Annotated in this window: 89 protein-coding genes and 1 tRNA gene; 43 read left to right on the forward strand and 47 right to left on the reverse strand. The window is 62.3% G+C overall.

Annotated features, from left to right (window positions below; genetic code table 11):
- Nucleotides 1-7: 7 nt before the first annotated feature.
- The 6 genes from C9F12_RS13640 to C9F12_RS13665 all read right to left on the reverse strand — a co-directional run bounded on the left by C9F12_RS13640 (nucleotide 8) and on the right by C9F12_RS13665 (nucleotide 7,350).
- The gene (locus tag C9F12_RS13640; RefSeq protein ID WP_108449213.1) at nucleotides 8-391 is read right to left on the reverse strand and encodes a RidA family protein; all 384 of its coding nucleotides are present in this window, start codon (nucleotides 389-391) and stop codon (nucleotides 8-10) included.
- 70 nt (nucleotides 392-461) lie between these two features.
- A complete protein-coding gene (locus C9F12_RS13645; protein WP_045993663.1) occupies nucleotides 462-1,277 on the reverse strand; it encodes a DUF3726 domain-containing protein in 816 nt (271 codons plus the stop codon).
- A complete protein-coding gene (locus C9F12_RS13650; RefSeq protein ID WP_240184251.1) occupies nucleotides 1,274-3,064 on the reverse strand; it encodes a hypothetical protein in 1,791 nt (596 codons plus the stop codon). Before C9F12_RS13650 ends, C9F12_RS13645 begins: the two co-directional genes overlap by 4 nt.
- A gap of 1 nt (nucleotide 3,065) precedes the next feature.
- Entirely contained in the window at nucleotides 3,066-4,697 is a 1,632-nt protein-coding gene (locus C9F12_RS13655; protein WP_108449214.1) for a BCCT family transporter, read from the reverse strand.
- A 191-nt stretch (nucleotides 4,698-4,888) separates the two neighbouring features.
- Nucleotides 4,889-5,893 carry a dipeptidase gene (locus C9F12_RS13660; RefSeq protein WP_205254691.1) on the reverse strand — a complete coding sequence of 335 codons (1,005 nt, stop codon included), beginning with the start codon at nucleotides 5,891-5,893 and terminating at the stop codon, nucleotides 4,889-4,891.
- A gap of 11 nt (nucleotides 5,894-5,904) precedes the next feature.
- Nucleotides 5,905-7,350, reverse strand: a complete 1,446-nt coding sequence (locus C9F12_RS13665; protein ID WP_108449216.1) for an aldehyde dehydrogenase family protein — start codon at nucleotides 7,348-7,350, stop codon at nucleotides 5,905-5,907.
- A 140-nt stretch (nucleotides 7,351-7,490) separates the two neighbouring features.
- On the opposite strand from C9F12_RS13665, the gene C9F12_RS13670 reads away from it, so the two are divergent.
- A complete protein-coding gene (locus C9F12_RS13670) occupies nucleotides 7,491-8,402 on the forward strand; it encodes a LysR family transcriptional regulator (protein ID WP_108449217.1) in 912 nt (303 codons plus the stop codon).
- A 44-nt stretch (nucleotides 8,403-8,446) separates the two neighbouring features.
- Here the strand turns inward: C9F12_RS13670 and C9F12_RS13675 are convergent, their stop codons facing one another.
- The 7 genes from C9F12_RS13675 to C9F12_RS13705 form a co-directional block, all read right to left on the reverse strand.
- Nucleotides 8,447-9,355 carry an NAD(P)-dependent oxidoreductase gene (locus tag C9F12_RS13675; RefSeq protein ID WP_108449218.1) on the reverse strand — a complete coding sequence of 303 codons (909 nt, stop codon included), beginning with the start codon at nucleotides 9,353-9,355 and terminating at the stop codon, nucleotides 8,447-8,449.
- Between the two features lie 67 nt (nucleotides 9,356-9,422).
- Nucleotides 9,423-10,163 carry an HAD family hydrolase gene (locus C9F12_RS13680; RefSeq protein ID WP_108449219.1) on the reverse strand — a complete coding sequence of 247 codons (741 nt, stop codon included), beginning with the start codon at nucleotides 10,161-10,163 and terminating at the stop codon, nucleotides 9,423-9,425.
- A complete protein-coding gene (locus tag C9F12_RS13685) occupies nucleotides 10,160-11,308 on the reverse strand; it encodes an ABC transporter ATP-binding protein (protein WP_205254692.1) in 1,149 nt (382 codons plus the stop codon). Before C9F12_RS13685 ends, C9F12_RS13680 begins: the two co-directional genes overlap by 4 nt.
- Nucleotides 11,305-12,153, reverse strand: coding sequence for an ABC transporter permease (locus tag C9F12_RS13690; protein WP_108449220.1), 849 nt, complete (start codon nucleotides 12,151-12,153; stop codon nucleotides 11,305-11,307). Before C9F12_RS13690 ends, C9F12_RS13685 begins: the two co-directional genes overlap by 4 nt.
- The gene (locus C9F12_RS13695) at nucleotides 12,140-12,973 is read right to left on the reverse strand and encodes an ABC transporter permease subunit (protein ID WP_108449221.1); all 834 of its coding nucleotides are present in this window, start codon (nucleotides 12,971-12,973) and stop codon (nucleotides 12,140-12,142) included. Before C9F12_RS13695 ends, C9F12_RS13690 begins: the two co-directional genes overlap by 14 nt.
- Nucleotides 12,970-13,839, reverse strand: coding sequence for an alkaline phosphatase family protein (locus C9F12_RS13700; protein ID WP_083970500.1), 870 nt, complete (start codon nucleotides 13,837-13,839; stop codon nucleotides 12,970-12,972). Before C9F12_RS13700 ends, C9F12_RS13695 begins: the two co-directional genes overlap by 4 nt.
- 132 nt (nucleotides 13,840-13,971) lie before the next feature.
- Nucleotides 13,972-15,048, reverse strand: a complete 1,077-nt coding sequence (locus C9F12_RS13705; protein ID WP_240184252.1) for an ABC transporter substrate-binding protein — start codon at nucleotides 15,046-15,048, stop codon at nucleotides 13,972-13,974.
- A 318-nt stretch (nucleotides 15,049-15,366) separates the two neighbouring features.
- Between C9F12_RS13705 and C9F12_RS13710 the strand changes: the two genes are divergently transcribed.
- Nucleotides 15,367-16,113, forward strand: a complete 747-nt coding sequence (locus C9F12_RS13710; RefSeq protein WP_240184253.1) for a UTRA domain-containing protein — start codon at nucleotides 15,367-15,369, stop codon at nucleotides 16,111-16,113.
- Between the two features lie 37 nt (nucleotides 16,114-16,150).
- Here the strand turns inward: C9F12_RS13710 and C9F12_RS13715 are convergent, their stop codons facing one another.
- The gene (locus C9F12_RS13715) at nucleotides 16,151-17,053 is read right to left on the reverse strand and encodes a LysR substrate-binding domain-containing protein (protein ID WP_108133476.1); all 903 of its coding nucleotides are present in this window, start codon (nucleotides 17,051-17,053) and stop codon (nucleotides 16,151-16,153) included.
- A gap of 219 nt (nucleotides 17,054-17,272) precedes the next feature.
- Between C9F12_RS13715 and C9F12_RS13720 the strand changes: the two genes are divergently transcribed.
- The 6 genes from C9F12_RS13720 to C9F12_RS23040 all read left to right on the forward strand — a co-directional run bounded on the left by C9F12_RS13720 (nucleotide 17,273) and on the right by C9F12_RS23040 (nucleotide 22,086).
- Entirely contained in the window at nucleotides 17,273-18,286 is a 1,014-nt protein-coding gene (locus C9F12_RS13720; protein ID WP_108449222.1) for a D-cysteine desulfhydrase, read from the forward strand.
- 69 nt (nucleotides 18,287-18,355) lie between these two features.
- The gene (hisD, locus tag C9F12_RS13725) at nucleotides 18,356-19,672 is read left to right on the forward strand and encodes a histidinol dehydrogenase (RefSeq protein WP_205254693.1); all 1,317 of its coding nucleotides are present in this window, start codon (nucleotides 18,356-18,358) and stop codon (nucleotides 19,670-19,672) included.
- 22 nt (nucleotides 19,673-19,694) lie between these two features.
- A complete protein-coding gene (locus tag C9F12_RS13730; protein WP_205254694.1) occupies nucleotides 19,695-19,874 on the forward strand; it encodes a hypothetical protein in 180 nt (59 codons plus the stop codon).
- 31 nt (nucleotides 19,875-19,905) lie between these two features.
- Nucleotides 19,906-20,646 carry an amino acid racemase gene (locus C9F12_RS13735; protein WP_205254695.1) on the forward strand — a complete coding sequence of 247 codons (741 nt, stop codon included), beginning with the start codon at nucleotides 19,906-19,908 and terminating at the stop codon, nucleotides 20,644-20,646.
- Nucleotides 20,647-20,851: 205 nt separating this feature from the next.
- The gene (locus C9F12_RS13740; RefSeq protein ID WP_108449223.1) at nucleotides 20,852-21,904 is read left to right on the forward strand and encodes a putative sulfate exporter family transporter; all 1,053 of its coding nucleotides are present in this window, start codon (nucleotides 20,852-20,854) and stop codon (nucleotides 21,902-21,904) included.
- A gap of 59 nt (nucleotides 21,905-21,963) precedes the next feature.
- A complete protein-coding gene (locus C9F12_RS23040; RefSeq protein WP_275886758.1) occupies nucleotides 21,964-22,086 on the forward strand; it encodes a hypothetical protein in 123 nt (40 codons plus the stop codon).
- Nucleotides 22,087-22,334: 248 nt separating this feature from the next.
- Here C9F12_RS23040 and C9F12_RS13745 read toward each other — a convergent pair whose 3' ends face one another.
- The 14 genes from C9F12_RS13745 to speB all read right to left on the reverse strand — a co-directional run bounded on the left by C9F12_RS13745 (nucleotide 22,335) and on the right by speB (nucleotide 36,110).
- Nucleotides 22,335-22,889 carry a DUF805 domain-containing protein gene (locus C9F12_RS13745; protein ID WP_108449224.1) on the reverse strand — a complete coding sequence of 185 codons (555 nt, stop codon included), beginning with the start codon at nucleotides 22,887-22,889 and terminating at the stop codon, nucleotides 22,335-22,337.
- Between the two features lie 90 nt (nucleotides 22,890-22,979).
- Nucleotides 22,980-23,519, reverse strand: coding sequence for a DUF805 domain-containing protein (locus tag C9F12_RS13750; RefSeq protein ID WP_108449225.1), 540 nt, complete (start codon nucleotides 23,517-23,519; stop codon nucleotides 22,980-22,982).
- A 494-nt stretch (nucleotides 23,520-24,013) separates the two neighbouring features.
- On the reverse strand, nucleotides 24,014-24,517 hold the full coding sequence (locus C9F12_RS13755) for a DUF805 domain-containing protein (protein ID WP_108449226.1): 504 nt from the start codon (nucleotides 24,515-24,517) through the stop codon (nucleotides 24,014-24,016).
- A gap of 47 nt (nucleotides 24,518-24,564) precedes the next feature.
- Entirely contained in the window at nucleotides 24,565-24,906 is a 342-nt protein-coding gene (locus C9F12_RS13760; RefSeq protein ID WP_108449227.1) for a YceK/YidQ family lipoprotein, read from the reverse strand.
- A 222-nt stretch (nucleotides 24,907-25,128) separates the two neighbouring features.
- On the reverse strand, nucleotides 25,129-25,686 hold the full coding sequence (locus C9F12_RS13765) for a DUF805 domain-containing protein (protein WP_108449228.1): 558 nt from the start codon (nucleotides 25,684-25,686) through the stop codon (nucleotides 25,129-25,131).
- 90 nt (nucleotides 25,687-25,776) lie between these two features.
- A complete protein-coding gene (locus C9F12_RS13770; RefSeq protein WP_108449229.1) occupies nucleotides 25,777-26,322 on the reverse strand; it encodes a DUF805 domain-containing protein in 546 nt (181 codons plus the stop codon).
- A gap of 529 nt (nucleotides 26,323-26,851) precedes the next feature.
- Nucleotides 26,852-28,315, reverse strand: a complete 1,464-nt coding sequence (locus C9F12_RS13775) for an aldehyde dehydrogenase family protein (RefSeq protein WP_108449230.1) — start codon at nucleotides 28,313-28,315, stop codon at nucleotides 26,852-26,854.
- A gap of 77 nt (nucleotides 28,316-28,392) precedes the next feature.
- Nucleotides 28,393-29,136, reverse strand: a complete 744-nt coding sequence (locus tag C9F12_RS13780) for an MBL fold metallo-hydrolase (RefSeq protein WP_108449231.1) — start codon at nucleotides 29,134-29,136, stop codon at nucleotides 28,393-28,395.
- The gene (locus C9F12_RS13785; RefSeq protein WP_045993649.1) at nucleotides 29,133-29,909 is read right to left on the reverse strand and encodes a nitrilase-related carbon-nitrogen hydrolase; all 777 of its coding nucleotides are present in this window, start codon (nucleotides 29,907-29,909) and stop codon (nucleotides 29,133-29,135) included. The genes C9F12_RS13780 and C9F12_RS13785 overlap by 4 nt, the downstream gene beginning before the upstream one ends.
- A 3-nt stretch (nucleotides 29,910-29,912) precedes the next feature.
- Nucleotides 29,913-31,238, reverse strand: coding sequence for a cytosine permease (locus C9F12_RS13790; RefSeq protein WP_108449232.1), 1,326 nt, complete (start codon nucleotides 31,236-31,238; stop codon nucleotides 29,913-29,915).
- Nucleotides 31,239-31,365: 127 nt separating this feature from the next.
- On the reverse strand, nucleotides 31,366-33,006 hold the full coding sequence (locus C9F12_RS13795) for a 5-guanidino-2-oxopentanoate decarboxylase (protein ID WP_108449233.1): 1,641 nt from the start codon (nucleotides 33,004-33,006) through the stop codon (nucleotides 31,366-31,368).
- Nucleotides 33,003-33,668, reverse strand: coding sequence for an HD domain-containing protein (locus C9F12_RS13800; RefSeq protein ID WP_108449234.1), 666 nt, complete (start codon nucleotides 33,666-33,668; stop codon nucleotides 33,003-33,005). The genes C9F12_RS13795 and C9F12_RS13800 overlap by 4 nt, the downstream gene beginning before the upstream one ends.
- A gap of 13 nt (nucleotides 33,669-33,681) precedes the next feature.
- On the reverse strand, nucleotides 33,682-35,067 hold the full coding sequence (locus C9F12_RS13805; RefSeq protein WP_083970496.1) for a YjiH family protein: 1,386 nt from the start codon (nucleotides 35,065-35,067) through the stop codon (nucleotides 33,682-33,684).
- A 92-nt stretch (nucleotides 35,068-35,159) separates the two neighbouring features.
- A complete protein-coding gene (gene speB, locus C9F12_RS13810) occupies nucleotides 35,160-36,110 on the reverse strand; it encodes an agmatinase (RefSeq protein ID WP_045993646.1) in 951 nt (316 codons plus the stop codon).
- 231 nt (nucleotides 36,111-36,341) lie between these two features.
- Between speB and C9F12_RS13815 the strand changes: the two genes are divergently transcribed.
- The gene (locus C9F12_RS13815; RefSeq protein ID WP_108449279.1) at nucleotides 36,342-37,844 is read left to right on the forward strand and encodes a sigma 54-interacting transcriptional regulator; all 1,503 of its coding nucleotides are present in this window, start codon (nucleotides 36,342-36,344) and stop codon (nucleotides 37,842-37,844) included.
- Between the two features lie 30 nt (nucleotides 37,845-37,874).
- Here C9F12_RS13815 and C9F12_RS13820 read toward each other — a convergent pair whose 3' ends face one another.
- Together C9F12_RS13820 and C9F12_RS13825 are read right to left on the reverse strand one after the other, a co-directional pair.
- Nucleotides 37,875-38,390 (reverse strand): DUF805 domain-containing protein, encoded by a 516-nt coding sequence (locus C9F12_RS13820; RefSeq protein ID WP_108449235.1) that lies wholly within the window; start codon nucleotides 38,388-38,390, stop codon nucleotides 37,875-37,877.
- Nucleotides 38,391-38,550: 160 nt separating this feature from the next.
- Entirely contained in the window at nucleotides 38,551-39,465 is a 915-nt protein-coding gene (locus C9F12_RS13825; RefSeq protein WP_108449236.1) for a mechanosensitive ion channel family protein, read from the reverse strand.
- A 266-nt stretch (nucleotides 39,466-39,731) separates the two neighbouring features.
- Between C9F12_RS13825 and C9F12_RS13830 the strand changes: the two genes are divergently transcribed.
- Genes C9F12_RS13830 through C9F12_RS13840 form a run of 3 tightly spaced genes read left to right on the forward strand, consistent with a single transcriptional unit; the run spans nucleotide 39,732 to nucleotide 43,132 of the window.
- A complete protein-coding gene (locus C9F12_RS13830; protein WP_045993637.1) occupies nucleotides 39,732-41,120 on the forward strand; it encodes an AbgT family transporter in 1,389 nt (462 codons plus the stop codon).
- A gap of 8 nt (nucleotides 41,121-41,128) precedes the next feature.
- Nucleotides 41,129-41,830: a DUF1028 domain-containing protein gene (locus C9F12_RS13835; protein WP_108449237.1), complete on the forward strand. Its 702-nt coding sequence runs from the start codon at nucleotides 41,129-41,131 to the stop codon at nucleotides 41,828-41,830.
- A gap of 51 nt (nucleotides 41,831-41,881) precedes the next feature.
- Complete coding sequence (locus C9F12_RS13840) at nucleotides 41,882-43,132, forward strand: allantoate amidohydrolase (RefSeq protein WP_205254696.1); 1,251 nt, start codon at nucleotides 41,882-41,884, stop codon at nucleotides 43,130-43,132.
- A gap of 48 nt (nucleotides 43,133-43,180) precedes the next feature.
- Here C9F12_RS13840 and C9F12_RS13845 read toward each other — a convergent pair whose 3' ends face one another.
- The gene (locus C9F12_RS13845) at nucleotides 43,181-43,930 is read right to left on the reverse strand and encodes a FadR/GntR family transcriptional regulator (protein WP_108133555.1); all 750 of its coding nucleotides are present in this window, start codon (nucleotides 43,928-43,930) and stop codon (nucleotides 43,181-43,183) included.
- Between the two features lie 301 nt (nucleotides 43,931-44,231).
- Here C9F12_RS13845 and C9F12_RS13850 point away from each other — a divergent pair, with 301 nt between their 5' ends.
- A complete protein-coding gene (locus C9F12_RS13850) occupies nucleotides 44,232-46,484 on the forward strand; it encodes an EAL domain-containing protein (protein ID WP_162816478.1) in 2,253 nt (750 codons plus the stop codon).
- Between the two features lie 17 nt (nucleotides 46,485-46,501).
- On the opposite strand, the gene C9F12_RS13855 is transcribed toward C9F12_RS13850, so the two are convergent.
- From C9F12_RS13855 to C9F12_RS13880, 6 genes are all read right to left on the reverse strand, one after another.
- Nucleotides 46,502-47,245: an SDR family oxidoreductase gene (locus tag C9F12_RS13855; protein WP_108449239.1), complete on the reverse strand. Its 744-nt coding sequence runs from the start codon at nucleotides 47,243-47,245 to the stop codon at nucleotides 46,502-46,504.
- A gap of 85 nt (nucleotides 47,246-47,330) precedes the next feature.
- Complete coding sequence (locus C9F12_RS13860; RefSeq protein WP_108449240.1) at nucleotides 47,331-48,293, reverse strand: SMP-30/gluconolactonase/LRE family protein; 963 nt, start codon at nucleotides 48,291-48,293, stop codon at nucleotides 47,331-47,333.
- Between the two features lie 88 nt (nucleotides 48,294-48,381).
- Complete coding sequence (gene dgoD, locus C9F12_RS13865; protein WP_108449241.1) at nucleotides 48,382-49,530, reverse strand: galactonate dehydratase; 1,149 nt, start codon at nucleotides 49,528-49,530, stop codon at nucleotides 48,382-48,384.
- Nucleotides 49,531-49,599: 69 nt separating this feature from the next.
- On the reverse strand, nucleotides 49,600-50,415 hold the full coding sequence (locus C9F12_RS13870) for an FCD domain-containing protein (protein ID WP_108449242.1): 816 nt from the start codon (nucleotides 50,413-50,415) through the stop codon (nucleotides 49,600-49,602).
- 343 nt (nucleotides 50,416-50,758) lie between these two features.
- Nucleotides 50,759-51,118 (reverse strand): hypothetical protein, encoded by a 360-nt coding sequence (locus C9F12_RS13875; RefSeq protein ID WP_108449243.1) that lies wholly within the window; start codon nucleotides 51,116-51,118, stop codon nucleotides 50,759-50,761.
- A gap of 3 nt (nucleotides 51,119-51,121) precedes the next feature.
- A complete protein-coding gene (locus C9F12_RS13880) occupies nucleotides 51,122-51,493 on the reverse strand; it encodes a hypothetical protein (protein ID WP_108449244.1) in 372 nt (123 codons plus the stop codon).
- A gap of 429 nt (nucleotides 51,494-51,922) precedes the next feature.
- Between C9F12_RS13880 and C9F12_RS13885 the strand changes: the two genes are divergently transcribed.
- From C9F12_RS13885 to C9F12_RS13915, 8 genes are all read left to right on the forward strand, one after another.
- Nucleotides 51,923-52,870 carry an Rpn family recombination-promoting nuclease/putative transposase gene (locus C9F12_RS13885; RefSeq protein WP_240184254.1) on the forward strand — a complete coding sequence of 316 codons (948 nt, stop codon included), beginning with the start codon at nucleotides 51,923-51,925 and terminating at the stop codon, nucleotides 52,868-52,870.
- Between the two features lie 388 nt (nucleotides 52,871-53,258).
- Nucleotides 53,259-55,409, forward strand: coding sequence for a catalase HPII (gene katE, locus C9F12_RS13890; RefSeq protein WP_108449245.1), 2,151 nt, complete (start codon nucleotides 53,259-53,261; stop codon nucleotides 55,407-55,409).
- Between the two features lie 9 nt (nucleotides 55,410-55,418).
- Nucleotides 55,419-55,544 (forward strand): hypothetical protein, encoded by a 126-nt coding sequence (locus C9F12_RS23045; protein ID WP_275886759.1) that lies wholly within the window; start codon nucleotides 55,419-55,421, stop codon nucleotides 55,542-55,544.
- Between the two features lie 316 nt (nucleotides 55,545-55,860).
- Nucleotides 55,861-56,646: an IclR family transcriptional regulator gene (locus C9F12_RS13895; protein WP_071211132.1), complete on the forward strand. Its 786-nt coding sequence runs from the start codon at nucleotides 55,861-55,863 to the stop codon at nucleotides 56,644-56,646.
- 228 nt (nucleotides 56,647-56,874) lie between these two features.
- On the forward strand, nucleotides 56,875-57,834 hold the full coding sequence (locus C9F12_RS13900) for a C-terminal binding protein (protein ID WP_108449246.1): 960 nt from the start codon (nucleotides 56,875-56,877) through the stop codon (nucleotides 57,832-57,834).
- A gap of 95 nt (nucleotides 57,835-57,929) precedes the next feature.
- A complete protein-coding gene (locus C9F12_RS13905) occupies nucleotides 57,930-58,913 on the forward strand; it encodes a DctP family TRAP transporter solute-binding subunit (protein ID WP_071211131.1) in 984 nt (327 codons plus the stop codon).
- Between the two features lie 92 nt (nucleotides 58,914-59,005).
- Nucleotides 59,006-59,500: a TRAP transporter small permease gene (locus C9F12_RS13910; RefSeq protein ID WP_045993609.1), complete on the forward strand. Its 495-nt coding sequence runs from the start codon at nucleotides 59,006-59,008 to the stop codon at nucleotides 59,498-59,500.
- Between the two features lies 1 nt (nucleotide 59,501).
- Nucleotides 59,502-60,785 carry a TRAP transporter large permease gene (locus C9F12_RS13915; protein WP_108449248.1) on the forward strand — a complete coding sequence of 428 codons (1,284 nt, stop codon included), beginning with the start codon at nucleotides 59,502-59,504 and terminating at the stop codon, nucleotides 60,783-60,785.
- 77 nt (nucleotides 60,786-60,862) lie between these two features.
- Here the strand turns inward: C9F12_RS13915 and C9F12_RS13920 are convergent, their stop codons facing one another.
- Nucleotides 60,863-61,489, reverse strand: coding sequence for a hypothetical protein (locus C9F12_RS13920; RefSeq protein WP_108449249.1), 627 nt, complete (start codon nucleotides 61,487-61,489; stop codon nucleotides 60,863-60,865).
- Nucleotides 61,490-61,871: 382 nt separating this feature from the next.
- Here C9F12_RS13920 and C9F12_RS13930 point away from each other — a divergent pair, with 382 nt between their 5' ends.
- Entirely contained in the window at nucleotides 61,872-63,170 is a 1,299-nt protein-coding gene (locus C9F12_RS13930) for a site-specific integrase (RefSeq protein ID WP_108449250.1), read from the forward strand.
- Nucleotides 63,171-63,471: 301 nt separating this feature from the next.
- On the opposite strand, the gene C9F12_RS13940 is transcribed toward C9F12_RS13930, so the two are convergent.
- The 4 genes from C9F12_RS13940 to C9F12_RS13960 form a co-directional block, all read right to left on the reverse strand.
- A complete protein-coding gene (locus C9F12_RS13940; protein WP_162816479.1) occupies nucleotides 63,472-64,920 on the reverse strand; it encodes a helix-turn-helix domain-containing protein in 1,449 nt (482 codons plus the stop codon).
- Nucleotides 64,921-65,921: 1,001 nt separating this feature from the next.
- A complete protein-coding gene (locus C9F12_RS13945) occupies nucleotides 65,922-66,599 on the reverse strand; it encodes a phage antirepressor KilAC domain-containing protein (protein ID WP_108449253.1) in 678 nt (225 codons plus the stop codon).
- Between the two features lie 254 nt (nucleotides 66,600-66,853).
- Complete coding sequence (locus C9F12_RS13955; protein WP_108449255.1) at nucleotides 66,854-67,075, reverse strand: hypothetical protein; 222 nt, start codon at nucleotides 67,073-67,075, stop codon at nucleotides 66,854-66,856.
- Entirely contained in the window at nucleotides 67,072-67,845 is a 774-nt protein-coding gene (locus tag C9F12_RS13960) for a KilA-N domain-containing protein (RefSeq protein WP_114447130.1), read from the reverse strand. Before C9F12_RS13960 ends, C9F12_RS13955 begins: the two co-directional genes overlap by 4 nt.
- Before the next feature lie 347 nt (nucleotides 67,846-68,192).
- Between C9F12_RS13960 and C9F12_RS13965 the strand changes: the two genes are divergently transcribed.
- The 3 genes from C9F12_RS13965 to C9F12_RS22585 all read left to right on the forward strand — a co-directional run bounded on the left by C9F12_RS13965 (nucleotide 68,193) and on the right by C9F12_RS22585 (nucleotide 70,607).
- Complete coding sequence (locus tag C9F12_RS13965; RefSeq protein ID WP_240184255.1) at nucleotides 68,193-68,825, forward strand: recombinase family protein; 633 nt, start codon at nucleotides 68,193-68,195, stop codon at nucleotides 68,823-68,825.
- Between the two features lie 258 nt (nucleotides 68,826-69,083).
- Nucleotides 69,084-70,124 carry a polymorphic toxin type 44 domain-containing protein gene (locus C9F12_RS13975; RefSeq protein WP_240184256.1) on the forward strand — a complete coding sequence of 347 codons (1,041 nt, stop codon included), beginning with the start codon at nucleotides 69,084-69,086 and terminating at the stop codon, nucleotides 70,122-70,124.
- 3 nt (nucleotides 70,125-70,127) lie between these two features.
- A complete protein-coding gene (locus tag C9F12_RS22585; RefSeq protein WP_162816480.1) occupies nucleotides 70,128-70,607 on the forward strand; it encodes a hypothetical protein in 480 nt (159 codons plus the stop codon).
- 904 nt (nucleotides 70,608-71,511) lie between these two features.
- On the opposite strand, the gene C9F12_RS13980 is transcribed toward C9F12_RS22585, so the two are convergent.
- Nucleotides 71,512-71,588, reverse strand: a tRNA-Pro gene (locus C9F12_RS13980).
- A gap of 129 nt (nucleotides 71,589-71,717) precedes the next feature.
- A complete protein-coding gene (gene ispB / locus C9F12_RS13985) occupies nucleotides 71,718-72,716 on the reverse strand; it encodes an octaprenyl diphosphate synthase (RefSeq protein WP_045994438.1) in 999 nt (332 codons plus the stop codon).
- A 287-nt stretch (nucleotides 72,717-73,003) separates the two neighbouring features.
- Between ispB and rplU the strand changes: the two genes are divergently transcribed.
- The 17 genes from rplU to C9F12_RS14070 all read left to right on the forward strand — a co-directional run bounded on the left by rplU (nucleotide 73,004) and on the right by C9F12_RS14070 (nucleotide 88,880).
- Nucleotides 73,004-73,315 carry a 50S ribosomal protein L21 gene (gene rplU / locus C9F12_RS13990; protein ID WP_045994439.1) on the forward strand — a complete coding sequence of 104 codons (312 nt, stop codon included), beginning with the start codon at nucleotides 73,004-73,006 and terminating at the stop codon, nucleotides 73,313-73,315.
- 62 nt (nucleotides 73,316-73,377) lie between these two features.
- Nucleotides 73,378-73,635, forward strand: a complete 258-nt coding sequence (gene rpmA, locus C9F12_RS13995) for a 50S ribosomal protein L27 (protein WP_045994440.1) — start codon at nucleotides 73,378-73,380, stop codon at nucleotides 73,633-73,635.
- A 123-nt stretch (nucleotides 73,636-73,758) separates the two neighbouring features.
- Nucleotides 73,759-74,946 (forward strand): Obg family GTPase CgtA, encoded by a 1,188-nt coding sequence (gene cgtA, locus C9F12_RS14000; RefSeq protein WP_108133520.1) that lies wholly within the window; start codon nucleotides 73,759-73,761, stop codon nucleotides 74,944-74,946.
- A gap of 59 nt (nucleotides 74,947-75,005) precedes the next feature.
- Nucleotides 75,006-76,148: a glutamate 5-kinase gene (proB, locus tag C9F12_RS14005; RefSeq protein ID WP_108133521.1), complete on the forward strand. Its 1,143-nt coding sequence runs from the start codon at nucleotides 75,006-75,008 to the stop codon at nucleotides 76,146-76,148.
- A 207-nt stretch (nucleotides 76,149-76,355) separates the two neighbouring features.
- Nucleotides 76,356-77,129 (forward strand): SDR family NAD(P)-dependent oxidoreductase, encoded by a 774-nt coding sequence (locus C9F12_RS14010; RefSeq protein ID WP_108449256.1) that lies wholly within the window; start codon nucleotides 76,356-76,358, stop codon nucleotides 77,127-77,129.
- 344 nt (nucleotides 77,130-77,473) lie between these two features.
- The gene (rpsT, locus tag C9F12_RS14015) at nucleotides 77,474-77,740 is read left to right on the forward strand and encodes a 30S ribosomal protein S20 (RefSeq protein WP_045994444.1); all 267 of its coding nucleotides are present in this window, start codon (nucleotides 77,474-77,476) and stop codon (nucleotides 77,738-77,740) included.
- A 345-nt stretch (nucleotides 77,741-78,085) separates the two neighbouring features.
- Nucleotides 78,086-79,609 (forward strand): murein biosynthesis integral membrane protein MurJ, encoded by a 1,524-nt coding sequence (gene murJ, locus C9F12_RS14020; protein WP_108449285.1) that lies wholly within the window; start codon nucleotides 78,086-78,088, stop codon nucleotides 79,607-79,609.
- Nucleotides 79,610-79,726: 117 nt separating this feature from the next.
- Nucleotides 79,727-80,779 carry a bifunctional riboflavin kinase/FAD synthetase gene (ribF, locus tag C9F12_RS14025; RefSeq protein WP_108449257.1) on the forward strand — a complete coding sequence of 351 codons (1,053 nt, stop codon included), beginning with the start codon at nucleotides 79,727-79,729 and terminating at the stop codon, nucleotides 80,777-80,779.
- 10 nt (nucleotides 80,780-80,789) lie between these two features.
- Nucleotides 80,790-83,636, forward strand: a complete 2,847-nt coding sequence (gene ileS, locus C9F12_RS14030) for an isoleucine--tRNA ligase (protein WP_205254697.1) — start codon at nucleotides 80,790-80,792, stop codon at nucleotides 83,634-83,636.
- A 37-nt stretch (nucleotides 83,637-83,673) separates the two neighbouring features.
- A complete protein-coding gene (gene lspA / locus C9F12_RS14035) occupies nucleotides 83,674-84,180 on the forward strand; it encodes a signal peptidase II (protein ID WP_231498700.1) in 507 nt (168 codons plus the stop codon).
- Nucleotides 84,181-84,242: 62 nt separating this feature from the next.
- A complete protein-coding gene (gene fkpB / locus C9F12_RS14040; protein ID WP_045994447.1) occupies nucleotides 84,243-84,689 on the forward strand; it encodes an FKBP-type peptidyl-prolyl cis-trans isomerase in 447 nt (148 codons plus the stop codon).
- A 113-nt stretch (nucleotides 84,690-84,802) separates the two neighbouring features.
- Entirely contained in the window at nucleotides 84,803-85,756 is a 954-nt protein-coding gene (ispH, locus tag C9F12_RS14045) for a 4-hydroxy-3-methylbut-2-enyl diphosphate reductase (protein WP_185696479.1), read from the forward strand.
- Nucleotides 85,757-86,095: 339 nt separating this feature from the next.
- A complete protein-coding gene (locus tag C9F12_RS14050; protein WP_162816485.1) occupies nucleotides 86,096-86,470 on the forward strand; it encodes a type IV pilin protein in 375 nt (124 codons plus the stop codon).
- On the forward strand, nucleotides 86,457-86,966 hold the full coding sequence (locus tag C9F12_RS14055; protein WP_108449287.1) for a GspH/FimT family pseudopilin: 510 nt from the start codon (nucleotides 86,457-86,459) through the stop codon (nucleotides 86,964-86,966). Before C9F12_RS14050 ends, C9F12_RS14055 begins: the two co-directional genes overlap by 14 nt.
- The gene (gene pilV, locus C9F12_RS14060; protein WP_108449259.1) at nucleotides 86,963-87,382 is read left to right on the forward strand and encodes a type IV pilus modification protein PilV; all 420 of its coding nucleotides are present in this window, start codon (nucleotides 86,963-86,965) and stop codon (nucleotides 87,380-87,382) included. The genes C9F12_RS14055 and pilV overlap by 4 nt, the downstream gene beginning before the upstream one ends.
- Nucleotides 87,379-87,861, forward strand: coding sequence for a prepilin-type N-terminal cleavage/methylation domain-containing protein (locus C9F12_RS14065; RefSeq protein WP_108449260.1), 483 nt, complete (start codon nucleotides 87,379-87,381; stop codon nucleotides 87,859-87,861). The genes pilV and C9F12_RS14065 overlap by 4 nt, the downstream gene beginning before the upstream one ends.
- A complete protein-coding gene (locus C9F12_RS14070; RefSeq protein ID WP_108449261.1) occupies nucleotides 87,858-88,880 on the forward strand; it encodes a PilX N-terminal domain-containing pilus assembly protein in 1,023 nt (340 codons plus the stop codon). Before C9F12_RS14065 ends, C9F12_RS14070 begins: the two co-directional genes overlap by 4 nt.
- A 16-nt stretch (nucleotides 88,881-88,896) precedes the next feature.
- Here the strand turns inward: C9F12_RS14070 and C9F12_RS14075 are convergent, their stop codons facing one another.
- Entirely contained in the window at nucleotides 88,897-89,499 is a 603-nt protein-coding gene (locus tag C9F12_RS14075) for a GspH/FimT family pseudopilin (RefSeq protein WP_108449262.1), read from the reverse strand.
- A gap of 87 nt (nucleotides 89,500-89,586) precedes the next feature.
- Between C9F12_RS14075 and thiO the strand changes: the two genes are divergently transcribed.
- A complete protein-coding gene (gene thiO / locus C9F12_RS14080) occupies nucleotides 89,587-90,696 on the forward strand; it encodes a glycine oxidase ThiO (protein WP_108449263.1) in 1,110 nt (369 codons plus the stop codon).
- A gap of 86 nt (nucleotides 90,697-90,782) precedes the next feature.
- On the opposite strand, the gene C9F12_RS14085 is transcribed toward thiO, so the two are convergent.
- Both C9F12_RS14085 and C9F12_RS14090 read right to left on the reverse strand, forming a co-directional pair.
- Nucleotides 90,783-91,730, reverse strand: a complete 948-nt coding sequence (locus tag C9F12_RS14085) for a tetratricopeptide repeat protein (protein WP_108449264.1) — start codon at nucleotides 91,728-91,730, stop codon at nucleotides 90,783-90,785.
- A gap of 2 nt (nucleotides 91,731-91,732) precedes the next feature.
- Nucleotides 91,733-92,227, reverse strand: a complete 495-nt coding sequence (locus C9F12_RS14090) for a hypothetical protein (protein ID WP_108449265.1) — start codon at nucleotides 92,225-92,227, stop codon at nucleotides 91,733-91,735.
- Nucleotides 92,228-92,384: the final 157 nt, after the last annotated feature.

The following is a 92,384-nucleotide window of genomic DNA, read 5'->3' on the forward strand; positions in this document are numbered from 1 at the left end:
ACAAGCCCTAGGGCGTCACCGGTAGCGCCGCGTAGGCCACCATCTCGACCAGCATCTCTTCCCGGGCGAAGCCGGAGACGATCACCGCCGCGCGGTTGGGATAGGGCTCGCTGACGTACTCGGCGTAGACCCGGTTGACCGTAGCCAGGTCCTCGCGCCGGGTCACGTAGATCAATACCTGGGTCAGCGATTCAACGCCGCCACCGGCGCAGGCGAGGGTGTGCACCAGATTGTCCAGCGTCTGGCGGGTCTGGGCCTCGATGCCGCCGTCGACCACCTCGCCGCTTTTGTCGATGGGGATCTGGGCGGTGAACAGGATGCCGTTGCCGACGCTGGCCCAGGACAGTGGGGCGCGGGAGGCGAACAGCTCGGTCTTGACCGGGTGAACCATGGGGTATCCTCGAACGTTGGAAGTCGGGGGTAGTAGGGCAAAGAGAGTGCCAAGGGGTGAGGGTTGTGTGTCAGTCGTTGTCGTGGGTGCCGGCGCCGGCGCCGCTGCGTGAGGCCTCGGTAGATTCCACCAGCAGCCGGGTGGCCAGCGCCTTGAGCTGCGCCCACAGGCCGTCGTCGACCTCGATGCCTTGCTGCATGGCACGCTCGCGGCAAGCCAGCAGGTCGGACTCCTGGTGACGGGCCAGCAGGTCGAGCTGATACTCGGAGCGCAGCGACGGCAGCAGGTCCACGTGGTTGGCCATGATCAGCGTCACCCCGTCGTTGGGTTCGTTTTCCTCGGGCACCTCGTGCACCGCGTAGACGCGGATCTCCGGCACCGAACTTCCCGCACGAAAGCCCACCACCTGCTCGATCAGCGGGGTGGCTGCCGCCTGCTCTGCGCCAGCGGTCCGGGCCTCACCGTCAGGCGCCTGGGCATTGCGCCAGAAGGCGGTGACGTTCATCCCGCGCCCGGCCAGCCGCGCCAGGTAGCCCATGATCAACTGGCGGTTGTGGCAGTGGCGGATCTTGATCACCGCAAGGCCTCGCGCCCGGGCCTTGGCAAAGCCCAGCTCCAGTGCCAGGGTCGAGCTCTTGAGCACGCTGGCGCCGTGGCTGTCGAGCACCGCCAGGTCGCCGTCCGAGTAGACGAGTTCCGGGGGGCGCTCGCCCTGATCCGCGAGCAGAAAGTCGAGGCCTCGTCCCAGCGCCGCCAGTCCACCGAGCTCGTAGAGCTGCATCCAGGCCACCATGTCGGCGGCGTCGCTGGCGTCTCCGTCCTCGAAGCCCATGGCCTGGAAGGCTTTGCGGCAGAGTCCTTGGAGTTCGTTGTAAGACACCTTCATGAGTTGGCTCCGGCGTGCTGGCGGGGTTGGGCATCGGCTTCCTTGAGCGTGCCGGCGGCGTCCTGGTCGGGCTCCAGCGGGAAGCTCCAGTCGTCGAAGTCGATCAGGTCGCTGGGCTCGGCGTTGAGCTCTTCGACCAATGGCGCGCCCTGGAACAGGGTGATGCGCACCCAGCGATCGGACTTGGGATCGAAGCGACTGGCGCCGAAGAACGACAGCTTGGTGCGAAGCAGGTGCATCGGCTTCATCTCGCGGGCCCACAGATTGGCGCGGATCTCGCCGAAGGGCGTCTCGGCCATGCTCTGGATGCGCCGGATGATGTCCTTGTGACGCGGGTGGTGAATCAGGAACTCCACCACCAGGGCGCGTGGATGGGCGCTGAGGAAGTCGTCGATGACCCCATGGGTATCGGCCACCCGTGGCGCGATGGCGAGCTTCAGTTCACGGTCGGCACCGGGCTCGACGTCGCGCACGCCCAGGCGCGGTTCTTCCTTCTCGACCGAGCGATACCAGAACCAGTAGCGCTCCACGGGGTCGCCGAAGTCATGACGCAGGGCCCAGTCGTAGTGGGTCTCGATCAACTGCTTGAGTCTGACCAGCGGCATGTCCGGGGTCAGCTCCAGGCCCTCTTCGACCCCCATCTGGTCCTCGAAGGGATCGACGATCTCCGGGTAGAGCTCAAGCAGCAGGGTATGGATCAGCTCCTGGGCTTCCAGGCTCAGGGTCTGGCGGCTCCAGTCGATCAGCTCCTGCCACAGCTCCTCGGCCAGTGGTACCTGCTCGAGCCAGGCGCGCACCGCCGGCAGGGCGCTGGCGGTCTTGTGGTTGCGCGCGCTCTGCTCGCTATCCTCGGTCACGGTCTGGGCCAGGTGGCGCTCGGCCCGGGCGACAAGCGCCACCAGGCGCTGTCGCTCCGGTTCACCGGGGACCTGACCACTGACCTGGGCCAGCGCCTTTTCGCGGCTCTCGACCCAGCGCTGGATCAGCTGCGGGTGGTTGATCAGAAAGGGCGCCATGCCCAGTCCGGTGGAATTGCCGATGCCCAGATAGCGGCGCAGCGGCGCTGCCATGGCGACGGCGCTGCCCGGCGCCCGGGCACGGGCCATATGCTCGATCTGCTCGATGGAGAAGTGGCGCAGCAGGTAGACCGCCAGCATCTGGGCCGAGAAGGGACGCTGGAAGTCCGGGTTGTGCTTCAGCCGATCGAAGTCGGCGATGCCGAACTTGCCGTTTCCGTAGACCGCGGTGGTGCGATACAGATAGCCGACCCGGGTCAGCCAGGCCGGGTCCGGCTGGCGCCCGGCGCACAGCGCGTCGAGAAAGGCGGCGAAGTTTCTGAGGCTGCGGTTGGCCCGGGACAGCACCAGCAGACGTGGATGCTGGCGCCCGGCCTCCTGCAGCGGCACATTGGCGGCCATCTGTTCGAGCAGGGAGTCGTCCACGTCACCTTCGACCACGCCGAAGGTGACGTCCCAGGCCTCGGCGATGACCCGGTCGGAGCGGGCAGCGTCATCCAATGGCTGGGAAAAGATCACCCCGTGGTAACGGGCCTGGGGCGTCTGCAGACGATAGATGGCGACACCGTGGCCCTCGGCGTCGAGCGCGAAGCGGGTGGTGCTGATCTGCCAGCGCTGGCGCGCCATCTGGCGCACCAGGCTACGCACGAAGCTCAGCCGGCTGGCGTGCAGGCTGCCCAGGCGATCGAGTTGCATCACCTCGTCGGGCGCGCGCAGACGCAGGCGCTGCTCGACGTCGGAAAGGCGGCTGGCGAGGTCTTCGCGTTTCATCTCAGGCCTCCCCTTTAGCGCTGGCTTTGTGGCTAGTGATGCCCTGGGCGCGGGCCATGGCGAGGGCGGCCTGGGGGCCGGTCCACAGCGACGGCAGCAGCACCAGCGACACCGGGATGGCGGTCAGCACGATGAACTGCTGCAGGGCGCTGATCTGCCCCGCGCCCATGTACAGGAGGATAGCCGCCATCAGCGCCATGGCGATGCCCCAGAAGGCGCGAACCAGCGGGCTCGGCTCGTCGTGGCCGGCACCGACCACGGCGATGGCGTAGCTCATGGAGTCACCGGTGGTGGCGACGAAGATGGTGGTCAGTACCAGGATCGCCACCGCCATGACGGTACCGCCGGGCAGCGCCTGGGCCACGGTCAGCGTAGCCACGTCGAACTGGAAGTTGTTGAGCGCCTCGGTCAGGTCGATGGCTCCGGTCATCTGGTAGAAGATGCCGGAACCGCCCAGCAGGGTGAACCAGATGGCCGTGGCCACCGGTGCCAGCACCGCCACGGTAAGTACCATCTGGCGAATGGTGCGGCCACTGGAGATGCGCGCGACGAAGATCGCCATCAGCGGGCCGTAGCCGATGAACCAGGCAAAGAAGAACACCGTCCACCACTGCATCCACCAGTCCGGCGCGCTCTGGGCGGTCATCGTCGACATCGCGAAGAACGACGTCAGGTACTCGCCGAAGCCCTGGGTGAAGGCGTTGACCATGAACAGCGTCGGCCCGAACAGGAAGATCACCGCGGCGATGGCGAGCGCCAGGAAGACGTTGAAGCGCGACAGGATCTGGATGCCCTTGTCGATGCCGGTAACCGCCGAGGTAACGTAGACCGCGCCGAGGCCGATCAGGATGATCAGCTGAGTCATGTAGGTGTTGGCCACGCCGAACAGCTCATGCAGACCGAAGCTGACCTGGGTGGCAAGAAAGCCGATGGGGCCGACGGTGCCGGCCACCACCGCAATCACGCACAGGGCGTCGACCACGCCGCCCAGCGGGCCCTTCATCAGCCGCTCGCCGAGTACCGGATAGAGCAGGGTGCGCGGCTGCAGCGGCTGGCCCTTGTCATAGTGGGCGTGGGACAGCACCACCGCGGTCAGGCTGCCGAGCACCGCCCAGGCCAGAAAGCCCCAGTGCATGAACGACTGGGCCAGGGCCGGGGCGATGGCGGAGTCGCTACCGGCCTCGATGGCCGCGCTGCCGGCAAAGGCCGGCGGCGTGACCACGAAGTGGTAGATCGGCTCGCCGGCGGCGAAGAACACCCCGCCCCCTGCCAGCAGGGTGCACATGATGATCGACACCCACTTGAAGGTGGACAGTTCCGGCGTGCGGGTGTTGCCGATGCGTGCACTCGCCGCCGGGGTGGCGATCAGCCCCATGGCGATAAAGAAGGTCAGCAGCAGCAGGATCTGGAAGTAGCTGCCGAGCGCCTTGGCGGTCCAGGCGAAGCCCGTGCCGATGGCCCCCGCGACGCCGTCGATGTCGTACAGCGACAGGCCAACGAACAGCAGGATGAAACCGATACTGAGACAGAGCACGACGGGGTCGCCCAGGCGATACTGGCCGGCGGGCAAGTCCGTGGTCGCTGGCGCCGAGCGATCGGCGGGTGACGAGGTGCCGGTGGTGGAGGTGGTCATGGCATGAACCTCTGGCGTGCGGCACCGTCGTGGCGGTGCCTGTTATGGTGATTGATGACCGCTGGCATTCGGTTGTTGTTGAAATCTGGAATGCCGGCGGGTCGGTGGCTGACGGGTGGCTGGTCCAGGGTCGGTCGAGGGTTGGTCGGTGGCTGGTCGAGGACTGGTCGGGGGCTGTTCCGAGTGCCGCCTCAGGCGACCTTGGCGATACCCTGAGGCGTGGCGGCGCGCTCCAGCAGCGCCACCCAGTTGCGGCCCATGATGCCGGCCACTTCGTCCTCGTTCATGCCGACGTCGCGCAGGCCCTGTATCAGGTTGGGGAAGTCTCGACTGTCCTTGAGCCAGGCCAGTGGCCGCGGCCAGCCGGCGTTGGTGGCGCTGCCCTCGCCATAGTCCATGTCCTTGGACCAGCGGCCGTTGCGCATCCAGTCGAGTACCGAGGTGGGCTGGTTCTGACACAGGTCGGTGCCGATGCCCAGGTGTTCGATCCCCATCAGGTCGGCGGTGCGGGCGATCATCTCGCAGTACTCGGCAAGGGTGCAGTCCGGGCCGTTGCGCAGGTGAAAGGGGTAGGCCGAGAAGCCCAGCAGGCCGTTGCACTCGGCGATGGCCCTGAGTACCCGATCGGACTTGTTGCGCTTGGCCGGGTGGAAGCTCTCGGGGTTGGCGTGGGAGATGATCACCGGGCGGCTCGACAGCTCGATGGCCTCGAGGGTCGAGCGCTCGGCGCTGTGGGACATGTCGATGACCATGCCGACCCGGTTCATCTCGCGGATCACCTGGCGCCCGAAGCGGGTGATACCGCTGTCTTCTGCCTCGTAGCAGCCACAGGCCAGCAGGCTCTGGTTGTTGTAGGTGAGCTGCATGATCAAGAGGCCGAGATCGCGCATCACCTCGACCATGTCGATATCGTCCTCGATGGGCGAGCAGTTCTGGGCGCCGAGAAAGACCCCGATGCGCCCGCTGGCCTGGGCCTTGGCGATATCGCCGGGTCCGCGCACCGGCATGATCAGGTCCGCATGGGCCTCGAAGCGGCGGTTCCATTCGCCCAGGCGCGACAGCGTCTCGCGGGTGGTCTCGTGGTAGACCAGGGTGGCGTGGACGGCATCCAGGCCGCCCTCGCGCATCTGCTCGAAGATTTCCCGCGACCAGTTGGAGTACTGCAGGCCGTCGATGGTCAGCATTGCTCGGGACATGACGTCTCTCCTCAGGCCTTGACGTAGCAGGTCTTGACCACGGTGTAGAACTCGCGGGCATAGCGGCCCTGCTCGCGGGGGCCGAAGCTCGACGCCTTGCGGCCGCCGAAGGGTACGTGGTAGTCGGTGCCCGCAGTGGGCAGGTTGACCATCACGCAGCCGGTCTCGGCGCGGGCCTTGAACTCGCTGGCAAGCTTCAGCGAGTCGGTGATGATGCCGGCGGTCAGGCCGAAGTGGGTGTCGTTGAGCACCTCGATGGCCTCGTTGGCGTCGGCGACCTTGATCACGCAGGCGATCGGGCCGAACACCTCCTCGCGATTGATGGCCATGTCGTTGGTGGTATCCACCAGAAGCGCCGGTGCCATGAAGTAGCCGTCGCTGGCCGCGCTGACGCGCTCGCCGCCGAACACCAGCCGGGCACCGTCGGCCTGGGCGCGCTCGACCCATGCCAGGTTGGAGGCAAGCTGGCGGGCGTCGGCCGCCGGGCCAATGTGCACGCCGTCTTCCAGGGCGGGGCCGACACGTACCTGCTTCAGGCGCTCGATCAGTCGCTCGACGAAGGCGTCGTGGACCTTCTCGGTGACGATCAAGCGCGACGAGGCGGTGCACTTCTGGCCGGTGCCGGAGTAGGCGCCGTTGAAGGCGGCCTCCACGGCGAGGTCGAGATCGGCGTCGTCGGCTACGATCAGGGCGTTCTTCGAGCCCATCTCGAGCTGGCACTTGACCAGGTTGGCGGCGGTGGCGCCGGCCACCCGGCGACCGACCTCAAGCGACCCGGTAAAGGTCAGGGCGTTGATTTCGGGACTCGAGATCAGGGCGTCGCCGACGCTCGAGCCCGGCCCCATGATCAGGTTGAAGGTGCCGGCGGGCAGCGCCTGGCGGCTGAGGATCTCGGTCAGCGCCCAGGCGCTGGCGGGGACCAGGTTGGCCGGCTTGAACACCACGGCGTTGCCGAAGGCCAGCGCCGGGGCGATCTTCCACACCGCGGTGGCCATGGGGAAGTTCCAGGGGCTGATGACGCCGACCACCCCCACCGGCTCGCGGCGCACCTCCACTTCCACGCCGGGACGCACCGACTCGGCGCGCTCATCGATCTGGCGCAGCACCTCGGCGGCGTAGTAGTGGAAGAACTGGGCAGAGCGGTGGACCTCGCCGACGGCCTCGGCCAGGGTCTTGCCCTCTTCACGGGCCAGCAGCTCGCCGAGCTCGGCCTTGCGCGCCATCAGTTCGTCGCCCACCGCCATCAGCACGCCGTAGCGCTGCTCCAGGCCGCTCTTGGCCCATTCGCGGCCACCCCGGCGGGCGGCGGCGATGGCGTCCTTGACCTGCTCGGTCGAGGCCTGGGCGTAGACGCCGATCAGGTCGCTGGTATCCGACGGACTGCGGTTCTCGATCTGGTCGACGCCGTCGATCCACTGGCCGTCGATATAGAGTGCGTAGGCTGACTGCTGAGACATGATGACCTCCTGTGACGAATGCGACACAGCCTAGGAGAGTCATCAAAATAAAGATAATCAATAATAACGAGCATATGATAAGTAAAGCTTACCACCTGTCTGTGTGACGGCCTGTGTGACGGCCCGTGTGAGGAAATGCCATGCTCCCCGACCTCAAGATCCAGCCGCTGCGCTACGTGTTGGCCATCGTCGACCACGGCGGCTTTCACGCCGCCGCGCGCCAGCTTCACCGCAGCCAGCCGGCGGTGTCGATGGCGGTGCGCGAGCTGGAGGCGCGGCTTGGCGAGGCGCTGTTCGAGAAGGGGGCCCAGGCGAGCCTTACCCCCTTCGGCGCATACTGCGTGCCGCGCTTTCGCGAGCTGATCCTCCAGCATGATCGCCTGAGCCGTGACCTGCTCGCCCAGGTCGAGCGCCAGGCGGGGCATCTGGATATGGCGGCGGTACCGTCGGTGGCCAGCCGCCTGATGCCGAACTTGCTGTCGGAGTTCGTTGAGCGTTATCCGGGCATCCGCGTGGCGCTGCACGACGGCAACGCCGACTTCGTGCGCGAGCAGGTGCTGGGCGGTGAGGTGGATATCGGGCTTTCAAGCCTGTGGCAGCCTGATGACGCCCTGGCGTTCACCCCTTTGCTGCACGACAAGGTGGGGGTGGTATGTCGTGACGACCATCTCTTTGCCGGGCGCGAGAGCCTGCACTGGCGCGAGCTTGCCGGTGAGACCCTGATCGGCAACGGCACCTCGCGGCTGCTCGAGGGCACCGAGGCCGAGGCGCTGCTGGCGAGTCCCACCTTCTTCATCTCCAACATGATCTCGCTGACCGCAAGCCTGGTGGCGGGGCTCGGCATCACCACCCTGCCGCGACTGGCGTTTGCCGAGGAGTACGAGCGGCTGAGGTTCGTTCCGCTGGAGTGCCCGGTGGTGGAGCGCCAGGTGGGACTGGTGCGCCTGGCCGGTCGCAGCCTGTCGCCGGCCGCCGCTGCCATGGCGGCCTTTATCGTCGAGCGCCTGGAGGAGGGGCAGGGGCAGGATGGCCATGCGCCGAGCAGCCAATAGCCGTTCAGCCAATAGCCGATAACGCCAGGCGGGCTCGCCGTCCGTCAGCCGTTGCGGTCGAGTTCGCCGGCGTCCATGCCGTTGCGTCGCCGGACCTCGAGCAGCAGGGCGCTGTGGTCGAGGTCGGCACCACCTGCGTTGACCAGATCGCCGAACAGGCGGTCGGTCAACTCAAGCAGCGGCAAGTCGAGGCCGAGTTCCCGGGCGACGTCGCAGGCGGCGCGAGTGTCCTTCAGCTGATGCCTGGCCGGTCCGCCGGGCGCGAAGTCGCCGTCCAGCATGCGTTGGCCATGCTGGTCGAGAATCCGCGAGTAGGCGAAGCCCCCCAGCATGGCCTGGCGCACCTTGGCGGGGTCGGCGCCGCCGGCTTCGGCCAGCACCAGGGCTTCCGACACCGCCGCGATGGTGCTGGCCACCGTCAACTGATTGACCAGCTTGGCCAGGGCGCCGCTGCCTGCCGGGCCAATATGCAGGGGATGGCCCATGGCCTCGAGAATGGGCTTTGCCCTGTCGTAATCGACGGCGTCTGCTCCGGCCATGATCGAAAGAGATCCTTCGCGCGCGCCCTTTTCGCCGCCGGAGACCGGGGCGTCCACCCAGCCAAGGCCAAGCTCGCGACAGCGTTCGGCCAAGGCGATTGCTTCACTGTGGCCAATGGTCGACATCACGATGAGCAGGGTACCGGGAGACAACTGACGGGCGATGCCGTCGTCGCCGAACAGCAGCGTCTCGCATACCGCGCCCGAACTTACCATCATCACCACCGCCTGGGCGTTTGCCGCTGCCTCGATGGGTGTCTCGGCCAGAGTGGCGCCAAGTTCGCCCAGCGGGGCTGCCTTGTCGATGCTGCGATTCCAGGCACGCAGGGGGAAGCCTGCACGGATCAGATGACGGCCCATGGGCAGGCCCATGATACCGGTGCCCAGCAGGGCGATGGTGGCAGGAGAGGTCATACGGGCGGCTCGTTGTAGATTAGAAAGTAGGTAACAGCCTAACCTCTTCCGCCCGGTGCCTCCACGCTCAGTCGACCTGCCGCCACCACTGTACCGGCCAGCCGCGCTCGCGGGCGGTGGCGTCAAGCGTCGAGTCGGGGTTGATGGCGAAGGGACGGTCGACGAATTCCAGCAGGGGCAGGTCGTTACGCGAGTCGGAGTAGCCGAAGCTCTCCACCGGGGTGTGCTCGGCCAGCCACTCGCGCAGCGCCTCGAGCTTGCCGCCCTGGAAGGTGCGGATGCCCTCGGCCTTGCCGGTGTAGCGCCTGCGGGAGTCGAGTTCGAGGGCGGTGGCCAGCGCTTGATCGGCGCCGAGGCGCTCGGCCAGCGGGCCGACCACGTGGATCGGCGAGGCCGAGATGATCACCACCCGATGGCCCTGGTCACGGTGCCAGGCCAGGCGTTCGTGGCCCTGGGGGAAGAGCCGGGGCACCACCTCGGCCTCGAGGAAGGCGTCGACCTGTTGCCTGACGTCGGCCTCGCTGCGGCCGGCCAGCGGCGTCAGCAACAGCGCCAGATGGGCTTCCATGTCGAGCGTTCCGGCGGCGTAGGCGGTCATGTGCTCGGCGAAGGCGGCGCGGTAGGCGTCGCCGTCCTCGATCCAGCCGAGATCGATCAGCCACTGGCTCCAGAGTCCAGTGATGTCGCCGTCGAGCAGGGTGTCGTCGAGGTCGAACAGGGCCAGGGTCATGGGCGCGTCGGGGGCCTTGGCGGCGTCGCCGAGGCAGGCGTCAGTAGTCATGGTGACAGGGCTCGTCAGATCGTTCATGCATCCAGCTCCTGAACCTCGTCGAGATCGACGTGGATCGTCACCTCGCAGCCGGCGGGCAGCAAGGTGCGGGCGGAGCGATTGAGGGTGTCGACGGCGAGGCTGGTGCCATCGCAGTCGATGTCGTAGCGCACGATGTTACCGAGCAGGCGATGTCGACGCACACGTCCGTTGACGCCCGGCCCCACCCGTGCCGGCCGCTCACCACCTAAAGGGCGGCCCCGCACGCTGAGATAGAGCGCCTCGGGGCGCAGCGCGACACGCCCGGCCTGGCTGCGAAAGCCCAGCAGTGGCGCGGCCTCGACGGCGTCGAGCAGGCAGTAGTGGCCCATGAAGCCGGCGGCGTTTTCGTCCCGGGGCCGGGTGTAGAGCACCTCGGCGGTGTCCTTTTGCAGGATCCGCCCCTGGTGCATCAGGAACACCCGGTCGGACATCAACATGGCCTCTTCCTGGTCATGGGTCACGAACAGGGTGGTCAGGCCGAGGGTCTTCTGAATCTCGCGGATCTGGTCGCGCAGATGTCGACGAATGCGGGCGTCCAGCGCCGATAGCGGCTCGTCCATCAGCAGTACCTTGGGTTCCACCACCAGCGAGCGTGCCAGTGCCACCCGCTGGCATTGCCCGCCCGACAGCTGGTGGGGGAACTTGTGCGCCTGGTCCTGCATCTCGACCAGGCGCAGCACCTCGTCAACCCGGCGTGCACGCTCGTCACCGGGGACCTTCTGCATGCGCAGGCCGAAGGCGACGTTGTCGGCGACCTTGAGGTTGGGAAACAGCGCATAGTGCTGAAACACCATGCCGACTCCACGTCGCTGGGGCGGCAGGCGGGTGATCTCGTCACCGCCGATGTGGATGCTGCCGGCGTCCAGCGAGGTCAGCCCAGCGATGGCCCGCAACAGGGTCGACTTGCCGCAGCCGGACGGCCCCAGCAGGGTGATGAACTCGCCATGCGCGATATCGGCGTCGATGTCGGCGAACACCGAGGTTTCGCCGAAGCGCTTGGCCAGCCCCTTCAGCGAGACCGCGTTGCCGCTTTCCTGGTGGCCTGGCGCTGACGGGGTCGTGGTCTGGACCGAGGTCGAGAAACTGGACGGGACCGTGGACGGGGCGGCGCGCTGGGTGGCAGGTGTGGTGGCAGCCATCATCGTGTGGCCTCCGTGATGGTGTGCTCGGCCTGGCGATTGCCCAGCCAGGTCAGGATCAGGGTAAAGGCGAACAGGGTGATCACCAGGGCGCTGGTGAAGTGGCCGCTGGCGCCGCGCATATTGTTGAGGTAGACCTGCAGCGTCTCGAAGCGGGTGCCCACCAGCATGTTGGCGAAGACGAACTCGCCGACCAGGAACGAAAACGACAGGAAGATGGCGATCTGCACCCCGCCACGCAGGTTGGGCAGGATGACCAGAAAGAAGGCCTTCATCGGCCCGGCACCCAGCAGCTGGGCGGCGTCCATCAGGCTTTGCACGTCCACCGCACGCAGGCTGTTGGCGATGGCGCGGTACATGAACGGCAGCACGATGGTGAAGTAGGTGGGAATCAGGATCCAGGGGGTGCCCACCAGCGGCAGCGGGCCGCCGGCGTAGAGCTTGAGTAGCCCCACCGAGGACACCACCGGGGGCACCGCGAAGGGCATCAGGATCAGGGTGTTCATCCAGCGGTCCAGCCACGGATAGCGGGTGTGGGCCAGCAGGGCCACCGGCATCACCAGTACCAGCGACAGCGCCAGGGCACCCACGGCGACAGCCAGCGACCGGGCGAAGGCCGCCACAAAGCGCGGGGTGGTCCATAGCTCCACGAACCAGGCCAGGGTCAGACCATCGGGGACCAGAGTTGCGCCCCAGCGGGTGGCCAGGGCGTAACCCAGGGTCGCCACCAGCGGCAGGGCCAGCACCGCGAAGACGCTGCCGACGATCCAGGCGTAGGGATTGAAGGTCGCCGACAGCGGCGCTGCGGTCGGGCCCTTGTGAGCCGGCAGGGTCTCAGCGTGAGCCATGCTGTGCACTCCTTCTCAACAGCCACTGCTGGACCAGGGTGACCAGCACCAGCAGCAGCACCAGGATCAACGCCAGGGCGCTTGCCAGGTTGGGCTCGAGGAACAGGTCGCCGGCCACCAGGTTGGCGATACGAATGGTCATCAGGTTGTAGCTGGTGTTGACCAGCGCGTAGACGGTGGCGTAGGCGCCCATGGCGTTGGCGAACAGTACCGTGAAGGTGCCGGCCAGGGCCGGCCACAGCACCGGCAGGCCGATGCGCTGCCAGTAGGCGATGCGCCCGGCGCCGAGCAGGCTGGCGGCATCACGCCATTCGGCCTTGAGGCCGGCGAAGGCCGGGAACAGCAGCAGGATGCCCAGCGGAATCTGGAACCAGGTGTAGATGACGATCAGCCCGCCGGTGGAGTAAAGACGCACGTCCTCGATGATGCCGAGTCGTTGAAGCGCCAGGGTCAGCACGCCGTTGGCCCCCAGCAGGATGATGAAGGCGAAGGCCAGCGGCACGCCGGCAAAGTTGGAGGTCATGTTGGTGAAGGCGATCATCGCTCGCCTCAGGCGTCCGCCGGAACGCACCAGGGCGTGGCAGGTCAGGGTGGCGATGACCAGGCCGATGGCGCTGGACACCAGCGAGATGGTCAGGCTCTTCCAGATCGCCTGGCGGAAGAACGCCGACTGGGCGATCTCCTGAAAGTGGCCAAGGCCCCAGTCGCCGTTGACGTTGAAGGCACTGATCGCGACCCAGGCCATCGGCGCCAGCTGGAAGGCGGTGAATATCACGGCGAAAGGCACAAGCCACAGCCAGGCCGGTAGTGGCGCCTTCACGAGCCGGCCTCCTCGTTGCAGGTGGCGTTCGCGGTGGATGCGACGCTGGCAGTGTTGGTCGCGGCCAACAGCTCGGGGTGCCAGGGCTTGTCGTGGGAGAGCCCGAGGACGCTTGCCAGGGTGCCGCACAGGTGGGTCTGGCGGATGACCCGTCCGGCGGGGTCGGCAAAGGCATCGCCGAACAGCCACAGCGGCACCCGGCGTTCTTCTTCCAGCAGGCCCGAGTGGGAGCGATCGGCGTTCATGCCATGGTCGGCGGTGATCATCACCTGGCAGCCGTCGGCCAGCCAGCGTGGCAGGTAGTCGGCCAGGGCGATGTCGGCGTGGCGGGCGGCGTTTCTGTACTGGGGCGAGTCGCCGCCGTGACGATGGCCGGTGTCGTCGATGTTCATGCTGTGAACCAGCAGGAAGTCGGGCGCGTGGCGTTGCCTCAGGGCCTCGGCGTCGCTGAACAGGTGGTCATCCGGATAGTGGTCCTGCCAGTAGAAGATGCCGGCCTGGATGGCCGCCGCCGGATCGTCGAGAAAACGATCGCGGGTGCGCTCGAAGGGTGCCTTGACGTAGAGCTCACTGACCCAGTGATAGGCCGCCGCTGCGGTGGCAAGGCCCTGGCCGCGGGCCAGGTCGAACAGGCTGGTGCCATGGGACCGGCGCACGATGTCGTTGTGCACTACCCCGGAGTCCACTGGGCGATCGCCGGTCAGCAGGCACTCGTAGAGCGGCCGAGACATGGCCGGCAGCTCGCAGTCGAGGTGGGTGGTGTAGCCGCGTCCGGCCTCCACCAGGGCGCTCAAGTGGCCCATGGCGTGATGGCCGACGGCGTGATTGAGGCCGTCCAGCACCACCAGTATGACGGGTCTGGTCATGATGACTCCCGGCCGCGCGGCAATACAGGGCGCGGCGCTGTCGCGATAAGACGTGGAATGCGCTGAAGACAGGCCCCTTGGGCACTGTCTTCAGCGGTCGATCGTTGTAGCGGGGCTGTCCTCAGCGCTTGATCACTGCTGGTGGATCAGCACCTCGGACTGCCACTGGCGCGGCAGCACCTTGGCGCTCTGTTCCCAGGCGGCAAAGTCCTGGATCGGGCGGGCGCTGGCGTACTGCTCGTTGGGCAGCAGCTTGGCGGCGATGTCGTCCGGCAGGGTCAGGTGCTCGGCGCGGATCGGGCGAGCGTAGCCCTCGGCCAGGTTGAACTGCCCTTCGTCGGACAGGATGTACTCACGGGCCAGCTTGGCGGCGTTGGGGTGCTGGGCGTGGGTGTTGATGATGGTGGCGTAGCCGGAGGTCACCGAAGCGTCCGAGGGGATCACCACCTCGAAGGCGTCACGGTCGATCTGGTCGCGGTAGTTCAAGGCGTTGAAGTCCCACAGCAGGGCCACTTCCACTTCGCCCTTCTCCAGGTTGGCGATGGACACGTCGGCCAGCGACAGTCGGCCCTGCTCGGCCAGTTCGGCGAACAGCTCGAGGCCCGGGGCCAGATTGCCCTCGTCGCCACCGGCGGCGTAGGCGGCGGCGAGTACCGCATTGTTGGCCTGGGAAGCCTGGCCCACGGCGCCCACCGATACCGAGTAGTCACCCTCGCGCAGGTCGGCGAAGGAACTCGGGCGCTGGTCCTCTTCCACCAGGTTCTTGTTGATCATCAGCGCAATGGTGCCGGTGTAGCCGAGCATCCAATGGCCATCTTCGTCCTTGGCCCAGTCGGGGATCTCGTCCCAGGTGGTGGGCTTGTAGGGCTGGGTCACCCCCTGCTGCACCGCGATCGGTCCGAAGGCGAAGCCGACGTCACCGATATCGGCGGTGGCGTTCTCGCCCTCGGCCTTGAACTTGGCGACTTCCTCGGCGGAGCTCATGTCGGTATCGGTGTGCGCCAGGCCGTAGACGCTTTCCAGGTCGGCCCAGGTGTCCTTCCAGTTGGCCCAGGTGTCGGGCATGCCGACGCTGTCGACGCGGCCTTCCTGCTTGGCGGCCTCGATCAGTGACTCAAGCTCGGCGGTGTTTGCCTGGGCGGCGGTGGACAGCAGGCCAACGCAGGCCAGGGCGGTCAGGGTCGGGTAACGCAGAGAAGTGACGATCACGGGAGGGTCTCCGGGTCAGGGGCGTGAAGTCGACGGAAACCGATGCGCCTTTCTGGTCTAGATCAGTTTCCGTTGACGATCACCCTAAGGAGCTAGCGTGACAGCCTCGTGTCAGTTGCGTGGCAGTCTCGTCTCAGTTCATATGAGCTACGTAAAGGACGAAAAAACCCGACTCGTTCGAGTACTGTCATCGCGTTGTCACCGGCTTGCCACTAGACTGCTGAAACTACGTTGAACCTTCTTTGGTCTATACCAAAAAGCTGGACGCCGCCGGATACTGCCCGGCGGCGATCCTGGTCAGAGCTTCGAGAGTCCGCCTTGCCTACTGTCCCTGACGACACCTCGCACGACGCCTCACCCGCCCATCGCCTGCGCGAGCGTCTTGCGCCCTTGCTGAGCCTGGCCTCGACACGGGGCGATCGCCGTCTGCCCAGCGAGCGAGACATGATGGTGCGCCTCCAGACCACCCGCATCACCCTGCGTGAGGCACTCAATGAGCTGGAGGCGGAGGGCTGCGTGTATCGCGAGAATCGGCGCGGCTGGTTCGTGTCGCCGCCACGGCTACGCTACGACCTGCTGGCCTGCCTGCCGTTTCACGAGATGGTGCGATCCCAGCAGCGCAGCGCCCGAACCCTGTTGATCAGTGCCGAGGAAGTGATCGCGCCCGTCACGGTCGCCCGCCGGCTGGGACTCGCCGAAGGCGAGCGCGTCTACCGCATCTGTCGTGCCCGGCTGGTGGATGAACGCCGGGTGCTCTACGTGGAACATCATCTGTTGCCGCGCTGCTTTCCCGCCATCCTGGAGTTCGATCTGGCGCGGGAATCGCTGACCGAACTCTACCGCCGCGAGTACGGCATCCGGGTCGGGCGGGTCAGCTACGAGCTTGGCACCTGTGTACTTTCCAGCGACGCCGCCAGCGCACTCAACGCGGTACGCGGCAGCCCCGCCCAGCGCATCACCCGCATCAACCACGACCAGAACGGCCGTGCCATCGACTGTGACGACGAGTACTGGCGCCATGACGCCATCGAGCTGACGCTTTCCGCCGCCCCTCAGGGAGTTTGAGGTGCGAGATCGAGGGGCTTCGAACGGCAGGGGAGTGCTAGACCGCGGGAGGGCGTTCTTCCAGCAGGTGCCACAGAGGCGCTGCCACCGCTGCTTCGTCGCGATGGCGATAGCAGGCCACTTCCAGAGAGGGGCCGCCGAGGATTTCCTGCAAGGAAATAAGTTTACCGCTCTCTAGGTCTTCCTCGATCAACCCGTGGGGCAGCCAACCGATGCCGAGCCCGGCCAGGGCGAGTTGGCGAATGCCGATGGTGAAGGCGGTCTCGCAGACCAGCTCGATCTCGTAGTGGCGCTGGGCATCGAGCAGGTAAGGCGTCGCCAGGGCCTGGCCAAGAAAGCTGTCCGGATCGTAGCCGATCAAGGGCAGTCGTTGACCTTCCTCGAGTTCGTGCATGAGACCACCGTGATGATCCGATGCGCACACTGGCAACAGCCGTTCAACGCCCAGTGACAGCCGCTCGACGCTGTCGCTGCCGCTGAACAGGGGAGCCCCTTCCAGCTCTGAACACAGCAACAGGTCGGCCTTGCCTTGCTCGAAGTCGTGGATGCACTGGCTGCGGTCGGACGAGGTGATCTGCAGTCCCACCTCAGGCGCGTGATGACGCAGGTGGCGCAACAGGCGCGGCAGGTAGCTGACGGTCAGGGTGTGCTGGGTGGTCAGAATGGCCCTGGGCCCCTGGCGGGCATCGCTTCTAAGACGACTGCGCATGGCGTAAAGGCGTGCCAGCCACTCTCGCAACTGGGGCTCGTACGCCCGCGCGTGGGCGGTCAACTCCAGGCGCGAGGCGCTGCGATCGATCAGCGCCACCCCCAGCCATTCTTCCAGCTGGCGGATGCGGCGCGAGAATGCCGGCTGGGTGACGTGGCGCCGTTCGGCCGCCTGGGAAAAGGTGCCCGCTTCGATAAGCTCGAGAAAATCCTCTATCCATTCGATCTTCATTGGTGTTTTGGTCTGCCTTAGTGGGTGGCGGCCGGGGCTAAGCAGTGGCTATGCAAAAATTTAACAGCTGGCGAGCAACTTGGCATTGGTCTCATGTTCCAGGCGAGGCTTAACTTGGAAGCGATCGCTCGAGGGCAGGCCTTCAGGCCTGCTGTGTCTTTCGACGTAGGTCGTCAAGAGAGCACGCCAATGCCAACAATGACTCGCCTGGAGGCCCGTATGCACCTGTCCCGTTTTCCCCGTGTCCGTCTCGGCCATATGCCCACTCCGCTGGAGCCCATGGACAACCTGAGCAAGCTGCTCGGCGGTCCGCGGCTGTGGATCAAACGCGACGACTGCACCGGCCTGTCCACCGGGGGCAACAAGACCCGCAAGCTTGAATTCCTGATGGCCGACGCCCTGGAACAGGGTGCCGACACCATCATCACCCAGGGCGCCACCCAGTCCAACCATGCCCGCCAGACCGTGGCCGCCGCCTGCAAGCTGGGGCTCGAGTGCCACATCCTGCTGGAAGACCGCACCGGCAGCGAGGACCCCAACTACAACTACAACGGCAACGTCTTCCTTGATCAGCTCCACGGCGCCAGCGTCGAGAAGCGCCCGGGCGGTGCCGACATGGCCGCCGAGATGGAAGGCCTGGCCGATCGTCTGAAGAGTGAAGGCAAGAAGCCCTACATCATCCCCGGCGGCGGCTCCAACGAGATCGGCGCCCTGGGCTACGTCAATGCCGCCCTTGAACTGCTGGCCCAGGCCAACGACATGGGCCTGCGCATCGATCATCTGGTCCACGCCACCGGCAGCGCCGGCACCCAGGCGGGCCTGGTCACCGGTCTCAGCGCCTGTAACGCCGGCATCCCGGTGCTCGGCATCGGCGTTCGCGCGCCGAAGGACAAGCAGGAAGCCAACGTCTTTGCCCTGGCCCAGAAGACCGAAGCCAAGCTTGGCCTTTCCGGCATCGTCAGCCGCGACCAGGTGGTCGCCAACTGCGACTACGTGGGTGAGGGCTACGGTGTGCCCACCGACAGCATGATCGAGGCGGTCACCCTGCTGGCCCGTCACGAAGGGATCCTGCTGGACCCGGTTTACTCCGGCAAGGGCATGGCGGGGCTGATCGACCTGATCCGCCAGGGCCACTTCAAGCAGGATGAGAACGTCGTCTTCCTGCACACCGGCGGCGCCGTTGCGCTGTTCGGCTATCCCGATGCCTTCGACTTCCCCGACTACAAGGGATGAGTCCGGCGTAATCCAGGGTAGGCGTCCGCTGAGTTAGGGCGCCCTCGACGACGTTATTCGGAGACAACAATGACCATTCGGCATCTCAAGAAGGCGGAGGCTGCCGCTGGCGTCGCCGCCGAAGACCAGCGCGTGACGGAAGCGGTGCGTGGCATGCTCGAGGATATTCGTGCCCGTGGCGAGTCGGCCGTGCGCGAATACGCCGAGAAGTTTGACGGCTGGACCGGCGACTTTGTGTTGAGCGACGACAAGCGGCGTCAGTTGATCGACAGCGTGCCCCAGTCGGTCAAGGACGACATCGACTTCGCCCACCGCCAGATCCGCCGTTTTGCCGAGGCCCAGCGTGACAGCCTGACCTCCTTCGAGATCGAGACCGAAGAGGGCGTGCTGCTCGGTCAGCGTATCCTGCCGGTACACAGCGCCGGCTGCTATGTGCCGGGCGGCCGCTACGCCCACGCCGCCTCGGCGCTGATGAGCGTGGCTACCGCCAAGGCCGCCGGTGTCGAACACGTGGTGGCCTGTTCGCCGCCCCGGGGCGACAGCATCAACCCGGCGGTGGCCTACGCCATGCATGTGGCCGGCGCCGACATGATCCTCGAGATGGGCGGCGTCCACGCCATGGCCAGCATGGCCTTCGGTCTGTTCGGTGGCCGCGAGGCCGACATCCTGGTCGGTCCCGGCAACGCCTACGTAGCCGAAGCCAAGCGCCTGCTGTTCGGTGAAGTGGGTATCGATGTGTTTGCCGGCCCCACCGAGTCGGCGATCATCGCCGACGAATCTGCCGACCCGATGACCATCGCCGTCGATCTGGTGTCCCAGGCCGAGCACGGCCCGAATTCACCGGTGTGGCTGTTCAGCACCAGCGAAGCGATCGCCCGCGAAGTGATGGAGATTCTGCCGAAAGTCGCTGACGACATGCCCAACGCGGATATCGTTCACGCTGCCTGGCGCGACTTCGGTGAGGTCATCGTGGGCGACAGCCGCGAGGAGATCGTCGCGATCAGCGATCAGTACGCCTGCGAGCACCTGCAGGTGCTGTGCGAGGATCTGGACTGGTGGAAGCAGCATCTGAGCAACTATGGCTCGCTGTTTCTGGGTGAGGGCAGCACCGTCACCCACGGTGACAAGTGCTCCGGTACCAACCACATCCTGCCGACCAGGCGCGCCGGGCGTTACTCCGGTGGACTCAATGTCCACAAGTTCATGAAGGTGCTGACCACCCAGCAGTTGAGCGTCGAGGCCAATCTGACCTTCAGCGCGGTGGGATCCCGGATTTCCCGCACCGAGGGCATGGAAGGCCACGCCCGGGCCTGTGACTGGCGTCTGGCCAAGTACTTCCCCGAGCAGGAGTGGGATTTCCCTGTTCACCGTCAGGCTCGTTACTGAGTCGCCAGCGGAGGAGCCAGCCATGCGCCGTTTTGCCAAATCCTTCACCCGGCAGGAAGCTATCTCTGACGACGCCATCGCCTCGGCGGTGGCCGTGCTCCAGAGCGGTCGCCTGCATCGCTACAACCTGGCCGAAGGCGAGGCCGGTGAAACCGCCCTGCTGGAGTCCGAGTTCGCCGCGAGCCTGGGCGTCGGCTGCTGATACCGGTCATCACTCGTCAAAAGGACCCGTTATGACGCTTTCCACCGATAACTCCGCAACCATCGCCGACCACACGATGGTCGGTGTGCTGGGCGGCATGGGACCGGACGCCACGGTGGCCTTCATGCAGAAGGTCATCGAGGTGACGCCCGGCGAGGACGATATCGACCACGTGCATATGCTGGTCGACAACAATCCCAAGGTGCCATCACGCATCAAGGCGCTGATCGACGGCGACGGCGAGTCACCGGCGCCTGCCATCGCCGCCATGGCCAGACGCCTCGAGCAGGCAGGCTGCGATTTTCTGGTCATGCCCTGCAATACCGCCCACTACTACTGGTCGGCCGCCCAGCAGGCGGTGGACATTCCGGTGTGGCATATCGTCGAGCGCACCCTGGACCGGGTCGCCGCCGAGATGCCAGGGGCCAGGGTGGGCATGCTGTGCTCGCCGGCGCTTCGCAAGATTGGCCTGTACGAGGGCTTCATCGAGCCAAGGGGGCTGTCGTTGGTCTATCCCGACAACGAGGATCGCGTGCTCGACGTGATTCGAGCGGTCAAGCGTGGTGCCGGGCGCGCGCCCGGCACCCACGCGGCCTTCATCGAGGCCGCCCATGACGTCCAGGCACGTGGTGCCGACGTGCTGGTCCTGGCCTGCACTGAGCTTTCGGTGATCCGCGATGCGCTCGATGGTCGCGTGCCGATCATCGATACCGTGCAGGTGCTGGCCGAAGACGTGGTCGCCGAGGCCACCGGAAAGGCACCGCGCGCTTGATTCGGCGAACCGAGTCGAGCACTGAAGCGAGAGTACTGTAACGAGAGCGCTGTAACGAGAGCACTGCACAGAGGTTGAAACAGGGCGGCGTCGAGCGCCGCCAGCACGTCGATCTTCCTGTCCCGTTCACCAAAGAGACGCCTTCGTCCGCTGGCCTCATCCGGCAGGACTGGGGTCGCTCGTTTTCACGATCCGGAGTCGTCCCATGACCTCACCCTCTTCTTCCCCCTCGACGGCGACCTCGCGACAGCGGCTAAGCCGTCGACTGGCGTCCCTGAGCCCGATCGGGCGAGGACTGCTGGTGTGCGTGACCATTGCCCTGGCCACCACCTTTATCGCCGATCACTACGGTGGGCCGACCCTGCTCTACGCCTTGCTGTTCGGCATGTCGCTGCACTTCCTGAGCGAGGAGGGGCGCTGCCTGCCGGGTATCGAGTTTGCCGCGCGTACCGTGCTGCGCCTTGGCGTGGCGCTGCTGGGCGCGCGCATGACGCTTGAGCAGGTTGGTGACCTGGGGCTTGGACCGGTGCTGACGGTGCTCGCCGCGGTGGGGCTGGTGATCTGCGCAGGGGGGCTGCTGGCCCGGGCGCTTGGCCTGCACCGTGATCTCGGCCTGCTGACCGGTGGTGCCGTGGCGATCTGCGGGGCCTCGGCGGCGCTGGCGCTGTCGGCGGTGATGCCGAAAAACGACACCAGCGAGCGCAACACCATTCTCACGGTGGTGGGCGTGACCACGCTGTCGACGGTGGCCATGGTGACCTATCCGCTGCTAGTGGGGGTGCTCGACCTTGCCAACACCCAGGCCGGCATCTTTCTGGGGGGGACCATCCACGACGTGGCTCAGGTGGTCGGGGCGGGGTACATCATCTCGGAGGAGACCGGCGACGTCTCGACCCTGGTCAAGCTGGTGCGCGTGGCCATGCTGGTGCCGGTGGTGATGATCTTCAGCTGGCTCTATCGCGCTTCGCGCAACAGCGAAGGAAAGCGCCAGGTGCCGATGCTGCCTGGCTTCCTGGTGGGGTTCGTGGCGCTGGTGCTGATCAACAGCCTGGGGCTGATTCCCGACAGCGTGAACGAAGGACTGTCGACGCTCTCGCGCTGGTGCCTGGTCACCGCCATCGCCGCCCTGGGTATCAAGACCTCATTTCAGAAGCTCGCGGTGGTCGGCTGGAAGCCGGTCATTCTGATGGTGCTGGAGACCCTGCTGCTGCTGGCCATCGTGCTGGGGGTGGTGGTCTTCGGTGGGCTGGGTAGTTGAGCGGTGATGGAACGCTGCTCTTACTGATACACCAATAAAACACAATAAGGTCCCTGACAATGACTACAACAACCGCAACACCTTCACTGTCCTTTCGTGGGGGCACCCTGGGAGCCTTGACGCCTCTGATCCTGCTTCGGCGGCGCAACAAGCAGGGCACCACCGAGGTCGCAGCCGTCTGATCGGCCTCCGCTCACCTGACAGTGAAAAAACAGCCCCGCCATGCTGGCGGGGCTGTGGTGCTCTTGTGGTTGTCGTTGTCGGTAGCCCGGAGATTAGGGCTTGTCTGAAAAGTGCCTGCACTCGGTAATACGGCGTTAAAAATCGGATCAAAATGCTCATTTACACCCCGTAAACTGCGCTTTCTCACCGATTTTTGCCTTGTCTAACCTTCGCTCGTCGACTTTTCGGAAAGCGCCTAGTATCTGTTTTATATCGCCAGGGAGACCAATATTGCGCTGACGATGATCAATAGGCCGAGAGATGCGAAGAACAGCCTGAAATCTCGTGGCCCGGTAGCGGGCGGGATTCTCCCGTAGCGATTGTCGCCGTCGGTTCCCTTGATAAACGTCACCATAATAAAGGGAATGAGGCTTATCAGAGGGATGAGAAAAAGGAGTATGAGCCAGCCTGACTTGTTCAGGTCGTTCAGGCGTCGCTTGGCCTGGATAACAGCATAGATAGTAAAAGACACAGTGAGAATAAGCTGAGTAACCAGAAGAAAAAGGGCAGTAGTGAAAGCCGATGGTGAGTAGATGTCAATGTTGGTGAAGCTGATGGCCAGGATGATTCCGTTTACGACAAGGCCAGGAACCGCGGTACGGTTGAAGTACTGGATTCTGCCGATACGACCCCTGGTCGACCAGAGTCCTGTGGACGATGACGGCAATGCACCAGTGATGCCCTCGTTTGCTATCGATGGCGATGGAGTGTCTTTGGAAACGAAGGGGTGAGCCACATTTGTGCTGAGCGTCTCGATTGTCATCTTGTAGATTCCTTCCCTGGTGTTGGTGTGCCGGTGGTCCCTATTCCGAGATGATCCATGCCTTTACTTCGTGTAGCGGTTGGTAAAGGGTTAGAGGTTGAGCTGTAGTGGTCCATAGCAGATGGCCGCTGACGCCACCGCAACGTTGAGAATAAGAAAGCACCAGAAACGCTTCGTTTCCGACGAGGTTGGTGGAGGAGGCGGTGGGCCGAAGGGGTTGCTTCCTGGTGTGCCACGAAAGAAGACCAAGGTGATGATTAGCCATACGTTGATCAGGGGAAACCGTCCAAGAAGCAGTGACCAGCCAGAACGCCCCTGATCGTTAAGGCGACGTTTTGCCTGAAGAATGGCGAAAAGGGTGAAGACTGAGTACAGACCTGCGTCGGCGTAGATCAGGATGGTGAAGGTATCCAGGGTGAGTGACGAAGGGTACAGGTGGTCGAGATAGAGTGGGACAAAGAGCGAGAGGTGATAGATGAGTCCTGCTGCGGCAAGTCGGCTACAGTAGCGGATGCGCCCGATACGGCCACGAGTTGACCAGAGTCTGCTGCTTCTATCGGGTATGCTATACAGCGGCAGCGGCAAGGTGACGGAAGATGAGGTGGCTGATGACATGGAGTTGAGTCTCATCTTCTTCTCCTGTTTCCTTCTTCAAATCGGTCTTCGAATCATCAAAGGTGTCAATGTGTTGTCGGGTTTTCCAATGCCTTGATGGATGGTCAGTCGTCATGGCAATGGTTGGCGGTGGTGCATGTTTTCCTTGCCTGGCGAACGCATCTTTGCTGCCTGCGGCAAGGGCTTCACTACGACTCTAGAAAGCCATTTCGTCAGGGGATATGGGGGATGTCCTACATTCTTTCTTTTTTGAGAATTTTCTAATTATTTGGCTTCGGGTTGGCCGAACTGGCACGAAATTGCGTCGCTGCGACAACAAACACCCCGATGGCCGGGCGCCTTGCCCTGCCATCGGGGTGATGTGGTCGAGATGGTGCTGGCCGTCTCGATCCTGCTTCGGCGGCGCAAGCAGAACGCCGCCGAGCTCATAGCCGTCTGACCGGATATCAGTGACCGACGAAAATCTCCCCGACATGCTGGTGGGGTGGTGAGGCTATCTCCCCCTTGTATCAGGCAGCGTAGAGGATGGCGCTAAGTGGCACCACCACGAGGAGGGTTATGGTCAAGATGAGGATGCGAAATAGGCGGTTATCGCTTTGGTTGGGAGGAGGAGGAGGAGGTCCATAGTGATTAGGTCCGTCTGTGCCGTAGGCAAAAAAGACCTTGCAAGCGAGAAGGATATTGAAAACAGGTACCAGATAGAGCAATTGCCACCAGCCACTCAAGTTCTGATCGTTGAGACGTCGCTTTCCCTGAAGAAGTGAATGCGCTATCAACGGAATGCTGTAGATAATCTGAAAAACAGTAAGTGATTCTGCAGAAGACTCCGACAGCGAACCAAGGATAGCGACGCTGAAATATACAACAAGTGCTGGAAGCATAATGTTGTTGAAATATACGGTGCTGCCAACTCTGCCTTGGGTCGACCAAAGCCGCTCGTAGGCTGACCGGGCGCCATTTAAGTGGTTCGAGTGTTCTCTCGCCTTAGGGGGAGAAGGCGTTTTTCTATCCATTAGCGTATCCTGGTGAAATTTGTTGGTAACATATTGATGCTGCGTAGTTACATTTTGAATTTAAAGCACGAAGGTGTTTCATATGAGCGTGAGAATGGAAGCTTGTTTTGTGAGTTGGTGTTCGAGAAAAAATGGTAGGCATCAATGGGGAGGTATACGGTATCGGCAACAAAGGATAGTGGGAGGTCAATAAGGATCATTGTTGCTACGACAATTCCAAGCGGCCAGCCAAGTTCATGTACGATTGCATTAATTTCACCCGTGGATTCTATTTGACAGTAGACGCCGGAATAAAATTTCCCGTCATCATCTCCGGCGGTTTTCGATATTATGGTTGAACATCCTGTGAGTAGCTGTGCTGCAAGAATCATCGCCAGTACTCTCTTCATGCATCATCTCTCCTTGCGTCGCTTTATCGCCGTGGCAGGGTGCGTCATGACCACGGGGGGCAGCGAATGTAAACGAGCGTTGCCAAGTTGGTGGTGGCGTTGCCCGAGCTCTAGCAGGCAATAAATGATAAAAGGTGAGCCCCGGTGTCACGCCGGGGCTCCTGCGTACTATTGTTCTTCTGTCAATGTTGTCGTTGTTGGTAGTAGCGCGGGGAATGTTTTTTAGAGCGTTAGAGAAGCCAGCGCTACGCAAGCAACGACCGACAGTCCGGTCAGGAACCAGAACAGGGTCATCTCATTGGAAGTGAGGGGGGAAGGTTCAGCACCGAAGCGGTTATCACCATCACTCCCCTTGATGAAGGTCACCATGATAAATGGGATGAGGTTTATAAGGGGGATAAAGAAAAGTAGCATGAGCCAGCCTGATTTGTTTAGGTCATTTAGCCTGCGCTTTCCCTGGATTAGCGCAAAGATAGTCAATGGAATTCCAAGCACGAATTGGCTGATGGTAAAGGCGCTGGCGGCTGTCTCTGCAGCGGCCGGTGTTGCCGTCATGCTATAATAGATAAGTATCCCGTATACGGCATAGACGAACAATACCGGCAAGGTTAATCGATTAAAGTATCTTACTCTACCGATACGACCATTGGTCGACCATAGTCCAGGGTTTTTATTTGCTACCTGGCGGTCGTTTGCATCACCTTGCGTGTTGGAGATTTCTGTATCTGAAGGGAAGTTGGTTTCATTTGAGTTATCTAACGTAGTGCTTTCGTTTGTCATCTTACTGCTTCCTTCCTTGGGGTAAGGGTTCCGGCGATCCTTTCGCCGAGTCGGTTAATATCTATGCTTGTTGCAGTGCTCTGGGAGGGTCTAAAGACCCAGGTGAAACTGTAGCGGTCCATAGCAGATGGCCGCTGATGCCACGGCAATGTTAAGAATGAGCAAGCACCAGAATCGCTTCGTTTCCGATGAGGTCGATGGAGAAGGTGGTGGTCCGAAGGGGTTGCTTCCTGGTGTGCCACGAAAGAAGACCAGTGTGATGACCAGCCATACGTTGATCAGGGGAATCAGTCCAAGAAGCAGTGCCCACCCAGAACGCCCCTGATCGTTAAGGCGACGTTTTGCCTGAAGAATGGCGAAAAGGCTGAAGACTGAGTACAGGCCTGCGTAGGCGTAGATCAGGATGGTGAAGGTGCTCTGGGTGAGTGTCGCAGGGTACAGGTAGTCGAGATAAAGTGGGACAAAGAGCGCGAGGTTATAGATGAGTCCTACTGCGGCAAGTCGGCCACAGTAGCGAATGCGCCCGATACGGCCACGAGTTGACCAGAGTCTGCTGCTTCTACCGGGTACGCTATACAGCGGCAGCGGCAAGGTGACGGAAGATGAGGTGGCTGACGACATGGAGTTGAGTCTCATCTTCTTCTCCTGTTTCCTTCTTTAAATCGGTCTTCGATTCATCAAAGGTGTCAAGGCGTTGTCGGATTTTCCAATGCCTTGATGGATGGTCAGTCGTCATGGCAATGGTTGGCGGTGGCGCATGTTCTCCTTGCATGAGGAACGCATCATTGGTGCCTGCAGCAAGGGCTTCACTGCGACTCTAGAAAGCCATTTCGTCAGGGGATATGGGGGATGTCCTACATCCTTTCTCTTTTTAAGAATTTTCTAATTATTTGGTCTTCCATTGGCCGAAATGGCACGAAATTGCGTCGCAGCGACAAAAAACACCCCGATGGCCGGGCGCCTTGCCCTGCCATCGGGGTGATGTTGTTGAGATATTGCCGAGGCGATGGTCCGGAAACAGGACCGGGAGAGGTTGGGGAGGCGCTGAAGAAATGTCGCGAGCGATGACAGGTCGGACGCCGCCGGAGCGGAAAGGCCGGAGTTTACGTGGGGTTAAATGAGGACCTTGAGCACCGCCGGCGACCGAGATGTCGAGTGCAGCAATTTATACAGTGCTTCCCCGGGCGGCAGGGCCAATCAGATGCTTCACCTCAAGATAACCGGACAGCCCCCAGGGGCCGAGTTCACGTCCGATGCCGCTGGCACCGAAACCGCCCCAACTGGCCTCGGGCATCACCAGCTGTTCGGAGTTGAACCAGATGCTGCCTGCACGCAGGGCGCGGCCAACACGCCTGGCGCGCTCGGCGTCACCGGAGATTACGGTGGCGGCGAGGCCAAAGGCGCTGTCGTTGGCCAGGGCGATGGCCTCGGCTTCGCTCTCTGCGCTGCGCGCACACAGCACCGGGCCGAAGATTTCCTCGCGCCACAGACGGCTTGAGGTGGGCACGTCGCGGTACAGGGTCGGGGCGACGAACTCGCCCTGGGCCGGCAGGTCACGATGGCGGCCGTCACGCACCGGCGTCAGACCTTCCTCCTTGGCGATCTCGAGGTAGCGCTCCACGGCTTCGCGCTGACGGGCGCTGGTCATCGGGCCCATGTCGGTGCCCTCGGCCAGCGGGTCACCCAGGGTGAGGCCGTCGATACGGTCGGCCAGCGCCTGGTAGAGCGGTTCGGCCAGCGTCTGATGCACGATCAGTCGCGAGGTGGCGGAGCAGATCTGCCCGGAGTTGAAGTAGATGCCGGCCATCACCCAGTCGGCGGCGGCTTCGACCTCGGCGTCATCGAGCACCAGGATCGGCGATTTGCCGCCGAGCTCCAGTGATACGCCGCGCACGCCGTTGGCGGCGGCCCGCATGACCTTCTCGCCGACCGCATTGCTGCCGGTGAAGGATAATTTATCCACGCCCTGATGGGCGGACAGGGGGGCGCCGATGCCTTCGCCGTCACCCAGCAAGAGGTTCAGCACACCGGCTGGCAGGCCGATCTCCACGGCGATGTCGGCCAACGCCACCTCGGGCAGCGGGGTGACCTCGGAGGGCTTGAACACCAGGGTGCAGCCGGCGGCCAGTGCCGGTGCGATCTTCCAGGCGCTGGTGACCAGCGGGAAGTTCCAGGGGGTGATCAGTCCGACCACGCCGGCGGGGTCTTCGAACACCCGCGCCTCGACGCCGTCCATGCCGTGCTCGAGCAGGCGTCCCTGACGCTGCTCCAGGGCGCGGGCCTGGCCGGCGTAGTAGCGGTAGCAGGCGATGGCGTCGTCCAGGTCGATGGCGGCCTCGGCCAGGGCCTTGCCGTTGTTGGTGGAGGATAGCCGTTCGAGCTCGCCGCGGCGGGCTTCGAGGGCCGTGGCGAAGGCCTCAAGAAAGTCGCCCCGACGCTGTCCGCCCAGCGCCTGCCAGGCGGGCAGGGCGGCACGCGCGCTGGCCACGGCGGCGTCGACGTCGCTGGCATCGCCGGCGGTGATCTCGGCGATCTGGGTCTGGCGGTAGGGATCGGTCACCGCCAGGCGCCGGCGGCTGTGACTATCCACCCAGCGGTTGTCGATAAACTGTTGTGTCAGCTGTTGCACGGAGGGACTCCAGGGGCAAAGACATTGGAAGGAATAAGCGAATGAAATGATCGGCGAGATGAGGGCTCGTTACGCGCTCAGGCCTGGTGGCGCTTGAGCCAGTCATCGATCAGGGCGTGGCAGTGACGGCCCGAGAAGCTCGGGAAGTGGCCGCCGTGCACCGTGGCGATCGGCAGCCTACGCAGGCGCTCGAGGCTCGCCGCGTAGTCGTCCAGGTCGCTGTGGTAGGCGTCCTCGATCAGCTCACCGTCGTAGATGATGTCGCCGCTGATCAGGGTGGCGCTGGCGGCCTCCCACAGGGCGATGCCGCCGGGCGAATGTCCGGGGGTGTGGATCACCTCGAAATGGCGATCGCCCAGCTCGATGACGTCGCCGTCCTCCAGCGTCTCGATACGCGGCGGCGCCGCAATGCGATAGCCGCTGTGGGCGTAGGGCAGCGGTGGCAGGGCGTCGAACATGGCGTCGTCGAGAAAGGCCTCGGCCAGGGTGCGACGGTTGTCGGGGCTTGCCAGGATATCGGCCTCGGCGCGATGAACGTGGCAGCAGTCGAACTCGTGAGCGGCGCCGATATGATCGAAGTGGGTGTGGCTTGCCACCGCCACGATCTCGCGTTCGGCCAGTAGTGCCACCCGTTCGCGCAGTGGCACCGCCCCGAGGCCGAAGTCCACCACCAGATCGCGCTCGCGGCCGCGAACGTGCCAGATATTGCAGCGGTAGAACGGCTTGATGGCCGGTTCGTCGATCAGGGTGATGCCGTCGGCCAGTCGCTGGGTGCGATACCAGTCGGCGGCGTCACCCCGGGGCAGGGTGAAGGTGCTCACGTGTTGCCTCCCGGCAGGGCGCGCAGGTCCTTCAGGTAGTCCTGGTGGCTGCGGCTCTCGTCGATACGCGAGTGTTCGATGTCCACCACCAGCACCCCGGCGTCGTTGCCAAGGCGCCCCAGCACCTCGCCGTCGGGCCCCGCCACCAGGCTGTTGCCACAGTAGTGCAGCTCGCCCTCGATACCGGCGCGGTTGATGCAGGCGACGAAGCGCTGGTTGTCCAGCGCCCGGGCGCGGATCTGCAACTGCTGGCGCTCGGCGTTGGGCACCATGTTGGCGGTGGGCGAGAGGATCACTTCGGCGCCGGCCTGGGCCAGCGCTCTGGCCATCTCCGGGAACTCGTTGTCGTAGCAGATCATCAGGCCCAGGCGGCCGAGCCGGGTGTCGACCACGCACAGCTCGTCACCGGGGATGAAGTACTGATGTTCACGATCCCATAGCTGGCGCTTGTGGTAGCAGGCCAGGGTGGTGCCGGCGTCGTCGATCAGCACCGCCGAGTTGGTCAGGCGGCCGTCGGCCTGGCGCTGGGCCAGGCCGAACAGCAGGTGCAGGCGATACTGGTGCGCCAACCGGGCGACCTGATCGATCAACTCGCCTTCGTCGGCCAGTTCATCGAGCCGTTCGAACACGTTGTAGCCGGTCAGCGCCAGTTCCGGCAGGGCCAGCAGCTGGGCGCCGGCGGCCACCGCCTGCTGGCACAGGCCATCGAGGGCATCGAGGTTGGCGGCGACATCCGCGTGGACGGGGTCGGTCTGGGCCAGCATCAGGCGCATGGATCAGTCTCCTTGGGTAGCGAGGCTGGAACGGGTGAACAGGGCACAGCCCAGCCAGTAGAGTCCGCCGGTGATGACGAACACCGGCAGCGAGGCGCCGATGGACAGCGGTGCCACCAGGGTCCAGTAGGCCGCCAGGGCCGCACCGATCAGGTAGGCGCCGATGGCGATACCGGCGGTGGGCCGACCGAGCTGGTGCGGCGAGCGCAGCAGCTCGGCGTTGTAGCCGTCACGGCCGACCAGGTAGTAGTCGACGATCATCACCGAGAAGGCCGGAATGAACAAGGCGCCGATCAGCAACAGGAAGTTCTGGAACTGGTCGAGGATACCGGGGATCAGGGCGCCGAAGACCGTCACCACGCCGATCACCAGCGCCGGCTTCCAGAAGGCCATGCCGGGGGACACGTTCATGCACGACAGGGTGGCGCTGTAGACCGCCATCACGTTGGTGGTCATCACCGAGAAGAAGATCACCAGCGCGGCGGGCAGGCCAAAGCCGAAGCCGGACAGCAGCCGGGTCGGGTCGTAGGTCTGTTCCATGCCGCCGAGCACCGACAGGCCGGATACCGCGGCACCCAGCCCCATGGCGATCATCGAGGCGCAGACGTAGCCGCCGTAGGTGCCGAGTACCGCGATGCGGCCGCTCTTGCAGTTGCGGTTGTAGTCGGCGGAGGTGGAAATCCACGAGAAGGCGGTGGCGACGACGATGTCGAAGGCGATGCCCAGGGTGATGCCGTTGCGGGATTCGGCGGGCATCTCGAACAGCGCACCGACCTCGTAGTGGCGGTTGAGCTGGTAGACCACGCCGGCCGCCAGCACCATCATGGCCGCCGCCGCCCAGCGCTCGATGCGCTCGATGCCCAGGTGGCCGCGCAGCACGATCAGCACCACGATGGTCTCGCACAGGATCGTCATCAGCGGCAGGTTGGAGTAGCCGGTGGTGGCCTCGATGGCGTAGTCCAGGCTCATGCCGGCCAGCAGCGCCTGGATCCAGCTCCAGGCGATCAGCACCGCCATGTTGACCAGCGAAATGATCTTCGAGCCGGTGGGGCCATAGGCGCGGCGGGTCAGGGCCATCGAGGGCAGGCCGGTGCGCTGGCCCATCAGCCCGACCAGCAGCAGCGGAATGGCGCCGATCAGCGAGCCGATCAGCACCCAGGTCATGGCGACCGGGAAGCGCAGATCGGGCACCAACAGCATGCCGGTGAGGATGGTGGTGACGACCACGTTGGCGCCGAGCCACAGGGCAAAGGTGGCCATGCCTCCCATGCTCTTGTGCTGGTGTTCATCCAGGGTGTCGTGGCCGATCAGCCGCTTGAGTGAAATCATCTAGGAAACCTTTGTGGTTATGGTTGGTAGGTACCGCAGGGGAGTGAAACCAGGAGCAAAAAATCGGAGCAGACAAAAGGAGCAAAAGGGCCGGCGCCGTGGCGCCGGCAAAGGGGGCGTCGCTGGATCAGGCCACCGCGGCGTTCCATGCCGTGGCGTCGATCTCGATCAGCATCGGGCCGTCTTCGGGGCGATGGGCGATGGCCCGGGCGAGGCCGGCGGGGTTGCCGACCCGGGTCGCCGCGCAGCCGAAGCCGGCCGCCAGGGTCTGGAAGTCCGGTGCCTGGATGTCCACGCCGAGGCGGGTGACGCCGGCGTTGTCCATGAAGCGGCGGATTTCCTCGTAGCCCTGGTTGTGCCACAGCAGCACGATGACCGGCAGCCTTTCCTCCACCGCACAGGCAAGCTCGGTCAGGGTGAACATCACCCCACCGTCGCCCACCAGCGCCACCACTGGCAGGTCCGGCTGGCCGAGGCTCGCGCCCATGGCCGCGGGCAGGCCGTAGCCGAGAGTGCCGTAGCCGGTGGACGCGTTGAAGAAACGGCGCGGCGCGTCCTGGCTGACCAGATGGTTGGCGGCGTAGGTGGTGGCGCAGGAATCGCCCACCAGGATCGCCCCCGGCAGGCTCTCGTGCAGGGTGTCGAACAGCGGCACATAGGGGCGGAAGGCCGGATCATCGGCCAGCGCCAGGGCGCTCAGCGCATCATGTGTACGCTTGCGGCCATCGCGCGAAAGCTGCTCACCGCCGAGGCGCTGGTCGCAGCCGGCGGCCAGCGCTTCGAGGCTGGAGGCGGCGTCGGCCACCAGTGCCAGGTCGGCATGCTGGTTGCGGGCAAGCTGCTCGGGGTCCAGGTCGATGCGAATCAGTCGACCGTCGAGGGTGAAGCTGTCGTCGAACACCACGTCATAGTCGGTCTCGCCAAGCTCGGTGCCGATGGCCAGCACCACGTCGGCTTCATGGGCAAGCTCCCGCACCGCCGGCAGCGAGGCGTTGGCGCCCAGATCCAGCGGATGGTCGCGGCCAAGCAGGCCCTTGGCGTTGATGGTGGTGACGGTGGGGGCGTCGAGGTTCTCGACCAGACGACGGGCGGCGTCCGGGGCATCGACGCAGCCGCCGCCGAGCAGCACCAGCGGGCGCTTGGCGTCGACCAGCCAGTCGAGCGCCTGCTCGAGCGCGGCGGGGGCCGGTGCGGCCTTGGCCAGCGCCGTGCGGCGCGTGCTGACAGGCTCGCTGACCGGGGCGTCGAACAGGTCGATGGGGATCTCGATATGCACCGGGCCGGGACGGGCGCCATCGAACACGGCGAAGGCACGGGCCAGCACCTCGCCGAGGCCGTTCGGGTCGAGCAGGGTGTGGCTGAAGCGCGAGACGCCGGCCATCAGCTCGCGTTGGCCGGGGAGTTCGTGCAGCCGGCCCTGGCCGCGTCCCAGGGTGTCGCGGCGGTTGACGCTGGAGATCACCAGCATCGGCACCGAGTCGGCCAGGGCCTGGCCCATGGCGGTGGCGATATTGGTCATGCCGGGGCCGGTGATGATGAAGCACACGCCGGGCTTGCCGGTGGTACGGGCGTAGCCGTCGGCCATGAAGCCGGCGCCCTGTTCGTGGCGCGGGGTGACGTGGCGGATGCCACTGCCCTGGTGGTCGTGTCCATTGCCGCCTTCGAGGCCACGATAGAGCTCGATGGTGTGGACGCCGGGGATACCGAAGACGGTGTCCACGTCGTAAGTGTCACGCAGCAGACGGATCAGCAGTTCAGCGCAGGTCATGCGGTACTTCCTTGAGACGGGGCAGGGGCTTGAGATGGATCAGAGGCTTGAGACGAGCCAGAGGCGAGGGCAGGGTCCGGGGCCACCGAGTAGGGGGCTCTTGCGAAGATCCGCCTGACCATGGGCTCGAAGTGCGCCAGCGGCTGGGTGTCATAGGCGGGGTCGAAGGACGGGCAGTCCCAGTCACGACAGAAGGCTTCGCAGTCGTCGAACCAGGGATGGCCGCGGAACCGCTCGCGGGCGTCCTTGTCGCCGCCGACCTTGTCCCAGTAGTAGTGACCCTGGAAGACGTCGTGATGCTGGACGATCCAGTGGGTCTTCTCGCTGACGAAGGGGCGCAGGATCGAGGCAGCGAAGGCGGCGTGATCGAAAAGCGCCAGTTCGTCGCCGATGTCGTGGACCAGGGCGGCGACGATCATCTCTTCGTCGGCGCCGGCACGCTCGGCCCGGGTCGCGCTCTGCAGGCAGTGCTCCAGCCGGGTGATCTGGTAGGGCTGGTGGCCCTCGCCCAGCCGGGCGAGGGTGTCCAGTACGCTGTCGGCGAGGCCGGCCAGGTAGTCGGCGTCGTGGGCGGCGATCACCGCCCAGTCTTCTGCCGTGCTTTGGTCGATGCGGGTGAAGGCCGCCTTGCCGACGGCGTGAGCATCGTTTGGGTCTGTCATGTCGGCCTCCCGATCAACCCACCAGCCAGTGGGCCATGACCACGATGATGGGCAGGGTGATGGCGGTGCGCAGCAGGAAGATCACCACCAGTTCCCACAGCTTGAGCGGGATCCGTGACTTCAGCAGCAGGGCGCCGATCTCTGACATGTAGATCAACTGGGTCAGTGACAGACAGGCGATGACGAAGCGGGTCAGTTCGCTCTCGATATCGCTGGCCAGTACCGCCGGCAGGAACATGTCGGCGAAGCCCACCAGGGTCGCCGGCGCGGCGGCCTCGGCCTCGGGCAGACCCATCCACTCGAGCACCGGCACCATCGGCATGGACAGCCAGGTGAACAGCGGAGTGAACTCGGCCAGTACCAGCGCCACGGTACCGATGGCGATGACCAGCGGCAGCAGCCCGAAGAAGATGTCGGCGACGTTGAACAGCGCCAGACGGGCGAGCTTGAGCGGGCCCGGGGCGGTCTCGGCGCGGGCCACGGCGATGCCCAGGCTGTAGCGCAACAGGCTCTGGTTGCCGGTGTTTTCTTCCTGGATCTGGCAGCCCACCGGCTCGTAGTAGGTGTTGGCCTTGCGTGACAGCGGCGGCAGGCGCGGCACGATGACGGCGGCGACCAGGCCGGCGACCACCACGGTCAGGTAGAACGGCACGAACAGGTGGTTGATGCCGATGAAGCTGGTCACCAGCAGGGCGAAGGCGATCGACACGATCGAGAAGTTGGTGGCGATGGCCGAGGCCTCGCGGGCGTTGTAGAAGCCCTGCTCGTATTGCTGGGTGGTGATCAGTACGCCGACGGTGCCGGAGCCCATCCAGGAGGCGGTGGCGTCGATGGCGCTGCGCCCGGGCAGCCCGAAGATCTTGCGAAAGGGCGTGCGCACCATGGAGCCGATGAACTCCATGAAGCCGAAGTCCACCAGGAAGGGCAGCAGGATGGCGGCAAAAAAGAAGAAGGTCAGCAGCACCGGCGCCAGGTCATTGAGCATCACCCCGCCGGTGAAGGAGGCGGTGACCATCTCCGGGCCGACCTGGAAGTAGGTCATCAGCGCGAAGGCGGCGCCGAGGGCGCGCATCACCACCCACAGCGGGGCGATGTCGAACAGCTCCTTCATCGCGCCCTGGCGGGCCCAGCCTGGTTTGGTCAGCTTGACCACCAGGGTCAGCACGATGGACAGGGTGAGCACTACGGTGGCGATGGCGGGCAGGGCGTCGCCGAGGGTGGCCTTGAGCCAGTCGGCGGCCAGACCCATGCCGATGTTGATGGTATCACCGACCGAGAAGGGCACCAGGAACAGCAGGATGCCGATCAACGACGGGACGAGGAACTTGATCAGACCATGGGTGCTTAGCTTGCCCCCGTCGGTCGTGATCTTGTCGGCAGAATGCAGGTGGGAGGACATGGGCGATCACTCTTTGCTGTTGTAATGGTCGGCGCCCTGACGCGGGCGCCTCGTTGGCTGTCGCCAGGGCCACTCCCTGGCCCTGTGAGGATTCAGTCGCGGCGCGCGACTCCGGGGAGCACGCACAGCATTTCATAGAGCAGGGTGGCGCCCATCAGGGCGGTGTTGCCGCTGGGGTCGTAGGGCGGGGAGACTTCGACCAGGTCGCCGCCGACGATATTGAGCCCCTGGGCGCCGCGCACGATCTCCAGGCCCTGGGCCGAGGTCAGGCCGCCCATTTCCACCGTGCCGGTGCCGGGCGCCACCGACGGGTCCAGGCCATCGATGTCGAACGAGATGTACACCGGGCCATCGCCCATCTGCTCGCGCACCTCGGCCATCAGCGGCTCGAGAGACTTGTGCCAGCACTGTTCAGCCTGGACCACGCGGAAGCCCTGCTGGCGACACCAGTCGAAGTCCTCGGCGGCGTAGCCGGTGCCGCGCAGGCCGATCTGGACGACCCGGTTGGCGTCCAGCAGCCCTTCTTCCTGGGCACGGCGGAACGGGCAGCCGTGGGCCACCTCTTCACCGAACATGTGCTCGTTGACGTCGGCGTGGGCGTCGATATGGATCAGCCCGACCGGGCCATGCTTCTTGGCGATGGCGCGCAGGATCGGCCAGGTCAGGGTGTGGTCACCGCCCAGGGTCAGCGGCACGCAATCGTGGGACAGGACGTCGTCGTAGAAGCGGCTGATGATGTCCAGGTTCTTCGGCAGGTTGAAGGTGTTGATCGGCACGTCGCCGATGTCCGCCACCTGCAGGCTGTCGAAGGGTGCAGCACGGGTGGCCATATTGTAGGGGCGCAGCATGCGCGATTCGTCGCGGATCTGGCGCGGCCCCAGTCGGGTGCCCGGGCGGTTGGAGGTGCCGATGTCCATGGGAATGCCGATAAAGGCGGCGTCCAGACCCTCGGCGCTGGTCTGGGTGGGCAGACGCATCATGGTGGCAGGGCCACCGAAGCGCGGCATCTCGTTGCCGCCGAGAGGTTGATTGAAGTCGCTCACAGGGAACTCCTGGCATCGTGGATGGGGACGGTCGCGGCCCTGGGCCTGACGGTTGTTGTGAGTGATGCAGACGCCGTGCCATCTTTTGAGCATTTATACTAAAGATGTAATAGAGGTGCAGAGATTCCAAGGGATGGTCTGCTGTGGTGATAGAAGTGATCCAGAAGTGAATCACGATCTCGACGCATCGTGATACACTTCTGAATCAATGATGCATTTATGGATCGCTGGATGAGCGACGACGACACCAAGATTCTCAAGACCATCATCGATACCGCCCACGACCACTTCTTCATCGTCGCGCCGGACGGTCGTATCCGCGACGTCAGTCCTGGGGCGGCGGCGGTCTACGGCATGTCCTGCGAAGAGCTCTGCGCCACCAGCGTGCAGCGGCTCGAGGCCGATGGCGTGCTGACCCCGTCGGTCAGCCTGGAGGTCATTCGCAGCGGGCGGCCGGCCCAGCTGGTCCAGCGCACCGGCACCGGACGCCGGGTCATCGCCCAGGCCCATCCGGTATTCGAGGGTGAGCGGCTGGTGGCGGTGGTCAGCCGCTCCATGGACTTGACCGATCTGCAGCTGCTGCAGCAGGAGTACGCGCTGTTGCAGCGCCGCTTTAGCGAGCACCTGCGCCGGGGGCATGCGCTGGAGAGCGACAGCGAAGCACTCGAGGCCGAGCTCGATGACCTGGAGGTGAAAAGCCAGCTGATGCGCGAGGTGGCGCTGCTGCTCAAGCGGGTCGCGCCCACCGACGCCACGGTCTTGATGCTGGGCGAGTCCGGGGTGGGCAAGACCGCTTTCGCCCGCCAGCTGCACCGTTGGAGTTCTCGCCGCGATGGCCCCTTTATCGACGTCAACTGCGCCGCCATCCCCGAAAGCCTGTTTGAATCGGAGATGTTCGGCCATGAAAAGGGCGCGTTTTCCGGCGCCGCGCCGGGGGGCCGCAAGGGGCTGATCGAGCAGGCCGAGGGCGGCACCCTGTTTCTCGACGAGATCGGCGAGTTGCCCCTGGCGGTGCAGACCAAGCTGCTGAAGACCATCCAGGATGGCAGTATTACCCGGCTTGGGGACAGGGCCCCGCGACGGGTCGACTTTCGCCTGGTGGTGGCCACCAATCAGGATCTGTCGGCACGGGTCGAGCAGGGCCTGTTTCGCCTGGATCTGTACTACCGGCTGAACGTGATTCCTGTCACCCTGCCGCCCCTGCGCGAGCGTCGCGAGGATATTCCCGGCCTGGTCGAGCGCCAGCTAAAGCGCCTCAATCGGCGTTATGGACGCGACAAGATGCTGGCGCGAGACGTGTGGCAGGCGCTGATGGGCTGGGATTGGCCGGGCAATGTGCGTGAGTTGGAAAACACTCTGGAAAGGGCCTGGTTATCCAGTGACGATGTCATCCAGGGCGATCTGCTGGTGCCGTCCACGGGGGCCTCGGTAGGGCAGCTCGGCGGGCAGCAGCGTGAAGCGCAGCAGACGGCGGCGTCTGTCACCGGAGCCTCCGCTGCGCTGGCTGATGGCGCTACGTCACCCGCGACACTATCCGCTCCAGGTGCAGCTCGACCCGAGCTGCCGCTTGCCCGGGGCGAGAGCCTGAAGGCCGCCCTGGCCCGGCGCGAGCGTGAGATCCTTGCCGACTGTTGCCGTACCCTTCCCACCACCTACGCCATCGCCGAACACCTGGGCATCAGCCAGCCAAGCGTGGTGCGCAAGCTCAAGCAGCATGGGTTGCGGATCGGGTGACCGGTGATGAAGGGCCGAGCTTTGCGGCACCTACTGACGGAAGACGTAAAAGAACCCGACCCAGGTGGCCAGGATCAGCAGTGGCTTCAGCACCAATACTGCACCGCTGGTGGAGCCCCGTTCGTCGTGCTCGGTGTCGCTGGACTCCCCGGGCTGCATGGCGAGTACCACCGTCAGCAGCAGGTTGGCGCCGGGGACCAGCAGCATCAGGCTCCACAAGCCCGCCTGGCCCAGGTCGTGCAGGCGACGAGTGCCGTGCAGCACCAAGGGCTGAAGGCTGATGACAACCCACCAGATCCCCAGCAAGCCTGCCTTGATCGTCAATGCGTCCTCGAGGGCGGGGGCGGTGATGGTGGTCGCCCACAGGGCGGCATAGTAGAACGATAGCGCCAGGGTAGCGTTGAGACAGAAGTCGAGACGACTCTCGCGCCCCGCCAGGCTGTCGAACCAGTAGCCCGGCAGCACTCGCCTGAGCTCGAAGGCCTGGGGCGATGAGTGACCGGGGGCGACAGGGTCGGGAAATCCGGGAGCAGTAGGGCGATGCATCGGTATCTCGTCCTGTAGATCCAGCGTGATGCCGGTGTGCAGTTGAGGGAGACTGGTTCGATAAGCTGCGTCCTTCCGACTTGAATCCTACCCATTTTCTCTCTTGGTCTAGATAGGCGATCACGTAGTTTCTAGTACGAACCGCGTAAACAGTGCTGGTTCATAAGTCTGGTGGGCGACCTGCTTCCGAAGGATGGAAGCGTTCGGCCTCTGCCTGGTCCTTGAACACCAGAGTGCGGTAGGGGAAGGGAATCTCGATATTGGCCTCATCGAGCGCGCGCTTGATGGATGCCACCACCTGATCGCGGGAAGCGCGGATGTCGACGGGGCGGGACCCGGTCCACCAGGCCACCTCGAAGTCGATGGAACTGGCGCCGAAGGCCTTGGCGAAGACCTGCACCGCACGTACGTCGCTGCGCACCGAGTCCACCTCGGCGACCGCGCCCTGGATGATCTCGCGAGCCTGGTCCACGTCCTCGTCGTAGGCGACGCCAACGATGATGGATGTGCGCCGGATATCGCGGTTGGTGCGGACGATGACCGGCTGCTGGAACAGCAGGGCGTTGGGCACCACGATCATCTGGCCGTCGGTGCGGCGGATACGGCTGTCGCGCACCGTGATCTGCTCTACCTGACCTTCCACGTCGTTGGCCTCCAGGGCGATGTGGTCGCCGATCTGGAAGGGTTCTCGCCACAGGATCAAGAGGCCGGCGAGGAAGTTCTCGAACACGTCCTTGAAGGCGAAGCCGATGGCGATGGAACCGAGGCCCAGGGTGGTAAGGGCCTTGCCGGGAGTGACGGTGGGGAAGATCAGGGTGATGGTGATCAGAAGTCCCCCGAGCCAAAGACAGAGCCCCGTCAGCATGGTCAGGACATCGCGCAGATTGCGTCGGAGCTTGGCCTTGTCGGCCACCCGCGCCACCAGGGCGCGGCCGAATCTCGCCACCAGCCAGGTCACCAGGATCAGCAGCAGGCCGGCGGCCAGTCGTGGGCCAGCAGAGCCAATGTCTGACAGGTAGGCCTGAACCTCTCCCAGCAGCAGCGACACGAAGGGTAGTTGTTCCAGTTCTTCCATCGCATCCTCCCGGGCCATGTTCAGGCGGTGGGCGCACTATCCTGCGCCCATGTTGCTGAGCATAGCGGGGCGCCAGGCAAATCGCGCGTCACCTGCCAACGCTGGCAGTCCGGATACCTCGTCGGTTCCGACTTGACCCTCTATTTATCATGATAAATACTTTTGTTCATCTGGAGGTAGCCGCGATACGCTCGCGGCGTCACTCCATCGCCAGGCCTTCTTCGACAAACGATCCAGAACGGTTCTTCCACAACAAGGACAACTCCATGAGTGCCCACGACCAGACGCTGAAAGAGCGCAAGAAGTGGTATCGCACGGTGCCAGACCCGATGGTGCTGATCTTCCTGATCCTGCTCGCCACCTATGCGCTGACCTTCATCATTCCCGCCGGCGAGTTCGAGCGGGTCATGCAGGATGGACGCACCCGCGTGGTGCCGGACTCCTTTCATTATCTGAGCGACGTGGCGGCGATCTCGCCTTTCGACATCTTCGTGGCGATTCCCAAGGGCTTGAACGCGGCCTCTCTGTACCTGTTCATCGTGTTCATCGCCGGCGGGCTGTTCCATATCCTTCAACGCACCGGCGCCCTCGAGAACGCCATCGGGGTGGCGGTCAATCGCGTCGGCGTCGAACGGCGTAACGTCATCATCACCGCCGGCACCTTTATCTACGGCTTCTTCGGTGTGGCCGTCGGTTTCGAGAACAATATTGCGCTGGTGCCCATCGCGGTGCTGATCGCCAGCGCGGTGGGCTGCTCCAGCCTGGTGGGCACCACCATGGCGGTGGGTGGCATCGGCGTGGGCTTTGCACTGTCGCCGATCAATCCCTATACCGTGGGTGTCGCCCAGGGCATCGCCGAGCTACCGACCTTTTCCGGCGCCTGGCTGCGTGCCTTGCTGGTGCTGACCTCATTGGGCCTTTTGTCCTGGTATATCTGTCGCTTCGTCACCCGCATGGACTTCGAGGAGCCCAACGACGCCAAGGCCATGAGCAAGTCGCTGGACGAGTACCACATGAGCAAGCGCGACAAGCTCACGCTGGTGGTGTTCGTCGGTGGCCTCGCCGCCATGCTGGTGGGGGTCTTTACCCAGGGCTGGTACATCAATGAGATTGCCGGCATGTTCCTGCTGATCGCCATCGTGATCGGCATCGTCAACGGCCTGTCGGCCAACGAGATCGTCAAGCAGATGATGGAGGGGGCATCCGGCGTGACGGCGGGCGCCCTGGTCATCGGCCTGGCCGCCTCGATCCAGGTGATCCTCAAGGACGCCCAGATCATCGACACCATCGTCTACGCCTTGAGCGGTCTGATTCAGGACATCCCGGGGGCGCTGTCGGCGATCATGGCCAGCGTCGTCCAGGGGGTGATCAATCTGTTTGTGCCATCCGGCTCTGGCCAGGCGCTGGTGACCATGCCGATCCTGGTGCCGGTGGCCGACCTGGTCGGCATGAGCCGCCAGCTGATGATCACCGCCTTCCAGGTGGGTGACGGCCTGACCAACCTGATCGTGCCGACCTCCGGTGGCACCCTGGCGATGCTGGCGCTGGGCCGGGTGTCCTACGAGAAGTGGCTGAAGGCTATCCTGCCCTTCATGGCGCTGGTCTACCTGCTGTCCTGGGGTGGGCTGGTGATCGGCCATATGGTCGGCTACTAGGTTGCGCCATGACACTGTCGCTGCTGCATGTTCATCCGGCTACCGGCACGGTAGCGGCCCTCACCGCTACCGGAGGTGTGGCGGTGGGCGGCTACGTTCACCATGTGTGGCGTGGCGTCGGCGCCTGCGCGACCCAGGGGCGGGTTACCCACCCCTGGTATCCCGACGGTGTCCGCCGGGCGCTGGAACGGGGGGAGGATGCCCGCGGTGCGCTTGCCCGGCAGGTCGACGCCGACAAGGGTGCCGCGTTGCGCCAGTGCCTGGTGATGGATGCTCAGGGGCGCTCAGCGCTGCATAGCGGTGCTGACAACCTCGCCACTGTCGCTTCCTGTTGCTATCCCGGCGTGGCCGCGGCGGGCAACCTGCTGGCCAGCGCCAAGGTGGTCGAGGCCCTGGCTCATGCCTTTGTCGATACCTGTTGTACCAACGCCGACGCCGTGCGCCAGGGCGCAACGCCCGAGTACCGCGACGACTATGAGGCGACGCTGCTCGAGGGACTGATCGACGCCCTGGAGGTCGCCCTGGCAGAGGGGGGCGACGTCAGAGGCACGCGCTCCGCCGCCCTGCGTATCGAGTCGTTCACCCAGGCCCCCCTCGATCTGCGTGTCGATTGGTGTGAGGGCGATATCGCGGGCGAGTTGCGCGCCCTGGCCAGGCGTGTGCGCGCGCCTGCCTTTGCCGACTTTCTGGCGTCCCTGCCGCGTCGTTGACGCTATTCCTTGGTTATTCCGGTGCCTGAAGGCACCCGATCTGGAGATATCATGACCGCTGACCACGAGACCATGACGCTCGGCGCACAACTGCTCGAGCGCCTCGACGAGGCTGCGTGTTTCTCGGAGCCTGGTGCCGGCGTGACCCGGCAGTTCTGCTCGCAGGAACACCGCCAGGTACTCGAACTTATCGCCGATTGGATGCGCCGGGCCGGACTTGAGCCCGAACTGGATGCCTCCGGGAATCTGGTTGGCCGATGCGACAAGGCGCGCGCCGGCGCGCGCACGCTGATCATGGGGTCACACCAGGACACCGTGGTCGAAGGTGGCAAGTATGACGGCATGCTCGGCGTAGCGCTGCCGCTGCTGGCGCTGGAGCGATTGAAGAAGGATGGGATCGAGCTCGACTACGGCGTCGAAGTGGTGGCCTTCGGTGATGAGGAGGGGACCCGTTTTCAGTCGACGCTGATCGGCAGTCGTGCCCTGGCCGGTACCTTCGATCCTGCCAGTCTGGAGGCCAGGGATGCCGATGGCATCAGCGTGGGCGAGGCGCTTCGGGCCTTTGGTGGTGATCCTGAGCAAATTCCGTCATTGGCCCGAGATCCTGACTCGGTGCTGGGCTTCGTCGAGGTCCACATCGAACAGGGGCCGGTACTTGAACGGCGCGATCACGCTCTCGGCGTGGTGACCTCCTTGACCGGGATCGAGCGTCACCGGCTGACGGTTGCCGGCAAGGCAGGCCACGCCGGCACCACGCCGATGCCGGGCCGTCGCGATGCGCTGGTGGGGGCTGCCGAGATGATCGCCGAGGTCGACCGCATCCTTAACGCCACCGAGGATTTTGTCGGGGTGGTGGGTAAGCTGGAGGTACGCCCCAACGCGGTCAACGTGATTCCTGCCGAGGTGGTGTTCACCCTCGAGCTGCGCTCTCCCCACGCCGAGGTTCGGCGTCGTGGTCGCGAGGACATTCTGGCCGCCTGCCGACAACTGGCACAGGCGCGCGAGTTGTCACTGACGGTGGAGACGACCTATGAGGCCGAAGCAGTGGCCTGCGCGGACTGGCTGATCGAGGCCTTGGGGGATGCCTGCCAACGGTGCGATGAGCCGGCTGATCTGCTGTTCAGCGGCGCCGGTCATGACGGTCTGGCGATGTGCGACCTGACCGGTATCGGCATGTTGTTCGTGCGTTGTACCGATGGCCTGAGTCACCATCCGGACGAAGCCATCACCGCCGCCGACGGTGAGGCGGCCACGCGTGTACTGATGCAGTTTCTCAAGGACCTGACTCCGAAAGCGCAATAGGCGTCGCCGAGGTGGGCAAGGCACTCGCACCTCCGCCTCTGATGGTCGTTAACCTTCGTTGAGAAAACCGCGCCGCACCTGCGCTTCGTTGTCGTGCATCACCGCCTGGGCTTCCAGCAGATGCTCGCGCATCAGGGTGCGGGCGCGTTCTCCGTCGCCGGCCTCGATGGCGTCGAGCAGCCAGGCGTGATATTGGCAGCCGGCGGGACCGATGTGATGGTCGCCGGGCTCGTACAGCCGCCGATAGACGGTAAGGTCTGACAGCACTTGGGCGGTGAAGCGGATGATGAAGGACAGCAAGGGGTTGCCGCCGGAAAGCTGCGCCAGTTGTTCATGGAAGTCCAGCGAGTCGATGTGCTGCTGGCGCTCGGCGTCCAGGTCACAGGCGGGCTCGGCGTAGCTCGCAAGTGACTGGCGCAGCCTGGCGATCTCTGAAGCCTCGACCTGCCCCGCCAGCGAGGCTACCAGCTCCGGCTCCAGCGCCAGGCGGATCTGGTAGATGTCGCGGATCGAGATGTCCTTGAAATAGAGATAGTGGCTGAGCAGCGAGATGGCGCGGGATTCGCTCATTTCCCGGATAAATACGCCGCCGCCGGGGCCGGTACGCGTCTCGACCAGCCCCTGGGCTTCCAGCACCCGGGTGCTTTCACGAACGGTGCCCTTGGAGGCGCCGAGGATCTCCATCAACTCCGCCTCACCGGGCAGGCGATCACCCGGTGACAGCTCGCGCTCAACGATCCAGCCCTTGATGGTCTCTGCCAATTGATAGGGTCGTCTGCGAGGTGTCGATCCGGTCATGTGGGTCTCTCGTCGGTGATGAAACCCCAGCATATCAGAGCTCATGACGGACTGGCCGCCACCTCGTCGGCCAGACTTGCCGCGACTGCGCGGGGCAAGACGGCAAAGATTTTGTGAATATTAGTTACATTTAGTAACAGTATGGCTATTCTAGAAGCCGAAGGGTGAAGTCTGTGCCTGAAGTGGCCTAAGCCGGCCAGGCCGCAGTGCCCGTGAGGGGGTTACGGGTGACTTTATCTGCCACTCTATGTACAGCGTTTGTGTGGTGGTGGCGCCATCGACAATCTGTGGAGGCCTTTCGATGTCCTTTCGTGCTCGGCTACTGCTGGTGATGCTGGTCCTGACCATCGGGATCCAGCTGGTCGTGTCATGGGCGGTACTCAGTGCGCTCAAGACGACCGCCATGGAGCAGGGCGAGAAGGAACTGGGCGTGGCCTCCGGCGTGGCGCAAGCCCTGCTCGATGGCTGGGGCCAGCAATTGCTGGACAGTGTGGATCTGCTGGTGGAAGATCCGCGTTTCCGCGAGGCCATCGACCCGCTCGACAGCGCGGTGCGAGTGGACGTGCTTGGCGAGTACGCGGAGCGCATGGGTGCCAATATGGTGAGCCTGCTCGATGATGAGGGCCGTGTGATGGTGTCGAGTCATCATGATACCGGGGCTACGGATGCTTTCCCTGACCTCCGGGATCAGGCGAGACGCACCGATGGGACCATCACCCTGTTCATTCATGATGGCGAGGCCTTTCAGCTTGTGCTGCATCCGGTGCGGGGGACGACGTCCGCGGGCTGGCTGGTCATGGGGTTTCGCCTCGACGAGGACATGGCAACGGCGCTGTCGGCGCTGATTCGCAGCGACACCCATTTCGAGGTACAGGTGGGTGAAGGTGAGGACGTAGGCCTTGTGGGGAGCGAGGGTCTGCGCCAAGCCTCGACGCTGTTCGAGGATGCAGAGGGGCGTATCCAGCTCGTGGTAGAACGTTCCTACGAGACTCTGCTGGCCGACTATCAGGCGATAAAGCGCCAGCTGGCGATCATCCTGGCGATCAGCCTGGCGCTGATGCTGGTGGCCGCCATCCTGATCGCTCGAGGCGTGAGTCTGCCGCTGTTGCGGCTGGTAGGGGCGGCCAAGAGTGTGGGGCGAGGGGAACCTCTGGATCTCGATCGGCTTCCCCGCCAGGGAGAATTTGGGCTGCTGTCCTCGACCATGCTGAAGATGCAGAACGACCTGGTGCGCCGGGAAGCCGACATTCGCAAGCGCTCACGCCAGGACCAGTTGACCGGGCTAGGCAATCGCCAATGCGCCAACGAGGATATCGAGGCTGCCATCGCCACCGGGCGTCCCTTTACCCTGCTGCGCCTGACCATCAACCATATGCGCCGGATCAACGACACCTTCGGCCATGACTTCGGTGATCAGGTACTGAGTACGCTGGCCGGACGCCTGGCGGATCTGCCGGCACCCAAGGCAGGGGCTTACCGTCTCAGTGGCGACGAATTCCTGCTGCTGCTGTCGGTGTCTCATCTCGACCCGCTGTGGCTTGAGGATACGCATCGTCGACTGACCCGGGCGATCCGTCTGGATGGGTCGCCGGTGACACTCGATTGCGCCATGGGCGAGGCGCGCTATCCGGAGCATGGCGGCGAGGCCAACCTGCTGCTGCGGCGGGCCGAAATCGCACTGGATCGAGCACGTCAGCTACGCCAGTCCTACCAGTGTTACCTGCACGGCCAGGACGAACGCCATCTGCGCCATCTGTCTCTGGTGCGCGATCTCCAGCACGCCGCCAGCAACGGTGAATTCTCGCTGCGTTATCAACCCCAGGTGTCGGCCCTGACAGGCCGGGCCCTCGGCATGGAGGCACTACTGCGTTGGGATCACCCCAGGCTCGGGCGCATCCCTCCGGATGAATTCATTGCCCTGGCCGAACGCTCGGGGCTGATCCACCAGCTGACCCAGTGGGTCATCGACACCGGCTGCCAGCAGCTGGCCAGGTGGAGCGAGGCAGGGCTCAATATGCGCCTCGGGGTGAATATCTCGGCCATGGACCTGCAGCAGCCAGGGTTGATCAAGCGGGTCGAGCGGGCGCTGGACCGCCATGGCCTGCGCGGTGAGCGTCTGTGCATCGAGCTCACCGAGAGCGCGCTGATGGAGTCGCCGGAGATGGGGGCGCGCAAGCTGCAGTCATTGCGCGCCATGGGGGTGGAGCTGGCCATCGATGACTATGGAACAGGCTATTCGTCGCTGGCCCAGCTCAAGCGTATGCCGGTCCAGGAGCTGAAGATCGACAAGTCTTTCGTCATGCAGCTGGTGAAGGGGTCCGAGGACGACGTCATCGTGTCCTCCACGATCGAGCTTGCTCACCACCTGGGGCTCAGCGTGGTCGCCGAGGGGGTGGAAGACCAGACGGTGGCTGACCACCTGGCGGAGCAAGGCTGCCATATGCTGCAGGGCTTCCTGATTTCACGACCAATGACCGACGAGGCCGCCACCGAGTGGCTGCGCAGTCGCGTCGGGGACGGCATCCGCGACGCCGCCAACGAAGAACTGCGCTGAGCCTTGACGACGCTGTTTCAGGCGAAGCCGCCGTTGGCGCGGATGACCTGGCCATTGATCCACTCGGCCTCGGGGCTTAGCAGGAAGGCGATCACCGCGGCGATGTCTCGCGGTTGGCCCAGTCGCTCCAGTGGTGGCATATGGGTGAACCTTTCGATCTGTTCCTCGGTCTTGCCCGAGCGGAACAGTTCGGTATCCACCGGTCCCGGCGCTACCGCGTTGACGGTGATCCGCCTGCCGCGCAACTCGCCGGCAAACACCCGGGTCAGCGACTCCACCGCAGCCTTGGTGGCGTTGTAGAGCCCGTAACCAGGCAGATTCAGCGCCAGCGCGCTGCTCGACAGGTTGACGATTCGGCCGCCATCTTCCAGTCGCGAGGCGGCTTCCCTCAGGGTGTTGAAGGTGCCGCGCGTGTTGGTCTCGAAGTGCGTGTCGTAGTCGTCGTCCGCCGCCTCGGCGATGGGCACCGCCTTGAGCACGCCGGCGTTGTTCACCAGCGCATCGACGCGACCGAAGTGCTGCATGGCAGTGTCGAAAAGCTGCGCCACTTCGTCGGTGCGTGAGATGTCTGCCTGAACGGCCAGCGCCGCGCCGCCCTGGGCCAGGATCTCCTCGACCAGGCCGTCGGCGACTTCGCGGTGATGGGCGTAGTTGATGATCACTGCATAGCCATCGTTGGCCAGACGCCGACTGATGTCGGCCCCGATACCGCGTGAGCCACCGGTGATGATGGCGGCCTTGGGAGAGTCGGATTCGCTCATGCTTCAGGCCTCTGGGGGTGCGTCGTAAACCTGGGGGCGCCGCCGCCGATGGACAAGCCTAAAGCGGAGGCATGTGAGCAGCGATTCAGCGCAGTGCGATCGGTGGATCATCGAGCCCACGTACGCCGGGAAGCGCTTCGCTCAGGTCGAACAGGAAGGTGGCGCCGTCCTGGCGGCCTTCCTTGTGTTCTCGCTGTCCTTCGGTGGCGGTGGTGATCAGCAGGGTGGTCAGCTCACGCCCGCCGAAGGCCGGGCAGGAGGGCTGGTCGGCGTTGACCCTGACATGACCGACCTCCTCGCCATCCGGCGTCAGCCGGGCAACCCGCCCTGAACCCCATAGCGCCAGCCACATGTAGCCATCGGCATCGATCACTGCGCCGTCCGGGTTTCCCGGGTCGTCGTTGAAGTCCGCCCAGGGTTCGGGCTCGGCCAATTGCTCGGGCCTTGCTGCTACCCCGTCCTGAAGGAAGGCGCCGCCATCCTGGCGCAACGGGAAGCCCTCGGCGTCGAGCGCCCAGCGCATGACTACCCCGGTGGCGGTGTCGGTGAAGTAGCCAAGGCGACCATCCGGCGAGAAGCACAGGGCATTGGGGATGGTAATGTCTTGCTTCAGGCAGAAGATCTCGCCGCGGTACAGGCGATAGAGGCTTCCGGCTGCGGCTTCGGCGGCCTTGCCCATGGTCGAGAACCACAGCCCGCCGTGGCGATCGATGCGCGCATCGTTGCTGCGCGTCACCGGGTTGTCAGCCTCCACCTCGCGCCAGGGTGACACGCCGCCGTGGGCGTGGTCGCGTTCCTTGAGGCCGTGTTCGGTGACCAGCAGATCATCACCGCTGGTCAAGGGGGCGGCGAAGGACACCAGCTCATCCAGCGCCTGGGACTGATGATCGCCGTCTTCGAGGCGGTAGCGATGTAAGCGGCGCCCGAGGATATCGAGCCAGCGAAACTCGCCACGCCGGGCGTCCCAGCTGGGGCCCTCGCCGAGTTCGCAGGGGGCCTCGACGATGGCGTGAGCCTCGCCAAGGCAGGGGGATGCGGAACGGGACATGACGTCTCCTCGAACTTGGCGGATGGCTCCTTGGGGCGCGCATCCACCAGTACTGTTGTCATTGTTCGGCAACGCGATCAGCCGTCGCTCACCACTCGGCGACGGAGCCGTCATCGTGCTGCCATACCGGGTTGCGCCAGCGGTGTCCGACCTTGGCGCGTTCCTCGACGAACGCCTCGTTGATCTCGACGCCCAGGCCTGGCCCTTCGGGAATGGCACAGAAGCCGTCCTCGATCGCCAGCGCGTTCTTGTCGACCAGATAGTCGAGCACGTCGTTGTCCTTGTTGTAGTGGATGCCCATGCTCTGTTCCTGGATAAAGGCATTGTGACATACCGCATCCAGCTGCAGCGACGCCGCCAGGGTCAGCGGGCCCAACGGGCAGTGGGGCGCCAGGGCCACGTCGTAGGCCGAGGCCAGGGTGGCGATCTTCAAGCCTTCACTGATGCCGCCGCAGTGAGACAGGTCCGGCTGGACGATATCGACCATGTTGTCGGCGAGCAGGTCACGGAAGGCGAAACGGGTGTGCAGGCGTTCGCCGGTGGCGATCGGGGTAGCCAGATCTTGGGCGATGGTCTTGAGCACCGGCAGGTGCTCGGGTGCCACCGGCTCCTCGATGAACATCAGGTGATAGGGCTCGAGCTCGCGCATCAGTGTCTTGGCCATGGGCCGATGGACACGGCCGTGGAAGTCCACCGCGATGCCCACATCGGGGCCGACGGCGTCGCGAGCCTCGGCGATGCGGGCGACCGCCTCGTCGATCTTGCGATGGCTGTCGACGATCTGCATCTCCGGCGTGCCGTTCATCTTGAAGGCGGTAAATCCCTGATCGGTCAGTGCCTTGGCGCCGGCACCCACGTCGGCGGGACGATCGCCGCCGGTCCAGGCGTACATGCGCATGCGATCACGCACCTTGCCGCCCAGCAGTTGATGCACCGGGACGCCGAGTTCGCGGCCCTTGAGGTCCCACAGCGCCTGGTCGATGCCGGCGATGGCGGACATCAGAATCGGGCCGCCGCGATAGAAGCCGGCCCGGTACATGACGTTCCACAGGTGCTCGATATTGCGCGGATCCTGGCCGATCAGGTAGTCCGACAGCTCGTGCACTGCGGCTTCCACGGTGGCGGCCCGGCCCTCGATGACCGGCTCGCCCCAACCGTAGACGCCCTCGTCGGTCTCGATCTTCAGAAAGCACCAGCGCGGCGGAACCTGCCAGGTCTTGAGTCGGGTGATCTTCATGGTCGATGCCTCTTGTGGGGGCCTGCTTGGCCCGATGTCGATGGGGTTGGGTGAAGCGGGCGGACGGGCTTAAAGGTGTCGCGACGCAGGTGTCGTGATGCCACTGGCCGGGAGCGTCTTGTCCAGGTCACGTGCGGTGCGCTCGAGCAGCAGTTCGGTGGCGCGGCGGGCCTGCTCTGGCTGCCTCAGGCGAATCGCCTCGAGTAGCTGGCGGTGGCGCTCCAGGCTATCGCTGAGTCCACGCGCATGGCCACCTGCTGCGTCGTCCGTGGGGCCGTCAGAGGAACTTCCGGCATGGCGCTGCGAGCGCTGGATCAGGGCCACGATGGAAGGTCTCAACAGCAGCCCCATCTGGCGCCAGACCAGGTTGTGGCTGGCGCGATAGATGGCGTCGTGAAAGGCTACATCGTGTTCGGCGTGGGCCAGTCTTTGCGAGGGCGCATCGGCGGTCTCGCGCATGCCGACGAAGGCGCGTTCGATGCGTGCCAGGTCTTCGCCGGAGGCGTTAAGCGCCGCCAGCTCGCCGATATAGGGCTCCGCTGCCAGGCGAAAGGCGAACACCGCCTCGACCAGTTGCGGGTGGGGCGCGTCCAGGCTGGCCATCCAGCCGCTCATCTGCGGATCCAGCAGATGCCAGTCGACGATATCGCGCACCACGGTGCCGCGACCTGCGGTGCGCTCGATCAGACCCGCCGCGCTGAGTTCGCCCAGGGCGTTACGCACCCGATTGCGGCTGGCCTCGAAGTGCTGGCACAGATCCAGCTCCCGAGGAAACAGATCCCCCGGCTGCCAGTGTCCCGACAGAATCGCCCGTGCCAGTACCTCGGCCAGCGCCGCGGCACCGCGACCCTCGGCGGGCCTCGGGAGTGAAGCGAGAGCGTCCATCCAAGTCTCCATAATGTTCGACGTTACTATAGTTAATGTCTGACATTTTAGGCAAGGCAGGAATGCCTCGAATGGGGTAGACCTTGGTGGAAGAATCGATAACGAGGTGCAGCGTCCCGTCTCGCGCTCGTTGGCGTCGTAGCTCGCTGATTCGTGAACATGTCGAGCCATGCAACATCGCCGTCGTCTTGGGCGAAGTTCTGCAGTAGATCTGGTGGGCGACGTGGTGTGACAAAAGTGCTGGAGAATGGATTGAAGCTGAGAAACATCGGGCCAGTCAGTGCCCGCCAGGTCGGCTTCCTCGTCGATGCAATGGTGGGGAGCATCGTCTGTCGGTTGTTGCCTAGGCGAGAGGAGGTCCTGTGGGCCTGACGAGTGTCAGCCTCGAGCGCGCTTTGATTTTCTGAATGTGCTCCTTCCTGGTTTGAAGTGATCGGCAAACGGATGCAGCATCGTCAGCACCAGCCACCAGTGCCTCGTTCAACAGTTCAGCCAGGGAGAGGTCGTGGCGGTTGGCCACATCGATCATGACGGCCAGGCGAGTATGGCCGATGCGCTTGAGGGCTTCCGGCGAGACGACAAGCAGGGCGCCAGACACTTGCTGACCGATGCTCCGCTTGAGCATGACAGGGTCAACATCGATCCGAGCCTTCTGACAGAACGACCACATGTAGCTGTGGATCTGCTCAACCATCTCCTGCATATGTCACCTCGAGAATAGTGAAACGACTTTATCCGTTGCCTCACCCTCGAGCGGCTCAGGCTCGTTGTAAGGGTACCTGGAGCCTTGGTCATGGTAGAGCGTGAAGGCTACTCCCGTCGGGGTCATATCCTCGAGCAGAGCCTGCCCCATGTCCTTTCTCGGCAGACCTGCTTGGTAGCTTTGAAGCAGGTTGATGAACAGGTCACTCAGTAAACGAGGGGGCAGGTTATCGATGGCCCAGGGCGTGAGCACATCCCCCATGACATCCAGGAAATAGTTGATCGACCGGTCCCTGCCGGCGAGGCCCCCTTGTACCTTGTGTTCGATAAAGGCAAGTCGAAGTGTGCGTTTAGCCCTTTCCAGTGGTGTATCCATGGTCTTGTAGTTCCTTTTCTTCTCATTAAATGTTGGCTGGACCATGACTGCCAGGATTTCTACGCGGATACGCGGGCGCGGTGCCGGCAGGAAATGGTGTATCGATACCCTGGTGGCATTCAGAGAGGGAGTGCCTTTGGTTGTAGTCTATCCAGAACGATATCCCTGCGTTGAGCGATTTGACCTGAGTTTGACGAGGATCGTTAGATGGGGTGACCGATGCCTGAAGGGTGTTAACGCCATTTGCCACAAGACTTTCTGAAATGCCAGGGAAAGGAGCCTTAAAGCCGTTTCCTTTCAGCATGTATTTTGACAACTCCACTTAGATTGCTCCGTACGTATCACTTTTTTGGCTGGTCTTTGCCGAGATCTTCTCGTGCGCTGGAGCTCTCGAGGGGCCCACGTCATTGTCTGGTTCAGGATGCATAAATGGACCAGCCTGCCATGCGTGATAGACACGATCAGAGCTACAAGCTGCTGTTCAGTGAGCCCAAGGTGATACGTGACCTCTTGACGGGGTTCGTCGAAGGGGAGTGGGTCGAGCGGCTGGACCTGGACAGCCTGGAGAAGGTCAGCGGCGGTTTCGTGACGGATGATCTTCGCGACCGCGAAGGTGACGTGATCTGGCGGGTGCATTCTGGTGATGATTGGCTGTACCTTTATCTGCTGATCGAGTTTCAGAGCAGCGTCGATCCCTTCATGGCGCTGCGCATCATGACCTACGTGGGGCTGCTGTATCAGGACCTGGTGAAGCAGAGAAAGTTGGCCAGCGAGCGCAGCTTGCCGCCGGTACTGCCTATCGTCCTCTACAATGGAGAAAGGCGCTGGAGCGCAGCGCAGGAACTGTCCGAACTGGTTCATCCCGCAGCGACGGAGCTGGCTCGCTACCAACCCTCGCAGTCCTATCTGCTGCTGGATGAAGGTGCAATCGTCGCCGACGAGCGCTGGCCTACGGACACCCGCAACCTGGTTGCCGCTATCTTTCGGCTGGAGTATCACCACAGCCAACAGGACGTGATCGACACCATCGGCCAGTTGGTGGAGTGGTTGAAATCACCCGGGCAGGCTCGGCTGCGGCGCCACTTCGCGACATGGATCAAGCGCGTCCTGCTGCCCAACTGGGTGCCGGGCGGGAAGGACGACCACGAGCAGTGGCAGGCGCTCAATGACCTTGAGGAGGTACACACCATGCTGTCGGAACGTGCCAAACGATGGCCTGAACAGTGGAAGCAGAAGGGACTCGACGAAGGGCGCCTGGAAGGGCGTCTGGAAACCGCGCGTAACCTGCTTGCGCGCACCGCCATGGATGACCGCGAAATCGCAGAGATCTGCGGACTCGACCTTGAGCAGGTGGCGGAGCTGAGAAGAAAGGAGTGAGCTGAGTCGGCCCGACTCGCAAGATGGATGTGTGTGCCAAGCTGCCGCATCGCTCGATGGCCCGGGTGGCGGTGCGGCCGAGCGCGAGACGCCTTCTCGATTTAGGGTTGCGCATCACGTAAGGCAATGTAATGCAGGTGTGCGTATGTAAGAGTCTAACTTTTGTTAACTCTATGTATAAGGTTTAACTTGCTGATATAGAAGAGGTGTTTCGTTTCTTTGCATAAGAGGGTGCTTCGATGGAGGTTTGAGAGTTGTAGATCTCTTGCCTATAAGGGAATGGCTTGTTTGGCGGTGTGACTGGTAGTTGGCGCCGACCGGACCGATGACGGCCCACGCCTGGTGGCGTGGAAGGCTCATTTCCCGAGCAAACAACGGAGTGTTTGTCATGGCGAAGAATCCGTACACCCAACCGAATCGAGACGAGGCTCATGACACTGAGCGTTGTACCGACGCCAACAGCAAGTCCGACAATCTCGAGACCTACCGCAGTGATGCGACCGGGCATGACCTGCGTACCAACCAGGGCACCCGGATCGCGGACAACCACAATTCGCTGAAGGCCGGCGAGCGCGGCCCGACGCTGATGGAAGACTTCATCTTCCGCGAGAAGATGAATCACTTCGATCACGAGCGCATTCCCGAGCGTATCGTCCATGCCCGCGGTGCGGCGGCTCACGGCTACTTTCAGCCCTATGAGGCGGCGGCAAGGTACTCAAAGGCGGGACTGTTTCAGGATACCGGCAAGAAGACGCCGGTATTCGTGCGCTTTTCCACCGTGCAGGGCGGCCGCGGCTCCAATGACACCGTGCGCGACGTGCGCGGCTTTGCCACCAAGTTCTACACCGATGAGGGTAACTGGGACCTGGTGGGCAACAACATGCCGGTGTTCTTCATTCAGGACGCGATGAAGTTTCCCGACCTCGTGCACGCGGTGAAGCCCGAGCCCCACAACGAGATTCCCCAGGGGCAGTCGGCCCACGACACCTTCTGGGATTTCGTCTCGCTGATGCCCGAGAGCGCCCATATGGTGCTGTGGACCATGTCCGACCGGGCCTTCCCGCGGCACTACCGCTATATGGAAGGCTTTGGCGTCCACACCTTCCGGCTGATCGATCGACAAGGCAAGGCCCGCTTCGTCAAGTTCCACTGGAAGCCGCTGGCGGGCACCCACTCGCTGATCTGGGACGAGGCCCAGAAGCTGTGGGGGCGTGATCCGGACTTCAACCGCCGCGAGATGTGGGGCGACATCGAGAATGGCGATGCCCTGGAATGGGAGCTCGGCATTCAGGTGGTCGAGGAAGAAGACGAGCATGCCTTCGACTTCGATATCCTCGATCCGACCAAGCTGATTCCCGAGGAGCAGGTGCCGGTGACTCCCATCGGCAAGATGGTGCTGGATCGCAACCCGGACAACTATTTTGCCGAGACCGAGCAGGTCGCCTTCAACCCCGGCAATGTGGTACCCGGCATCGACTTCAGCAACGATCCGCTGCTTCAGGGGCGCCTGTTCTCGTATCTGGATACCCAGATGCTGCGCCTGGGTGGCCCGAACTTCCATGAGATCCCGATCAACCAGCCGGTGTGCCCGTTCCACAATCACCAGCGCGACGCCCCGCACCGTCAGACCATCAACAAGGGCCAGGTTTCCTACGAGCCCAACTCGATCGAGGATGGCTGGCCCCGAGAGACCCCGCCGGCGGAAGAAAACGGCGGTTTCGAGAGCTATCAGGAGCGCATCGATGCTCACAAGGTCAGGGCGCGCAGTGAGTCCTTCGGCGACCACTACTCCCAGGCCAGGTTGTTCTGGCATAGCCAGAGTGACGTCGAGAAAGAGCACATCATCGCCGCTTACGCCTTCGAGTTGTCCAAGGTCGAGCGTCCGTGGATCCGTGAGCGGGTGATCAAGGAGATCCTGCCCAATATCGACATGGAGCTCGCGCGCCGAGTAGGCGAGGTGCATGGTGTCAAGCCGCCGGAGCATCCACCGGCACCCTCGGAAGAGTTGGGCACCACGTCGCTGGACGCCTCCTCGGCGCTTAGTTTGATGCATCGCGGTCAGCCGGATATTCGCTATCGCAAGGTGGCGATCCTGGCCGCCGACGGGGTCGACGGTGATCAGGTGGAAGCACTGCAGAAGCGCCTTGAAGCCGAGGGGGCCCAGGGGCTCATCATCGCGCCGTCGATGGCGCCGGTGGCGACCGTTCAAGGCGGCACCCTGACCCCGGATGCCATGCTTAACGGTCTGCCGTCGGTGACTCTGGACGCCGTGGCGGTGGCCCCTGGCGATGACAGTGTCAAGGCGCTGGCGGGTTCCGGCCTGGGGCTTTACTACGTGCAGGAGGCCTACAAGCACCTCAAGCCGATCGCTGCACTCGGCGACGGTGCCAATGTGCTGCAGGCGGCTGGCATCGAGGTGCCGGAAGACGGTGTGTTCTCGGCGCAGACCGTGGACGATCTCTACGCCGATTTCCAGGAGGCGATTCGTGGTCACCGGGTCTGGTCGCGCGACGCCAAGGCCAACGACATGCCGGCCTGAGGTCCGGCGATGGCAGACCCCTTTGAACAGGCGGTCAGCACAGCAGCCCCCGAGGAGACTCGGGGGCTTTTTTTGCCGTCGACTCCGCTCAAGCGCACCACTGGTGACCCTGAGTTCAAGCATCAGCCGGTGTAAGCGTCACCTGGATGAAAGGTGTAGGAGTAAAGACGGTTCCCTCAAGCTAAATAAATTGCCTGAAGTGCGCATCATTGCCCGAGCTGATATCGACCTTGGTTGAGTCATCAGGAGATGTCTTGCAAGAGATGTCGGCGATTTCGTACTGATCGGTGAGACGTTGTTTTTTCTGCTACCGCCACTTTCACGAAGTTGGCGGTTTTTTGTTGCTGTTTCCGTTAGTTACTTATTCAAGTGACTCACTATGTGGTGGATTGGTTGACTATTTGACCGTGTATGGGGCCTTGCCTTGAATGGGATGAATCAAGGAGGCGCCATGGATGAACTGATTCCCCCAAAAGACCGCTCCGGCACCCAGACCCTGAGTCGAGGGCTCGAAGTGCTGCAGTGCGTCGGGCGTGGTATTTCCACGATCAAGGCGCTGTCCCAGGCGATGCAGCTCCCCCGCAGTACGGTGGCCCGTTCCCTGTCCTGCCTGGTCAGAGACGGCTACCTGCACAAGGTGCCCTACAAGGGTTACTACCTCGGGGCGAAGTTGATCGAGCTGGGTGAACGGGCGGCGGAGCAGCAGCCCCTGGTCGATATTGCCAGGCCGTACCTGGAGGCGCTGGCCGAACAGACGCGGGATACCGTGCACTTCGGGGTGCTCGACGGTGGTGATGTGCTCTACCTGTGCAAGTTGCCGGGCAAGCGGACTCTTGAGATGCGCTCGCGCACCGGAGGGCGCATGCCGGCGCTGGCCACTGCCCTGGGCAAGGCAATGCTGGCATCGAAGGATCCCTCCAGCTGGCCCGCCTACTATGCCGCCGTGCAGCGGGTAGCCAGGCCTCGCGAGGATGCTCCTGCACTCAAGTCATTCGCGGAGGTCCGTCGCGATCTGAAGGAAGCCGACGTGCGCGGCTGGAGCTTCGACTGGGAAGAAAACGAGTACGGCATCCGCTGTGTCTCGGCACCGGTCAAGAATCATGTCGATAACGCCGTGGCCGCCGTCAGTGTCACCAGTGTCATCAGCTTTATGCCGAGAGACCGCATGGCAGCCTTGGGCCCCCAGGTCAAACGCACCGCCGACACCATCTCGCGGGCCCTTCGTGGTGAAAGTTAGCAAGCAGCATCGCGTCCATGCGCGGTCGCGCGTGGCGCTCTGTACCTGGCAGCCACCGCCCACGCTGGAGCGTGAGATGGACGTATTGGTCGATACCGGCCCCTGCAGCGCCGGGGATGACATGAATGGACCACCGATGATGCTGGCATCACCTGTCTCTGACGATGTCAGAGAGGCCGTTCCGCCTGCGGACAGTGGTTGCCTGGGATCTTGAAAAGGACACCTGCCATGAACATTGTCTTCTCCGATCTGGATCACGCCGATCATGACATCGAGCAGGACATCCTGGCTTCCGCCGGATTCGACGCACCGATGCTGGCCTGTCGCAGCGAGCAGGATCTGGTCGATCAGCTTACTGACGTGGACATCGCGCTCAACCAGTACGCCCCCTTCACCCGTCGGGTGCTCGAGGCACTGCCACGACTCAAGCTGATCGTGCGCTACGGTGTCGGCGTCAATAACGTGGACCTCGAGGCGGCTACCGACGCCGGGGTGCAGGTATGCAACGTACCTGACTACGGCATGAACGAGGTCTCCGACCATGCCCTGGCGCTGACGCTGGCGCTCACGCGCAAGCTGGTGCCGATGAACCTTGCCTGTCACCAGGGTCGCTGGGACTACGTCGAGGCCATTCCATTGCGGCGGCAGTCGACTCAGACGGTGGGTCTGATCGGCCTGGGGCGGATTGGTCGACTGTACGCTCGGAAAGTCAACGCCCTCGGTTTCCGCGTCATCGGCTACGACGCCTTCTACCGCCCCAGTGCCGAGGATGGCACCGACTATATCGAAGCCGTCGAACTTGATTCGCTCTACGGCCGGGCCGACGTGGTGGCGGTGTTCTGCCCGCTGACGGAGGATATCCGTCACCTGATCGACGCAGGGGCACTGGCCGCGATGAAGCCCGGGGGCTTTCTGGTCAACACCTCACGAGGCGGGATCATCGACGAGGTGGCACTGGCCGAGGCGCTCGCCTCCGGTCACGTCGCCGGGGCAGGACTCGACACCACCGAACGGGAGCCGCTGGAACCCGATAGCCCGTTGTGGGCCCAGCCACGCTGTCTGATCACACCGCACATGGCCTGGTATTCCGAGGACGCGGCTGCCGAGCTCAAGCGCAAGGTGGCCGAGGAGGCGGTGCGTTTTGCCAGAGGGGAGGCGGTGTACTGGGCCGTCAATCGGCTCGCGTGACGAACCCTCGAGAAGCGGATGCAGGATCGCTGTGACGACGGGCGCCTTGGTGCCCGTGCTCTTCAATGCCAACAACGCCAATAAAGGAAGACCTCATGCCAAGACTCTCCAGAATGAAGCTGTCCCTGATCGCCGCGGCACTGGCGATGACCCCGGCGCTGTCTCAGGCCGAAACGCTGCGCATGTCCAGCGTGACCTCGACCTCGGCCAAGGACGCCAGTGTCGAGTTCAAGCGCCTGGTTGAAGAGCGGACCGACGGCGAGCTCGAGATCACGCTGTTCCCGGATAACCAGCTAGGCGATGACAGGGTGGTGGTGGAAAGCACCATCTTCGGTGATATCGACATCGGTATCTCCTCGACCAGTCCGATGGCCACGCTGTTTGCGGACCTGTACGTGTTCGATGCTCCCTTCCTGTTCCTGTCGACGGAGGCCACCTACAGCGCCCTGGACGGCGAGGTCGGCGACAAGCTCCTCGAGTCGCTGGAAAGCAAGGGCCTCAAGGGGCTGGCGTTCTGGGAGAACGGCTTTCGCAACTTCACCGACAGCGGCAAGGTGGTGGCCGAGCCGGCAGATCTGGACGGCATGAAGGTGCGGACCATGGAGAATGAGGTCCATCTGGCGGCCTGGCGCGCCTACGGTGCGAATCCGACACCGATGGCCTTCACCGAGCTGTTTACCGCGCTGCAGCAGGGGACCGTGGACGCCCAGGAAAACCCGCTGGGCATCATCGACGGCAATCGCTTCCAGGAAGTGCAGGACCATGTGTCGCTGACCCAGCACGTCTATACGCCCTACCTGGTGTTCATGAACCTCGACAGGTACAACGCCCTCGACGACTCCCTGCGTGAGGCACTCGACGCCACCATCGATGAGATGACGACGTACCAGCGCGAGCGCTCCCAGCAGCTGGAAGGCGAGATCCTCGACAAGTTTGCCGATCAGGGGGTGACGGTGACCGAGATTACCCCGGAGCAGAAGGAGCTGTGGCGTGATGCCGCCGTCGAGGCCGACATCTATTCGCTGGTCAAATCGAAGATGGAGCATCCCGAGTACCTCGACGAGCTGTTGAAGCCATGACCCGATGAGGCCAGAAGGCGCCCGCCGCACGCGGGCGCTTCGCTGTAGCCTTGCCGACTTCTGTCATCACCCCGCTGCCAGGGAGAGAGCGGATGAAACTTGTGAGATGGCTCGATGAATACGCGGAGATCTCGATCTGCGTGGCGCTGATGTCCGCGATGACGTTATTGCTCGCGGTGCAGGTGTTCATGCGATACATCATGGGCGCGTCGCTGTCCTGGTCCGAGGAGCTCGCGCGCTACTTCTTTATCTGGTTGATTTATCTTGGGATCAGCTACGGCGCCCGGGAAATGCGGCATATCAAGATCGACGCGGCACTCAAGCTGTTCCCGCGCTCGGCGCGTCATTGGGTGGTCATCCTGGGGGATCTGCTGTTTCTGGCCTTCGCGCTTTATGTGGTCTGGACCAGCTGGGCGGTCATTGAGCGTCAGCTGATGCTCGGCCAGGCCTCCCCGGCCATCGGTGTTCCCATGTGGGTGGTCTACGCGGCGCCTTTCGTCGGCTTTGCGCTGACCACTCTGCGCCAGGTCCAGAGCATTCGCTGGCGGCTTGCGCATCCCGACGCCGTACACGACAAGGAGGTGTGAGATGACCGCGACGGTATTGTTCGTGAGCCTGGTCGTATTGTTGATCCTGAACGTCCCTGTGGGCATCGCCATCGGTCTGTCCTGTGTGGTGACCATCCTGTCCTTCGGCACCCTGTCCGAGCTCTATGTGGCCCAGACCCTGGTGTCGGCCACCGATAGCTTTCCGATCATGGCCATACCGCTATTTATTCTGGCCGGCGACCTGATGGGGGCCGGCGGTGTGTCGCGGCGGATTCTCGGGGTGGCCTCGGCCTTCTTTGGTCGCTTCACCGGGGGGCTTGCCATCGTCACCGTGGTGGTGTGCATGTTCTTTGCCGCGGTATCGGGCTCGGGCCCGGCCACGGTTGCAGCGGTGGGGTCCATGGTGGTGCCGACCATGCTCGAGGCCGGCTACTCGAAGTCCTTCGTGCTGGCGCTGGTGGCGGCGGCCGGCAGTATCGGCGTGATCATTCCGCCTTCAATCCCGATGGTGCTGTACGGGGTCTCCACCGGCACCTCGATCTCCAACATGTTCCTTGGCGGTGTCCTGCCGGGGCTGTTGATTGGTCTGGTGCTGATCACCTACGCCTACTTCTATTCCCGCAAGATGGGCTGGAAGGGCGATGATACCCCCTTCGATGGGCGCAGGACCCTGTGCCTGGTGTGGGAGGCCAAGTGGGCGCTGCTCAATCCGGTGATCATCCTGGGGGGCATCTACGCGGGCATCTTCACTCCCACCGAGGCGGCGGCAGTGGCGGCGGTGTACGCCTTTGTCTGTGGGGTGTTCATCCATCGCGAGCTGTCGCCCCGGGATATCTTCAAGACCATCGCAGGGTCCTGCGCCACCACCGGCACGGTGATGGTGATCCTGGGCTGCGCCTCGACTTTTGCCCGTATCCTGACCATCGAGCAGATCCCGGTGGCAATCGCCGACTTCATGCTGCAGTTCTCGTCGAGCCCTGCGGTGTTGCTGCTGGTCATCCTGGTAATGCTGCTGCTGGTGGGCTGCGTCATGGATACCACACCGGCGATTCTGGTGCTGTCACCGATTCTCTATCCGGTGGCGACCTCCATGGGTATCGATCCAGTGCACTTCGGCATCGTCATGGTGGTCAGCCTGGCCATCGGCTTCATTACGCCGCCGCTGGGGATCAACCTGTTCGTGGCCTCGCGCATCGGCAATGCCTCGCTTGGCACCGTGATCAAGGGCATTGTGCCCTTCGTGATCGTGATGATCCTGACCTTGCTGGTGATCGCCTACGTACCGCAGCTGTCGCTGGTATTGCTGTCGGTGTTCAGCGGCTAGCCGCCGCTTGGGGGAGGCGAAGGAGCAGCCTTGCCCTGGGCCATCGTCAGGCCCAGGGCAAGGTGCTGCCTGGAACCTCAGCGGTCCAGATAGTTGCGATAGATGCGCGCCATGCGCTTGCGGTCGCGGTAGCCCCTGAGTTGTTGCGTTTCCAGATGGTGGGGACGCGCCTGGCCGTCGTCATCGAACACAAAGGAGCGGCTGGCCCCCATGATGCCGGGGGCGGAGCTATAGATGTACAGCACCAGCAACTCGAGCACGTAGTCGCTGTCTTCGCCCTGACACAGGGTATTGTCTTCGTCCTCGATGTCGGCGGCGCGTGCCCGGCGCACCAGACTATCGATTTCGCCGGCATCCAGGTGGGCGTTAGATGGCAGCGGACCCTGCAGCGTACCCCTGGAGATGGAGGTGGGGGTGTTGCCGTTTTCGTCGGTATCCACCTCCGACACGGTGCAGCGGCGTATTCCGCACTTCTCGTGCAGCCACACCTGGACGGTCTCGATATGGATGCCCTCAGCGCTCATGTTGCTGATCAGGCAGCGGCCCTGGGTGGACAAGCCCATCACCTGATTGATGACCACCTTGGGGCGCCGCTGGCGACGGAAGCCGGCGTAGAGCAACTGAGCGTAGAAGATCCAGACCGCCAAGGTGCCGAGGCTGGTCATGAATTGCAGAAAGGTACCGTGGCTGGAGATCCATTCCATGGGAGAGGTCCTTGTGGCAAAGAGGGGGAGTGAGATCGAGTCCATGATCTCCACGTACGACGCTGCCTTTATTGTGCAGGGCCGAGCATCTAGAAAGAGTGGGTCAGCGGTGACGGACTTGCAAGACGTGGGGAGGTGAAGGGGGGCGTGCAACGAAAAACGGCCACCGCTCTGATGAGCTAAGTGGCCGTCTTTACTAAATTCTTGGTCGGAGTAGCAGGATTCGAACCTACGACCTCTGCCTCCCGAAGGCAGCGCTCTACCAAGCTGAGCTATACTCATTCTCTTGAGAAACAATAGGTTATATAGAGTCATAAGGCGTGCATATACCTCGAAATCGTGTCTGCTGACACCTAATTGACACCTAGTTTTCGGGGTAGGTATGGGTAAGGTTATTGTACGAATAACCAGGCGACTTTTGGAAAGCACAAGGGCGAACGGCGACCTTTGGGATAGTGACATCGCGGGCTTTCATGCTCGAATCGGCACAAGAGCGACAACCTTCCGTATCGCCTACAAGACCATGGCGGGCAAGAGGCGGGTACTGTCCTTGGGTCGGTACGGGGTGCTTTCCGTGGAAGAGGCACGACAGGCTGCCAAGGAAGTGCTTGCCACGGTGATCCAAGGTCACGATCCGAGACAGATAGAGCACGAAGCCAGACAAGAGGCAAAGGAAGTCTTTACCACGCTTGGCGAGTACCTGAACGGTCCCTATACGGTCTATCAGAACCGGCGGAAGGATGGACGAGGCACGCTTAACCGAATCAGGAATGACTTCTCTACGTGGCTGTCCCTGCCCATGGTAGAGCTGTCCAGCGTGCGCGTAGAGACGTGGCAGGCGAATGAGGAAGCCAAAGCCAAGCCTAGGGTCTACTCATCTCTGAAGCGTTCCTACGGCGCTCTCTTAGCTCTTCTGAACCATGCTGTCAATAGACAGGTTATCCCCCATAACCCGCTGAAGGGCATAAAGCTTCAGAAGCCTGCTCTGAAGGAAGATGATTTCATCAGTTGTGCCGTCAGGCGGTATCTTGAAGATGCCGAGGTCACAGCGCTGTTCTTCGGGCTGGATAGGTACCAAGACAAGAGACGACAGGAAAGACGCAGTAGCAGGGCTCACGGCAAGCCCTACCTTCCCTGCCTTGATGATGTGGCCTACGTGGACCATGTGAAGCCCTTCGTCCTGACCATGTTCTATACGGGCTTTCGCCCCGGTGACTTGTTTGGTCTTCGCTGGGAGCACGTCAATCTTCAGTTCAAGACCATTCGCAAGGTCATCGAGAAGACGGCACATCATAATCCTCAGCCTCAGACCTTCCCCTTGTCGTCCATGGTCCTTCAGGTACTGACGACTTGGCATCAACAGCTTGGGAAGCCTTCGATGGGATACGTTTTCACTTCACCTGTCACGGGGGGAAGGCTGGCATCTACTGCCATGCGCAAGCCATGGAATACGATAAGGGCATTGGGTGGTCTCGCCCCTCACCTTGCGCTCTATACACTCCGGCACAACTTCGCTTCTCAATTGGTCATGGCGGGGGTTGATCTGCTGACGGTTAGCCGCTTGATGGGACACTCCAACATTGAAACCACGATCAAGCACTACGCGCACATGAAGCCCGATCATCAACGTGATGCCGTCGAGAAGATGGGTGAGTCTGAAGAACTAAGGAAGGCTGTCTGATATGCAATCTAAGAAAGGAACCAACTACATGAAATTCTTCATCGACCATCTCGCCAATCAGCTCTTTCATGACATCGAGTGGAGAATGGACAACAGTCAGTCTCATGAAGAGTGCATGATATGGTCCAAGAGACTGAATGAATTTGAATCGTTGCTAGGCAAGATGAGCAGGGGAGGCGAGGTGTAGCAATATGCCCCTGTAAAGCCCTGAGAGCCCCTGTAAGCGACGTTGGCTGTGTGGTTAATACAACCCCATGGGTAATGTCCTGTGATCGCTTATATGGGCTCTCTGGCGGCTGTCTTAGGCTGCTGTGGGTAAGTCTTCCTTCTTCATCCAGTTGTAGATTGTCTGTCTTGTTACACCCAGAAGTGAAGCCACTTCGGATACACTATAACCATCCTTCAACATCACCAGTGCTTTCCTCTTTTTCTCTGATCTGCTCAAAGATGATGCACTTTGTGGAGTGGGTACCATCAGGGAAGTATCAATGTGGCACGCAATTTTTAATGCTTCTTGTATCTCCAATGCCGCACCCTCACATGGCACAATATGTGTTGTAGGCGACTCTTGTAACTCATAGTTCCTGATATCCGTTCTTGCGATATGTTGCACCATGGCTTCAATGTATCGCTCATATCTGATGCATTTCTCTCCCTCTACCACATCCACTTTCATCAGTTCCAGCATCCTACGGTTCATCCTTCCCTGTAGTGGATCTGGATTACCATGGATGAAATTAACTGTTGTAGAGTGCGATGAATACCCATTCAATCCCCTAGCATCGAAGGGAGTAATTTCGACATTGCTGTACCTGTCGAAAGGGAATGTCTTGGCCCAGTCGTAAATCTGGACTAGTGCAGGACGCCCATTGAGCGAGTCCAACGCATTTCCGAGAACACTCCAGCCGATACAGCTTTCATCAAAAGTATCTGACCTCGTACCATCCTTGCGTGTAAGTAGTATGGTCTTGCTAATCCTCTCACCACTGAATAGTGGTATGATCGTAGGAGCCATGCTGTAACTCTTAGACTCCGGCTGATACCGGGATTCCTCAATTGTGAAGCCCTTCGAGATCACGAATCGATAAAATAGAGTCTTCTCAATGGCGTTGCCAAGAACATGAAACTCATTTGAACTTTCAATGATTTCTGAGAAGTCGTGATAGGCAGACTTCATGATGATGTATTCTTTATCCTTCTTCTCAAGAGTGATTTCAGCAGTCGGATCAATCAGACCACCAAACATAACAATGCTGGGGTATATTTTGGCCCTATGTGCTTGAGGGTAACGCTCTCTTATCTCATGTTCCATACCCTCCATCATAGTAACAGTGCCATCCTCGTGGACTTGAACTCTTGAGTCGAAGAGATCACCAAAGGTGCTGAATCCAATAGCGGCACTCTGGCAGTTGTTAATGTTTGGTACTTCGTCTATGACGACACACCAGCCCTGTAGCCTTGCGGCATCAATGCTAAGTAAAGCTGTATGGGTAATAATAACCACACACCCGTAGTCTATTTCTTGAAGCGCTTTTTCGATACTGTCTTTCACGTTTCCTAAAGTTATACTCTCGCTATTGAGTATCGTGGTGGCGATCCCTGATGACACGAGCCTATCTTTGATGTCATTACCTAGCTTGATCGTGGGTGCTGCAAGAAGAACCCTATCGTGCCTCTTTACCCCATCGATGAAGTGTTGCGTCTTTCCCGCCCCTGGAAGGGCGTTTGCGATATGCACTGCGTTGTTCATTGTTTCTCTTTCCTCATGTTGTTTAAGCCATAGGCTCTCCATCATCATCGAGTGATGAGGTTGTTTGGCGATTCGTTGATGTGTAAAAAAATCCTTAGAGTGTTTAAGGAAAATTTGACACTTTATATATTTGATAAAGTAGTCCCTTCTACCATATCCATTCCATCCAAAGAAGAGGGGCTTTAGGATGGATTGAAGCCAAGCCCCTCCTGTAAGCCATCTGCTGTAACACAAATGACTAGATGCCCTAGAGAAGGTAATAGAAAATTTCAGGGTCTTCTATCAGAGCCTTTTTCGGATTCAGCGACCAAGCACATCCATTCAATCAAGTCTTGGACGACTGAATCTCAGACACACGTCTTCCTTCCACTAGTGCTGGAATCGAGTTGTGGTCCTGCTCTGAAGTGTCTAGCAGACGCTAGAGTTATCAGTCAATGTCGACATTTCTCGGAATGCGAACATTGCAGCGTGCATAGTATCAAGTACGTGAACTCGATCCATGTCATCTGGGCTATCGAAGTTGGTTGAACTTGTGATGAGTTCAATGGAGCTTTGAAGATCATAGCTTATGTGATCAATATTGAAGCCAAGCTCTTCAGTTCGAATGATTGTACTATTCTCTTTGTTATGGGTGCGGACTTCATGTCCTTTATTTTCTTGCACTAATGTTCCTTCTGTTAGATTGAATTCCGTTTCCCCACAGGTATACGTCAGGCCAATTTTTGGAGCCTGGAGGTGCCGCAAGATGTGGGGGTGTCCATCAGAGACACGAAGCTAGACCCTAGGAGTTGAGAGGGTGCTTCGTTGGTAGTGATCCGACGTGTTGGGCATTATGCCGAATTGCCAGACCCAGCTTCAACAATATATAAGATGAATTTGTTTTGGGTGTGGTAAGGCCATGCCTCGGGAGTAAGTGGGAGTGGCAGAGAAGCCAGTAACCATGCACCATTCCGCATAGTATGCATACTGGATACCATAGAAGATTGAAGTCTTTGGAAGGTCTACGAGGCTGGGATTCCTGACTGGCAAGGTGAGATGGTGACCCCTGTCTTCACTTCAAAACGCTCTGCATCAAGATGTACCTTGTACGGCACTCGTTTGCCACGACTCTTGTACATCACGCTCTTGGCATCAAGGAACTCGCCGAAGTCACTTTCCTTCGCCTTCAGGAGCCTTGCTACGTCCCTGAAACCTAGACACCCCTCCCCGTGGTAGACGTAGTTCTCCACAAAGCTGACGGCGGGAGCTGCTACTTCAAGAGCCTTTGCCTTCTCTTGGGCTTCCTTCTCTGCCCGTAGCTGCCCTTCCTTGGCATCGGCCCATGCCCTGGCAGCGGCAATGGGATCGGTAAAGTCTGGTAGCGCAATGGCCTTAGCCTGCTGTTCCAGTTCCTGCCAGCGGTCCACGAGACGGGCAGTGAACTCAGGGCAGAGCTGGGCGACGACCACGTAGCTATCGCGGCGGCCTTGCTCACCTTGGAAGATGTAGACCTTGGTGGTGTAGGGTCGGTTGTTGCCCTTGGTTTCTTGCACGTCCCCCATTGGGGGACGTGCGATAACCCCACGTTCTGAAAGGCGTTCGGTGGACTGCTTCACCTTGTCGTGGCGGGACTCGACCAAGTCGGCGATCTCCAGGCTGGACATGGTGAGGTTTGTTTCAAAGTTTACTACTGCGTTCAAATAGAGCCTCCTGATCTAGCATTTTTAATGCAATACATGTAACAGACATTATGAAGCTCAGTAAGCTGTGATGAAATTTTCGCGTAATCATCACTCCCTGTTTGTTTCCACATCTCCATAGTTATCTCTGAGTAGAGAAACGCAATATCTGCGATCATCTTCATTTTTAACAGAATATCTTCAGTCTGTTCAAAACGACCCTCAAGGTCGGCAATCATTTGTTTATATAGCTCAAAATTGAAATCCACTTTTCCTCAACCCTCTCCGAAACCAACACTCATACAGCGCTTGCTCTTGATACTCTTCTGCAATACCTCGTCCAGCATGGCCTCTAGCATCCGTGGCTCGATGCGGTTCGTGCACTGGACGTACAGCAGGGCATCGTGAAGCTTCTCTACAGCCCATCCCTCGATCTTCTTCCAGTTCTCAGGGTCATCCTGACGCTTCGGGACTGGAAACCTGACGATATTGGTCATGCCGCTACCTGCACGTTCATCTGCTCAAACACTTCATCCAGAAGCTCAATCGGGTAGATGTTCACTGCGGTATTCCGTGTCACACCTTCACCATCAACAAAGGTCTTGTGCTGCTGATCAAGCTCGATCCCTCTTTCCCGTGCCAGCTTCGTTGCCCGTCTCCCCAGCACCGACCGTTCACCACGAGACGGGTAGTGGTTATCCCGAGACACGTAAGTCGCCACGGTGACGAAGCTCACGAGAGGACGCATTTGGTCGTTCTCAGCCTGAAGCTGTCGATTCATCTCCATCAGGTTCTGGTTCTGCTTCAACTGGTCCAGAAGCTGCTCTACGGCCTTGATATGGGTATCCGGCAGGGCCAGGGTAGCGGAGCGGTCAGGCTCGACTACGTGCAGCTTGGCAGCACCCGTCAGGATGTCCTCGATCATGGCGTCACAGGCTACCGCGAATCGCACGTCCAGCCAGCGGGCGAAGAAGACGGCCAGCTTGGGATGCGCCCAGGTGCCTCCTGTTGCCCTTCCTCGCGTCGAGTCGGTAAGAATCCGGCGGGCTGCGTCGATCTCTTCAGAGCGGTTGCTAAAATCATTGGAATCCCAATGATTTGAAATTGTGCCAGCCAATTCAACGACATACTGACGTGTCGAGAGGTTCGACCAGAAATTGATCAGTTGCTTCCCAAACTCCTTCGCCGCCTTCGTCATGTTGAAGTAGCCGTCCTCACGGAAGGTGAAGGTCTTGCCGTTCCAGTCTTTCTTGATAATGCTGCTCAAATGTCTTCCCTCAAAATTCAATCCATGGATTCCCGACGCAGATCACGTTGGGGATCTTCATTTCGTGCCACAGCCTGACCATGCAAGGCCGATCATCAACAACGCCTTTCACGTTGTAGGTGGGTTCTACGTATCGAAGGAAAGAAGGGTCTAGGATATTTCAAGCAGGGGGTGGGTGATGCTCGACCTAGTTCATTCATGCATAACGCACGTACTCACGATTTGCTGTGATTAATAGGGTATACCTGAGAGAGTACGGACTAGAGAGGCCTGTAATCGTATTCATAAATACTGATTTACAACCCAAACGAGCACGGCAATAATGAACACATCCTAATGAACATGGAGTGTTCAAAGTGACTTTCATCCGCGCTTATCTTCGAGCTTCTACCGATGACCAAAACGCCAGTCGTGCCCGTGAAGCTCTTGAAGCCTTCTGCGATGCCAAGGGTGTAAGGGTCGCTTCTTGGTACATCGAGAATGCCAGTGGCACCAAGGCTGACCGCACCGAGCTGGTACGACTGATTGACGATGCCCAGTCGGGGGATGTTCTTCTCATTGAGCAGGTTGACCGCCTGACACGTCTCACCAAAGGAGACTGGGAGAAGTTGAAGGGTGCTATTCAAGGTGCAGGACTTCGTGTGGTAGCGCTTGACCTGCCCACAAGCCACACTGCCATGACGATCAGCGCCAGCGATGGCTTCACGGCACGAATGCTGGATGCGGTAAACGCTATGCTTCTTGATATGCTGGCTGCTGTCGCTCGCAAGGACTACGACGACAGGCGTAGGCGACAGGCTGAAGGGATAGAGAAGGCCAAGGAGAAGGGAGCCTACAGGGGCCGTCCTGTGAACGAGGCGTTGCACCAGAGGATCAGAGAGTTAAGAGAGAAGGGCTTCAGTATCAGGAAGACGGCTGAGCTTGCGGGATGTGGGGTCTCGACCGTTCAGCGAGCCTTAACTTCAGTCGTAAAAATGTAGGGTTCGTGTATAAGCTATCGCGGAAATATATGTAAGAGATCTCTTGTTTCTCTTGGTGTCTGAAGTTTTTTGTTATGGCATAGGAACGAGGTCTAAGCTGTCCTGTAAGGCGGTACTATATCTTCCTCATAGTCGGAGAATGGGGAATGGTGCTGCATGTTCAATCTAGGGGATGGAGCAATTTTTGTTGGAGACTACAGTTCGCATGGTGGAAGAGTGGTCTCCGGTCAGGCGAATTATATAGTTAACGGAAAGTAAGTGGCTGTGGTAGGTGACTTGGTCGCGTGCCCGGTCAAGGGGCATGGTGTCTGCCCTATTGTCGAGGGGCATCCTACCATCACGGTCAATGGAAAATCCGTTGCTTTTGATGGCTGTCACACGGCCTGTGGGGCGACCCTGATCTCTTCCATGAATAGCGTGCATGCACTTGGGGATGAGCGTCAGCCTTCCGCACAGGCCTACTACGACACAGCGGTGTCACGACCACGACAGTATCCTGGTGCTGGAATCCGGCAGTCCTTCACCAATACGGAACCGGCTGAGGCTCCCTGTAAACATCCTGACCAAGCACTGGACCTGGCGGCATTTATCGTGGATGAGATTCAGAGGAATGTCGTGTCTCGGCCAGGCCGGATGATGTCACTCTGGAACGGGCAGAGTAGCGAGCTTTCCATTGATATATTCACGCAAGAGATGGACAGCATGGGTGGCGAGTACCCAACGCTGGCGAATATCCGCAACTTCTTGATGCCGAAGGCTCCTAGCAGGACATTTGCTCTTGCCCTGTGGACGTTGATGGTGAGGGAAAATGGGCCGTGGGATCATAAAGCGGAAATAAGTAGGGATGTCAATGGTTATTTCGCATCACTCGGCAAGTCCTCCTATCGATATCATCACAAATACGGCGAGTACGAGTACTACTACGATATATGGGCGAATATTCACTACGGATATGTCAGCCTGTACTGTGGCTTTTCTGAAGGACTGATGTTGGATGGTGCAGGGCTTGAGCAGATTGGCTCCGACACTCTGCATGATGACCAGGAAGTCACGTCTAGATCGGAGATTCCTAGCGGGTTGCCTTGGCCTTTGCCTGATTGGCTTAGCCCGCGTACCTATGACGATGTGACAGATAATCTCTCAGTACGCCTGGGGTTCGAGCTATACCACGAATACCCTGACCCTTCAGCGCTTACTGCTGATATCGTGATGCAAAAAATAGCCTCAGCGCCTTACCCAATCAGGCAAGGATCAAAAGTACGTCATGACTGTGCATTAGCCAGAAGCCGGAGAATATAAACAGTGAAGAAGAGAGTCATTGGGGGTGTTGTCCTGCTGCTTGTTAGTAGCCTGTTGGTATATCTATGGCCAAGACAACCTCCCGATGACGTCTTGGATAGGATGCAGGAGATACTTGGTAAGCTTGAAGAGATGTATGATGGTGAGCCAATTTCTATATGGTCGTATTACGCGGAACCTGACGGCCTTAATAGTGAAAGGGTTAAATGGATTCGGAGAGAAATGCGGAAATCATGGCTTGATAGCGTATCATTAAGTTGCCGTAGAAATAGTTGCTTATCCGTCAACTACATTGGCAATGGGTTTGTTAGTTTTGGGGATTCAAGGTATTACAAACATGTTCCTGACGACCTGCTTTACCTAATCGAAGAAACAATAGTAGATAGCGTCGAGAAAGCCATAGAAGAAAACACTGATGTCCATTACGCCTTCTGCGAGAGAACCGAAGTCGAACACTGGTTCTACTGTGAGAACAATCATTGAATGAAATGACAAGAAAAGGAAGCACCAGATATATTGACAGCACTCACCTACGACATCGAGGACATGCTTTCTCTTCAAAAGAGGCTGGGAAAGCGGAAGACTCATAGGGTCAAGTATCACAAACAAGGAATACAGGGAGATGCACAAGGGGCTTCTAAGCCCGGAAGAAGAGCTGTAAGCCTCGAAGATGATCTGGATGGTATCTTGGTGGTAACATCCTTTGAAGAGCTGGGCTAAATTAACGTCGCATTACTTAAAGAGGACAGCTCTAAGAAGCGCTATTGTATGCTATGGGATAGTATGTGGCTATGCGGTAGCATTTATCATTGGTATGTCAGTCATGACGTTAAATGCGGAAATCACCAGAAAAAATAAACCAATTTACTTTGCCACCTTCTCTTAAAAGAGGGTGGGGGCCCCAAAAGCTCAAAACGTCCCAGTGTTCTTAGACAGGCCCCCACCGGCTCCCGTACCCCCTGCTTGAAATATCCCAACTCTCTTCACTGTGGGCCTGTCTCTGGCTTCCTGTGATCCCTCGTAAGCGCTCCTATTCTCAAGCCAAGCCTTGGCCCTGTCGGTTCTCTAGCGGTCTTCAGATAGCCTTGTAGGCGGCTCTTGGGCAGGGCAGAGGAGACTTGTTGGATGGTGAGGCGTGACCAATCGTTTTGGCACGGAAAATCTGACAGCGTGACGATGTGCGTGGGCGGCAAGCGGTAAGTCACTTGCACATGCACTGGGTCGAACGTGGGTCTTTTCGTAGTGAGGAGCCGGGAAGGGTGGGGTATCATCCGGTCACGAGGTTGTGCGTGCTGACACCTAATTGACACCTAGAAGAGATTGGGGCATCAGAAACGAAAAAGGCTCCTGCGTGAATGTTCGCAAGAGCCTGATTCTACTAAATTCTTGGTCGGAGTAGCAGGATTCGAACCTACGACCTCTGCCTCCCGAAGGCAGCGCTCTACCAAGCTGAGCTATACTCCGATGTTTGAGGTGTGTCCCTCAACGGATGCGTAGTATACGGATCCGTGTGGATGATGCAACCCTCGCGAGCCCGAGTCAGCCACTTTTTTCCAGCTTCCCCGTCACTTGAGGGCACTTGCCCGGTGATTTTCAGGTCTTGCGTTCCACCGCCAGGCGGGCCAGTTCGGCCATGCTGTCGCGGTAGGGCGAGGGCGGCAGATGGTCGAGTTCGGCCAGGGCCTTGGCGGCCATCTCTTCGGCCTTCTGACGGGTGTAGTCCAGTGCGCCGGTGGACTTGACGATGGCCAGCACCTCGTCGAGGTGGTCGAGTCCGCCCTTGCGGATGGCGCGACGCACCAGGCGGGTCTGGTCGGGGGTGCCGGCGGCCATGGCCTGGATCAGCGGCAGGGTGGGCTTGCCTTCGGCCAGGTCGTCGCCGACGTTCTTGCCCATGGCCTTGGCGTCGCCCTCGTAGTCGAGCAGGTCGTCGACCAGCTGGAACGCCAGACCCAGGTAGCGTCCGTACAGCGCCAGCGCCTGTTCCTGGCGTTCGTCGGCGCCGGCCAGGATGGCGCCGCTGTGGGAGGCGGCCTCGAACAGCATCGCGGTCTTGCCGAGGATGGTGTCGAAGTAGGCGGCCTCGTCGGTGTCGGGATTGCCCACATTGGTCAGCTGCTGAACCTCGCCCTCGGCGATGGTGCAGGTGGCGGCGGACAGCACCTCCATGATGCGCATGGAGCCGACCTCGACCATCATCTGAAACGAGCGCGAATACAGAAAGTCGCCGACCAGCACCGAGGGCGCGTTGCCCCAGGCGTCATTGGCGGTGGCCTTGCCGCGACGCATGTGCGACTCGTCGACCACGTCGTCATGCAACAGCGTCGAGGTGTGCATGAACTCGATCAGCGTCGCCAGGGTGATGTGGCGATCGCCCTGATACTCCAGCGCGCGTGCCGCCAGCAGCACCAGCAGGGGGCGCAGACGCTTGCCGCCGCTTTCGATGATGTACTGGCCGATGGTCTCTACCAGCGGGATGCGCGAGGCGAGCTGGTCGAGGATGGTCTGGTTGACGGCGGCGAAGTCGTCGGCGACCACCGCGTGAATCGGCGAAGGAGCTGCTGATGGTGACGGGGTGGCGTTGACTGACATGAAGGCGGCTTCGACTGGAGGTGAGGGAGGCCGTGGGCCTTGGGTTGCCGGTCATGCTATGGGCCGCCCATGGGGGCGTCAAGACGATTAGCGCCCGGCGGCGGCCTCGCGCGGGGTTTTTTCCGGTCTCGCCACTTGACGCTGGTTGTCGGGTTGTGCCCACGCGAGGGTGTCGCTATAATACGCGGCCCACTCATCCATGCTCCCTGTCAGATGGCTGCCAAAAGGGGCGCCACTCGAAGCAGGTCGATCAAGAGCCAACCCCGATGAGTTTCTGGAGAAACAGCATGTACGCAGTGATCAAGAGCGGTGGCAAGCAGTACCGCGTTCAGGAAGGCCAGACTCTCAAGCTCGAGAAACTGGAAATCCCCACCGGCGATACCGTCGAGTTCGACGAGGTTCTGCTGGTCGGTAACGATGACGACGTCACCGTTGGTGCCCCGCTGGTCGAGGGTGCCAAGGTCAGCGCCGAAATCGTCGCCCACGGCCGTGGCGAGAAGGTGACTATCATCAAGTTCCGTCGCCGCAAGCACAGCATGAAGCGTCAGGGCCACCGTCAGTGGTTCACCGAAGTTAAAATCACCGGAATTTCTGCCTAAATACGCCTCGCCCCCGGGCGAAGGCGTAGCGGACTATTCCCTCAACGAGCGAGGACTTTGCAATGGCTCATAAGAAGGCAGCCGGCTCCACACGTAACGGTCGCGACAGTGAAAGCAAACGCCTTGGCGTCAAGCTGTTCGGCGGCCAGGCCGTGACCCCGGGTAACATCATCGTGCGTCAGCGTGGCACCCGTTTCCACGCCGGCACCGGTGTTGGCATTGGCAAGGACCACACCCTGTTCGCTCTGGACGAAGGCGTGGTCAAGTTCGAGACCAAGGGTCCGAAGAACCGTAAGTTCGTCAGCGTCGTCTCTGCCTGAGACCGCCCGAACGCCATGGGCCGCCGGCGAGCGTGACTCGCTTGCCGACAGGCCCCGGAAGGCCCCGCCAAGCGCGGGGCCTTCTTGTATCATGGTGGAAAGCATCCGCCAGGAGAGTGATAGATGCAGTTCGTCGACGAAGCCTCGATCATCGTGGAGGCAGGCAACGGAGGTAACGGTTGCCTGAGCTTCCGGCGCGAGAAGTACGTGCCCAAGGGCGGCCCGGATGGCGGCGATGGCGGCCATGGTGGCAGCGTCTACCTGATTGGTGACGATGCCCTCAATACGCTGATCGATTTCAAGTATCAGCGCTTCTACAAGGCGCAGAACGGCCAGCCCGGCCAGGGTCGCCAGATGAGCGGCCGCGCTGGCGAGGATCTCCACGTCAAGGTGCCCGTGGGTACCACGGTGATCGACGAGGATACCCTCGAGGTGATCGCCGACGTGACCGAGATCGGCCAGGTGGTGCAGGTGGCCCAGGGCGGCCGCCGTGGGCTCGGCAACATTCACTTCAAGTCCTCCACCAATCGGGCACCACGGCGTACCACGCCGGGCACCGAAGGTGAGCGGCGCAACCTGCGCCTGGAGATGAAGGTGATGGCCGATGTCGGTCTGCTGGGGCTGCCCAACGCCGGCAAGTCGACGCTGATCCGCTCGGTGTCGGCGGCCAAGCCCAAGGTGGCCAACTACCCCTTCACCACCCTGGTGCCGAACCTGGGGGTGGTAAAGCTCGGCATGCACGAGCACTTCGTCATGGCCGACGTGCCGGGGCTGATCGAGGGTGCTTCCGACGGTGCCGGCCTGGGGCTGCGCTTTCTCAAGCACCTGACGCGTACCCGCCTGCTGTTCCACGTAGTGGATGTGGCTCCGTTCGATGAGTCCGATCCAGTGGAAGCCGCCGAGGCGATCATCCATGAGCTGGGCGAGTTCTCGCCGACCCTGGCCGAGCGCCCGCGCTGGCTGGTGCTCAACAAGCTCGACCTGCTGCCCGAGGACGAGCGCGAGGCTGCCGCCGACGAGATCGTGCGTCGACTCGGCTGGGAAGGCCCGGTCTTTCGTATCTCGGCGATCTCCAACGTCGGCACCGAGGCACTGGTGCAGGCGGCCCATCGCTGGCTGACCGAGCAGCGCACCCTCGAGAACGAGGATGAAGAGGCCATGGAGCGCGAGCAGGAGATGCGCCGGCGCATGGAAGATGAGGCGGTGGCCAGGACAGAGGCGCGCCTGGGTCGTCGTCGCAAGCGTGACGAAGACGACGATGACGATCTCGATGACGACGACTACGACGTCGAGGTCGAATACGTTCAATAGCGGTCGTCAGGGGAGTCGACAGCCTCCCCGTTCGGCCAGAGCAGCGGGGCGAGAAAAGGATGCACAGCGGAGAGCGGGTCCCGGGGCGTGACGCCCTGTCCAGCGCGCGGCGGGTGGTGGTGAAGATTGGCAGCGCCCTGTTGACCAACGACGGGCGTGGCCTCGATGACCCCGCCATCGGTGGCTGGGTGGATCAGATCGCCGCCCTGGCGAGTCGCGGCATCGAAGTGGTGCTGGTGTCTTCCGGGGCCGTGGCGGCAGGCATGGTGCGTCTCGGCTGGCGGGCTCGCCCGTCATCGGTGCGAGAGCTCCAGGCCGCTGCGGCGGTGGGGCAGAACGTGCTGACCGAAACCTACGAGAATCACTTCGGGCGCCATGGCCTGGTGACCGCGCAGATTCTGCTGACCCACGACGATCTGTCCAATCGCAAGCGTTACCTCAACGCGCGCTCGGCGCTGAGCACGCTGGTGGACCTCAAGGTGGTGCCGGTGATCAATGAAAACGACACCGTGGTCACCGACGAGATCCGCTTTGGCGACAACGATACCCTTGGCGCCCTGGTGGCCAACCTGCTCGAGGCCGATGCGCTGGTCATCCTGACCGATCAGGAGGGCTTGTTCGACGCCGACCCGCGCCACGACCCCAGCGCCCGGCTGATCGAGGAGGGGCGCGCCGACGATGCTCGTCTGGCGGCGGTGGCCGGCGGCGGCGGCGCCCTGGGGCGCGGTGGCATGACCACCAAGGTGCGCGCGGCGCGCCTGGCCGCGCGCAGCGGGGCGGTCACGGTGATCGCCAGCGGTCGCCAGCCCCGGGTACTGGAGCGGCTGGCCGATGGCGAGCGGCTGGGCACCCTGTTGACCCCGGACCGGGCCCCCATCGCTGCGCGCAAGCGCTGGCTCGCCGGCCAGCTGCAGGTGCGTGGCACCCTGACCCTGGATGCCGGCGCGGTACGGGTGCTGCGCGGCAGTGGCTCGTCGCTGTTGCCGGTGGGGGTCAAGGCCTCCTCGGGTGACTTCGCGCGCGGCGATATGGTTCTGTGCGTCGATGAACAGGGCGAGCGGATCGCCAAGGGGCTGGTCAATTACAACGCCGAGGACGCGCGCAAGATTCTCGGCCAGCCCAGCGGGCGCATCTGTGAGTTACTCGGCTATATGGAAGCGCCGGAGCTGATTCACCGCGACAATCTTGTGGTGCTGGCTTGACCCTGGGCGGTAGCGCGCCTCTTGTTGCTGCTGGCACCTCTCTTTAGGGATATGGTTCCCGTCTTTTCTCCGTGCTCTTATGCGCCGCCGACAGCAGCCGCTGTCGGCGGCGCATGCGCGACATCTGTCCTGTTGCGTGAGCCTTGAAGCTGAAGCGTGCCCTGGTGCGTGGTCTCAGCGGTCTTTGGAGAAGAGGGAGCGTTGTCGATGAAGTCTATTCTGGTAACGGGTGCTGGTTCCGGCGTCGGCTTTGAGGTCGTCAAACTGTTTTTGGAGAAGGGCTTCAAGGTCGGTGGCCTGGATATCAACGTCAAGGCGCTGAACGAGCTGCAGGCGCAAGGGCAGGCGAACCTGTTTGCCTACAAGTGCGATGTCTCCTGTCGTGCCGGTGTGCATGACGCCATCGAGCAGTTCGCCACCGTCTGCGGTGGAGTGATCGATGTCGTCCACTCCAATGCCGGGATTCAGGCGAGTGGCCTGTTCAAGGACGTCGAGCTCGAAAAGTACGAGATGATGAACCTGATCAATGCCATGGGCACGATCTACATCATCAAGGAGGCGCTGCCCTACGTGATGGCGTCCGAGGCAGGCGCCATCCTGCTGACGTCGTCGGCGTCGGCGATCACCGGGCTGCCGATGTTCAGCGTGTACGGTGCGACCAAGTCGTTCGTGACGTCGCTGGGCGAGTCGCTGAGTATCGAGCTGGAGTCCGATGGCATCTATGTAGGGATCATCGAACCCGGTCTGATCAATACACCGATGAACTCCAACAACCCTGACTCCATGGTGTGCACGGAGCAGGAGATTACTCTGGGCCCGAAGGAAGTGGCGGAGGCCGCCTACCAGGCGATCAGCACTCGCCGTCAGCTCTACTGGCACGTGGGCGAAGAGGCTCATGATCTGGCGGAGGCGATCCAGGGGCTGCGGCTGCAGGAGCGTCAGCGCTTCGTCAAGCAGATGATCCAGTCGAAGCTGAAGTGATTCGAGCGGTGATGGCGGCGGCGACGTCTGCGGTGACCTGAGGCGCCCGTGGCGTCGTGACAAGTGGCGCGATGACCGGTGCGCTGGCCGCCGCTGGCCGGGCACAGGGTCGGTGGAGTGAGCCAGGCGCGCCAGGCCGTAAAAGGCTGGCGCGCAGTACCTTGACATGATAGGATGCGCCATCCTCTCAGACACGGCCCGTAACGATTGCCTCGCGACAGTGCTTGCGATGGCGGTCGGCCAGATGGCCAGGCCGACGGGGATTTTTTTATTTCCCTGTTGGATCAATACGTTATCAAGTCATCGTGCGACGGTGACGACAACTTTCTCCAAGGAGACAGTCAGTGGCTAACAGCAAGCAAGCCCGTAAGCGCGCCCGTCAGGCAGAATCTCGTCGTGTCCTGAAGGCAGGCCAGCGCAGCATGGTCCGCACTTACGTCAAGCGCGTGATCAAGGCGATCAACAGCGGCGACCACGCTCAGGCAATGGACGCCTTCAAGGCGGCGCAGCCGGTCATCGACCGCATCGCCGACAAGGACACCCTGTCCAAGAAGAAGGCCGCTCGCATCAAGAGCCGTCTGAACAAGCGCATCAAGGCGCTGGCTGCGTAAGCCGGTCCCGCGCTTTCGGCGTGACGCGGATGCGTCCGTGTCGCGCACGCGAAAAACCGGCTACGGCCGGTTTTTTTGTGCCTGCCAATTGATGACCCGCGGCGCCCCGGTGCCCCTTCGTCGCCCTTCTCCGGGCGATGGCGAGCCACAGGGCGGGGACTGTCAGCGTGGCAAGAAGGCCGGACAAACGAGCCGGGAATTGAGCAGGGAACCCGCAAGCAAGGAATCAGTGACGTGACCGACGAGCGTCGACAGCAGGCCTCGGATGAGGACATTGATCAGGCCCTGGAGCAGGGGGCAGGCACCTCGGTGGGGGGCGCCAAGGCGCCCGTGCGCCGAGGCCTGATGCGCTCTGGGCTGGTGGTCAGCAGCATGACCATGCTGTCCCGGGTGCTGGGGCTGGTGCGCGACGTGGTGATCGCCACCCTGCTGGGTGCAGGACAGGGCGCCGACGCCTTCTTCGTGGCCTTCAAGATCCCCAACTTCATGCGTCGGCTGTTCGCCGAGGGCGCCTTCAATCAGGCCTTCGTGCCGGTGCTGTCGGAGTACTCGACCACCCGCACCCGCGAAGAGATACGCGAACTGCTCAATGCGGTGTGCGGTAGCCTGGCGGCGGTGCTGGCGCTGATCACCGCCCTGGCCATCGTCGCCGCGCCCTGGTTGACTTGGGTGTTTGCTCCTGGCTTTGCGCGAGATCCCGACAAGCTCGCGCTGACCACCGACATGCTTCGGCTGACGTTCCCGTATCTGCTGTTGATCTCGCTGACCGCCTTCGCCGGCAGCGTGCTCAATACCTGGAATCGCTTCGCGGTACCGGCCTTCACCCCGGTGCTGCTGAACCTGTCGCTGATCGGTGCGGCGCTGGTGCTGACGCCGATGATGAGCGAGCCGGCCATGGCGTTGGCCTGGGGCGTGCTGATCGCCGGCGCCGCGCAGCTGCTGTTTCAGGTGCCCTTTCTGGTGAGGCTCGGGCTGATGCCCCGGCCCTGGCCCAACTTCGCCCACGAGGGCGTGCGGCGCATCCTTCGACTGATGGCGCCGGCGTTGTTCGGAGTCTCGGTGTCGCAGATCAATCTGCTGCTGGATACCATCCTGGCCTCGCTGCTGGCGGCGGGCAGCGTGTCCTGGCTCTACTATTCCGACCGCCTGGTGGAGCTGCCACTGGGGGTGTTCGGCGTGGCCATCGGTACGGTGATCCTGCCGGCGCTGTCGCGGCGCCACGCCGAGGCGTCCACCGAGCACTTCAGCCAGATGCTGGACTGGGCGCTGCGAGCGGTGCTGCTGCTGGGGCTGCCAGCGGCGCTGGCGCTGGCGCTGCTGGCCGAGCCGCTGTTGATCACGCTGTTCCACTACGGCGCCATGACCGACAACGATATCGTGATGGCGGCAATGAGCCTGCGTGCCTATGCCCTCGGCCTGGTCGCCTTCATGCTGATCAAGGTGCTGGCGCCGGGTTTCTTTGCCCGCCAGGACACCAAGACGCCGGTCAAGGTCGGTATCATCGCGATGGTCGCCAATATGGTGTTCAACCTGATCCTGATCTGGCCACTGGCCCACGCCGGGCTGGCGTTGGCCACCGCACTGTCGGCCTTCCTCAATGCCGGGATGCTGGCCTGGCTGCTGCGCAGGCAGGGCGTGCTGCGCTTCCAGCCCGGCTGGGGGCGCTTTGCTGTGCAGCTTGGAGGCGGCTGTGTGGCCATGGGCCTGGTGCTTGTGTTGCTTGCGCCGGAGTGGCACCAGTGGCTCGGCTGGGGGCTCATGCCTCGGGCACTTTGGATGGCAGCACTAGTGGCGGCCGGCGGGCTTGCGTACTTCGCCTGGCTGGGGCTGACAGGAGTCAGAGTCCGCCAGTTCCGGCTCAAGGGTTAGGGCTGGGTTTGCGAGGGCACCGGCGCTGCCCACCCAGACGCCTTCAGACGGTGGGAAGACGCGGCGCCCCGCACTTCGCTATAATCGACTCCCTTTAGGTTCGGTGTGACCCGACTCATGGAAGTAATTCGAGGCCTGCACAATCTGCGCGAGGAGCACCGTGGCACGGTGGCGACCATCGGCAACTTCGATGGGGTGCACCTGGGCCATCGGGCGATCCTTGAGCAGTGCCACGCCGAGGCGGCGCGCAGCGGACTGCCGGTGACCGTGGTGGTGTTCGAACCCCAGCCGCGCGAGTACTTTGCCGGCGACCAGGCGCCACCGCGCCTGACGCGGTTGCGCGACAAGGTCGGCCTGCTCAAGGAGTGCGGCGTCGATCGGGTGCTGTGTCTGCCGTTCAATGAATCGCTGCGCCAGCTGACGGCGGCAGAATTCATCGAACGGGTGTTGCTGGAAGGGCTCGGCGTACGCCATCTGGTGGTGGGCGACGACTTCCGCTTCGGCTGCGATCGTCGCGGTGATTTTGCGCTGCTGACCGAAGCCGGCCGCAGCAGTGGTTTCAGCGTCGAACACACCCTGACCTTTCGCATCGACGATGACCGGGTGTCGAGCACACGGGTGCGCACCCTGCTGGCCTGTGGCAACTTCGAGGCGGCGGCGCGCCTGCTGGGCCGGCCTTACCGCGTCAGCGGCCGGGTGGTGCGTGACCAGCAGCGCGGGCGCACCATCGGTGTGCCCACCGCCAACCTGCCGCTGCTGCCGGGTCCGCTGGTGCTGCGCGGTGTCTATGCGGCGACGGTGGAGATCCACGGCGGCAGCGATGGCGAGGCGTCCCAGCGTCATCCCGCGGTGGTCAACATCGGCTGGCGGCCCACGGTAGGGTCGCCGCGTCCGGTGCTGGAGGCGCATCTGCTGGACATGCAGGCGGATCTGTATGGCAAACGCCTGACGGTAGTGCCCTGCGCCAAGCTGCGCGGTGAAGAGACCTTCGCGGACTTCGCCGCGCTGAAGACCCAGATATATGCCGACATCGACCGGGCGCGAGCAGTGTTTGCCCGGGACCCTGACGGCCCACGACCTTATCCTCTGGCATCGGCGCCACGTGCGCGCGAGGCCGCAACCCAGGATTCCCCGGCGGGGCAGGCCCCCGCCGATCATGACGACGGCTGACCCCAGGACTATGAGCGACTACAAGCACACTCTGAATCTGCCAGAAACCGAATTCCCCATGCGCGGCATGCTCCCCAAGCGCGAGCCGGCGCGGGTCGAGCAGTGGCAGAAGCTGGACATTTACCAGCGCTTGCGCGAAGCACGCCAGGGCCAGGAGGTCTTCGTGCTGCACGATGGCCCTCCCTACGCCAACGGCAGCATTCACATCGGTCACGCCGTCAACAAGATCCTCAAGGACATCATCGTCAAGTCGAAGAACCTGGCGGGCTTCGATGCACCCTACGTGCCGGGCTGGGACTGCCACGGGCTGCCCATCGAGCACAAGGTGGAGACCACTCATGGCAAGCACCTGGAGCCTGAAAAGGCCCGGGCGCTGTGTCGCGAGTACGCCGACGAGCAGGTCAAGGGCCAGCTTCAGGACTTCGTGCGTCTGGGCGTGGTCGGCGACTGGGACAATCCCTACCGCTCCATGGAGTACGCCAACGAGGGCGGCGAGATCCGCGCCCTGGCCGACATGGTCAAGGGCGGCTACGTGTTCAAGGGACTCAAGCCGGTCAACTGGTGCTTCGACTGTGGTTCGGCCCTGGCCGAGGCCGAGGTCGAGTACGCCGACAAGAAGTCCGACGCCATCGATGTAGCCTTCACCTGCGCAGACGACGCCAAGCTGGCCGCCGCCTTCGGGCTGGACAGCCTGCCCAAGCCCGCGGCGGTGGTCATCTGGACCACCACCCCCTGGACCATCCCGGCCAACCAGGCGCTGAATGTCCATCCGGAGTTCAACTATGCCCTGGTCGACACCGGCGAGCGGCTGTTGCTGCTGGCCGAGGAACTGGTCGAGAGCTGCCTCGAGCGCTTCGGCCTGAGCGGTGAGGTCATCGCCACGGCGCGTGGCGAACGGCTGGAGCTGATCGAGTTCCATCATCCGCTGTATGAGCGTACCGCGCCGATGTATCTCGCCGACTACGTGACCAGCGACGAGGGCAGCACCGGCATCGTCCACTCGGCGCCGGTTCATGGCGTCGATGACTTCGACTCCTGCCGTCGCTACGGCATGGACTTCAGCGACTTCATCAGCGTGGTCAAGGGCGACGGCGTCTACGTCGACGACCTGCCGCTGTTCGGTGGCATGCTGATCTGGAAGGCCAACCCCAAGATCGTCGAAGCACTGTCCGAGGCCGGCGCGCTGATGGCTCACAAGACCATCACCCACAGCTACATGCACTGCTGGCGTCACAAGACCCCGGTGATCTACCGGGCCACCGCCCAGTGGTTCGTCGGCATGGACATCCCTGGCCATGACGGTCGCACCCTGCGCGAAAGTGCGCTCGAAGGGATCGAGGCGACCGAGTTCACTCCGGGCTGGGGCAAGGCGCGGCTGCACAGCATGATCGCCAACCGCCCGGACTGGTGCATCTCGCGTCAGCGCAACTGGGGCGTGCCGATCCCGTTCTTCCTGCACAAGGAAAGCGGCGAGCTGCACCCGCAGACCGTGGAGCTGACCGAGAAGGTCGCCGACCTGGTCGACCGTGACGGCATCGACGCCTGGTTCCGCCTGGACCCGGCCGAGCTTCTGGGCGAAGAGGCCAGTCAGTACGACAAGGTCACGGATACTCTGGACGTGTGGTTCGACTCCGGCACCACCCACCGCCACGTGCTGCGCGGCTCGCACCCCCACGGCCATCAGAGCGGCCCGCGTGCCGATCTGTACCTGGAGGGCTCGGACCAGCACCGCGGCTGGTTCCACTCGTCGCTGCTGACCGGCTGCGCCATCGACGGTCACCCGCCGTACCGGGGCCTGTTGACCCACGGCTTCACCGTCGACGCCCAGGGCCGCAAGATGTCCAAGTCCATGGGCAACGTGGTGGCCCCGCAGGAGGTAATGGACAAGCTCGGCGCCGATATCCTGCGTCTATGGGTGGCCTCCACCGACTATTCCGGCGAGATGGCGGTGTCCGACGAGATCCTCAAGCGCACCGCCGACGTTTACCGGCGTATCCGCAACACCGCGCGCTTCCTGCTGGCGAACCTCAACGGCTTCGACCCCGAGCGTGACGCCCTGGCCTTCGACGACATGCTGGCGCTGGACCAGTGGGTGGTGGACCGTGCCGCGCAGCTTCAGGCACGCATCGAGACGGCCTACGACGAGTACCGCTTCCTCGACGTCTACCAGCAGGTGCACGGCTTCTGCGCGCGGGAACTGGGTGGCTTCTACCTGGACGTGATCAAGGATCGCCAGTACACCACCCAGTCCGACTCCCAGGCTCGTCGCAGCGCCCAGACCGCGCTCTATCACGTGGTCCAGGCGCTGGTGCGCTGGATCGCACCGATCCTGTCGTTCACCGCCGAGGAGATCTTCGAGAACATCCCCGGCGAGAAAGGCCTGGCCGAAGGCCGCAGCGTGCTACTGGAGACCTACTACACTGGCCTGTCCACCCTCAGCGACGACGCCAGCATGGGCCGTGACTTCTGGGAGCGGGTGCTGACGGTCAAGCAGGCGGTCAACAAGTGCCTAGAAGACGCCCGCAACGCCAAGACCATCAAGGGCAGCCTGGCCGCCGAGGTGACCCTGCACGTCAGCGACGAGCTTGACGAACTGCTCTCGCGCCTGGGCGACGAGCTGCGCTTCGTGATGCTGACCAGCGAGGTCCACCTGGCGCCGCTCGACCAAGGAGGCGATGCCGCCGAGACCGACGTCGAAGGGCTCAAGGTGGCGGTGCGCGCCAGCGACAACGCCAAGTGCGAGCGCTGCTGGCACCATCGCCCCGAGGTGGGCTCACTGCCCGAGCACCCGGACCTGTGTTCGCGCTGCGTCAGCAACCTGCCAGACGGTCCGGGCGAGGTGCGTCACTATGCCTGACGCCACGGATTCCACGACCAAGGAGGGTGACGGGCACATGAGTTCACAGGTGGAACCGATGCGCCAGCCGCTGCGCTGGTGGTGGCTGGCGCTGGCCTGGGTCGTGCTCGATCTGGGCACCAAGGCACTGATGAGCCAGACGCTGACCTACGCCACGCCGGTGGAGGTGCTGCCGTTCTTCAATCTGACGCTTCTGCACAATACCGGGGCGGCCTTCAGTTTCCTGGCCGATCACCCCGGTTGGCAGCGCTGGCTGTTCGCCGCCATCGCGGTGGCGGCCACCGTCGGCCTGACGATCTGGATGCGTCGCCTGCGGCGTGACGAAAAGCTGCTGGGGGCGTGTCTCGCGCTGATCATCGGCGGCGCCCTGGGCAACCTCTATGACCGCCTGGTGCACGGCTACGTGGTGGACTTTCTGTCCTTTCACGCGGCGGGCTGGTACTACCCGGCGTTCAACGTGGCGGATATCGGCATTACCCTGGGCGCCATCGGCCTGATCTGGGAGTCGATCTTCGGCGAGCGCCGCCGCGCCCGGCGCGGCTAATTATCTGTTGCCGGCAGCGACGTATCGGTCCCTGCCGGTCCGTCACTCTTTCGGAGATCCCAATGAGCGACTACCGTATCGACGAGGGCATGGAAGTCACCCTTCACTTCACCCTCAAGCTGGAAGATGGCACCGTGGTGGACTCCACCCGGGACAAGGCCCCGGCGACCTTTCAACTGGGCGATGGCAACCTGCCGCCCGGGTTCGAGCAGCCGTTGAAGGGTATGACCGACGGCGATAGCGGCAGCTTCGAGGTCAGTCCCGAGCACGCCTTCGGTCAGCACAACCCGCAGAACATCCAGCGCATGAAGCGTGAGGTGTTCAACGGCGACGAGCCCGAGGTCGGCACCGTGATGTCCTTTGCCGACGCCAACGGCGACGAATTGCCCGGGGTGGTCACCGAGATCGACGGCGACATGGTGGAGGTGGATTTCAATCATCCGCTGGCCGGGCGCACCCTGACCTTTGAGGTCGAGGTACTGGGCGTCAAGCCCGCCACCACCCACTAGGCGATTCACGTCTCCCGGTGTGCCGGTAAGGCGCAGTACGTGACAACCACGCAATGACCACGCGAATCATCCGCTCAACCAGGTGCCAAGACGGCACCGAGGCAAGGCAAACCATGCAAATCAAGCTGGCCAACCCGCGCGGCTTCTGCGCCGGCGTCGACCGGGCCATCGACATCGTCAACAGCGCGCTGGACGTGTTCGGGCCGCCCATTTACGTGCGTCACGAGGTGGTCCACAACCGCTTCGTGGTGGATAGCCTGCGCGAGCGTGGGGCGATCTTCGTCGAGGAACTCCACGAGGTTCCCGATGACGTCATCGTGATCTTCTCTGCCCACGGGGTGTCCCGGGCGGTGCAGGAGGAGGCCGAGCGGCGCGGGCTCAAGGTCTTCGACGCCACCTGCCCGCTGGTGACCAAGGTGCATATGGAAGTGCTGCGCTACGCTCGCCGTGGCCAGGAGTGCATCCTGATCGGCCATGAAGGGCATCCCGAGGTCGAAGGCACCATGGGGCGTTACGACACCTCCCACGGCGGCCAGATCTACCTGGTCGAGGACGAAAAGGACGTGGCCCGTCTGGAGGTCAAGGACCCCAGTCGGCTGGCTTTTGTCACCCAGACCACCTTGTCCATGGACGATACCGCTCGGGTGATCGATGCCCTGCGCGCCACCTTCCCCGACATCCAGGGGCCGCGCAAGGACGATATCTGCTACGCCACCCAGAACCGCCAGGACGCGGTGCGCGAACTGGCGGCGGGCTCCGATCTGGTACTGGTAGTGGGAAGCCCCAACAGCTCCAACTCCAATCGCCTGCGCGAGCTGTCCGAGCGAGTGGGCACCCCGGCCTACCTGATCGACAGTGCCGAGCAGATCGATCCGGCTTGGCTTGCGAATATCGGTGCAGTCGGCGTGACCGCCGGGGCCAGCGCCCCGGAGGTACTGGTCAAGGGGGTCATCGACCGCCTGACCGAGCTGGGCGCCGAGGCCCCCGAGGAACTGGCCGGCCGAGAGGAAACCATCACCTTCTCGATGCCGCGTGAACTGCGCGAGCGGGTCATCGTCAGCGACTGATGCCACCAGAGGATTGCCGTGAAGGCATTCCACCGTTCGTTTTTCCAGTGCAGCATCTCGACGCCGCCCCCAAGGGCGGCGTCCTTGTTTTCAGGCGTAGGAGAAAGCCTCAAGTCTGTGCTTAAGCGTGGTGTCGCGACACAACCTTGATCCAGCGCCTGCCGCCCATCGCGGACGTGCGACATACTCGAAGGGAAAACGAGCCGGAGAAGCCCGATGCAGGGAATACGAAAAACGCGAGGCTCAATTTACGCAGAGACGCGCTGGGATGAGCATGGATTCAGTGAGCTGGACCAGAAAGTCAGTGCCGCTTCGACACGGGCTTCGTCACCAGGCCCGATGGAGCGTCAGGGCGGTTTCACCCTGATCGAACTGTTGCTGTGCATCGCCATCATCGGTCTGCTGGCGTCGGTGGCCTACCCCATGTACACCGAGCATCTACGCGAGACCCGTGTCGCCGATGGCCGCGCTCTACTGATGACGACCGCCTCGTCGCTGGAGCGCTGCTACAGCCGTGACCAGGCCTATGATATCGCCGCCTGTGACGGCCTTGAGCGACCGTCGGAGTCCGGTTTCTACCAACTGTCGGTGGAACGCCACCCAGGGCGCTATTTTCTCGAGGCCAGGGCCCTCGACGCCCAGTCGGTGAAGGAAGGCTGCGATAGCCTGACCATGGACCAGACCGGCGAACGGGCACCAGATGACTGCTGGTAGCCGCCAGCGCGGGGTCACCCTGCTGGAGCTGGTCGTCTGTGTCGCGGTGATCGGCCTGATGGCTGCGGTGGCGGTGCCTGGCCTGCACCATTGGCTGGCCGGCGAGCGTCTGGTGGCGGATACCAATCGCCTGGTCGGCGCACTGACCCTGGCACGCACCACCGCCTTGACCCGACGCCAGGAGGTCAGGGTACTGGTGGTCGACTGCGGGGGACGCTGGCGGCTCGAGGTGCTGGCGGGAGACGCGGACGCCGGCGGCTGCCAGTCCACTCCAACCGCGCATGGTGATGTACTGATGGTCGATGAAGCAGCGCACACTGACGGTACCCGGGTATCGCCCGGTGGGGTCAGCTTCGATCTGATGGGGCGCCTGGATGAGTGCAGCTACGGTAGCCCCTGCCGTTGGCAGCTTCGCGGGACAGGAGGCGCGGGTCGCTGGGTCTCGGTGGAGCCAAGCGGCGTGGTACGTTCCGGCGATGAGGAAGATGCCGCGTGAGAAGCCTACGATCCCAGGCCGGGTTTTCCCTGCTCGAGGCACTGGTGGCGCTGGTGCTGCTGTCGGTGGGACTTTTGGGGGTGGCGGGGATGCAGTTGCGCAGCTTGCAAAGCGCCCATTCCAGTATCCAGAGATCGCTGGCGGACCTGGCCGCCCAGGATGCACGGGAACTGCTTTGGGCAAGCCTGGTGGCCAATGGCGGGTACTGTCCTGAAGGTGTGCCCGAGAGCCTTTCCCGAGAGCACTGGCGCGAGCACTGGGCCGATTTCCTTCCCGGTCTCATTCCCCTGAATGAGGCGGTGATCGCTCAGGACGACTGCGCCTTCGAGCTGCGTATTGGCTGGAAGGACGAGCGCTTCACCGAACCTAGCCTGTTTCAGTACTGGGTCAAGCTGCCCGCTCGGAAGGCGTCATGAGTCCGCACCGCGTCCTTTCCCCGGGCAAGTCGTTGCGTCGCCAGCGCGGCGTTTCCCTGGTCGAGCTGATGGTGGCCATGGTCGTCGGCAGCCTGGTGATCCTGGCTGCGGGCTCGCTGTTTCAGGAGGTCAACGCCAATGCGCGCGAGGTGCTGCGCCTGGCCGATCGCCAGGCGGTCCTGAGCTACGCCCTCGATACCATCACCGCGGCGGTGCGCCGGGGCGACGCCTCCCCCGGCGATTACGTGCTGCGCCCGGCGCCAGATGGCGAGTCCTGTACGCTGCACGAGGTCGACAGCGGCGAGCCTCTGGTCGATGGCCTGGCCTACGATGGTTCCTGCGAGGACGATCAGGTGCTGGAAGATCTGGGTGGGGGACTCTATCGCATCACCCTGAACCTGCCCCACGCAAGGACACCGATCCGGCTGCACGCGGTGGATCGTCTTCAGGCCGTGTCCGCGGCGGAGGCCGACGGGTGAAGCCTCAAGCCCGCCAGCGAGGCGCGGCGCTATTGGTGGTGCTGTCGCTGGTAGCGATCGCCTCGGTGGTGGCCATGGCCGGGGTCAAGTCGGCGCTGGTGGACGAACGCCTGGCCGGCAATATGCGCGCCATGGCCCAGGCCCAGATGGCGGCGGATTGGGGGGCCACCGAGCTTCTCATGGCGCCAGATCAGGTTGCCAGCGGGGAGCGAGAAGCCTGCGAGACCCTCGAGCAAAAAGTGGTGGAAGGTAGCTGGAGCGGTGATTGGCGCCAAGGCGGAGTGATTCCGGACCAGCCCAATATTGGCTATCGCTGGGTGCCTTGCTCTTATGCCAGTGTTCCCGCTCGACTGGTGGTTGGTTTTGTCGACGGAGGACAGCACAACCTGGCCTTGCACGGTGTCATCGTTGCGGCGGCCGATGATCAAGGCGCGGGAATCGGTGGACTGCCCGCCTTGCCGGAAGGTTGTGACACTGTGTCTGCTGGTTCGTTTGTCAACTATGGCCCCAATCCAGTAGAAATGTGTTGGAATTCTGCTCCGGCTCCAGGACAGCCAGCGCCATCGCTGGATCCACAAGACAAGGTGACAGAGGTAGCAGCCGAGTTTGAGCAAGATGAGTTCGATGAAACCGGTTGCGCGAAGCATGGGACCATCCTGTTCTGCGACCAAAGCTATGGCTTTTCAGGTCAGTTAGAGCTTGCTGATGTGCCAGAGGCAGAACTGATTGTTGTCGATGGAGCAGCCAATATTCTTGTCTCGGAGGGCGAGTACGAGTGCAACCTGGTGGCGTCAGGCCAGATTGTGCTCAATGCTTCAGGCGAAGTAGCTCTGGCAGGAGACATCTGGGCAGGGGGGATAGTGATCAACGGGGACAACGAGAGCTCGCCCTTCATCGTCGATGGAGCCCTGGTTTCATCCGGTACCATCGGCTTGAATTACAATGTCATGGTCAACGGAACCGATGATCCTTCGGACAATGAACACCACAGCATCCTCTGGCTGGATCGATCAGCATAGATGTCTCGTTAGGTGTCTAGTGACAGCCACCCTTTAACTCGCGACGCAAGCGGCCAAAGTTGCTCAATACCAGCCTGGCTCCGGTGTTATCTTTCGCGCAGATCACAAAGGTCCCGTTATGGCCGCTGGCACGTCCATTGGCCAGAAAGCGCACCGGCTTTGCATCCTCGCGAAAGCCGATGCTTGAGAGCCGGCTGGGCGCAAAGACATGAAGTGTCGCTCCCTCCCAGCTCGGCGCTCCCGCCTTGATCAACAGCTTTCCCCTCCAGTCCTCGCCGCAGTGAATGCCGTCGTCGCTCGGGCAAAGGGTGACGGGTCTTGCCCGGGTGATAGCCGTGCCCCGGGCCAGCATCAGGGCGCCTTCTAGTCGCGAAAGCTCGCTGGCGATATCCTGTCGGGCGGCCATTGCCCGGTAGCCCGACAGGGCCACGCTGGTCAGAAGGCCTACAATAGCCACCACCAGCAACAGCTCCAGCAAGGTAGTTCCGGACTGGCGGAAAGCGATTCGATGAGGTTCGGGATGGCAAGACTTGGGGCGGTAAGGTTCGGGGTGGTGAGGTGTGTGCCAGTAAGCTCGGGACATGCAGACATGACGGGGGCGTCGGGCGTCGTCGTCCATGGCGAACGCTTCCTTGTGGTTGTTGTTTGAATTCAGGGTTCCTTGAGCCTAGCTCGGAGAAGGGAGAGCAGACGTTGGAGAAGCGCTTTGAGTGATTTCCTGGTGATTGGCGGCGGCGTCATAGGGCTGATGACGACACTGCAACTGGCCGATGCCGGTCACAGTGTGACGGTGGTAGAGCGAGGCGGCTGCGGTAGCGAGGCCTCCTGGGCCGGGGGCGGGATCGTCTCGCCACTTTATCCCTGGCGCTACAGCTCGCCGGTATCGCGCCTGGCGAGCTGGTCGGAGGGGGCCTACCCCGAACTGGCTCTGCGCCTGCTGGAGGAGACCGGGATCGATCCGGAGTATCGCCAGAAGGGGCTTCTCTACCTGAGGGTGGAAGACGAAGCGCGCGCACTCGAGTGGGCGCGGGAGGTTGGCAAGCCGCTGTCGCGGGTAGGCGCTGCAGTGATCCGCCGAAAGGAGCCCAACGCCCGCCGCGATATCGACGAGGCGCTGTGGATGCCGACCCTGGGCAGCATTCGTAACCCCCGTCTGATGCGCGCGCTGAGGTCCCGACTGGAAGACATGACGTCGGTGACGTTGCGCGAGCAATGCACGGTCACCGGGTTCGAGCGGCAAGGGGAGCGGGTGGCGGTGGTGAACACCGACCAGGGCAACCTCAGTGCCGATCAAGTGGTTATCTGTGCCGGCGCCTGGTCGGCGGGGCTTGCCGACATGGCCGGGCTCGATCTGCCGGTACGTCCGGTCAAGGGTCAGATGATTCTGTTCAAGGCACCACCCGGACTGGTCGAGCGGGTGGTGCTGATGGATGGACGCTACGTGATTCCTCGCGGCGACGGGCGGATCCTGGCCGGCTCCACCCTGGAAGACGCCGGGTTCGACAAGGGCACCGACGACGACGCCCGTAGCTCACTATGGCATAGCGCTACCGCCATCATTCCGGCATTGGCCGACTGCGAGATCGAGCACCACTGGGCCGGGCTGAGGCCTGGATCACCGGACGGCATGCCTTATATTGGCCAGGCCCCCGGCTGGGACAACCTGCACGTCAACGCCGGGCATTACCGCAATGGGCTGGTGCTGGCGCCGGCCTCGACGCGCCTGCTGGTGGATCAACTGCTGGGAAGAGAGCCGATCATTGATCCCGCGCCCTATCGGTTGCAAGGACGTGTGGAAGAGCGCCCAAGGGGATAGGAGAAACAGAAACGCCCAACATCTGCAGGCTGGCCTTGCAAAGGGACTGTGTCAGCGAGTCTTGAATATCGCACCAGGGCGCTACCTCACCGATAGCTGCCATCCGATTGGTGTTCCAGGCCGTAGTAGCTCGGGAAAAATGTACGATTTTCTTCCTGCCAGGCTCGCGACAGGGCGATGGCTTGCTGGACCTGCTCCGGTGTCATTTGTGCTTCCAGGCGTTTCTTGTCGGGGACGCCGGCCGTGCCTTGGAGGTCGAAATACTTGTAGGCTTGTACCAGGTCCACCTCGGTGCCAATGCCTTTCTCGTAGTAGTTGGCAAGACCTCGGTGGCTCAAGAACCCATTGAATGGCATATGTTCGGCGCGCTTTAGCCACTCGAAAGCTGCTCGCTCATCCTTGGGCACGCCAATCCCTTCTTGATAGATGCCGGCAAGCTGGGTGGCTGATTCGGCGTCGCCCTGTTCGGCTGCGCGGGTGAACCAGATTCTCGCCTGCTGGATATCTTGCTCCACCAGTCCGCGAGGATCGGAACCCAGGTAGGCGAAGCCCAGTCTTTTCTGGGAGAGAATATAGCCTTTCTCCGCGCTTGCTTGGAGGTAGGCCAGCGCTAGGGGTTTATTGATTCGGGTGCCGATACCCCAGTTATAAGCAGTGAATAGTGAAGATCCTGCATCGACTACCCCCATCTTCCACGACTCCTTCACGAGTGGTAGTCCTTGGGACCTATCGACGTACTCTTCATACCCTGTTATCAACTCCGCATAGATCAAACCGAGAAGGAACTTGGCTGTTATGTCACCATTCTCGTTTTCACGAATCAACTTTTCGATCGATGTGTTGTCGTAGAAGTCAGCGAGCGCGTAGCGGTCCGGGTTGTTAGCAATAAAATATGGCGTCCCCTCCATTTCCGTAAAAGTTGTTTCTCGAGAATTAATAAAGTTGAAAGTGGAAGATTCGTCGCAAGCTGTTAAGCACGGTGCTGCACATGTAAGAAATAGGATGATCGAGATTTTCTTGACGTAGTGGGGCATGGCTATATCCTCACTTTGAATGCATCTGTTTTCATATCGATTGGCCTTTTTTGGTTGATAGAACCAAGATGAAGCGTCAGAGATTTAGGTGGTATATTGCTATGCATGTACTTTTCGATAGAAATGCAGTGATAGCTATTATTTTTTAAAACTTCTATGTTAAGAGACTCCTCATTGGACAGGTTTCCTCCGTCGCGCTCCTCAAGGATTGTAGATTCCACTGTCTTGATGTAATTTCCTTTGAATAGAACCGCGTGGTCGTCGTTTTTTGCTTCACCGATCTCGAGTTTCAACCCCAGCTCCATCCCCTCAAGGTCGGGCACCGTGACCAAAATATCGATCTTTATATCGTTGGTGGCGATTGTAGAGATATCTTCCCAACATCCATCTAGTGGGATAGGACCTCTGCTTTCAAACGCTTCATCGTATTTCTCCCAGGTCATCTCCACCGTGACACCCTTGAACAGCAGTTCCAGGCCGTTTTTTTCCTCTTCCAAGGCTTCATAGGGAGGTCACTGTCTCTGGTGATTGCCATAGCGACAGCGGTTGACCCAGTCTTCGACGCCGGCCACAAGACGAGAGAGCTTAAGATGTCTATAGGTGATGGGAAGAAATAGCTATAGATCCGAAGGCTAGCCTTTTTGCTCGAATTCA

Source organism: Halomonas sp. BN3-1, from assembly GCF_003056325.1.
In the GTDB taxonomy this organism is placed as follows: Bacteria; Pseudomonadota; Gammaproteobacteria; order Pseudomonadales; family Halomonadaceae; genus Halomonas; species Halomonas litopenaei.

Coding starts and splice junctions, on each gene's coding strand:
- C9F12_RS13640 (WP_108449213.1), bottom strand. CDS start 391: ATGGTTCACCCGGTCAAGACCGAGCTGTTCGCCTCCCGCGCCCCACTG.
- C9F12_RS13645 (WP_045993663.1), bottom strand. CDS start 1,277: ATGAAGGTGTCTTACAACGAACTCCAAGGACTCTGCCGCAAAGCCTTC.
- C9F12_RS13650 (WP_240184251.1), bottom strand. CDS start 3,064: ATGAAACGCGAAGACCTCGCCAGCCGCCTTTCCGACGTCGAGCAGCGC.
- C9F12_RS13655 (WP_108449214.1), bottom strand. CDS start 4,697: ATGACCACCTCCACCACCGGCACCTCGTCACCCGCCGATCGCTCGGCG.
- C9F12_RS13660 (WP_205254691.1), bottom strand. CDS start 5,893: ATGTCCCGAGCAATGCTGACCATCGACGGCCTGCAGTACTCCAACTGG.
- C9F12_RS13665 (WP_108449216.1), bottom strand. CDS start 7,350: ATGTCTCAGCAGTCAGCCTACGCACTCTATATCGACGGCCAGTGGATC.
- C9F12_RS13670 (WP_108449217.1), top strand. CDS start 7,491: ATGCTCCCCGACCTCAAGATCCAGCCGCTGCGCTACGTGTTGGCCATC.
- C9F12_RS13675 (WP_108449218.1), bottom strand. CDS start 9,355: ATGACCTCTCCTGCCACCATCGCCCTGCTGGGCACCGGTATCATGGGC.
- C9F12_RS13680 (WP_108449219.1), bottom strand. CDS start 10,163: ATGAACGATCTGACGAGCCCTGTCACCATGACTACTGACGCCTGCCTC.
- C9F12_RS13685 (WP_205254692.1), bottom strand. CDS start 11,308: ATGATGGCTGCCACCACACCTGCCACCCAGCGCGCCGCCCCGTCCACG.
- C9F12_RS13690 (WP_108449220.1), bottom strand. CDS start 12,153: ATGGCTCACGCTGAGACCCTGCCGGCTCACAAGGGCCCGACCGCAGCG.
- C9F12_RS13700 (WP_083970500.1), bottom strand. CDS start 13,839: ATGACCAGACCCGTCATACTGGTGGTGCTGGACGGCCTCAATCACGCC.
- C9F12_RS13715 (WP_108133476.1), bottom strand. CDS start 17,053: ATGAAGATCGAATGGATAGAGGATTTTCTCGAGCTTATCGAAGCGGGC.
- C9F12_RS13720 (WP_108449222.1), top strand. CDS start 17,273: ATGCACCTGTCCCGTTTTCCCCGTGTCCGTCTCGGCCATATGCCCACT.
- hisD (WP_205254693.1), top strand. CDS start 18,356: ATGACCATTCGGCATCTCAAGAAGGCGGAGGCTGCCGCTGGCGTCGCC.
- C9F12_RS13730 (WP_205254694.1), top strand. CDS start 19,695: ATGCGCCGTTTTGCCAAATCCTTCACCCGGCAGGAAGCTATCTCTGAC.
- C9F12_RS13735 (WP_205254695.1), top strand. CDS start 19,906: ATGACGCTTTCCACCGATAACTCCGCAACCATCGCCGACCACACGATG.
- C9F12_RS13740 (WP_108449223.1), top strand. CDS start 20,852: ATGACCTCACCCTCTTCTTCCCCCTCGACGGCGACCTCGCGACAGCGG.
- C9F12_RS23040 (WP_275886758.1), top strand. CDS start 21,964: ATGACTACAACAACCGCAACACCTTCACTGTCCTTTCGTGGGGGCACC.
- C9F12_RS13745 (WP_108449224.1), bottom strand. CDS start 22,889: ATGACAATCGAGACGCTCAGCACAAATGTGGCTCACCCCTTCGTTTCC.
- C9F12_RS13750 (WP_108449225.1), bottom strand. CDS start 23,519: ATGAGACTCAACTCCATGTCATCAGCCACCTCATCTTCCGTCACCTTG.
- C9F12_RS13755 (WP_108449226.1), bottom strand. CDS start 24,517: ATGGATAGAAAAACGCCTTCTCCCCCTAAGGCGAGAGAACACTCGAAC.
- C9F12_RS13760 (WP_108449227.1), bottom strand. CDS start 24,906: ATGAAGAGAGTACTGGCGATGATTCTTGCAGCACAGCTACTCACAGGA.
- C9F12_RS13765 (WP_108449228.1), bottom strand. CDS start 25,686: ATGACAAACGAAAGCACTACGTTAGATAACTCAAATGAAACCAACTTC.
- C9F12_RS13770 (WP_108449229.1), bottom strand. CDS start 26,322: ATGAGACTCAACTCCATGTCGTCAGCCACCTCATCTTCCGTCACCTTG.
- C9F12_RS13785 (WP_045993649.1), bottom strand. CDS start 29,909: ATGCGCCTGATGCTGGCCCAGACCGACCCCGTCCACGCGGATGTCGCC.
- C9F12_RS13790 (WP_108449232.1), bottom strand. CDS start 31,238: ATGATTTCACTCAAGCGGCTGATCGGCCACGACACCCTGGATGAACAC.
- C9F12_RS13795 (WP_108449233.1), bottom strand. CDS start 33,006: ATGACCTGCGCTGAACTGCTGATCCGTCTGCTGCGTGACACTTACGAC.
- C9F12_RS13800 (WP_108449234.1), bottom strand. CDS start 33,668: ATGACAGACCCAAACGATGCTCACGCCGTCGGCAAGGCGGCCTTCACC.
- C9F12_RS13805 (WP_083970496.1), bottom strand. CDS start 35,067: ATGTCCTCCCACCTGCATTCTGCCGACAAGATCACGACCGACGGGGGC.
- C9F12_RS13815 (WP_108449279.1), top strand. CDS start 36,342: ATGAGCGACGACGACACCAAGATTCTCAAGACCATCATCGATACCGCC.
- C9F12_RS13820 (WP_108449235.1), bottom strand. CDS start 38,390: ATGCATCGCCCTACTGCTCCCGGATTTCCCGACCCTGTCGCCCCCGGT.
- C9F12_RS13825 (WP_108449236.1), bottom strand. CDS start 39,465: ATGGAAGAACTGGAACAACTACCCTTCGTGTCGCTGCTGCTGGGAGAG.
- C9F12_RS13830 (WP_045993637.1), top strand. CDS start 39,732: ATGAGTGCCCACGACCAGACGCTGAAAGAGCGCAAGAAGTGGTATCGC.
- C9F12_RS13835 (WP_108449237.1), top strand. CDS start 41,129: ATGACACTGTCGCTGCTGCATGTTCATCCGGCTACCGGCACGGTAGCG.
- C9F12_RS13840 (WP_205254696.1), top strand. CDS start 41,882: ATGACCGCTGACCACGAGACCATGACGCTCGGCGCACAACTGCTCGAG.
- C9F12_RS13845 (WP_108133555.1), bottom strand. CDS start 43,930: ATGACCGGATCGACACCTCGCAGACGACCCTATCAATTGGCAGAGACC.
- C9F12_RS13850 (WP_162816478.1), top strand. CDS start 44,232: ATGTCCTTTCGTGCTCGGCTACTGCTGGTGATGCTGGTCCTGACCATC.
- C9F12_RS13855 (WP_108449239.1), bottom strand. CDS start 47,245: ATGAGCGAATCCGACTCTCCCAAGGCCGCCATCATCACCGGTGGCTCA.
- C9F12_RS13860 (WP_108449240.1), bottom strand. CDS start 48,293: ATGTCCCGTTCCGCATCCCCCTGCCTTGGCGAGGCTCACGCCATCGTC.
- dgoD (WP_108449241.1), bottom strand. CDS start 49,530: ATGAAGATCACCCGACTCAAGACCTGGCAGGTTCCGCCGCGCTGGTGC.
- C9F12_RS13870 (WP_108449242.1), bottom strand. CDS start 50,415: ATGGACGCTCTCGCTTCACTCCCGAGGCCCGCCGAGGGTCGCGGTGCC.
- C9F12_RS13875 (WP_108449243.1), bottom strand. CDS start 51,118: ATGCAGGAGATGGTTGAGCAGATCCACAGCTACATGTGGTCGTTCTGT.
- C9F12_RS13880 (WP_108449244.1), bottom strand. CDS start 51,493: ATGGATACACCACTGGAAAGGGCTAAACGCACACTTCGACTTGCCTTT.
- C9F12_RS13885 (WP_240184254.1), top strand. CDS start 51,923: ATGGACCAGCCTGCCATGCGTGATAGACACGATCAGAGCTACAAGCTG.
- katE (WP_108449245.1), top strand. CDS start 53,259: ATGGCGAAGAATCCGTACACCCAACCGAATCGAGACGAGGCTCATGAC.
- C9F12_RS23045 (WP_275886759.1), top strand. CDS start 55,419: ATGGCAGACCCCTTTGAACAGGCGGTCAGCACAGCAGCCCCCGAGGAG.
- C9F12_RS13895 (WP_071211132.1), top strand. CDS start 55,861: ATGGATGAACTGATTCCCCCAAAAGACCGCTCCGGCACCCAGACCCTG.
- C9F12_RS13900 (WP_108449246.1), top strand. CDS start 56,875: ATGAACATTGTCTTCTCCGATCTGGATCACGCCGATCATGACATCGAG.
- C9F12_RS13905 (WP_071211131.1), top strand. CDS start 57,930: ATGCCAAGACTCTCCAGAATGAAGCTGTCCCTGATCGCCGCGGCACTG.
- C9F12_RS13910 (WP_045993609.1), top strand. CDS start 59,006: ATGAAACTTGTGAGATGGCTCGATGAATACGCGGAGATCTCGATCTGC.
- C9F12_RS13915 (WP_108449248.1), top strand. CDS start 59,502: ATGACCGCGACGGTATTGTTCGTGAGCCTGGTCGTATTGTTGATCCTG.
- C9F12_RS13920 (WP_108449249.1), bottom strand. CDS start 61,489: ATGGAATGGATCTCCAGCCACGGTACCTTTCTGCAATTCATGACCAGC.
- C9F12_RS13930 (WP_108449250.1), top strand. CDS start 61,872: ATGGGTAAGGTTATTGTACGAATAACCAGGCGACTTTTGGAAAGCACA.
- C9F12_RS13940 (WP_162816479.1), bottom strand. CDS start 64,920: ATGAACAACGCAGTGCATATCGCAAACGCCCTTCCAGGGGCGGGAAAG.
- C9F12_RS13955 (WP_108449255.1), bottom strand. CDS start 67,075: ATGACCAATATCGTCAGGTTTCCAGTCCCGAAGCGTCAGGATGACCCT.
- ispB (WP_045994438.1), bottom strand. CDS start 72,716: ATGTCAGTCAACGCCACCCCGTCACCATCAGCAGCTCCTTCGCCGATT.
- rplU (WP_045994439.1), top strand. CDS start 73,004: ATGTACGCAGTGATCAAGAGCGGTGGCAAGCAGTACCGCGTTCAGGAA.
- rpmA (WP_045994440.1), top strand. CDS start 73,378: ATGGCTCATAAGAAGGCAGCCGGCTCCACACGTAACGGTCGCGACAGT.
- cgtA (WP_108133520.1), top strand. CDS start 73,759: ATGCAGTTCGTCGACGAAGCCTCGATCATCGTGGAGGCAGGCAACGGA.
- proB (WP_108133521.1), top strand. CDS start 75,006: ATGCACAGCGGAGAGCGGGTCCCGGGGCGTGACGCCCTGTCCAGCGCG.
- C9F12_RS14010 (WP_108449256.1), top strand. CDS start 76,356: ATGAAGTCTATTCTGGTAACGGGTGCTGGTTCCGGCGTCGGCTTTGAG.
- murJ (WP_108449285.1), top strand. CDS start 78,086: ATGCGCTCTGGGCTGGTGGTCAGCAGCATGACCATGCTGTCCCGGGTG.
- ribF (WP_108449257.1), top strand. CDS start 79,727: ATGGAAGTAATTCGAGGCCTGCACAATCTGCGCGAGGAGCACCGTGGC.
- ileS (WP_205254697.1), top strand. CDS start 80,790: ATGAGCGACTACAAGCACACTCTGAATCTGCCAGAAACCGAATTCCCC.
- lspA (WP_231498700.1), top strand. CDS start 83,674: ATGAGTTCACAGGTGGAACCGATGCGCCAGCCGCTGCGCTGGTGGTGG.
- fkpB (WP_045994447.1), top strand. CDS start 84,243: ATGAGCGACTACCGTATCGACGAGGGCATGGAAGTCACCCTTCACTTC.
- ispH (WP_185696479.1), top strand. CDS start 84,803: ATGCAAATCAAGCTGGCCAACCCGCGCGGCTTCTGCGCCGGCGTCGAC.
- C9F12_RS14050 (WP_162816485.1), top strand. CDS start 86,096: ATGGAGCGTCAGGGCGGTTTCACCCTGATCGAACTGTTGCTGTGCATC.
- C9F12_RS14055 (WP_108449287.1), top strand. CDS start 86,457: ATGACTGCTGGTAGCCGCCAGCGCGGGGTCACCCTGCTGGAGCTGGTC.
- C9F12_RS14065 (WP_108449260.1), top strand. CDS start 87,379: ATGAGTCCGCACCGCGTCCTTTCCCCGGGCAAGTCGTTGCGTCGCCAG.
- C9F12_RS14075 (WP_108449262.1), bottom strand. CDS start 89,499: ATGGACGACGACGCCCGACGCCCCCGTCATGTCTGCATGTCCCGAGCT.
- C9F12_RS14085 (WP_108449264.1), bottom strand. CDS start 91,730: ATGCCCCACTACGTCAAGAAAATCTCGATCATCCTATTTCTTACATGT.